Source organism: Chitinophaga sp. XS-30 (assembly GCF_008086345.1).
Taxonomy (GTDB): Bacteria; Bacteroidota; Bacteroidia; order Chitinophagales; family Chitinophagaceae; genus Chitinophaga.
On record NZ_CP043006.1, the window covers coordinates 2,710,561 to 2,825,903 of the forward strand.

Annotated in this window: 91 protein-coding genes and 1 pseudogene (2 of these 92 only partly in view); 49 read left to right on the top strand and 43 right to left on the bottom strand. The window is 52.1% G+C overall.

The window, feature by feature from the left end; translation table 11 throughout:
- Both FW415_RS11185 and FW415_RS11190 read left to right on the top strand, forming a co-directional pair.
- On the top strand, positions 1–1,600 hold the 3' portion of the coding sequence (locus FW415_RS11185) for a M1 family metallopeptidase (RefSeq protein ID WP_210420861.1). It extends 719 nt beyond the left edge of the window; the window shows 1,600 of its 2,319 coding nt (coding positions 720–2,319); the start codon falls outside the window, past its left edge; it ends in the stop codon at positions 1,598–1,600.
- Positions 1,601–1,935: 335 nt separating this feature from the next.
- The gene (locus FW415_RS11190) at positions 1,936–2,169 is read left to right on the top strand and encodes a helix-turn-helix domain-containing protein (protein ID WP_148384822.1); all 234 of its coding nucleotides are present in this window, start codon (positions 1,936–1,938) and stop codon (positions 2,167–2,169) included.
- Positions 2,170–2,237: 68 nt separating this feature from the next.
- On the opposite strand, the gene FW415_RS11195 is transcribed toward FW415_RS11190, so the two are convergent.
- The 9 genes from FW415_RS11195 to FW415_RS11235 form a co-directional block, all read right to left on the bottom strand.
- Positions 2,238–4,448, bottom strand: a complete 2,211-nt coding sequence (locus tag FW415_RS11195; RefSeq protein ID WP_148384824.1) for a Gldg family protein — start codon at positions 4,446–4,448, stop codon at positions 2,238–2,240.
- Positions 4,445–5,389 (bottom strand): ABC transporter ATP-binding protein, encoded by a 945-nt coding sequence (locus FW415_RS11200; RefSeq protein ID WP_148384827.1) that lies wholly within the window; start codon positions 5,387–5,389, stop codon positions 4,445–4,447. The genes FW415_RS11195 and FW415_RS11200 overlap by 4 nt, the downstream gene beginning before the upstream one ends.
- 81 nt (positions 5,390–5,470) lie before the next feature.
- Positions 5,471–6,904, bottom strand: a complete 1,434-nt coding sequence (locus FW415_RS11205) for a RagB/SusD family nutrient uptake outer membrane protein (protein ID WP_148384829.1) — start codon at positions 6,902–6,904, stop codon at positions 5,471–5,473.
- 11 nt (positions 6,905–6,915) lie between these two features.
- Positions 6,916–10,404, bottom strand: a complete 3,489-nt coding sequence (locus FW415_RS11210) for a SusC/RagA family TonB-linked outer membrane protein (protein WP_168208777.1) — start codon at positions 10,402–10,404, stop codon at positions 6,916–6,918.
- A 232-nt stretch (positions 10,405–10,636) separates the two neighbouring features.
- Complete coding sequence (locus tag FW415_RS11215) at positions 10,637–11,836, bottom strand: FecR family protein (protein ID WP_148384834.1); 1,200 nt, start codon at positions 11,834–11,836, stop codon at positions 10,637–10,639.
- Positions 11,837–11,948: 112 nt separating this feature from the next.
- Complete coding sequence (locus FW415_RS11220; RefSeq protein WP_148384837.1) at positions 11,949–12,548, bottom strand: RNA polymerase sigma factor; 600 nt, start codon at positions 12,546–12,548, stop codon at positions 11,949–11,951.
- A 361-nt stretch (positions 12,549–12,909) separates the two neighbouring features.
- The gene (locus FW415_RS11225) at positions 12,910–13,095 is read right to left on the bottom strand and encodes a DNA-binding protein (protein ID WP_148384839.1); all 186 of its coding nucleotides are present in this window, start codon (positions 13,093–13,095) and stop codon (positions 12,910–12,912) included.
- A 61-nt stretch (positions 13,096–13,156) separates the two neighbouring features.
- Entirely contained in the window at positions 13,157–14,023 is an 867-nt protein-coding gene (locus tag FW415_RS11230; RefSeq protein ID WP_148384841.1) for an SPFH domain-containing protein, read from the bottom strand.
- Positions 14,024–14,146: 123 nt separating this feature from the next.
- Positions 14,147–15,022 carry an AraC family transcriptional regulator gene (locus FW415_RS11235; RefSeq protein ID WP_148384844.1) on the bottom strand — a complete coding sequence of 292 codons (876 nt, stop codon included), beginning with the start codon at positions 15,020–15,022 and terminating at the stop codon, positions 14,147–14,149.
- 304 nt (positions 15,023–15,326) lie between these two features.
- Here FW415_RS11235 and FW415_RS11240 point away from each other — a divergent pair, with 304 nt between their 5' ends.
- The 5 genes from FW415_RS11240 to FW415_RS11260 all read left to right on the top strand — a co-directional run bounded on the left by FW415_RS11240 (position 15,327) and on the right by FW415_RS11260 (position 27,643).
- Positions 15,327–16,364 (top strand): LacI family DNA-binding transcriptional regulator, encoded by a 1,038-nt coding sequence (locus FW415_RS11240; protein WP_148384846.1) that lies wholly within the window; start codon positions 15,327–15,329, stop codon positions 16,362–16,364.
- A gap of 771 nt (positions 16,365–17,135) precedes the next feature.
- A complete protein-coding gene (locus tag FW415_RS11245; RefSeq protein WP_148384849.1) occupies positions 17,136–20,444 on the top strand; it encodes a SusC/RagA family TonB-linked outer membrane protein in 3,309 nt (1,102 codons plus the stop codon).
- Between the two features lie 30 nt (positions 20,445–20,474).
- On the top strand, positions 20,475–22,058 hold the full coding sequence (locus tag FW415_RS11250; protein WP_148384852.1) for a SusD/RagB family nutrient-binding outer membrane lipoprotein: 1,584 nt from the start codon (positions 20,475–20,477) through the stop codon (positions 22,056–22,058).
- Positions 22,059–22,624: 566 nt separating this feature from the next.
- Positions 22,625–25,927: a SusC/RagA family TonB-linked outer membrane protein gene (locus FW415_RS11255; RefSeq protein WP_148384854.1), complete on the top strand. Its 3,303-nt coding sequence runs from the start codon at positions 22,625–22,627 to the stop codon at positions 25,925–25,927.
- 18 nt (positions 25,928–25,945) lie between these two features.
- Positions 25,946–27,643 (top strand): SusD/RagB family nutrient-binding outer membrane lipoprotein, encoded by a 1,698-nt coding sequence (locus FW415_RS11260; RefSeq protein WP_148384857.1) that lies wholly within the window; start codon positions 25,946–25,948, stop codon positions 27,641–27,643.
- A gap of 64 nt (positions 27,644–27,707) precedes the next feature.
- Here the strand turns inward: FW415_RS11260 and mutS are convergent, their stop codons facing one another.
- The gene (gene mutS, locus FW415_RS11265) at positions 27,708–30,305 is read right to left on the bottom strand and encodes a DNA mismatch repair protein MutS (RefSeq protein WP_148384858.1); all 2,598 of its coding nucleotides are present in this window, start codon (positions 30,303–30,305) and stop codon (positions 27,708–27,710) included.
- A 68-nt stretch (positions 30,306–30,373) separates the two neighbouring features.
- Between mutS and FW415_RS11270 the strand changes: the two genes are divergently transcribed.
- The 7 genes from FW415_RS11270 to FW415_RS11300 all read left to right on the top strand — a co-directional run bounded on the left by FW415_RS11270 (position 30,374) and on the right by FW415_RS11300 (position 35,470).
- The gene (locus FW415_RS11270) at positions 30,374–30,901 is read left to right on the top strand and encodes an RNA methyltransferase (protein ID WP_246859005.1); all 528 of its coding nucleotides are present in this window, start codon (positions 30,374–30,376) and stop codon (positions 30,899–30,901) included.
- A 9-nt stretch (positions 30,902–30,910) separates the two neighbouring features.
- The gene (locus tag FW415_RS11275; RefSeq protein ID WP_148384860.1) at positions 30,911–31,780 is read left to right on the top strand and encodes a UbiA-like polyprenyltransferase; all 870 of its coding nucleotides are present in this window, start codon (positions 30,911–30,913) and stop codon (positions 31,778–31,780) included.
- A 10-nt stretch (positions 31,781–31,790) separates the two neighbouring features.
- The gene (gene ruvX / locus FW415_RS11280) at positions 31,791–32,207 is read left to right on the top strand and encodes a Holliday junction resolvase RuvX (RefSeq protein WP_148384862.1); all 417 of its coding nucleotides are present in this window, start codon (positions 31,791–31,793) and stop codon (positions 32,205–32,207) included.
- Between the two features lie 55 nt (positions 32,208–32,262).
- Complete coding sequence (def, locus tag FW415_RS11285) at positions 32,263–32,841, top strand: peptide deformylase (RefSeq protein WP_148384865.1); 579 nt, start codon at positions 32,263–32,265, stop codon at positions 32,839–32,841.
- 107 nt (positions 32,842–32,948) lie between these two features.
- Entirely contained in the window at positions 32,949–33,500 is a 552-nt protein-coding gene (locus FW415_RS11290) for an RNA polymerase sigma factor (protein WP_148384867.1), read from the top strand.
- A 5-nt stretch (positions 33,501–33,505) separates the two neighbouring features.
- On the top strand, positions 33,506–34,360 hold the full coding sequence (locus FW415_RS11295) for an anti-sigma factor domain-containing protein (protein WP_148384870.1): 855 nt from the start codon (positions 33,506–33,508) through the stop codon (positions 34,358–34,360).
- A gap of 192 nt (positions 34,361–34,552) precedes the next feature.
- Complete coding sequence (locus FW415_RS11300) at positions 34,553–35,470, top strand: hypothetical protein (protein WP_148384872.1); 918 nt, start codon at positions 34,553–34,555, stop codon at positions 35,468–35,470.
- A 2-nt stretch (positions 35,471–35,472) separates the two neighbouring features.
- Here FW415_RS11300 and FW415_RS11305 read toward each other — a convergent pair whose 3' ends face one another.
- On the bottom strand, positions 35,473–37,164 hold the full coding sequence (locus tag FW415_RS11305; protein WP_148384874.1) for a gliding motility-associated C-terminal domain-containing protein: 1,692 nt from the start codon (positions 37,162–37,164) through the stop codon (positions 35,473–35,475).
- Between the two features lie 167 nt (positions 37,165–37,331).
- Between FW415_RS11305 and FW415_RS11310 the strand changes: the two genes are divergently transcribed.
- Complete coding sequence (locus FW415_RS11310; RefSeq protein WP_148384876.1) at positions 37,332–37,676, top strand: hypothetical protein; 345 nt, start codon at positions 37,332–37,334, stop codon at positions 37,674–37,676.
- A 16-nt stretch (positions 37,677–37,692) separates the two neighbouring features.
- On the opposite strand, the gene FW415_RS11315 is transcribed toward FW415_RS11310, so the two are convergent.
- Positions 37,693–38,757, bottom strand: coding sequence for an RluA family pseudouridine synthase (locus FW415_RS11315; protein WP_148384879.1), 1,065 nt, complete (start codon positions 38,755–38,757; stop codon positions 37,693–37,695).
- A gap of 47 nt (positions 38,758–38,804) precedes the next feature.
- On the opposite strand from FW415_RS11315, the gene lipB reads away from it, so the two are divergent.
- On the top strand, positions 38,805–39,515 hold the full coding sequence (gene lipB / locus FW415_RS11320) for a lipoyl(octanoyl) transferase LipB (protein WP_148384881.1): 711 nt from the start codon (positions 38,805–38,807) through the stop codon (positions 39,513–39,515).
- A gap of 77 nt (positions 39,516–39,592) precedes the next feature.
- Here lipB and FW415_RS11325 read toward each other — a convergent pair whose 3' ends face one another.
- The 4 genes from FW415_RS11325 to FW415_RS11340 form a co-directional block, all read right to left on the bottom strand.
- Complete coding sequence (locus FW415_RS11325) at positions 39,593–40,297, bottom strand: hypothetical protein (protein WP_148384884.1); 705 nt, start codon at positions 40,295–40,297, stop codon at positions 39,593–39,595.
- A gap of 53 nt (positions 40,298–40,350) precedes the next feature.
- Positions 40,351–41,190 (bottom strand): 1-aminocyclopropane-1-carboxylate deaminase/D-cysteine desulfhydrase, encoded by an 840-nt coding sequence (locus FW415_RS11330; RefSeq protein WP_210420862.1) that lies wholly within the window; start codon positions 41,188–41,190, stop codon positions 40,351–40,353.
- 55 nt (positions 41,191–41,245) lie between these two features.
- Entirely contained in the window at positions 41,246–43,507 is a 2,262-nt protein-coding gene (locus tag FW415_RS11335) for a family 20 glycosylhydrolase (protein ID WP_148384888.1), read from the bottom strand.
- 130 nt (positions 43,508–43,637) lie between these two features.
- A complete protein-coding gene (locus tag FW415_RS11340) occupies positions 43,638–44,972 on the bottom strand; it encodes an alpha-L-fucosidase (RefSeq protein WP_148384890.1) in 1,335 nt (444 codons plus the stop codon).
- Between the two features lie 192 nt (positions 44,973–45,164).
- On the opposite strand from FW415_RS11340, the gene FW415_RS11345 reads away from it, so the two are divergent.
- The 9 genes from FW415_RS11345 (at position 45,165) to FW415_RS11385 (ending at position 55,887) form a co-directional block, all read left to right on the top strand.
- Entirely contained in the window at positions 45,165–46,064 is a 900-nt protein-coding gene (locus tag FW415_RS11345; protein ID WP_148384893.1) for a sugar phosphate nucleotidyltransferase, read from the top strand.
- A complete protein-coding gene (locus FW415_RS11350) occupies positions 46,064–47,131 on the top strand; it encodes a phosphotransferase enzyme family protein (protein ID WP_148384896.1) in 1,068 nt (355 codons plus the stop codon). The genes FW415_RS11345 and FW415_RS11350 overlap by 1 nt, the downstream gene beginning before the upstream one ends.
- Before the next feature lie 487 nt (positions 47,132–47,618).
- The gene (locus FW415_RS11355) at positions 47,619–48,521 is read left to right on the top strand and encodes a branched-chain amino acid transaminase (protein WP_148384898.1); all 903 of its coding nucleotides are present in this window, start codon (positions 47,619–47,621) and stop codon (positions 48,519–48,521) included.
- A 234-nt stretch (positions 48,522–48,755) separates the two neighbouring features.
- The gene (ilvD, locus tag FW415_RS11360; RefSeq protein ID WP_148384901.1) at positions 48,756–50,435 is read left to right on the top strand and encodes a dihydroxy-acid dehydratase; all 1,680 of its coding nucleotides are present in this window, start codon (positions 48,756–48,758) and stop codon (positions 50,433–50,435) included.
- Positions 50,401–52,155: a biosynthetic-type acetolactate synthase large subunit gene (gene ilvB / locus FW415_RS11365; RefSeq protein WP_371417047.1), complete on the top strand. Its 1,755-nt coding sequence runs from the start codon at positions 50,401–50,403 to the stop codon at positions 52,153–52,155. The genes ilvD and ilvB overlap by 35 nt, the downstream gene beginning before the upstream one ends.
- Positions 52,156–52,180: 25 nt before the next feature.
- The gene (ilvN, locus tag FW415_RS11370) at positions 52,181–52,723 is read left to right on the top strand and encodes an acetolactate synthase small subunit (RefSeq protein WP_148384903.1); all 543 of its coding nucleotides are present in this window, start codon (positions 52,181–52,183) and stop codon (positions 52,721–52,723) included.
- 62 nt (positions 52,724–52,785) lie between these two features.
- Positions 52,786–53,829 (top strand): ketol-acid reductoisomerase, encoded by a 1,044-nt coding sequence (gene ilvC / locus FW415_RS11375; protein ID WP_148384905.1) that lies wholly within the window; start codon positions 52,786–52,788, stop codon positions 53,827–53,829.
- A 126-nt stretch (positions 53,830–53,955) separates the two neighbouring features.
- Positions 53,956–55,212, top strand: a complete 1,257-nt coding sequence (gene ilvA, locus FW415_RS11380; protein WP_148384908.1) for a threonine ammonia-lyase IlvA — start codon at positions 53,956–53,958, stop codon at positions 55,210–55,212.
- A gap of 300 nt (positions 55,213–55,512) precedes the next feature.
- Positions 55,513–55,887, top strand: a complete 375-nt coding sequence (locus tag FW415_RS11385; RefSeq protein ID WP_148384910.1) for an iron chaperone — start codon at positions 55,513–55,515, stop codon at positions 55,885–55,887.
- Between the two features lie 104 nt (positions 55,888–55,991).
- Here FW415_RS11385 and FW415_RS11390 read toward each other — a convergent pair whose 3' ends face one another.
- Positions 55,992–56,489 (bottom strand): heme-binding domain-containing protein, encoded by a 498-nt coding sequence (locus FW415_RS11390; protein ID WP_148384911.1) that lies wholly within the window; start codon positions 56,487–56,489, stop codon positions 55,992–55,994.
- Between the two features lie 50 nt (positions 56,490–56,539).
- On the opposite strand from FW415_RS11390, the gene FW415_RS11395 reads away from it, so the two are divergent.
- Genes FW415_RS11395 through FW415_RS11410 form a run of 4 tightly spaced genes read left to right on the top strand, consistent with a single transcriptional unit; the run spans position 56,540 to position 59,853 of the window.
- A complete protein-coding gene (locus FW415_RS11395; protein WP_148384912.1) occupies positions 56,540–56,794 on the top strand; it encodes a hypothetical protein in 255 nt (84 codons plus the stop codon).
- Between the two features lie 12 nt (positions 56,795–56,806).
- Entirely contained in the window at positions 56,807–57,220 is a 414-nt protein-coding gene (locus FW415_RS11400; protein ID WP_148384914.1) for a hypothetical protein, read from the top strand.
- A gap of 55 nt (positions 57,221–57,275) precedes the next feature.
- Complete coding sequence (locus FW415_RS11405; protein ID WP_148384916.1) at positions 57,276–58,469, top strand: FAD/NAD(P)-binding oxidoreductase; 1,194 nt, start codon at positions 57,276–57,278, stop codon at positions 58,467–58,469.
- Between the two features lie 46 nt (positions 58,470–58,515).
- Positions 58,516–59,853, top strand: coding sequence for a rhodanese-like domain-containing protein (locus tag FW415_RS11410; RefSeq protein ID WP_148384918.1), 1,338 nt, complete (start codon positions 58,516–58,518; stop codon positions 59,851–59,853).
- Positions 59,854–59,950: 97 nt separating this feature from the next.
- Here the strand turns inward: FW415_RS11410 and FW415_RS11415 are convergent, their stop codons facing one another.
- From FW415_RS11415 to FW415_RS24975, 12 genes are all read right to left on the bottom strand, one after another.
- On the bottom strand, positions 59,951–60,466 hold the full coding sequence (locus FW415_RS11415) for a DUF6691 family protein (RefSeq protein WP_148384921.1): 516 nt from the start codon (positions 60,464–60,466) through the stop codon (positions 59,951–59,953).
- 15 nt (positions 60,467–60,481) lie between these two features.
- A complete protein-coding gene (locus FW415_RS11420; protein ID WP_148384923.1) occupies positions 60,482–61,045 on the bottom strand; it encodes a YeeE/YedE family protein in 564 nt (187 codons plus the stop codon).
- A gap of 65 nt (positions 61,046–61,110) precedes the next feature.
- Positions 61,111–62,493: a hypothetical protein gene (locus tag FW415_RS11425; protein ID WP_148384925.1), complete on the bottom strand. Its 1,383-nt coding sequence runs from the start codon at positions 62,491–62,493 to the stop codon at positions 61,111–61,113.
- On the bottom strand, positions 62,490–62,681 hold the full coding sequence (locus FW415_RS11430; RefSeq protein WP_210420863.1) for a hypothetical protein: 192 nt from the start codon (positions 62,679–62,681) through the stop codon (positions 62,490–62,492). The genes FW415_RS11425 and FW415_RS11430 overlap by 4 nt, the downstream gene beginning before the upstream one ends.
- Entirely contained in the window at positions 62,678–62,989 is a 312-nt protein-coding gene (locus FW415_RS11435; protein WP_148384927.1) for a rhodanese-like domain-containing protein, read from the bottom strand. The genes FW415_RS11430 and FW415_RS11435 overlap by 4 nt, the downstream gene beginning before the upstream one ends.
- Before the next feature lie 11 nt (positions 62,990–63,000).
- Positions 63,001–64,419, bottom strand: a complete 1,419-nt coding sequence (locus FW415_RS11440; RefSeq protein ID WP_148384930.1) for a rhodanese-like domain-containing protein — start codon at positions 64,417–64,419, stop codon at positions 63,001–63,003.
- Between the two features lie 65 nt (positions 64,420–64,484).
- Positions 64,485–65,300, bottom strand: a complete 816-nt coding sequence (locus FW415_RS11445; RefSeq protein WP_148384932.1) for a sulfite exporter TauE/SafE family protein — start codon at positions 65,298–65,300, stop codon at positions 64,485–64,487.
- Between the two features lie 70 nt (positions 65,301–65,370).
- A complete protein-coding gene (locus FW415_RS11450) occupies positions 65,371–65,997 on the bottom strand; it encodes a Crp/Fnr family transcriptional regulator (protein WP_210420864.1) in 627 nt (208 codons plus the stop codon).
- Positions 65,998–66,272: 275 nt separating this feature from the next.
- Positions 66,273–66,854 carry a uracil-DNA glycosylase family protein gene (locus tag FW415_RS11455; protein WP_148384938.1) on the bottom strand — a complete coding sequence of 194 codons (582 nt, stop codon included), beginning with the start codon at positions 66,852–66,854 and terminating at the stop codon, positions 66,273–66,275.
- Between the two features lie 77 nt (positions 66,855–66,931).
- Positions 66,932–67,156 carry a hypothetical protein gene (locus FW415_RS11460; RefSeq protein ID WP_148384940.1) on the bottom strand — a complete coding sequence of 75 codons (225 nt, stop codon included), beginning with the start codon at positions 67,154–67,156 and terminating at the stop codon, positions 66,932–66,934.
- Positions 67,157–67,255: 99 nt separating this feature from the next.
- A complete protein-coding gene (locus FW415_RS11465) occupies positions 67,256–67,843 on the bottom strand; it encodes a Crp/Fnr family transcriptional regulator (protein ID WP_148384943.1) in 588 nt (195 codons plus the stop codon).
- A 64-nt stretch (positions 67,844–67,907) separates the two neighbouring features.
- Positions 67,908–68,060, bottom strand: coding sequence for a hypothetical protein (locus FW415_RS24975; protein WP_168208778.1), 153 nt, complete (start codon positions 68,058–68,060; stop codon positions 67,908–67,910).
- 26 nt (positions 68,061–68,086) lie between these two features.
- Here FW415_RS24975 and FW415_RS11470 point away from each other — a divergent pair, with 26 nt between their 5' ends.
- Entirely contained in the window at positions 68,087–68,485 is a 399-nt protein-coding gene (locus FW415_RS11470) for a YidH family protein (RefSeq protein ID WP_148384945.1), read from the top strand.
- Positions 68,486–68,494: 9 nt separating this feature from the next.
- Here FW415_RS11470 and FW415_RS11475 read toward each other — a convergent pair whose 3' ends face one another.
- Positions 68,495–69,376, bottom strand: a complete 882-nt coding sequence (locus tag FW415_RS11475; protein WP_148384947.1) for a diacylglycerol kinase family protein — start codon at positions 69,374–69,376, stop codon at positions 68,495–68,497.
- Between the two features lie 69 nt (positions 69,377–69,445).
- On the opposite strand from FW415_RS11475, the gene FW415_RS11480 reads away from it, so the two are divergent.
- Positions 69,446–70,417, top strand: coding sequence for an App1 family protein (locus FW415_RS11480; RefSeq protein WP_246859006.1), 972 nt, complete (start codon positions 69,446–69,448; stop codon positions 70,415–70,417).
- Between the two features lie 91 nt (positions 70,418–70,508).
- Here FW415_RS11480 and FW415_RS11485 read toward each other — a convergent pair whose 3' ends face one another.
- Both FW415_RS11485 and FW415_RS11490 read right to left on the bottom strand, forming a co-directional pair.
- Positions 70,509–72,047 carry an acyl-CoA carboxylase subunit beta gene (locus FW415_RS11485; RefSeq protein WP_148384951.1) on the bottom strand — a complete coding sequence of 513 codons (1,539 nt, stop codon included), beginning with the start codon at positions 72,045–72,047 and terminating at the stop codon, positions 70,509–70,511.
- 84 nt (positions 72,048–72,131) lie between these two features.
- Entirely contained in the window at positions 72,132–72,590 is a 459-nt protein-coding gene (locus FW415_RS11490; RefSeq protein ID WP_148384953.1) for a hypothetical protein, read from the bottom strand.
- A gap of 99 nt (positions 72,591–72,689) precedes the next feature.
- On the opposite strand from FW415_RS11490, the gene FW415_RS11495 reads away from it, so the two are divergent.
- From FW415_RS11495 to FW415_RS11530, 8 genes are all read left to right on the top strand, one after another.
- Positions 72,690–73,673, top strand: a complete 984-nt coding sequence (locus tag FW415_RS11495; RefSeq protein ID WP_148384955.1) for an acyl transferase — start codon at positions 72,690–72,692, stop codon at positions 73,671–73,673.
- Positions 73,674–73,729: 56 nt separating this feature from the next.
- Positions 73,730–74,578, top strand: a complete 849-nt coding sequence (locus tag FW415_RS11500) for a hypothetical protein (RefSeq protein ID WP_148384957.1) — start codon at positions 73,730–73,732, stop codon at positions 74,576–74,578.
- A 291-nt stretch (positions 74,579–74,869) separates the two neighbouring features.
- Positions 74,870–76,111, top strand: a complete 1,242-nt coding sequence (locus FW415_RS11505; protein ID WP_148384959.1) for a hypothetical protein — start codon at positions 74,870–74,872, stop codon at positions 76,109–76,111.
- Between the two features lie 2 nt (positions 76,112–76,113).
- Positions 76,114–77,253 carry a hypothetical protein gene (locus tag FW415_RS11510; protein WP_148384965.1) on the top strand — a complete coding sequence of 380 codons (1,140 nt, stop codon included), beginning with the start codon at positions 76,114–76,116 and terminating at the stop codon, positions 77,251–77,253.
- 3 nt (positions 77,254–77,256) lie between these two features.
- On the top strand, positions 77,257–78,849 hold the full coding sequence (locus FW415_RS11515) for a T9SS type A sorting domain-containing protein (protein ID WP_148384967.1): 1,593 nt from the start codon (positions 77,257–77,259) through the stop codon (positions 78,847–78,849).
- Between the two features lie 67 nt (positions 78,850–78,916).
- Positions 78,917–79,528, top strand: coding sequence for a YceI family protein (locus FW415_RS11520; RefSeq protein WP_210420866.1), 612 nt, complete (start codon positions 78,917–78,919; stop codon positions 79,526–79,528).
- A 146-nt stretch (positions 79,529–79,674) separates the two neighbouring features.
- Positions 79,675–81,879 carry an ATP-binding protein gene (locus FW415_RS11525; protein WP_148384969.1) on the top strand — a complete coding sequence of 735 codons (2,205 nt, stop codon included), beginning with the start codon at positions 79,675–79,677 and terminating at the stop codon, positions 81,877–81,879.
- 421 nt (positions 81,880–82,300) lie between these two features.
- On the top strand, positions 82,301–83,029 hold the full coding sequence (locus FW415_RS11530) for a YoaK family protein (protein ID WP_148384971.1): 729 nt from the start codon (positions 82,301–82,303) through the stop codon (positions 83,027–83,029).
- On the opposite strand, the gene FW415_RS11535 is transcribed toward FW415_RS11530, so the two are convergent.
- Both FW415_RS11535 and FW415_RS11540 read right to left on the bottom strand, forming a co-directional pair.
- Positions 83,026–84,933 (bottom strand): AAA domain-containing protein, encoded by a 1,908-nt coding sequence (locus FW415_RS11535; RefSeq protein WP_148384974.1) that lies wholly within the window; start codon positions 84,931–84,933, stop codon positions 83,026–83,028. The genes FW415_RS11530 and FW415_RS11535 overlap by 4 nt on opposite strands.
- 17 nt (positions 84,934–84,950) lie before the next feature.
- Entirely contained in the window at positions 84,951–85,325 is a 375-nt protein-coding gene (locus tag FW415_RS11540; RefSeq protein WP_148384976.1) for a VOC family protein, read from the bottom strand.
- Positions 85,326–85,476: 151 nt separating this feature from the next.
- On the opposite strand from FW415_RS11540, the gene FW415_RS11545 reads away from it, so the two are divergent.
- The 3 genes from FW415_RS11545 (at position 85,477) to FW415_RS11555 (ending at position 88,432) form a co-directional block, all read left to right on the top strand.
- A complete protein-coding gene (locus tag FW415_RS11545) occupies positions 85,477–86,010 on the top strand; it encodes a gluconate 2-dehydrogenase subunit 3 family protein (protein WP_148384979.1) in 534 nt (177 codons plus the stop codon).
- Between the two features lie 7 nt (positions 86,011–86,017).
- Positions 86,018–87,700, top strand: coding sequence for a GMC oxidoreductase (locus tag FW415_RS11550; protein ID WP_148384981.1), 1,683 nt, complete (start codon positions 86,018–86,020; stop codon positions 87,698–87,700).
- 135 nt (positions 87,701–87,835) lie between these two features.
- On the top strand, positions 87,836–88,432 hold the full coding sequence (locus FW415_RS11555; RefSeq protein WP_148384983.1) for an RNA polymerase sigma factor: 597 nt from the start codon (positions 87,836–87,838) through the stop codon (positions 88,430–88,432).
- A gap of 125 nt (positions 88,433–88,557) precedes the next feature.
- Here FW415_RS11555 and FW415_RS11560 read toward each other — a convergent pair whose 3' ends face one another.
- Positions 88,558–89,985, bottom strand: coding sequence for an arylsulfatase (locus FW415_RS11560; protein ID WP_148384985.1), 1,428 nt, complete (start codon positions 89,983–89,985; stop codon positions 88,558–88,560).
- Positions 89,986–90,201: 216 nt separating this feature from the next.
- Between FW415_RS11560 and FW415_RS11565 the strand changes: the two genes are divergently transcribed.
- The 3 genes from FW415_RS11565 to FW415_RS11575 all read left to right on the top strand — a co-directional run bounded on the left by FW415_RS11565 (position 90,202) and on the right by FW415_RS11575 (position 96,485).
- Positions 90,202–91,377, top strand: a complete 1,176-nt coding sequence (locus FW415_RS11565) for a FecR family protein (RefSeq protein ID WP_148384987.1) — start codon at positions 90,202–90,204, stop codon at positions 91,375–91,377.
- A gap of 319 nt (positions 91,378–91,696) precedes the next feature.
- The gene (locus FW415_RS11570; RefSeq protein ID WP_148384990.1) at positions 91,697–94,957 is read left to right on the top strand and encodes a TonB-dependent receptor; all 3,261 of its coding nucleotides are present in this window, start codon (positions 91,697–91,699) and stop codon (positions 94,955–94,957) included.
- 79 nt (positions 94,958–95,036) lie between these two features.
- Positions 95,037–96,485, top strand: a complete 1,449-nt coding sequence (locus FW415_RS11575; RefSeq protein ID WP_148384992.1) for a RagB/SusD family nutrient uptake outer membrane protein — start codon at positions 95,037–95,039, stop codon at positions 96,483–96,485.
- A 211-nt stretch (positions 96,486–96,696) separates the two neighbouring features.
- Here FW415_RS11575 and FW415_RS11580 read toward each other — a convergent pair whose 3' ends face one another.
- The 7 genes from FW415_RS11580 to FW415_RS11610 all read right to left on the bottom strand — a co-directional run bounded on the left by FW415_RS11580 (position 96,697) and on the right by FW415_RS11610 (position 108,985).
- On the bottom strand, positions 96,697–99,081 hold the full coding sequence (locus tag FW415_RS11580) for an ABC transporter permease (RefSeq protein WP_148384995.1): 2,385 nt from the start codon (positions 99,079–99,081) through the stop codon (positions 96,697–96,699).
- A 135-nt stretch (positions 99,082–99,216) separates the two neighbouring features.
- Entirely contained in the window at positions 99,217–101,463 is a 2,247-nt protein-coding gene (locus tag FW415_RS11585; protein WP_148384997.1) for a DUF4838 domain-containing protein, read from the bottom strand.
- An 11-nt stretch (positions 101,464–101,474) separates the two neighbouring features.
- Complete coding sequence (locus tag FW415_RS11590; RefSeq protein WP_168208779.1) at positions 101,475–104,342, bottom strand: tetratricopeptide repeat protein; 2,868 nt, start codon at positions 104,340–104,342, stop codon at positions 101,475–101,477.
- Between the two features lie 55 nt (positions 104,343–104,397).
- Positions 104,398–105,894 (bottom strand): glycosyltransferase, encoded by a 1,497-nt coding sequence (locus FW415_RS11595; protein WP_148385002.1) that lies wholly within the window; start codon positions 105,892–105,894, stop codon positions 104,398–104,400.
- Positions 105,895–105,929: 35 nt separating this feature from the next.
- Complete coding sequence (locus FW415_RS11600; protein WP_148385005.1) at positions 105,930–107,384, bottom strand: glycosyltransferase; 1,455 nt, start codon at positions 107,382–107,384, stop codon at positions 105,930–105,932.
- 3 nt (positions 107,385–107,387) lie between these two features.
- On the bottom strand, positions 107,388–108,536 hold the full coding sequence (locus FW415_RS11605) for a HEAT repeat domain-containing protein (RefSeq protein WP_148385007.1): 1,149 nt from the start codon (positions 108,534–108,536) through the stop codon (positions 107,388–107,390).
- A 71-nt stretch (positions 108,537–108,607) separates the two neighbouring features.
- Positions 108,608–108,985 carry a PleD family two-component system response regulator gene (locus tag FW415_RS11610; RefSeq protein WP_148385009.1) on the bottom strand — a complete coding sequence of 126 codons (378 nt, stop codon included), beginning with the start codon at positions 108,983–108,985 and terminating at the stop codon, positions 108,608–108,610.
- Positions 108,986–109,220: 235 nt separating this feature from the next.
- Here FW415_RS11610 and FW415_RS11615 point away from each other — a divergent pair, with 235 nt between their 5' ends.
- Genes FW415_RS11615 through FW415_RS11630 form a run of 4 tightly spaced genes read left to right on the top strand, consistent with a single transcriptional unit; the run spans position 109,221 to position 115,113 of the window.
- Positions 109,221–112,616, top strand: coding sequence for a response regulator (locus FW415_RS11615; RefSeq protein WP_148385012.1), 3,396 nt, complete (start codon positions 109,221–109,223; stop codon positions 112,614–112,616).
- Entirely contained in the window at positions 112,604–113,443 is an 840-nt protein-coding gene (locus FW415_RS11620) for a protein-glutamate O-methyltransferase CheR (RefSeq protein ID WP_246859007.1), read from the top strand. The genes FW415_RS11615 and FW415_RS11620 overlap by 13 nt, the downstream gene beginning before the upstream one ends.
- 1 nt (position 113,444) lies before the next feature.
- Positions 113,445–114,005 (top strand): chemotaxis protein CheB, encoded by a 561-nt coding sequence (locus FW415_RS11625; protein ID WP_148385014.1) that lies wholly within the window; start codon positions 113,445–113,447, stop codon positions 114,003–114,005.
- A gap of 1 nt (position 114,006) precedes the next feature.
- Entirely contained in the window at positions 114,007–115,113 is a 1,107-nt protein-coding gene (locus tag FW415_RS11630) for an ATP-binding protein (protein ID WP_148385016.1), read from the top strand.
- Positions 115,114–115,146: 33 nt separating this feature from the next.
- Here FW415_RS11630 and FW415_RS25360 read toward each other — a convergent pair.
- Positions 115,147–115,343 (bottom strand): annotated as a pseudogene (locus tag FW415_RS25360) (glycoside hydrolase family 172 protein) (it continues 443 nt past the right edge of the window).

A 115,343-nucleotide genomic window follows, 5' to 3' on the forward strand; every position in this document is an offset into this window, starting at 1 on the left:
CGGCAATTTCAAGGTAAGGATGACCGTACCGGCCGATCACGTTGTCGGCGCCACCGGCGAATGCCGCAACTATAAAGAAATGCTCACGCCCGCGCAGTTCCGCCGCTGGCAGGATGCACAGTCCGCCACCGAACCGCTGGAAGTGGTGACCCTGGCCGAAGCGCAGGAGGCCATGAAATCAAAGGCTTCCGGTAAAAAGACCTGGGTCTACGAAGCAGAGAACGTCCGCGACTTCGCCTGGACCTCCTCCCGCCGCCTCGTCTGGGATGCCATGGCTACCAACGTGGAAGGCAAAAAAGTGATGGCCATGAGCTATTACGGCCAGGAAGCCTATCCGCTGTACCGCCGCTATTCCACCAAGGCAGTGGCCCACACGCTGCAGGTATATTCAAAACACACCATCGCATACCCTTATCCGGTGGCTATTTCCGTAGAAGCCGCCAACGGCATGGAATACCCCATGATCTGCTTCAACTACGGCCGCGCGGAGAAAGACGGCACCTATTCCGAAGCCACTAAATACGGCATGATCAGCGTGATCATCCATGAAGTAGGGCATAACTTCTTCCCCATGATCGTGAACTCCGATGAGCGGCAGTGGACCTGGATGGATGAAGGGCTGAACACCTTCTGCCAGTTCCTTGCCGAGCAGGAATGGGATAATAACTATCCCTCCCGCCGCGGCCCCGCTCACCTGATCGCCGATTATATGCGTATGCCGAAAGATCAGCTGGAGCCTGTGATGACCAACTCCGAGAACATCGTGCAATTCGGTCCGAATGCATATGCAAAACCCGCCACCGCATTGAACATCCTCCGGGAGACGATCATGGGACGGGAACTGTTTGATTATGCCTTCAAAGAATATTCCCGCCGCTGGGCCTTCAAACATCCCACGCCATCAGACCTCTTCCGCACACTGGAAGATGCGTCCGCCGTGGATCTGGACTGGTTCTGGAGAGGATGGTTCTTTGGTATTGAACCGGTGGATATTGCGCTGGACAGCGTGAAATGGTATCGCATGGATTCAAAGAATCCCGCGGTGGAGAACCCTGCGGAACAAAGCGTTGCCGAACGCAACAGCAAACACATCGCGCAGGAACGGAACAAAGCCGCAGGCATGAAATTCGCCATAGAGCAGGATACCAGCCTGCAGGACTTTTATAACAAATGGGACCGCTACGCCGTTACCCCGGACCAGACCGAAGCCTACAACAACATGCAGGCATCGCTCAGCCCCGAGGAAAAACGGTTGTACGAAAGCAAAAAGAACTTTTACCAGCTGAGCTTTTCCAATGTAGGCGGCAACGTTATGCCCCTGATCATTGAGTGGACGTTCGCGGATGGTACAAAAGAGGTAGACCGTATTTCCGCCTATATCTGGCGGCATAATGAAAATCATGTCACCAAGGTATTCGCGAAAGATAAACAGGTAGTATCCATTCGCCTCGACCCTTACCGGGAAACGGCGGATATAGATGAATTGAATAATTACTGGCCCCGGCAGGCCGTACCATCCCGCTTTGAGCTGTTCAGGATGCAGGCCCCGGTGCGGGGGACCTCCAACGGAGGGAACCCGATGCAGCGGGCGCGGCAGTAAGGGATGCAGCATATCATAGAACGGTCAGTGCTTCTATCTGCACTGACCGTTTTCATTTTACCTTTATCGTAGTTGTATCTGCTTAAATGCTACTTTTTCCCCCTCTTGAAGCCCTTATTTCCGCTTAGAAGCTGCCTTTTTATACATCTTAAGGGCTTTTAACCACTTCGGAAGTACTTTTAGCCACTTTGGAGGTATCTTTTTGTGCCTCGGAAGTACTTTTAACTACTTCGAGAGTACCTTTTTGTGTTTTGGAAGTACTTTTGGTCTTGTCCTGATATAGGTTAGCCACTTCGGAGGTACCTTTAGCCCAGGTTTTTTAAATTATTTTTGATATGCTTTCTGCAAAAGATAAAAAAAAGCTGAAGGAATTTGGAAGTCATGTGAAAGCAATAAGGCAATCCAAAGAGGCTAAATTACTGGAGCTGCATGTAACCGGTGAACTGGATAGCAGCGTCATCAGCAAAATCGAACGAGGGGAGAAAAACATCACCCTCACAACTCTTTTAAAACTCGCACATGTGCTGGATGTACCACCGAAGAAATTGCTGGATATAGAAGGATTTTAATCAGCCTCCCGCATAAAAAAAACAGCCGGCTATAACCGGCTGTCCAAAAAAATTAAAAACACAATCCTCTACCTTCTCTTCCTGTAAATCAACAGCACCGTTGCAAAGATCAAAAGACACCCCGGTATCACCCCGAAGAAAAATACCCGCATCATAAGAATGCCCTTGTCATCACTATCGATCACATCTTTTGATTTGATAGCGCCGGTATTTACCGGGAACGCTCCATATGTAAACCAGCGGAACATTTCCGTGATCATCGGCTGGTTCCATATATACGGTTTGCGGCGCCCCAGTTCACCGGTGCTCATAAAATCCGCATCACCGGCAACAATGATCCGTTGCGTTTTGCCCTGCACTTTTCTTTCGGCGGCAATAGCCAATGCCTGGCCATTCTTCGACACCAGCAGGGGAATAGTATGGAAACCCTGTTGCTGCCCGTATTGAAGGCTTACGGCGCCTACCATGGATACCACGGCACTATCCGCTTTGTACGCAGCGAGCCTGGGCGCTATGCTCCCGGCGCTGTCCGTGAAACGGGACAGGATAAAGTCCGGCGCATAATCCCGGCTTTCTTCCAGCACCGGCATTTCTCCCGCCTGCACATCCAGTTGCTGCAATACAGGCCGCAGTATCTCCTGCGATCCCGGCTCCGTGATCACAAAGAGGTTCCTGCCGCTGGCAATATATTCATCCAGCCTGGCCTGCGCCACAGGCGGAATAGCTGTTTTGGGATCTGCGATCACCAGCACGGAAGTAGCGGCCGGAATATCGGCATTGGCGAGATTCACCGTATCTACATTGAATCCCTGGTTGATCAGCGCGCCCCGGAAGGTCAGCTCATTCACAAACATTTTGAATGCCGCATCGCCTGCTTTGGTAATGCTTCTTTCCCCATTGCCCGTAACGAAGGTGATAACCGGAATTTCAGATGGCGTTACCAGTCTTTTCAGCGCCGCGGTAAATTCCTGCTCGGTGGGATATATCCTGACATCATTGTAATACCGGAGGAAGGTTTTTTTGTCGCCATACTGCAGCAGCCGCACGAGACGGTTTTCTTCCGGGCCGAGGTCCACCGTTTTTTTGATCTCCTCCGGCGGCAGCACTTTTTTGTAATTGAGGTCCTGTATATCAGCTACTTTTTTTGCGATGGCAGCATCGCTTTCGCCCGGATAATTTTTATAGAGCCCTTTGTTGTTGGAAAAATCGTAGTAATACACGTAGTCCATTTCCATATCCGGCATAAACCGGCGGTAGGGCGTGAGTATCCGTTCATCCGCGCTTTTCTTTTCCGGCGCGCCGAGATAGTAATTATTATCGAGGATGTTTACATAGGTGGTGACCTTCAGCGGCTGATCCATTTTCCCGATCAGCTCACGGCTTTGGGGGCCGAGCGTATGGGTTTTGGTAGCTGTCATATCGATATAACCCGTGAAGGCCGGGAGAGAACTGATATAGCCAATCAGGAAGCATAGTCCCGTCAGCCCGAGATACCTGGCGGTACGGGCAAAGGTTGATCTTGCTTCCCGCTGGTCCTGCAGCCGCATGCCGGTGATGGCCAGGAAAAAGCCGATCACGATGAAAAAGTACACCGTATCCTGCGAACTGATCAACCCGAAAATAAATTGTTCTGTTCTGCCTGCAATGGACATGAAATAGGTGATATGCCGCACGGCATCATTGCCCTGGAACAGGCCGCCGATAAAGTTAAGCCCCGCCAGCACCGCCAATGTACTGATAGCCGCTACTACCTGGTAAGTGGTGAGGGAAGACATGAACAGCCCGATGGCCGCGTAGGCACAGATCAGGAGGTACAATCCCATCGCGCCGGACATTAACAGCGTCCAGTCGATATGCTCAATAAAGAATGAACCGGAGATAGCATATAAACAAATGATGACCAGCAGCAGAGCGCCATATCCCATCATGGCGACAAATTTTCCCAGCACAATATCCCTGACCTTGATGGGAGAGGATAGCAACAGTTTGATGGAACCGCTGTGCATTTCCCGGCTGATCAGCCCCATGGTTAACAACGGGATATAAAAGTACAGCGTGCTCTTTACACCGGGGTAAAACCCTTCCTGCAGGCCGGCATATACCATGGCGGTGACATCTGAGAAGTGATTGCCCATTCGCTGCGCCCTGCCTATCATTTGCAGATAGTATATAAAATTCACCCCGATCTGTATGGGGAACACAATTAAAATGAGCCAGGCTACCGGTGAGTGGAACAGCAGGCTCAGTTCCTGACGGGCTATTCTGATGATTAATTTCATGGTTGTTGGGCGGGTTTAGATTTTTTATTGGATAGCTGTGCGAAGATGGCATCGAGCGAACTCTTCTCCAGCATGATTTCCTTCAGGCGCCATCTCCGCTGAACGCTTGTTTCCACAATGCTTTCAGCGATGTCGGCAGCGGGCTCGAATCGTAACCGGATGGTTTTCTCCGTCAGGAATTCAACCGCTTTGATGCCTTTGATGGCTCTCAGCTCATTTTCTTCCGGCGGGTTTTCCAGCGTAGCAATGAGGCTGTCCGGTTCGATGTAATTGTTGAATGATGCCATACTGTCCTTGAACACGATTTTCCCGCCTTCGATCATAATGATATCCTGGCAGGTAGCCTGTATTTCCGAAAGGATGTGCGAAGAGAAGATCACGGCACGGTCGGTAGCTATTTCTTTGATCAGCTGCCGCACTTCCAGTATCTGGTTGGGATCGAGACCATTGGTGGGTTCATCCAGCACAACCAGCAATGGCTTATGGATGAGTGCCTGGGCAATGCCCACCCTTTGCCGGTAACCGCCGGAAAGGTTCCCGATGAGCCGCTTGCTGAAATGCGCTACGCCGCATCTTTCCTTTACCATATCCACGGCCGCTTTTATCCGGCGTTTCTCTATCAGCCGGAGATGTGCGCAGAAGTTGAGGTATTCATCTACCGTTTGTTCAAGGTAGAGCGGCGCATTTTGCGGGAGAAAACCGATCCTTTTCTTGGCCTCTTCCGGGTGCGTTCGCATATCAATACCCTCGATCAGCACCTGCCCCTGGGTTTGGCTTAACACGCCGCAAAGGATGTTCATGGTAGTGGATTTACCCGCGCCATTGGAGCCGAGCAATCCTACAATACCTTTTTTATTGATCTCGAAACTGACATCTTTCACCGCCCAGTCTTTGCTGTAGCGGTGTGACAGCCCTTCAATTTTAACGATGTTGTCTTGCATGTGCGATTTAATTAGTCAATAGGAAGTGAATGACGCCGGAATAACCGGCGTCATCATGGAATAGGGAAGACAGGGAAGTATTTATGGGTTCAGCGGCCAGTCCGGGTTGAACGCAGTGGCGGTTGGCCACAGCTGGCGCAGGTACTTATCGCTGCCTGGCAGCAATTCGTACTCGATGCCTTCGGCGGTATGCCGGATGGTTTTCTGAAAACGGGTTTCTTTGTTCAGGCGCTTCAGATCAATGACCCGCATCCCTGTGAACGCCAGTTCCCGCCTTCTTTCTTCCAGCACAAAACGCAGCACGCGTTCTGCATCATTGCCGAAGTCTTCCGGCGCAAAGACCTCATAAGCAGCCGGAGTGATCCTGTTCAATCTTAGTTTGTTGACATCGGCCAGCGCATCTCTCAGTTTATTGTCACGCGCCAGGCATTCCGCGCGGATCAGGTACATTTCCGGCACATTGAGATAGTTGCTGTAATAATCTCCGCGCAGGAAAAGCTTCACTCCGTACCTCGACATGTAATTGAACGGCGGTGCGGGCGGCCATCCATCAGCGTAGTATAATGTCCAGCGTTTATCGTCATCTGTAAAGAGGGCGCTCAGTTCCGGAGAGGCGCACACATCCATGCCCAGTCCGAATGGCCGGAGGAAATGCCGGGCCACGATGGTTTCGGGATTGAGCTGCCCATCCGGTATGTCCGTCCATCCCAGCGGCGCTCCCGGCACATTCGGGAAAGGCCCGGGGATAATGATATTGTAATCATTCATGTTGGCCAGTTCGCTTTGCAGGGATAGTGCGGAGTCAGCATTCTTTTTTGCATTAACGTAGTCCCCCATGAAAAGGTAAGCCCGGGCGAGCAGTGCAAACCCGCCGGCTTTGCCGGCCCTGAATTTCGTCAGTTTATTTTTCAAAGGCAGGTCAGCGATGGCGGCGTTGGCATCGCTCAGTATCTGGTCGTATACTTCCTTCACGGTATTCCTTACAAACTTCGCATTAATGTCCGCGATCGTTGCAATGGGTATACCCGGCTCAGAGGCGGCTGTCGCGGCATCGTAATGATGCGCGTACACATTCACCAGTTGCAGGTGTTCCATCGCGCGGCCGAGGTAAGCCTCCGCGCGAACACTTTTTTTGTTGGCTTCCGATCCTTCAGTAGCCTCCATGATGTTGTTGATGATGCTGTTGTAGTAGAAGATCCTTTTATAACCCTCGCTCCACAGAAAATCATTGGCGCCCTGCTCGTACGGAGAAGAGTTGAAGGTATAGATCTGCCGGCCCCACAACTGCTGCTTGGTGTACAGGTTGCCCGGTTCTCCTTCCGGCAGGAAAGCGTCGTCGGACAGGAGGTCCCAGAAGTAATCGCCAAAGTTCACAATGGTGCCGGAGTTGAGCATATTCTCGTAGTCGGCCACGGTTGCCGGGATGAATTTGTCTTTCGGTTTTATATCCAGAAACTTCGTGCAGCCGGATAACGTTAGTATGCAGATGATGATATACAGATGTAGTTTCTTCATGATTCCTCGTTTTAGAATGTGATATCTATTCCGGCCATGTAAACTGGCATCACCGGCAACCTTCTGTTAGCGTACTGGCTGGCGATCTCGTAAGCCTCAGGATCGATCCCAACGGAGTTGTTCACCCAGCGGAAAGGATTTTGCACCTGCAGCGTCAGTTTGGCGGAGGAGAGTTTTTTGATGCGGGACAGCATGGGCGCAAAATTGTAGGAAAGCGCAATGTCCCTTACCTTGACAAAATCTGCTTTGAGCACATTTTGATCGGACGCATACCAGATAAGCGTGTAATAGCTGCCGCCATTACCCTTCAGGTCTGGCGCAGGCGCCATGCCGGGAATATTTTCATCGCCGGGCTGGCGCCAGAAATTCATGGCCCTGGCATCTACATTCCTGTTGAGGGAGCCGTAGTTAAGCGCCGGCACCACATCTCTCATCACATGACCGCCGTTGGCGATGATCATGATGCTGAGCGAAAGCTGCTTGTAGGAAAAGCTGTTGGTGAAGCCGGAAGTATATTTGGGACGCAGCGTACCGCTGTATACGAGGCCGTTGATGTCCGTCATATTCGCAACGATGGTACCGGTCTGATCGTAGTTAGTGACCACTTTTCCGGCAGCATCATATACCCTCATGGAGCCGTTGGTGGGGTCAAGTCCGGCAGACCGGAAGCTGAACACCGCGTCCATCGGGTAGCCGATACGGTTTACACCGTATCCTCCCGTGAGAACAAGGTAGGTCTCTCCGAGTGTATTGATCTCGGTCATCCTGTTCTTGTTGAAACTTATGGACAGCGTGCTGCTCCAGGTAAAGTGTTGTTTTACGATATTCCGGGTGTTGAGCGCCAGTTCGATGCCTTTGTTGTTCAGGCTGCCGTAATTGATCAGGGCGCTTGGGAATGCATTCGTAGGGTCGATGGCTTTTTCTCCCAACAGGTCTGTGGTGTTGCGGATGTAATAATCTATTGAGCCGGACACGCGGTTATTCAGCACGGTAAAGTCAATACCAACGTTAGTAGTAGCGGTGCGCTCCCATCTTAACAATTTGTTGGGCGGATAGATGATATCGGTGGCGGTGGCATTGGCTTCGGAAAAGAAGGTTGACCTTGCCTGCAGGTAAGGCCCTACCGTTCTGGCCACGTTCCCTCCGAGGCCATAAGTAGAACGGATGCTCAGGCTGTTCAGCCAACTGATATCCTTCATGAAGTCCTCTTCCGTTAACCTCCAACTGGCGCCAACAGACCACAGGGGCACATAGCGGTACCGGGGATCGGTACCGAAGAGGTTGGAGTTGTCTATACGCACGCTGCCGGTAACATTGTATTTTCCGTTAAAGGTGTAACCGGCGTTGGCATAGGCTGAAATATACCGGTCTTCAGTATAATTGAAATTGTTATTCTGGTTGTATCTCCAGGAGAACGTGCTGGTGAGGGATTGTGTTCCCTTCAGGTTACCGAGGGCAATTTCATCTACGGGCAGGTATTGAAGGTTGTTATCGTTGTAGCCCATTTTGAATACGGAGGTAGATGAATTTACGATGGCCCGGCGCTCCATGCCGGCGAGGGCAGACAGGTGATGTTTCGGGCTGATACGCTTGTCGTAATTCAGTTGTGCGCGGGCGGTATAGGATTTTGAGCTTCCTCTTGTTTCGAATAACCGCCCGCCGTCTGGTACATTTTTCACCAGTTCGCCGTTTATGAGTTGCGCCGCATCGTTGATCATATTTTTGGTATAATAGGAATCGGAGGCGTAGTAAGATTTACTATAGCTGCTTCCGCGCTCTGTCTGGTACTTCAGGTCCAGCGTAAGACCGCTGATTATCTTCACTGTGAAGCCCCCCTGCAGTCTGAAATAATTCGCGGAATTGGAAAAACCCGCTTTATCCAGTTCTTCGAGCGGATAAAATGTTTCGTCATACAATCCGATGCTTTTCAGCCGTTCGATCTCGTAAGGCGATTTCAGCTTGGTGACCGGAACGGGGCTTCCATCGGGATTTCGGAAGATCTCATAGGGCATGCCGCGGTAATAGGTATCCGGGAACTCCGTACTGAATGTATTATCACGGATATTCGTAAAGGCACCTATTTCAGCGTCCAGCCATTCAAACACTTTTATCCTGTCTTTCAGCCCTATGTTGATGTCTTCAGTACGGGTACGCAACCCGTAGTCCCTGTCGCCAGTATAATTCATCATGATATTATACTGGTGAATATCGTTCCCGCCGCTAACGGAAAAAGCGTGGCGATGTTTGATGCGGCTGCGCATGAGCAGGTCTTCCACCTGGCTTTGCCCGTCTGCTTTCCTCAGATTATCCAGGATAGTATTGAGTTCCATTTCATCGATCAGGCCCTGTTCGTGGTTGTACAGCGCCTCCATGGCTTTAGGCTGGCCCGCGCGTCTGATGGCATCGTTGTAAGTGGGGTGCCACATGTTGAAGGTTTCCCGCTGCAGATCTACCATCTGGGAAGAATTGAGCAGGTTCATGTAACCGGCATCCGGCTTGGCCGTGAAGAATGCAGTGCTGCTGTAATTGACGGTCAGCTTGCGGTTGCTGCCGTGGCGGGTAGTGATGGAGATCACGCCGTTGGCGGCTCTGGTACCGTAAATGGAGGCTGCCGCCGCATCTTTCATCACCGTTACATTCACCACATCAGCAGGGTTGAGGAAATTCAGATCTCCTTCATACGGAAAGCCGTCTACCACATACAGCGGCCGCTGGTTACCGTAGAGTGTGGAGAGCCCGCGGATATTGACTTCCCCGTTCTGCATGAAAAGTCCTGGCACGGTACCTTCCAGCCGGTCCATAATACTGGTTTCCATTCTGGCGCCCAGGGTTTCTTCCGTGATCACGCTAAACGATCCTGTGGCCCTTTCCTTTGGAATGGACTGGTATCCGGTGTTGGCGGTAACATTCAGTTCCGTCAGCGTAGACGAGATAGCCGGCAGCACAATATTGCCGATGTTCCCCGTTTCCAGCATGGCGCTTGTAACAGGTATCTCTCTTGTTTTGAACCCTATAAAACTGATGCGGAGGATGTTGCCTGCCGTTACGGAAAGCGTAAAATTCCCTGTGGTGTTGGTGATGGTTGACTGGTTGGTGCCCATAACCAGTACCGTAGCGCCGATCAGGGGAACGCCCGTACTGTCCGTTACCCGCCCGGTTACCGGCGATTCGCTTTCCGGAGACATGTTTAGCCCGGTAGCATAGACAGGTTTGCTATACAGCATGATGGTATTGTCCGCTATTTTATAATTGAACGGCTGATCTTTTACAACCAGGTCCAGAAACCTGGCCAGCGGCATGTTCTGTACAGATACGGATACGGTGCCGGCCCGCTGCAGCAGCTCGGATTTGCCCCATACAACAAAACCTGTCTGCTTTTTAATGGTGGCAAAGAGCTTTTTCATAGGCACATCCCTTCCGGAGAATGTGATGGATTGCGAAAATGTGCTGGCTGATACATGTAAACTAATGGCAAGAAGGAGAGTACTGGTAAATCTCATGATCCGGAGCATTTTGGTTGGGAGCCGGCACGGCAAGTCCCAACGGCTCCAATAAGCAGTTTTTTGCATAGATTTGCAACGTTTGGTTGTTAAAGATGGAGGTCTCGAAACCCGATTTTGAATCAGCCAGCAACCTTTCCGGAAGTGTTAGCCGCACTTCCGGTTTTTTTTGCCGGTCGATTTTTTTTAATTGATTGATTTAAATGATGGCATAGTATTTCAGTTATTGTATTTAAGGCATTACGATCAGGCGGCGGCCTTCTTCCAGGCGAAAATGCACATCGGACCTTTCAAGGCCGGTCAATACATCAGAGAGTTTCAGCGTTCTGCTCATCTCCCCGAAAAACAGTACATCCGGCACATTCCCTTCGTACACTACTTCCAGATCGTACCAGCGTTCCAGCTGGCGCATCATTTCCCGCAGGCCCACCCCGTCAAAATTGAAGAGGCCGTTCTTCCAGGCGATAGCTTTTTCCACGTTTGCATTTTGTGTTACGTCCATGCCAGTGCTGCCTGCCTGCACCTGGTCTCCCGGTTTTAATACCACGGCGCTGCCGGTTTCACCGGTAAGGGATATGCTCACCGCTCCTTCCACCAGTGTGGCGTAGCTGTGCTTTTCATTCGTATAGGCGTTGACATTGAATGCGGTGCCAAGCACTGCGATGTCCATTTTCCCGGCTGCTTTTAGTTTGAAGGGTTGCGATGCATTTTTGGCCACTTCAAAATAGGCTTCCCCCGTAAGTTCCACCACTCTTTCCTTTCCCGTGAATGCTACGGGGAACTGCAGGGTACTGGCGGCATTGAGCCATACTTTGGTGCCATCCGGCAGTACCACACGGAATTGCCGCCCTTTTGACGTAGTGATGGTATTATATTTCACTTCCCCTGTTCCGGGGGCTTCGGGTGTATATTGCAGCCCGTCGTTTTTCAATACGACGGCAGTGCCGTTCTGCCGGGTGATAATGCCGTTGCCGGCGCTGTCCAGCACCATCTGCGAACCGTCGCTCAATGTAAGGATAGCGCCATTTTTTCCTGGATCCACATCCAATAGCCGGGTTCCGGCGGTTATGGAGGCTGGCTCCGGCTGACGATAACGGTTGACAAGCCAGGCGCCCGTGCCAAACAAGAGCACCACCGCAGCAGCCCATCCCCATTTATGGAGGAAATGCACCCGCTGCGCCGGTCTGGCAACCGGGTCTGCCAATAATTTATCCGACCGCAATATCTGGTCTGCTACCTGCATCCAGCGCTGCTGATCGTAGTCGGGCAACGGTTGCGGCCGGTGTTCCTGCAGCCAGCTTTCCACCTCATCGATAGCAACGCCGGCATCATCCTGGTCAACCAGACCGGTTAATTCATTCAGTTCTTCCTCCGTGGCGGTATGTGTGGCCAGGCGGTCCAGTAAATATGCTAATCGGGCTTTTTTTTCCATGTAAGATGATATACAGGTAAAACGAAGGCTTTTTATGTCCCCTATCTATACCAGACAATTGAGCGGACGATTGGTACCGAAAAAAAGCGGATTTTTTCGGGCGTTTATTTATTCAGATGAATATATCTATCAATATGGCCAGCAGCAGAGGATATCCGGCCTTTTGCAGCGTGGCGCGGATGTTTTTCAGCGCCATGACCAGCAAATTTTTTACGGTGCTGATGGCCAGGTCCATATGCTGGGCAATTTCACTGATGCTGAGTGCCTGTTCCCGGCTCAGGCGGTAGATCTGTTGTTGTTTTTCCGGTAATTGCTGCACGGCTTTGTTCACCAGGTCAAGCAACTGGCGGAATTCAATTATTTCCGCCACAGGCAAAGCTTTACCTGCGTTGTCTTTTTCATATCCGACGGTATGCATGACTTTGTCGCGAATGGTTTGGCGGCGGACGTAGTTCACTGCCTGGAAAAAACAGATCTTTTTGATCCAGGCGCCGGGTTGCGCCACTTCCGCAAGCTGGTCCCGCGCGACCCATATCTTGAGAAAGGTATCCTGCACCAGGTCGTCCGCCACAGCTGCTGATCCTGTGATACGTGCCGCCATAGCCTGCAGGCGCGGGGCGTAGACCTCAAAGAGATTCCTGAACGCAGATTCATCGCCGGCGGCAATCCGTTTATACAGGTCAGGAGCATCAATAAAATGACCGTCGTTCAATGAAGCGATATTAGTTAATTAATCTGTGTGGGGATTGAATGGTGAAAGGCTTATCGTATAAAGAGATTTTGACTGAAAGCCGGTTACCTGAAGCAACCGGACGACCATTAGCTGTACACAACTGAAGAACGAATTTCGTTAAATTCTGCCGGATATGCAATGGTTTGTTTAATGAAGGGGTTAAGGCTGGACTTCCATCGGTGAGCCGGCAATGATATGACCATTCCTAAATAAGATGACCGGTCGCGCCCGGTCGCGGAGCTGGCGATCGAAACCGTGCCCCTGTCAATATCCGGACTCATGCCCCGGAACCGGATAAAAGAACAGCCGGCCCGGGCCAGCTGCTCAATAGCTAAACGATCTATTTCTTCTCCTCCTTTTTATCCTTTCCTTTCGGCAGCCTCCCTGCTTCCTTTAGCGCCTGGGCGATGATCCATTCCATTTGCCCGTTGACGCTCCTGAATTCATCCGCCGCCCAGCGCTCCAGCGCTTCATACGTAGCGCCATCTATCCGCAACACAAAGGATTTTTTTTCTTTTCCAGCCATGAATGCTTATTGATAAAGATTTGCAGTCCTTTTATTTACCGGGATTACCGGAATCATACGCTTATTGATACAAAGATCCGGTATTCAACACCGGCGTTGCTGCTTTTTCGGCGCAGAGCACTACCATGAGATTACTTACCATGGCGGCTTTCCGTTCCTCGTCCAGCGACACGATCTGTTTGCGCGATAGCTGTTCCAGCGCCATTTCCACCATGCCCACAGCACCTTCCACGATCTTGCTGCGCGCAGCCACAATAGCCGTGGCCTGCTGACGCTGCAGCATGGCGCCTGCAATCTCCGGCGCATAGGCGAGATGACTGATGCGTGCTTCCCTCACAGTGATGCCTGCTGCGAAAAGGCGGTCGTTCAGTTCCTGTTCCAGCAATTCATTTACCTTTTCTCCACCATCACGGAGCGATATTTCGGCGTTCTCGTCATTCATTCTTTCATAAGGGCAATTGGTGGCAAGATGCCGCACCGCCGCTTCGCTCTGCACATTCACATATTGCTGGAACCCTTCCACCTCAAAAGCCGCCTTATAAGTATCGCTTACCTGCCACACGATCACCGCAGCGATCTCGATAGGGTTCCCCATCTTGTCATTCACCTTCAATGTTTGCCCGTTCAGATTGTGTGCGCGCAAAGAAATATTCTGCGAGCGGAAAAGAGGATTCACCCATAACAAACCATTCTGCTTCACTGTGCCAACATACTTGCCAAAGAAGGTCAGTACCCGCGAATGGTTCGGATTCACGATCATGATACCCTTGGAAATAAAAATGAACAGAAGAAAGAGAATGATCGTAGCGATGATCCACCCGCTTTCTCCCCGGGAAGTTTGTATGATGGCGTAGATGCCACCGAGGAAAGTGAGAATGGATAAGGCAAAGGCGAGGTAACCGGATACCGGTCTGGTTATTTTTTCCATGATAGGGGAATTTTAAAGTGATATCAATTTGATATCAAATATAACCATCCTTTTCTGATCCCCAAAAAAAATCCGCGGGGAACGCCCCCGCGGAAAATGCCCGGTACGGCAGGCCGGTTTTACTCAACCCTCCTTCAGCCGCAGCTCATTCTTGTATTCCTTCGGCGTTTTTCCCACAATCTCCTTGAAAAAGCGGTTGAAGTTGGACAGGTTCTTGAACCCGCAGGAATACGCGATCTCCGCAATGGACCAGTCCTCTTCCGTCAGGCGCTTGCAGGCATGGCCGATGCGGACCTCGTTGAGGAACTGCACAAAAGATTTCTTCGTCCGGTTCTTGAAAAAACGGCAGAACGATTGCGGGGAAAGATTGGTAATGCCTGCCACATCCTGCAGGGAGATCTCCTTTGAAAAGTTGTTCATCACGTATTTGAACACCTCGTCTATCTTGTGATTGTCCTTTACATTATAGGCATGGGAATATCCCGTACTGGCAAGGTAGTAGCAGTCCTTCGTCTCGGACAGTACCCGGAGGATGTTCAGCAGGGAAATGATCCGCTCCAGCCCTTCTTTCCGCGGCAGGGTAAGTATTTCCTCTTTCAGCTTCTCCTGGGTGTCGCCGATGATCTTCATGCCGCGCTGTGCCCGGTGAAACAGATCGGTCAGTGCTTTGGTCTCCGGCAGGCCGTAGAATTTGTCGCCAAATATGTCTTTCGGAAAATAAATAACGACCGAGCGCGCTTTTACCGACTCGTCGTGATGATGATAAGCCTCGTCATTATACCAGACATGCGGGATATTAGGCCCCAGGAACACCATATCCCCTACATCAAAGCTCTCTATGCTGTCTCCAACAATTCTCTTGCCATGACTTTCGGTAACATACACCAGTTCGCATTCGGGATGGAAATGGAAGGGCGTATTAAAAAAGGGATCGCATCGCTCTATAATGGTGATCTGGTTGTCGGCAAAGGCCCCCACTTTGATAAGAATGGGTTTCATGCTTCCTTATTGGTTTTAGTCCTATGAAAAAGTTGGCTTTAAACGTCTGCCATTTTGAATTCTATTTTGCCAAATTATTAAATTTAAGTTAAAAAAGTACAAGTCTGCAGAAATATCTTACGGGAATTGTCAGGTTTTCACCATAATTTTAGCAGATGGGAATAAAATCGCTTACCGGTGGCCGTTTTCGCTGTAAAGCAGGCTGCAAAGGCAATCCGGGCCGGGATTTCTTTTTCATTTCATGATATTTACGTACCTTGTCTATGCTAAATCGATTAAGCACAGCAACGACCTCTGACCACATATGAAAGGAGTATCAATCAAAGATATCGCTAAACAAGCCGGTGTTTCACCTACCACCGTATCATTTGTACTGAATGGCAAAGCGAAGGAAAAAAGGATCAGCGACCAGGTAAGCAAGAAGATCCTCAAGCTGGCCAGCAAACTGAAATACAAACCTAATCAGCTTGCCAGGGGCCTGCGCACTGGCAAGACGAAGACCATCGGGCTCATTGTGGAGGACATTGCCAACCACTTCTTTGCCAATGTGGCCAAGATCGTAGAGGAGGAGGCGGACAAATTCGGGTACAAAGTGTTGTACGGCAGTACGGAGGACGACCAGGTCAAGGCAAAAGGTTTGCTGGAAGTGCTGGAATACCGGCAGGTAGACGGGTACATCATCACGCCCACACCCAGTCTGGATAAAGAGATCGAAGCCCTCAAGAATGCCCGCAAGCCCATGGTGCTGATGGACCGTTATCTTCCGCAGATACCCACCAATTATGTGATGGTGAATAACTTCCAGGGCGCCTATGACGCCGCGGAGTATCTGCTGGATACGGGATACAGCAAAATCGCGCTGGTCACCACCACCTCTGAACAGATACAAATGAAGGAACGCCTCAATGGTTTCACCGCGGCCATGAAAGCGCATAATGCCAGCTTCCCCCGCAGGATGCTGAAGAAAATACCCTTCACCGCCACCAGCAAAGAAGCCGTGGAACAGATCAAATCATTTATCAAAGGTATTCCGGACCTGGATGCCATATTCTTCAGCACCAACTACCTCGGTATTTACGGGATTGAGAGTATAAAGGAGCTGGGATTGAAGATCGGAGAGGATGTGGCACTGATCAGTTTTGATGATCATGACCTGTTCCGCTTACACACCCCCGGCATCACCTGTGTGGCGCAACCGATCAACGATATTGCCCGCAACCTCATACAAGTGCTCATGCATGAACTGAACGGGAATACCAGCCAGATCAACCAGGTGATACTGCCCGCCACTCTCATAAAGCGGGAATCCTGCAGGAAGATCGGGCAACAGGTGCCGGCCTGAAACAAGCCCCGATAATGCTATTTTGTGATAAGTTGATTCAGTTTTAGCATTTTGAAAAAAAAGTTGCATACAGTTTTGTTTTTTAACAAAAAGTTAAATATGTTTGAGTTGTGAATATGCGGCCAGATGCCTATATCCACGCAGTGAACAGACAAAACAGGCGTAAAAATCCAGAACCCGAAGCGGTTCTTTTTTTATAAATTTTTACTAAAACGTTTTAGTAAAACGCAGTGAACAGCATTATTAATACCTAACTAAACGCTAAACTAAACATCGGGACTAATTTTTATCGGGCTGGTAAAACAGTGGCCAGGCCTGTCTTTCAACGAGTAAATACCATAGAGCATTTCACGTGATCCGGTAAACAGTGAGCCGGCAAATTCAGACTAGAATCTAACGAGCATTTCAACTTCAGCCAAGGTATTTCCAAAAAATCTATTCAATTCAACGTATTTCAGCTAGATCGAGTTAATTATTTTTTAAAGCTTAAACGTAAACGTTCAACCAGGATCAACATCTGGCCTTTGTACACATAGCGGGTATGCATGACTCATGACCATACATGTACATGCTATTCGTCAAACGTTCAGCAAGGCCGCAAACAGTGAAACAAAGAATCAGTCAAAGCAGGATCAATCCGTGCTAACGGGATTTCGTACCCGCAACTTCCGGCATATAAACAAACAGTGAACCGGCATCGCAGCATGGCTGCAGGGCAGCATGTATTTATTCCTAACAGCTTAGTTTATCTCAATTTTAAAACAGACAACAATGAAAAGATCACTACTATTAGTGCTTTTGTGCTTGTTCGCTTGCAATGCAATGCTGATGGCACAGGAGAAAAGAACAATCAGGGGCGCCGTGAAAGATGACACGGGGCTTGGGCTCATTGGCGCCACAGTGGTTGAAAAAGGAACGACCAACGCAACAGTTACCGGAGAGAATGGCAATTTCAGCATCAGTGTTCCTTCCAATGCAACCCTGGTGATTTCATTTATAGGATATAAGACAAAGGAAGTGGCAGCGAGCAGTGAGCGATTGAATATCACACTTGAATTAGGAACGGGAGATCTGCAGGAAGTGGTGGTGACCTCGTTTGGTATCAACCGGCAGCAGAAGGCGCTTGGTTATGCCGTGAGTACCGTGAAAGGAGAAGACCTCACTAAAACCGGTTCGCCCAATTTCGCAACCGCGCTTTATGGTAAAGCTCCCGGCGTTCGTATCGGTGCCACCCCGGGCGGTGCAACAAGTGCAGCTAACATCACCATCCGCGGTATCAATACCATCACCGGCAGAAGCCAGCCACTGATCGTGATGGACGGTGTGCCCATCCGCGATGGTGAAGTGACCAACAACAACTATTGGGGAGATCAGCGCCTGAGGGGTAACGGGCTGCTGGACCTTAACCCGGAAGACATTGAAAGCATTACCGTATTGAAAGGTGCGCCTGCTGCTGCGCTGTACGGCTCAGAAGCCGTGAACGGCGTATTGCTGGTGACGACCAAGAAAGCAAAAGGTTTCAGTGTGGATGTGAATGCCAACTACAATTTTGATGAAGTAGCTTACCTGCCCCGCTATCAGAATGTAAGAGGCCCCGGTGCGCCACTGCATGTGAGCAATGGCGGACAGGATGCCGCCGGATTCATTTATCATGACCTGGATGGCGATGGCGTAAAGGAAACAAGAGGCGTACTTGGCCATACGATCAACTTCGGCCCTAAATTTGACGGTCAGCCTACACTGACATGGGATGGAAAGATCAGGCCGTATGAAGCCCAGGAAGATAACTATAAAGGACTGTTCAGAACGGCGAACAACTCCGCTGTGACTGTAGCTATTTCACAGTCGGGCAACAATGGTAATTTCCGCCTTTCCCTGACCCGCCAGGACAATCAGGGTGTGAGCCTCGGAGCAGACAACTCCAAGAACATCGCTAACCTGAACAGCACGCTGCAACTGGGAAGCAGGGTGACTACGGACATCCTCGTGAACTACATCAACCAAAAAACCAAGAACCGTCCCTATTCCATTGACCGCATGATCAACAATTTTACCGGGATGATCGGGCGTTTCGACAATGCGGACTGGTACCTGGACAAATACAAGACCAGCAAAGGATACCGCTTCGTGACCGGGTCGGAGCAAAGCCTTACACCTTCAGAGAATATTCTCTATCCCGGCTTCCGGGGCGATATTGCGGACTATGTATGGCGTGTGAAAGAACACAGGGAAGAAGAGTTGAGCAACCGCGTGATCGCCAGCATGACCAATACCTGGCAGATCATCAACGATCTGAAGCTGCGTGCAAGGATCGCTACGGACTTTACATCTTCGAAGACGGAAAGCAGGCAGACCACCGAAAGGCCGCTCGCTTTCGGTAACAGCGGATATTACGGAATGCAGAATTACAACAGTACGATCCTGTATGGCGACGCGCTCCTGACCTATACCAAAAAGATTGCTGATGTGGACCTGAGCATCATGGGCGGTTATACAGCAACAAAAGAAACCAACACAGCGCTGCAACGGGAGACCAATGGCGGTCTTAGCGTTGAGAACTGGTTTGACCTGCGGGCTTCCGTTAATACAGCGGGCGCCAACAACGACCTGAATTTCCGGAACAGCCATGTAAGGGATGCCTTCTTCGGAACAGCCAACCTGGCGTATAAGAATTATTTATTCCTGGAAGCAACACTTCGGAGCGACAGGACCTCTACTATGCACCCGGATGACAACAGCTTCCTGTATCCTTCAGTGAATGCCGGTTTTGTTTTCTCCGATGCATTCCAGATGCCAGCTTTCATGAACTTCGGCAAGCTGCGTGCATCATGGGGCATGGTGGGCAACTACCCGACCATTTACCAGGCTAACATCGCCTACAACCAGAATACGCTCGGCGTACAGAAATCAGGTGGTCAACCCGTAATCTATACAACAATACCTACGACATTCGGTAACGACGGCATCCGCGCGGAAATAAAGAAAGAGTTTGAGTTCGGTTTGCAGACCAGGTTCCTTAACAACAGACTGGAGCTGGATGTATCTTACTATGATGCCAGGATCATAGACCAGATATTGCCTTTAACGATCGCCGCGTCTACCGGCGCTACTTCTGTGCTGACCAACATCGGTACTTTGCACAACAAAGGTCTGGAGATTGGAGTGAATGGCTCACTCATCAAGCAGAGGAACTTCTCCTGGAATTCCACCTTCAACGTAGCATGGAACAAGAACAAGGTGGTAAAACTGGCTACAGGTTCCGACGAGCTGTTGCATGCTGATTACGATGGTAACGCAGCACAGTTGATCTCCAAAGTTGGACAACCAATGGGCGACTTCTATGTGCATCCCATCGCCAGAAATTCAAAAGGAGAAGCGATCATCGAGTCTAATGGTCTGTACAAACTGGATGAGGGGATGGTAAAGGTAGGCAATGCCATGCCGAAGCTGGTTGGTGGTTTCATTAATACATTCGCTTACAAATCCTTCGCTCTCGAAGCGGTGTTGGACTTCCGTATCGGTGGGCATGTTATGCCGACTGGCATCAACTGGATGATCAGCCGCGGTTTGCTGGAAGAGAGCCTGAAATATATGGACAAGGAAAGTGGTGGTCTCAGCTACTATGTTTCGAACGGCAAAGGTGTGCGTACGGACGCTGCGCAAGGCCCGAATGGTGAGCAGGTGTTTCATGACGGTATGCTGATGGAAGGTGTGACACAGGACGGTCTGCCTAACACCAATGTGATGTCCCAGGCATTCTACTACTGGAATACTTACAACTGGGGTGGGCCTCAGTATAGCTATTCCCGCTACGAGCTGTATGTGCAGAAGAACTCATACATCAAAATGAGAGAGCTTTCATTGAGCTATAATCTTCCTGCTAACATTGCCGGCAAGATCGGGGCTAAAAGGCTCCAGGCATCTGTTTTCGGCAGGAACCTCTTCTATCTTTACCGTACACTGAAAGATCTGGATGCGGAACAGACTACGGCCGGTTCAAGATGGCACCAGTCACTAACTAATACCGGTACCAACCCAAGCACAAGAACAATGGGTGTAATGGTCAGGGCCAGTTTCTAAATCTCATTCAGATCACAACAAAGACTTTTTATGAAAAAGATATATTTCGTTCTATTCTCAGTGCTGCTGGCAGGTACCATGAGCTGCTCCAGGAAGGAGTTCCGGGACAGCTATACGAATCCCGCAACAGTAGCCACATCATCAATAGAAAAACAATACGCAGGGGTTATCTACACCAGCCGGGAATATGTAGTGCCTTCCTACTGGCACTATTTTGTGATACTCCGGATCACGCTCGATCGCTTTTCGCAATCCATAGGATGGCAAAACGGGGATAACCAGTATGTACCGGGTGGTGCAGCGGTAAATGATCGCTGGAACAATTATTACAATGTGCTGGGCCAATACAGGGAACTGCAGAAGATCTATAACGGTCTTGCTGATGATGACAAGACCAACCAGCGTATTTACATGCTCACGTCCACTATTTTCTTCTACGATCTGACACAGCGCTCTGTAGATCTTCATGGTGCTATTCCCTGGTCTGCAGCGGGTATGCTCAGTACCAATGGTGGTGATTACCAGAAGTCCGCTGCAAAGTATGATCCCGCAACGGAGATCTACACCAAAATGCTGGATGATCTGAAAGCATTTGCAGACGAGTTGAATACCATCACCATTCCTACTGCCCTTATAGCGCGGTTCGAAAGCATGGACCTGATCAACAATGGCAGCCTTGTTCTCTGGAGGAAATATTGCAACTCGCTGCGGTTGAGAATGCTCATGAGGGTATCCGGCGTTCCGGCTTTCCAGGCAAGGGCCAATACCGAGATTGCGCAGATACTGGGCAACAGTGCTTCTTATCCCCTGGTTGGAACAAATACGGATAATATCCGGATCGATGTTTATGACCTGAACTCGGACCTGCATGCCAAAGGATTCAGAACAGGCCTCGAAGACTGGAATGGCAACATTGCAGGGAAAAAGATGATCGATCACATGAAGGCTAACAGTGATCCCCGGCTCAGGGCTATGTTCGAGCCTGGCGCAAATGCCGGTGGCGTTTACCATGGCCTCGACCCGATGGCTACCCGCAGTGCGCAGGAAGCAGCGATCGCGAGCGGCAACATTGCTATTTATAACCGCTCTACACTCAGCCGTAATGAGTTCTTCCCCGGCATGCTGATCAATGCCGCCGAGGTGAGCTTCCTGCTGGCGGAATACTACCTGAAGGCCGGCAATGCCACCAGTGCCAGAACGGCTTATGAAGACGGGATCAAACAATCGATAGACTATTACTATTGGCTAAGGACGCTGAGCAATGACGCCACCGGAGGCGCGCTGACGCCCACCAACGATACCGAGATCAATGCCTATAGAACAACTGCTGCTGTGAACTGGACGCTCGCGCTCACGAATGCTGCAAAGCTGAACCTGATCGCCACGCAGAAGTGGATCCACTACAGTGTGGTGCAGCCTTACGAAAACTGGGCAGAGATCAGAAGGCTGGACGCGCCTACCTTCAGTTTCGAGGTGGACAACTCCAATGCCCAGTCGCAGCCACCTATGCGCTGGCAATACCCGGCATCCGAACAAACCTACAATACAGCCAATTACCAGGCGGTACAGGCGGATGACAAGCTGACCACAAAGCTTTTCTGGGACGTACAATAACATTTTTGCTGAACGTTGAATAGTTAGATTTAAGCCTCGGGTCTTCTACCCGGGGCTTCCTTTTTTAGCCGGTAACCCGCGTACTATCTCATCGCTACCTGATATTATTTTAATAATTGTTAACGGAATATGAACATTCTATGAAAAAAAAGTTAAAGTTTCTTTTGTCTATTTACAAGGATTAGCTAAGTTGCAGCTGTTCGTTTTCATGAGCCAAATCTGTGTGTGTAGATGAAATGTTGAAAGGGATGACCACAGGTTTTTTTATTAGGGGTAATGCTAAATCGTTTTACTCCTGATATAGCGGCTGATGAATAGCGGAGATAACGTAGACTTGCTTGCTTATGAACGAAGACAAGACCCATAGGTAGCAGTGAACATTTTTTGATTTTTTCCATCATTATCAGCCAACAGTGTATGTAGGCCGGACCGCACAGGTGCCGGTTCAGCATGGCGTTTCATGTCGTGAACATTTTTTTCTGCAGTGATCTGCGGGCGGGGATTGTCATTTTAATCAATTAAGGATAACTATCAAATCAACGTTCAAATTAAAATCTAAGGAAGCTATGCGAAGAATTCTTTTTCTCGCCACGTTGCTCACTTTCTTTGTTCCCCGTTTATGGGCGCAGGAGAAGAAAGTGGTTACCGGTACGGTGAAGGATGCTAACGGCACCCTGTTGCCCGGCGTAACCGTAATGGAAAAAGGGACCCGGAACGGCGTCATGACGGCCGCTGACGGTTCTTTTTCGATCAGTGTGCAACCCGCTGCCACACTGGTGTTCTCATTCATGGGATATGAAACACAGGAAGCTGCCGCCGGCAACGGTGCGCTCAGCATCGTGTTGAAAGATGATGCCAAAAGCCTGAATGAAGTGGTGGTCACCGCTCTCGGCATCAAACGTGAAACCCGCAAACTGGGATACGCCATGACGGAACTGAAAGGCTCCGAACTGGCCAGGACCAATGCCATCAATCCCGTAGCCGCACTGCAGGGTAAAGTGGCCGGGGTGGACATTTCCGGTGCTGCCGGCGGTCCCCAGGCGGCCAACCGTATCGTATTGCGCGGCGCCAAATCACTGAACGGGAAAGATCAACCCATCTTCGTTATCGATGGGGTGATCTTCGAGAATGAAACTGCGGATGATGCCGTGAACTTTGGTAACGTGCTGAAGAATTTCAACCAGGATGAATTTGAAAGCGTATCTATCCTGAAAGGCGCTGCCGCAACGGCATTGTACGGTTCCCGCGCTATCAACGGCGCCGTGCTGATCACCACCAAAAAAGGCGTTACCCGCAAGGGCCTTGGCGTGGATGTAAGCCAGACCGTTCAGTTCGAGCATGCTTACCGCGCACCGATCGCCCTGCAAAATGTGTACGGCGCCGGTACTACCGGTTTCTTCAACAAAGATGCGGACAATCGCAATGTGATCCAGTGGGCTGGCAGCAACAGCTTCGGCCCGAAAATGGAAGGGCAGATGGCCCGGCTCCCGAATGGCGAGTTCGTTCCCTATAGCGCCATGCCGGATAACCAGATGTATGTGTACCAGACCGGCAAGTATTTCAACACCAACGTTGCTGTAGAAGGCGGCACGGATAAGGCGAACTTCCGTTTCTCTTATTCCCGCCTGGATAACAACAGCGTAGAACCTAACAATAAATTCGCGCGTAATTCTTTCTCCCTGCGTTCTTCCGCCATCGTTTCCAAATGGCTGTCCGCCGAAGGGGGCATCACCTACTCTTTCAGCAATACATTGAACCCCAACCGCCAGGGTGGCGACTATACCACGCAGAACTCCGGCCGGAAATGGATATACATTTTCCCGCGGAACTATGATCCCGCATACTGGAGCGCCCGCTATCTCGGTGGCCCGGGCAGAACCACGCTGCAGCAGGACCTGCTGAACGATATCAACCCCACCCACCCGGGCGCGGACTATTGGTTCAGTCTGGATAACGACCGTTGGGAGCGTGATGAAAGGCTGCTGATGGGTAATATGTCACTCACGGCAACGGCTACGGACTGGCTGAAGTTCCTCGTTCGCGGCAACTTCAGTAACGAACAGAATACGGACGACCGGCGCGAGCTCGGCTGGGGCCCCAACTTCGGCGGTTCCCGCGGCCTCTACGCCATCTCCGGCACCAACAGAACGCAGTACACTTTCACCGGTATGGCCATGTTCTCTCCCCGGTTGAATAACGAGGATTTCACGCTGGATGTGAACCTTGGCGCTGAAACCTGGAATTCCGGCATCGGTAACCAGTACAGTGCAAGGACCAACGGCGGCCTCCGTATTCCGGGCCAATACACCATCACCAACAGTGTTGGGCCCGTGGACGCCAGCAACAACAAGATGCTCGCGCGTAAACAGATCAATTCCATATTCCTGTCCGGCAGCCTGTCCTACAAGAATGCTTTCTTCCTGGACGTAACCGGGCGTAATGACTGGTCTTCCGCGCTGATGTACCCCGGTGGCGGCGGCAACTATTCCTATTTCTACCCCTCCGTGAGCGGCGCCTGGGAATTTACCGAAACCTTCAAGGGCAGCCTGCCTGCAGCGATCACGTACGGCAAGCTGCGCGCTTCCTATGCTGTAGTGGGCGGGGATACCGATCCTTATCAGCTGAACTCCGGATACCAGATGGAACAGCTCTGGAACAGCGGAACCAGTACAGGTATGCCTTTGTATTACCTGTATAACAAGGACATCTTTCCGAATGACAACCTGAAACCTTCCATGGCCAACTCTATCGAGTTCGGCGCGGATGTCAGGTTCCTGAACAACAGGCTGGGTGTGGATGTGGCGTATTATAAAACGAACATCAAGAACCAGATACTGAACCTGGATGTGGCGGTGGAATCCGGTGTGTCCAAACGCTTCATCAACGCCGGCAACTTCCAGAACCAGGGTGTGGAGATCGCTATCAATGCAAGGCCCATCGAGAATAAAGATTTCTCCTGGGATGTGATGCTGAACGGCAGCCGCAATACCAACAAGATCATCTCCCTGGGTGAAGGCATCACCACTTATGAGATGGGCGAAGATCAGGGTTTACGGGTGATCGCGCAGGTAGGCAAGCCGTATGGGGTGATCACGACCAACTATGGCTACACGCCGTACCAGTCCACTGATCCCTCCAAAAATGGCAAACCGGTGATCACTACCTCCAGTTCGTTCCCTTACCAGTTCCAGCGCGGTTATGCGGAAGTGGGCAATATCACGCCGGACTTCAACCTGGGGCTGAACAACAACTTCAGCTACAAGAACTTTTCACTCGGCTTCCTGTTGCAGGCGCGTATCGGCGGCGATATCTTCTCCGCTTCGCACCAGTACGGAACAGGCCGCGGTACCGTGGAAAGCACACTGGCTGGTCGTGATGCGGCAAGCGGCGGCCTGGCATGGACGGATAACGAAGGCCGCGCGCGCAACGACGGCATGATCCCGGATGGTGTGTTCGCTGACGGTACAACGATCCGGACACCTTCCGGCGCAGAGCAGGAAGTAGGAGGGATGACCTACCAGGAAGCATACGAAGCCGGTTATGTGAAGCCGCTGTCTCCCTACAACTACTATAGCATGATCGGGGACTGGGGCATCGGCATCCGCGAAGCTTCTGTGTTCGATGCTTCCTATGTGGCATTGCGGGAAGTTTCTGTAGGGTACACTTTCCCGGCAAAGATGGTAGAGCGCTGGAAGCTGACGAAAGCCCGTGTGTTGCTGGTAGGCCGTAACCTCGGTTACCTCTACAACAACCTGCCGGACGATATCAACCCGGAAAGTCTGCGTAACAACAAGACCAGCGCCTTCTCCGAATATGGCGGCGCTCCCTTTGTGCGCAATATGGCGCTGACCGTACAACTTGGTTTCTAATTTTTCAAAAGGAAGACGATGAATATTAAACATAAAACAGGGATCGGTGTACTGGCGATGGCAATTTTTGCAGGCGCCTGTACCAAGGATTTTTCCGAATACAATACAGACCCGGAAGTGGCGCCCACGCTGCCCCCGGAGTACATGATCACCACCTCCCAGAAAGCGATGGTAGACCGGGATTTTGAGTGGTTCTATGATAACTACCAGTACCTGATGCGCTGGATGCAGTTCACCGTTGCTTACCCGAACGGCAATGCCGCAGGGATGTACGGTCCGCAGAACGTGAACGGTTACTATTCCGCTTTTTACACCACTATCGGGCGCAACCTGGTGGAGATCGAGAAAATGGTGAATGCGATGCCGGAGGAAAACCGCGGCGTGTACCGCAACCTGGTGGCTATCGCTAAAGTGCATAAGGTGTTCGCGGCCTTCCGCGTAACGGATGTGAACGGCTCTATTCCATATTCCGAAGCGCTCAGCGCCCGGGAAACCGGCAATTTCACGCCGGTGTATGACAACCAGGAGGCGCTGTTCGAACAGTTCGATACTGAACTGAAAGCAGCAGTGGATTCCCTGCTGAAACCCGCTGCCGGGCAGGTTACGTACAAAGGGTATGACATTTTTTACGATGGCGATGCAGCCAAATGGGTAAAAGCAGCGAATGTGCTTCGCCTGAAAATTGCCATGCGTCTGCTGAAACGGGATGAGGACAAGGTGAGGACGATCGCTGCGGAAGTGCTGGCCAGTCCTGCCGGGCTTTTTGCCTCCAATGCGGATGAATGGAAATTCGTTTCCGGCGGTGATGGCAACTTTGCCCGCGGCGGTAACTGGAATGCGCAGGGCAATGCCTCCAGGGCCGCGAAAAACGTGATCGACTTCCTGCAGGAAACAGGCGATCCCCGCCTGGCCCTGTTCTTCAAGAAGAATGAAATGACGGAAGCGAACTTCAACCGCCTGAAGAACGGCGGCGCATTTCCGGCCACAGCGGTATATAACCCGGATCAGTACGTAGGCGTACCGGCCAGTCCGGATGCGGTGAACGAACCCGCCACCAGCAGGTTGTACGGAACCAAAACGTACCAGATCACCGAAAACGGCGAGTCCGTATCCGTGAACGTTGATACCCTGTCACAGTTCCAGAACCGCCTGTTCGATCTGAACTCGGACGGGAATGGTGCGGGCAGTTATACGCAGCCGATGCTGACCTATGCAGAGATGTGCTTTATGCTGTCAGAACTGGCCGTGAGAGGCATTGTGGGTGAGAACGCGCAGCTGTGGTATGAGAACGGCGTGAAAGCATCCATCGCGGCATATGATGCGATGGCCGACGCGGCAAACATTGTTGATTACACGGCGGTAACACCTGCGGCAGTGACGGCATACCTGGCGGAGCCGGAGATCGCGTTCACGGGAACGGTGGAGCAGCAACTGGAGAAGATCGGGGTACAGAACTTCCTGAACCACTTCAAGTCTCCCTGGGAGGCATGGGGTTCCTGGAAACGTACCGGTTATCCGAAGGTCGGCGGCATCCTTCCGATGGAGGCGGTGCGGATCGATGGTACAGTGCCTGCGATCCCGCGCCGTTGGGAACTGCCGGTGCCGCATACCAGCAACATGTCCAATTACAATCAAGCCATATCTGAAATGCAGGCAGGAGGGGAATACGGTACGCCTAACCAGCTGACCGGAAGAGTTTGGTGGGATAAGGAATAGTGCTGAAGCATGTTTATGAAAGAAGAAAAACTCCGGGGTGTACCCGGAGTTTTTTGCGTTTTGACTATTGTAACAACGCCTTGATCTCGCTCAGCTTCAGCAGCGCCTCTACGGGCGTCAGCCGGTTGATGTCCACCGAATCCAGCTTTTCGCGTATATCCTTGAACGTATCGCTGTGCGCATCGAAAATGCTCAGCTGTACTTTCTGCGGTTTGGCGGCGATCTGTTCCATCGGTGATTCAATGTGCTGGCTTTCGAGCTGGGAGAGTATCTCGTTGGCCCGGTCAATCAGCTGCGGCGGCATACCGGCGATCTTCGCCACATGGATACCGAAGCTGTGGCGGCTGCCGCCGGGTGCGAGCTTGCGCAGGAAGATGATCTTGTTGCCCACTTCCTTGTTGGTGATGTGGAAGTTCTTTACACGGGCATGCGTGTTCTCCAGTTCGTTCAGCTCATGATAGTGTGTGGCAAACAGTGTTTTGGGCCGGTGAGCCGTCATGTCGTGCAGGTATTCCACAATGCTCCAGGCGATGGAAATACCGTCGTATGTGCTGGTACCGCGGCCGATCTCATCGAGGATGATAAGGCTGCGGGGGCTGATATTGTTGATGATGCTGGCGGTTTCGTTCATCTCCACCATGAAGGTGCTCTCGCCGCCGCTGAGGTTATCGGATGCGCCTACGCGGGTAAATATCTTGTCGGTCAGCCCGATCTCCGCGGATGCGGCGGGAACGAAGCTGCCGATATGCGCCATCAATGTGATCAGCGCCGTCTGCCGCAGCAGTGCGGATTTACCGCTCATGTTGGGCCCGGTCAGGATGATGACCTGCTGTTCGTCCTGGTGCAGCAGCATATCATTCGTCACATAATTTTCTCCCGGCGGCAGTCCCTGTTCGATCACCGGATGGCGGCCATCTTTGATATCGATATGAAAAGCATCGTTGACTACAGGGCGGCGGTATTTGAATTGCACGGCATTGTGCGCGAAGCACAGCAGGCAGTCCAGTTTCGCCAGCGCCTGCGCATCCCGCTGTATAGGCTGGATGTATTCCTGCAAAGCAAGCAGCAATGCATCGTACAGTTGCATTTCCAGTACCAGTATCTTGTCTTCCGCGCCGGTGATCTTCTCTTCATATTCTTTCAGTTCCGGCGTGATGTACCTTTCGGCATTGGCGAGCGTCTGTTTGCGGATCCAGTTGGGCGGTACCTTATGCTTGTGCGAATTGGTCACCTCCAGGTAGTATCCGAACACGTTGTTGAAAGCCACTTTAAGCGAAGGGATGCCCGTGGCTTCGGATTCCTGCTGCTGGATGCGCAGCAGGTATTCCTTTCCCGAGGTGGCGATGGCCCGGAGCTTGTCCAGCTCCTCATGCACACCTTCCCGTATCACGCCGCCCTTGTTGGCGAGCACGGGCGGGTTGTCCGACACTTCCGCCAGTATCTTTTCCAAGATCGTATCGCAGGGGTCCATCTGCTCCTGCAGTTGCTGCAGGTACGGGTTGTCGGAATCCGACAATATCTTTTTGATCTCTGTGACCTGTTGCAGGGCTCTGGCCAGCTGCATCACTTCACGGGGATTGATCTTTTTCAGGGGGATCTTGGATACCACTCTTTCGAGATCGCCCACCACCTTGAGGTGTTGCTGCAAGGCGCGGGTACGGTCGGCTTCGCGGATGAGGGTCTCCACGGCATCCAGCCTTTCATTGATGCGTGCGATATCTCTCAGCGGGAAAACGATCCAGCGTTTGAGCAGGCGCGCGCCCATGGGGGAGAGGGTGTTATCCAGCGTGCCGATCAGGGTCTTTCCCTGTTCTACGGTGCTTTGCAACAGTTCCAGGTTACGGATGGTGAAGCGGTCCATCCACAGGAAATCTTCCTGGTCTATCCGCTGCAGAGCGGTAATATGCTGGAGATTGGGATGCTCGGTATCTTTCAGGTAATGCATGGTGGCCCCGGCGGCAACGATGCCGTCCGACATGTCTTCCACGCCGAAACCTTTCAGGGAGTGCGTCTCGAAATGTTTGTGCAGGATCTCGCGGGCGTAGGTATTGGTGAAGATCCATTCTTCGAGGGTGTAGGTGTAGAAGCGGGAGCCGAAGGTCTGCCGGAAATGCTTCTGCTGTTGCTTGGCAAAGATGACCTCGGCGGGGCGGAAGCTCTGCAGGAGCTTGTCCACATACTCCACGCTGCCCTGCGCGATATAGAACTCGCCGGTGGAGATATCCAGGAAAGCCACGCCCAGGTTCGTCTGTCCGAAATGAACGGCGGCGAGGAAGTTGTTGTGGCTGTTATCCAGCAGTTTGTCGTTAACGGCCACACCGGGCGTGACCATTTCGGTGACGCCGCGTTTTACAATGCCTTTGACGGTCTTGGGGTCTTCCAGCTGATCGCAGATGGCTACGCGATGCCCGGCTTTCACGAGTTTGTGAAGGTAGGTGTCCAGCGAGTGGTGCGGGAACCCTGCGAGATCAACATAGGAAGCGCTGCCATTGGCTCTTTTGGTCAGCACAATACCCAGTACTCTGGAAGCGATGACCGCATCTTCATTGAATGTTTCATAAAAATCGCCCACACGGAACAGCAGCACCGCATCAGGATACCTGGCTTTGATAGCCTTATGCTGCGTCATCAGGGGCGTTTCTTCCGATTTACTTTTAGCCATGCGGCAAATATAAGAAGCCAGCCGCTCCATCGGTAATAAATTTGCCAACCTTCAACTATCTTTGCAGGATGCGCAAGTTGAATATGGATGAACTGGGCCGCAAAACGGTGGCCGAATTCAAGGCAGCGGACAAAACGCCGCTGGTGCTGGTGCTGGATAATGTGCGGAGCATGCACAATGTAGGCTCGGTATTCAGAACGGCGGATGCTTTTCTGCTGCAGGGCATTGTGCTTTGCGGGTACACGCCTGTGCCCCCGCACCGGGATATTCAGAAAACCGCGCTGGGCGCTACCGAAACGGTGGAGTGGCAGTATTTTGCGACTACGGCGGAAGCCGTCGGTGCGCTGAAACAGGAAGGATATACCGTGATGGCCATTGAACAGGCCGTACAAAGTGAGAAACTGGATGTTTTCCGCCCCTCCGGCGCTCCGCTGGCGCTGGTATTCGGCAATGAGGTAGCGGGGGTGGACAGTGAAGTGATGAAAATGGTGGACGGCTGTATAGAGATACCGCAATCCGGCATGAAACACTCGCTGAATATTGCTGTCAGCACCGGTATTGTGGTGTGGGACCTCTTTTGTAAATTGAAACCGTAAACTGATCATATGGCCTCTGCAACTATCCGGAATTACCTGTCGCTCGTCAAGTTCAGCCACACGATATTCGCCATGCCCTTTGCGATGACCGGCTTTTTCCTGGCCATCTCGCGGGAAGGGCATTCGTTTAACTGGACAGCCCTGCTGCTGGTGGTGCTATGCATGGTCTTTGCCCGGAGCGCGGCCATGGCCTTCAACCGCTGGCTGGATGCGGAGTTCGACAAGCGCAATCCCCGCACGGCGGCCAGAGAGATCCCCGCGGGGGTCATTTCTCCGGCCAATGCGCTGTATTTCGTGGCCGGCAATGTGGTGCTGTTCATGGTCACCACCTGGTTCATCAACCCGCTTTGCTTCTTTTTATCACCTGTAGCGCTGCTGGTAGTGCTGGGGTACAGTTATACGAAAAGGTTCACTGCACTTTGCCACCTGGTGCTGGGCGTGGGGCTTTCCCTGGCGCCCATCGGCGCATTCCTGGCCGTAACGGGCTATTTCTCCCTGCTGCCGGTATTGCTGAGTGTGCTGGTGTTATGCTGGGTATCGGGGTTTGATATTATTTATGCCATGCAGGATGAGGAATTTGACAAATCCCAGCAGCTGCATTCCATCCCCGCCTGGCTGGGGAAAGCCGGGAGCCTGCGTTTCTCGGAAGGGCTGCACGTTGTTGCCGCTGCGCTGGCGGCTACGATCGGCATAATGGGCGGTTTTCACTGGCTGTACTGGATCGGTGCGGGAGTTTTCATCCTCATGCTGTTCATGCAGCACCGTCTCGTGAAACCGGATGACCTCTCCCGGGTGAACCTCGCCTTTATGACCACCAATGGCGTAGCCAGTGTGGTATTCGCCGTGTTCGCGATTGCGGACATGCTCATCTTATCCTAAACTGAACAACATGCCCAGGATCCTTGCGATCGACTACGGAAAAAAACGCGTTGGACTGGCGGTCACAGATCCGCTGAAGATCATTGCCAGCGGCCTCGGCACCATCCTTTCCCATGAACTGATCCCTTATCTGAAAAAATATTTTGCCGCCGAACCGGTAGAGCTGATCCTCATCGGTCTGCCCCGCAACCTGGATGGCAGCGTTACGGACGCTACGGCGCTGGTGGAGGAATGCATCCGCATCCTGAAAAAACACTTCCCGGATATGCCATTGAAAAAAGTCGACGAGCGTTTTACCTCCAAAATGGCCTTTCAAAGCATGCTGGACAGCGGGATGAAGAAAAAAGACCGCCGGGATAAAGGATTGGTGGACGAGATCAGCGCTACGATCATGTTGCAGGAGTATCTGCATCATAATGCCGGTTGACCGCCTCGTTCGAAATCCCTACTTTTGCATTTTCAAATTCAGATCAAATTAACAGATGATATTACCAATAGTAGCCTATGGCCACCAGGTCCTGAGAGAGACGACCAGGGATATTACACCGGAATATCCTGACCTGCAGCAGCTGATCGCCAATATGTGGGAAACCATGTATGCCTCCAGCGGTGTGGGCCTGGCAGCTCCCCAGATCAACAAACCTATCCGCCTCTTTGTGATAGACAGCGAACAGATCGTCAACAATCTTGAAGATGATGAAAAAGATGCTTTCCCCGGGGACAAAGGCATAAAATCCGTCTTCATCAATGCAAAGATCATTGATACCGAAGGGGATGAATGGGCCTATACCGAAGGATGCCTCAGCATCCCCAAGATCCGGGAAGATGTGTACCGCCCGGAAAAAGTAACGATCCGCTATATGGATGAGCATTTCAAAGCGCATGAGCGCACTTTTCATGGCATTACGGCGCGTGTCATCTTTCACGAATACGACCACATAGAAGGAAAATTGTTCATAGATTATCTGAAACCGCTCAAAAAACGTATGTTGAAGAGCAAGCTCGATGATATCTCCAAAGGGAAGATCAAAACAGACTATAAAATGACCTTCAGCAGGTAGTATTATTATTAGGCATTCTTTAACAATTATTAAAAATTATTATGCCTAAGAATTTCATATTGTGATAATTTTCATTATTTTAGTGCCACATTTTTGGATTACATCATTTGGGAACTGCAAACACATACACTGAAATTGAACTGGTACAGGGCCTCAGGGCCAGGGACCAGCAAATTTTTGGCTACCTGTATGATAATTACGCTCCGGCCTTATATGGTGTTGTGTTGAAGGTGCTTAATGATGAGACCTCGGCGAGTGATGTTTTGCAGGAAGTTTTCGTAAAGATCTGGCGTAGTATAGAGAAGTACGATGTGGAGAAAGGGCGTCTTTTTACATGGATGCTCAATATCGCGCGCAATACCGCAATTGATACGCTACGGTCCAAATCGCACAAACTGGAGCAGAAAATCCAGGAGCTTAGCAACGACGTATATCAACATACAAGTCAGTTAACGGTTCATCCCTCCGTTGATCATCTGGGCCTCACTAAGGTGTTGGAAAAGCTCAACAAAGAACAAAGAATCATTATCGATCTTGCATACTATAAGGGTTGCACCCAGGAAGAGATCGCCAGGGTGCTTGATATCCCCTTGGGCACAGTTAAAACTAGAATGCGCAACGCCATTATTCAATTGAGGAATATACTAAAACAGGTATAAGCAAAGTGGACGTACAACGGTACATATCATCAGGCATCATTGAAAGCTACGTAGCAGGGTTGGCTACGGACCAGGAGGTCCGGGAGCTGCTGGCTGCCATGGCGCAATATCCTGAAGTGAAAGCTGCAACCGATGCGGCCCAGCTGGATATGGAACGTTATGTACAGATGCAGGCGGTACCACCTCCGGCAGATCTGAAAGACAAACTCTTCCAGGTATTGGAGAATGACGGAACGACCGAGGCAGGCGCACCCGCAGGCAGCGCGGCAGCGGAAGAATATCCCGCTATCGAGGAAGAGCCCCGCCCGCCTGTTCTGGTAAGCGGCATCTGGCGGTATGTTGCCGCGGCGATCGCTATAGGCCTGATCATCAGCCTGTATTACAACGTAACGTATTACAACAGCACGAACGAATGGAAAGGCAAGTACCAGGCTTTGCTAACGGACCGGCAGACCCTTGTTGCACAAAATGAAGTGTTCCAGACCAGGCTCTCCAAAACCGAAGAGATGGTGGATATGCTGAGCAGCCCGACCGTGAAGAAAGTGATGCTGAGCACCACCCGTAAAGATCATCCCGAATCAAAAGCGATCGTTTTCTGGAATGCCCAATCCCAGGAAGTGTACCTCTCCGTGAATAACCTGCCCGAACCTGCGGCAGATCAGCAATACCAGCTATGGGCCATCGTGAATAACAGGCCCATCGATGCCGGCGTATTTGATATGGGCGATGCCGCGAAAGGCTTTCAGAAAATGAAAGGCATCACCGCCGCCCAGTACTTTGCGGTAACGCTGGAAAAGAAAGGCGGCAATCCCACGCCTACGCTCACTGCCATGCATGTGATCGGAAGAGTTTCCGGCTGATCTTTCTCTTTTTCTTTTAAATCAATGTTGTTGCCGGCTACTGTGCCCTGATGGAACGTCCGTTGCGTCGCACACTTGTGCCGTCACCTGTGCATCGGCAAAGTTCAATATCCGCTGTTCCCGGTGAATGGCCATCGCTTTTCCGGCCTGAACTTTGCATTTCCTTAACACGGAAACATTTAAATTTGCCAGATGCGGAAATTCCTGCTCCTGTTACTGCTGTCGCCCTCCCTGCCCGTACTCGCCCAGGATACGGCTTTGTATAAAGGTATGACCATCAACCTGGATGAAGTGGTCGTTAAAGCAAAACGTATAGGCTTCGACGTGAACGGCTTCATCCAAAGGGTGGAAGATGACACCACGTTTTACCGTGCTTTCAAGAACCTGCGCCTGACGGGTTTCAATGCCGATAATGATATCCGGATAACGGACAAAAAAAGCGGCCGTACCATCGCCTCGCTAAAGAGCCATACCCGCCAGGTCATCCAGGGCAATTGCCGCAGCATGGAGGTGCTGGACGAAAAAACGACCGGGGATTTCTATACCAGAAAAGGTAACTATAACTACTATACGGCGGAGCTGTATGCCAACCTGTTTTTCACCAAAGGCACCGTTTGCAGTGAGGAGAGCGGTGAGGCTAAAGGCAGCCTGGCGCGGCATAAATCCCAGCTTAAACAACTGATCTTCAATCCCGGTAAACCCATATCAGGTGTGCCGGTGGTCGGTAGTAAAGTGGCAATATTCGACCGCCATCTCATGCGTTTCTACGATTTTTCCATTACCTCGGAAATGTACGCCGGTGGTGTGGATTGTTACGTATTCAGCGCCGTCATGCGGAAAGATCTGGGCAGCATAGACCGTGCGGAAGTGGTGATAGACGAGCTGATCACGTATTTTAACAAGGAGACCATGGAGATCGTCGGGCGGAAATATGCGCTGTCGTACAAAACGATGATCTTTGATTTCAAGGTGCGGATGAATGTGCAGATGACGAAACTTGGCGATCTGCTATTGCCGGCGCTGATCACCTATTCCGGTACCTGGAACATTCCGTTCAAAAAAAGGGAGACTGCTGATTTTACGGCGAAGTTCTCCGGCTTTTCGCTGTAGGCTTAACGTATCAGCGTTACCGTGCCCTGCTTTTTGTAGAACTTTGCATTCAGGGCGTCCTCATACTCCACGATCCAGACATACGTCCCGATATCCGCAGGTATGTTCTTGTGTTTGCCATTCCAGGCCACACCGGGATCGCTGGTGAAAAAGATGAATTCGCCCCAGCGGTTGTAGATGCTTAGTCTATATTGCCCTAAAATGCAGCGGTACCGCGGCCGGAATACATCGTTCAGCCCGTCCCCGTTCGGCGTGAATGCCGTGGGAAAGAACATGGAGCAGTTGCAGTCCTGGTAATAGATATTCACGCTGTCCGTTGCCCTGCCGCAGACGTTGTTGGCCACGATGGCGTAAATGCCCGGCTGGGAGACGGTAAAGGTGGGCACGGAAGTACTGTCCTGCCACTTGAAGTCCATCCCCGCCCCGCGCGGCGTGAGCACCAGGGTTTCGCCAAAGCAGAGGGTGGAATCTTCGCCCAGCGTCACCCGCAGCGTATCCTGGAAATCCACACGGATAGTATCGAATTCCACACATCGCCCGATCTGTACCCTCACGCTGTAATATCCTGTGCTGTCCACATGATAGGTCGCCTGATCGGAGCCATCCTGCCAGAGATAATTCCCCGTGCCATGGTCCGCCGAAAGCACCAGGAAATCCGGGTAACAGAGGGTGGTATCGTTGCCGAGGCTGAAATCGCGCAGCCGGCTGTACCGTACGCCAATGGTATCCAGCACGTCGCAGGTGCCGTTGATGGTCACAAATACGGCAAAATCGCCGTTCCTGCTTACGGTAACCCGCGGGGAAGTGGGGCCGTGGGTCCATTGATAGGCCGTTCCTTCCGGGCGGAGCGCGTCGAGCACTACCGTTTCTCCGGGGCAGAGCAGCGTGTCCGGCCCCAGGCTGAAGGGGTACGGCGTGCCGGCGAAATTGATGGTCACCTGGTCTGAGAACACGCCGCAGCCGGCAATGGTGGCGTCTACGGAATAGGTGCCGCCGGGGTCTGTGGCTACGATGGTAGGCGTTGTTTCGCCGGTATTCCAGAGATAGGTGGCGTTTTGCGCCGTAGCGTCCAGCGTCAGCAGTTCACCCGTACACATGGTGCGGTCCGGCCCGAGGTCGAAATCCGGGATGGGGGAGTAGAATACGTTCACCGAATCATTGATCCGGCAACCGTTGATGGCCACATGGTAGGTGGCCATTTCCGTTACGGTGAATTCATGCGTCCCCGGTACGGTATCTTCCAGGTAGTACCAGGTATAAGTGGCGCCGGGGATCTCCGGAACGGTCAATACCGTGGTGCCGTTCTCGCAGAGGGTCAGGTCCGGTCCCATATCAAACACCACCGGATCGGTGATCTCGATGGTCGTTATGGTAATATCTTCCACCCCACCGCGGTACACTTTGAGCGTGACCGTATAAGTGCCTGCTGTCGGGTAAGTATAGGCAGCGCCTTCGATCTCGTCAGAAGAATCCGCCGGTGCAGCGGGAGGGTCAATGAAATACCATTTGACGGAATCGATGGTAGTGATATCATCGGTAATGATAAATTCTACTTCCTGATTGGAGCAGGTGGTGGTATAGGTGAAATTGGTCAGTAAAGGGCGTGATCCTGCGGCTTTTGTGCCATAGGATATCATCAGCAGGAGAACCAGGATAAGTGCTGGAAGCGAGGTTAGGCTTTTCTTCGGAACCATGGTGGCACTAAATTAATAGAAATATTGATATGTAGAATCTTTTTAATAAAATAATTAATAGGGATTTAAAGAACAAAGGCCGGGTTTGTAACATCCACAGCAGTTGTGTCGTTTTACTAGAACGGAGCCGGTTCGTTAAAATTATTCCCTACCCAAAATAAACTGCGATGATGAACAGCTTGATCCCCATTCTCATTTCCGCTTTACTGGTATTTACAGCTGGTTGTAAAAAGAAAAGTGCCCGGTTACAGGGGGATTGCGTACCTGAAGAAGCCGTTATTGGTCAGGTGAAGGACCTGGATGTGAAGGTTTCGGTCGTTGTGCCGGGCGATCTTTGTGAGGTAGTGCCGGTTGGCAGTATCGATACCCGGTATTATGTTTGCAATATGCCGGAAATTCACCAGGAAAAAGGCAAACAGCTTAAGGTCAGCGGCGTTGTGAAATCAGATCCGCAAAATGCCGATGCATGTTGTGTGTACCGCCTGGTGCTCACCAGTGTGAGCGCGGATTAGATGTGCATTCCGGGGATCAATCTTCTTCCCGGCGTTTGTACTTTCTCCATTTTTCCAGCACTGCCGTAAAATCGGCGGGTAATTCGCTTTCGAACATTACCGGTTTCCGGGTGCGGGGGTGGATAAAGCCCAGGGTTTGCGCATGAAGGGCGTGGCGGGGCATGATGGAGAAGCAGTTTTCCACGAATTGCTTGTATTTGGCAAAGATGGTGCCTTTTACGATACGGTCGCCGCCGTAGGTATCATCATTGAAAAGCGAATGCCCGATATGCTGCATATGCACCCTGATCTGGTGCGTACGGCCGGTTTCCAGCCTGCAGGCGATGAGTGACACGTAGTTGAACCTTTCCAGCACCTGGTAATGGGTGATCGCATCTTTCCCGTGCTCCCCGTCCGGGTAGGCGTCCATGATCTTGCGGAAACGCTGATGGCGGCCAACATGGGCAACAACGGTGCCTTCTTCTTCCTCGAAATCGCCCCAGACGAGGGCCAGGTAGCGGCGCTGAACGGTATGGTCGAAGAACTGTTTGGCCAGATCGGTCATGGCTTTTTCCGACTTGGCGATCACCAGCAGGCCGCTGGTATTCTTGTCGATCCGGTGTACCAGGCCAAAGCGGGGAATGGCGGGTGTGGTGGCTTTTTCCTTGTCATCTCCCAGGTACCAGGCCAGGGCATTCACCAGGGTGCCGTCCGGGTTCCCGCAGCCGGGATGCACGACCATTCCCGGTGGTTTGTTGATGATGAGGATGTCCTCATCTTCAAACACGATATTGAGCGGAATGTCCTGCGGTTTGATCTCCGTGCTTTCCGGGCTTCTGGTGGAATAGACGATGAGCCGGTCCAGCGGCCGCACCTTGTAGTTGGATTTCACGGGTTTGTCGTTCACCAGCACCATTCCGGCCTCAATGGCATGCTGTACCTTGCTGCGCGTAGCGCCTTCGATGCGGTGCTGGATGAACTTGTCGATGCGCAGCGGTTCCTGTCCCTTGTCCACCACCAGGTTCACCCGCTCGTACAGCTCTTCGCTGCCTTCGCCGTTATCCAGTTCGTCTTCCAGTTCCTGCAATTGGTCCTCGCTCATCGGTAAAAATTTTTGCAAAGATAGCTTATAGTTATCTTTGCAGGCGAATGAAACAGCAGATCAGGGTCAATGACATGGGGTTGATACCCTACCAGGAGGCCTGGGACTACCAGGAGAGGCTATTGCAGGAGAGTGTGCAGCGGAAAGCCGCCTTGCGCAACGGCGGGGCGGATGTGGCATTAAAGCCGGCCCATCATCTCCTGTTCTGCGAACATCCTCCCGTGTACACCCTGGGCAAGAGCGGGCAGCCGGAGCATCTGCTCATCAACCGGCAGCAACTGGAAGAAAAGGGCATCCAGTTCGTGTTGACCAACAGGGGAGGGGATATCACCTACCACGGACCGGGCCAGATCGTGGGATATCCTATTATCGACCTGGAGCAATTCTTTACAGACATCGGCAGGTATCTGCGTTTCCTGGAGGAAGTGATCATCCGTACGCTGGCGGATTACGGTTTGCAGGGCGCAAGGTCCAAGGGGGAAACCGGCGTGTGGCTGGACCCGGAGGTGCCCGGCCGGGCGAGGAAGATCTGCGCCATGGGCGTACGCTGCAGCCGCTGGGTCACCATGCACGGCTTTGCCATCAATGTGAATACGGATATGGATTATTTCGGGCATATCGTGGCCTGCGGGATCGCGGACAAGGCGGTGACCTCCCTGCAGCAGGAACTGGGCAGGCCGGTGCCGATGGAGGAAGTACGGGAAAAGATCAGCCGTTATTTTGCTGAAGTGTTTGACGCGGAGATGGTGCTGCAATAACCGATGCAGTGGCAGGGATACATCCTGCATCCCCGTTTATTAGCCGGTACTCATCGTGCATGGCTGTTCCCGGATCGCTACGAGCGGTAATTCAGCGGAATATAAAGGTTCCATTTCTCCAGCAGCCTCCCGTTCTCATATATCTCGAAATTGAACCAGCCGGCATGCATAAAGATGGCCTTTTCCAGGATCAGGAAAGGCTCTGTTACCTTTTCCACCTCAAACAGGAAAGCGCCGTCCGGCTCAAAGAATTTTACCTGGTATTTTTTGTTGGGCGCTTCCGGTAAACGGATATTCACATTGCCGTCAGCAGTGGTGTAGATGTAATTCGAGGGCTTCCAGGGAATGACCGCCTCTTTTTTGTTTTCGGGATTAAGCGTGGCAATATCGCCCGCGCTCAGCTTCTCGCCCGCATTGATCGTGGAATCCGCAATGGCCAGCACCGTTTTGCTGTACATATAACGGTTGTTTTTGAACAGGATGAACAGGCGGTAGTAATTTTTCCCGGGCAATGGCTTATTGTCCAGGTACGCATTACGGCTGTTGGAGGGATAAGTGGCATAACCGATGGTGGTAAAGTTCAGCACACTGTCCAGCGAGCGCTGCACGCCGATCTGCACGGCATCGGGAAAGCCGGATATCCAGTCCAGCTGTATCTTCCCTGTTTTGATCAGGGCGGAAAAGTCCGGCAGTACCGGCGGTGTGTATCCCTGGGCTTTTACGGAGCCGCAGGCAACTGATAATATGATGATGACAATAGCGTTGCTGACAATCTGCTTCATACAGTACATCCGTTCTCTTAGTTGGCGAAAGTACAAATATACGTTGCCACTTTCTAAAAGCATAGAACGCCGGGAGGCAAAGAATCATTGCCTTGCAGCCCTCCGCTGTGCACAAGCAGCAAGCGGCTGCCGGGCGGAAAATAAGATCGTTCCAGCAGTTTGCTGACGGCCAGCACCATTTTTCCGGTGTACACCCGGTCAGTAGGAATGCCGGTCTGCCGGTAGAAATCATTCATGCAGGCGATCAGCTCATCGCTGATCTTGCCATAACCGCCTTCGTGGAAATCATGGAATATCTCCGGCCGGCCCGGCTGCGTCAGCAGTTGCGCCGTGTCTTCTTCGAGTGAATATGCGCCTTTCAGGGCGGAGATGCCGATGACCTTTTGTGCAGGAGGATCGATTTCCGCTGCAGGAAGACCGGGCCGTTGGGCACTGCTTTTGCCGGCCGTTGCATTGATCAGCCCGGCAAGCGTAGTACCTGTGCCAACGGCGCAGATGATGTGAGAAAAGCCTTTTGTATCCGCAAGGGACAGTATTTCGCTGCATCCCCTGGCGCCTGCTGCATTGTGCCCGCCTTCAGGAATCACACAGGCATCCGGGAAAGCGCCGGCATCCTTGTGGCGGTAAGCTTCCCGGCTGACGAATACCAGTTCCATGCCCAGTGCGGCGGCCTGTTGCAGGGTGTGGCTTAGTACAGCCGGTCTTTCCCCGCGGATGATGCCTGTGCAGGGAATGCCTTCCATATTGCAGGCGGCGGCTGTAGCCAGGATGTGATTGGACCAGGAGCCGCCGAAAGTTACCACCGGTTTTCCCGCAGCGGCCTCCAGGTTATATTTCAGCTTGAACCATTTGTTGCCGGAGACGAGCGGATGGATGCGGTCCAAACGCAACATGGCTGCCTGGGTATGCGCAGGCAGCCATGTGGTATGAAAAGGTTGTAATATTCCGCTAGTGGAAAAGTGCATCCCGCAAGTTAATATTTTGTTTGCCTTTGAGGCCCGCGCTCACCTGCAGCACCTGGTCGCCACCCACATCGTAATAGGATACCCGGATGCGGTGGAAGCCTTTGCGCAGGGGGATCAGCCCGCTTTTCTGCGTGGGAGCGTGCTCTCCGTCGTTGTCCACCACCATCTCATCGCCGATCATCAGTATGGAGCCGTCATCCGAATTGGTCCTGAATTCGTACAGCCCATCCTGGTCTATCCGGATATATCCGTCATAACGCACGCCGAAGGCCGTTTTTGCTATAAAAGGACGGATGGAGAATGCCGGCATGATGCCGCTGGTATCCGCCTGGCCGGTACTGATATTTTTAGCGCTGTTGAAGTTGCGGTAGTATGCTGCGAACTTCAGGCCTTTGGCGGTGGGGTGTACATTGGCCGCTGCCTTGTAGTTTTTGCGGGTATATGTGGCGGAATATACGCTGCTTTTCCTGCCGCCGGCGGTGATCACAATGCACTTCAGTACGGTAGTGCCGTTGGCCGGTGGTGTGATCACAAAAGGCCGGGTGTACAGCGGGCTGCTGAGGGTGGGTTCGCTGCCGTTGAGCGTGTAGCGGATCTTTGCGCCGGTGACCGGTGCTTTCAGCTTGACGGTGGCATTGGCGCCGGTGATCACCATGTCCTCCAGTCCCGCCGGTTCCGGTATGCGGAAGCCCACATTGCGGGCATCCAGGGAGGCGAGCGCTTTAGGCAGTTTGGCCAGGAACTTTGTGTAGTTCTTTTTGCGGGCGGGGCTCCAGGTGATCTCGGAGAGCGCGAGGGCGCGGGGCCAGGTGAAATAGTCCACCGCGGCCTGATCGGGCATGTATTCCGTCCAGACGTTCCCCTGTACGCCTTTGATGTATTTCTTTTCTTCCGCGGAAAGCGAAGCGGGGTAAGGTTCATAGCCGTACACTTTTTCCAGCGGCAGGAATCCGCCGATGGCTACCGGTTCCGTTGCGGGATCGCCCTGGTAGTAATCCAGGTAGAGGTAGGTGTTGGGCGTCATGATCACATCGTGCTTTTGTTTCGCAGCTGCGATACCGCCGCTTTCGCCGCGCCAGCTCATGACGGTGGCGTTGGGGGCCAGGCCGCCTTCCAGTATCTCGTCCCAGCCGATGATGCGGCGGCCTTTGCTGTTGAGGAATTTCTCCATCCGCTGGATGAAGTAGCTTTGCAGTTCGTGTTCGTCTTTCAGGCCGAGGGCTTTGATGCGGGCCTGGCATTTGGGGCAGGCCTTCCAGCGGTCTTTCGGACATTCATCGCCTCCGATATGCACATACTCTCCCGGGAACAGGGGCAGCACTTCTTCCAGTACATCTTCCAGGAAAGAGAATACGGAGTCGTTGCCTGCGCAGTACACTTCTTTATGTACGCCCCATTTGGCAGAAACTTCATAAGGGCCGCCGGTACAACCCAGGTGCGGGTATGCTGCCAGTGCCGCCTGTGCATGGCCGGGCATTTCAATTTCCGGTATCACCGTTACATGGCGGGCTGTTGCATAGGCCACAATATCTTTCACTTCTTCCTGTGTGTAATATCCGCCGTAAGGCTTGTTATCCGCTTTATTATCCCGCAGATGCCCGACCGGTGTAGATGCTCTTTGGGAAGCCACGGATTGCAGCCGCGGATACTTTTTGATCTCGATGCGCCAGCCCTGGTCTTCCGTCAGGTGCCAGTGGAAGCGGTTCAGCTTGTAGTGCGCCATCACATCAATGAATTGTTTGACGTATTCCACCGGGTAAAGGTAACGGCCAACGTCCAGCATCAGCCCGCGGTAAGCGAAGCGTGGTTCGTCCTTTATCTGGATGCCCGGTACGGTCACTTTGTTTTTGATGGAAGAAGACAACAGCTGCTGCAGTGTCTGCACGCCATAAAAGAGGCCTGCGGCCTGTCCCTGCAGCACCACCTTGTTCCTGGCGGCGGTCAGCTGATAGCCTTCTTTGGATAACATATTGTCTTCCGAAAATATCACCATGCTGTTGCGCATGGTGCCTTCCTGCAGGGCAAAGCCGTAGTTGGCCCTGAGAAATGCATTGAACAGTTCAGCGGCTTTCGCTGCATCGTCGCTGTTGGAGAAGAACTTTGTTTGTGGTGTGATCAGTACTTGTCCGGCTATTGGTTCAATTGAAGTTGGTTCCGGTATGATGGAAATGACCGGCCGCGGTTGCTGCGCTGTTCCTGTCAGGAAGGAGAGCACGGCAATCGCACATAGGAGCGTTTTTTTCATCTGTTCATTTTAATTTTTACGGGTCAGATGGAATGTTATTTCATCTGTTCATTTTAATTTTTACGGGTCAGATGGGACTTGCGTCTCATCTGTGCATATTTATTTTTTACAGGTCAGTTGACGCCTCTGATTATCCATTCAACCCGCCTTTTCCGCGGTATAGTTTCACAGGTTTATCCAGCTTCAGTTCCAGCACGGTCATATATTCATCCTGCACATGATCCGGTACGGGAATGTACACCAGTCCGGGTACCGGGCTCCAGGAGATCTTGCCCACGATCTTGTGCGTCAGCTTTGTGCCGTTCCCGAGTACAGTGATCTCTTTTATGGTGTTGTCCAACCCTTTGACCATCACCTGTCCGCTTGTTTTACCGGGCAGGAAAAGATATAATGTCGTGGAATCTTTGGAGAGGGTGGTAGGCCCGTAAAAATGCCCCTGCGGGATGCCTGCTGCGGTATGGAAGATCGCACCGGCATGTTTGCTGTTCCATTTGCCCAGTTCTTTCAGTACATGCACTTGCTCGGGCGGAATGGTGCCATCCGCCTTGGGGCCGATGTCCAGCAGCATATTCCCGCCGTTGCTGATGGCATCCGCGAAGATGGTGATCACTTCATAAGGCGTTTTCCAGTTGGTATCGGAAGGCTGGTAGCCCCAGTTGTTATTGATGGTCATGCATAACTCCCACCAGCGGAACTGCGGCCGCACCACGGGGAAATTCTGTTCGGGCGTATCGTAATCGCCGTAACCGGTGAGGCGGCCGTTGATGATGGTATGGGGATTGTGGCCCGTAAGCATGGCGCGTACTTTCTCCGCTTCCCATTCTTCGGCGCTATGTTCCCAGTCGCCGTCAAACCACCAGAGGTCGGGATTGAACTTCCTCATTACCTCGGCCATTTGTCCCTGATAGAATTTTCTGAATTTTTCCCAGCGTTGCGGCTGGTCTTTGATCTGGTAGCGTGTGCTGTCTTTCAGGAATCCCGGGTAATCCGGATAGCTCCAGTCCAGCAGCGAGAAATATGCGCCGGCTTTGATATCGTTTTTCCGGAGCGCAGCAAAGAGGGGTGTTAATACATCTCTTTTTGCGGGTGTGCTTTTTGCGGTGCTGAGCTTGTTGAATTTTGTATCCCACAACGCTACGCCATCATGATGTTTGGTGGTGATCACGGCATAGCGTGCGCCGGATGCTTTGATGAGGTCAGCCCAGGCCTGCGGATCATATTTATCCGCGGTAAATCCTTTGAGCTGGTCCATATAATCAGGATAGGATATCTTTTTATTGTGGAAGCTCCAGCTTTCATCCACACCTTTCACGGCATAAATGCCCCAGTGAATGAATATGCCCAGTTTCGCATCTGCAAACCATTGCATTTTTTGGCTGATCGCTTCCGGATCTGTTTTTTGCTGTGCCTGTGCGGCCTGCATGCATTGCAGTACCATGGCTCCCGCCACTAACCATCGTTTCATGTATTTGTTTTATAAACTACTTAAAAAAGTATAGCCAGATCAGTGAAAATTGTTCACTTTTACCATTTATCGCTGTAAAAACCGGAATGGGGTACGCAAGGATAAGCAAAAAATAAAAGTACAGGGAAAAATTTAATGATTAAATTTAGCCCCCGATATTAATTCGTGAAATTTATAAACTAATATCAACAAATGCAACCGACATTATTGATCCTGGCGGCAGGTATGGCCAGCCGTTACGGAAGTTTGAAGCAAATCCAGCAGTTTGGCCCCAGTGGAGAAACCATTATGGACTATTCCATATATGACGCTATCCGCGCGGGTTTTGGCAAGATCGTATTTATTATCCGCGAGAATTTTGCGGAAGATTTCAAAGCGATATTCGAGCCCAAGCTGAAAGGGAAAGTAGAAACGGCTTATGTATTCCAGGATATGAATGCTTTTGTGAACGGGCATCCTGTTCCGGAAGACCGTACCAAGCCCTGGGGCACCGCCCATGCGGTAATGTGCGCGAAAGACGCCATTAACGAGCCTTTTGCGGTGATCAATGCAGATGATTTCTATGGTCGTGATGCATTTGAGAAGATGGTAGCTTTCCTGAAGAATGAATGCAATGAAAAAACATACAGCCTGGTAGGATATGAGCTGGGCAAGACCGTGAGCGAATTCGGCTCCGTATCCCGCGGTGTATGCGAAGTGAATGATAAAGGCAACCTTGCCGGTATTACGGAGAGAACGAAGATCTTTACGGAAAACGGCAAAATTGTGGCGGAAGATGGCGATGCCAAACTGGAGCTGAGCCCTAAAACGCCGGTATCCATGAACTTCTTCGGCTTTTCACCCTCCGTATTCGGGATCAGTGAAAAACTGTTCGGCCAGTTCCTGGCGGAGAACGCTTCCAATCCCAAATCCGAGTTCTTCATTCCCCTGGTGGCGGACAAGTTCATCAGCAACGGTATGGGAGAGATCAGGGTATTGCCCACCAGTTCGCAATGGTTCGGTGTAACTTATAAAGAAGATGCTCCGGGCGTACAGGCCAGCTTATCCGCATTAGTGAATAAAGGAGAATATCCCGATAATCTTTGGAAGTAATGGTGAACAAGGAAATCCTGGATGCTTTCGGGATCGTTGCATCCGGTCCGGAGATCAAAAAATTCGGGAGCGGGCATATCAACAACACCTTCCTCCTGGAAGGCGGCGACGGGAAAAAATACATCCTCCAAAGGATCAATACCTATGTGTTCAAAGAACCGGAAGTGATCGCCCGTAATCTGCGGCTGGCTGCAAATTACCTGGCCGAACATCATCCTGATTATCTTTTCATCACACCGGTGACCACCATAACGGGGGAGGACCTGTTTCACTACAAGGATGAATACTGGAGAATGATCCCCTTTATTCCTTCCTCTACGTCCGTGGACCAGGCGGATACGCCCAAGCAGGCGTATGAGGCGGCAAAACAGTTCGGCAGGATGGCGCGTTACCTTCACGGCATAGATCTGCGTGAATTCAAGGCCACCATCCCCAATTTCCATAACCTGACGCTGCGCTATTCCGCTTTCCAGGATGCGATCCGTACCGCAAAGGAAGAGCGTAAACAGTCTGCGGAAAAGCTGATCGACCAGTTCCTGCAATATTCCGGCATTGCCGTGACCTTTGAGAAGCTGAAGACGGACCCCGCTTTTGCGGACCGCCTGATGCATCACGATACAAAGATCAACAACGTGTTGCTGAACAAGGACACCTACGAAGGCATTTGCGTGTGCGATCTGGACACCCTGATGCCCGGCAAGATCATCTCGGACCTGGGGGATATGGTGCGCACCTACGTAAGCCCCGTGTCAGAAGAGGAGCGGGATTTCAGCCGGATCGAGGTGCGGGAGGATTACTACGAAGCCCTGATGAAAGGGTACCTTTCCGAAACAGGCAGCACCTTGTCCGATACAGAGCGCAAACACCTGTTCTATGCAGGCCAGTTCATGATCTACATGCAGGGCATCCGTTTCCTGACAGATTACCTGAATGGCGACGTGTATTACCCCATCAAATATCCGGAGCACAACTTCAACCGCGCCAAAAACCAGCTTACCCTGCTGGAACGGCTGATGGAGAAAGAGCCGCAGTTGCAGCGGATCATCGATAATTGTCTCACTGCATAATACAAAAGAGGGGCGCCTGCTGCAAAAGGCGCCCCTCTCTTTTTTGTACCGCCGGCAGGAAATTCCCCCTTATACACCCCGTTCCCGGTTTTTCATCATCAAAACACATTGAATACTAACCATTGATATCCGTCGATCATTGAATTTTATTCAATCCACGACTTGTTTATTTCGATATTTTCAAAAAACGGGGTTCTGTTTGATTTTTCTCAAAATGTTTAGCTGCCTGTTGTTTTTTATTCAATACCGGAATACATTTGTACCAATCAACTACAATTGAACAGAACCTCCATGTGGTTAAATAAAGATAATAACAAGATCAGTCATATTGTGCCGCAGCTCAACTGGGCTATCACATTAGTCGTGATCGTCGTTGTCATTATCAGCCGCCAGCCGATTGGAGGATAAAAGCGTGTATAATAACAACAAGAAAATAGAACGCCTTCCTCCATCAGGAAGGCTTTTTTTATGTGCAAATTCCAATTATATGTATAGCTATTACAACGAAAACACGATTATTTACTTTGACGGGGCCTATGTAAAGGCTTCCGAGGCCAAAATCGACCTGTATGGTCAGTCGCTGCATTATGGATACGCGGTATTCGAAGGCATCCGCGCTTACAAAACTGCCAGTGGAGAGGTGAAGATATTCAAGGCAAAGGAGCACTTCGACCGTTTCAAGCGTTCCTGTGAGCTGATCCACATCCCTTACAATTTCGACAATGAAGAGCTGGTGAAAGCCTGCTATAAAGTGCTGGAAATGAACAATCTGGAGGAAGCCTATATCCGTCCTCTGGCGTTCTGCCCGCCGAATATGACACTAAAGGCCGCTTCCTCAACGCATGTAATGATCTGTGCATGGGAATGGGGCGCTTACCTGGGAGAGAAGCTGCTGCGGGTGATGACCTCGTCTTACCAGCGCCCGAACCCCAAGGCCTTCAAGATAGAATCCAAATCCGCCGGGCTGTATGTGAACTCCATCCTCGCCTCCCAGGAAGCCAAGGAGAAAGGTTTCGATGAAGCGTTGTTGCTGGACATCAACGGGAATGTAGGCGAAGGCCCCGGCGCCAACATCTTCTTCGAGAAGGACGGCAAGATCTTCACACCGCCTCCGGGCAACATCCTGCCGGGCATCACCCGCGCCACCGTGATCGAGATCTGCAAAGAGCTGGGTATTCCCCTGGAAGAGAAGCTGTTCACCATTGAGGAGCTGAAGAAAGCGGATGCTGTTTTCTATTGCGGTACCGCTGCGGAGATCGTAGGCTGGGATTCGCTGGACGATCACACCTTCGGCAAGCCCTTCGGCGAGTCCCTCGGTAAAGTGATCCAGCAGGCTTACAAGGCAAAAGTATTGGAGAAAGAATTCAAGCGTGAGGCCATTCCGGCCTGATGTTTACAGGGTGATGCGTAAGGCAGCCGGTGCTGCGGGTACCATCACCCTCTTTTTTTCCACCCGTTGAATGGCGTAAACACATTTCAATACAAGCCCCTGACATAGCGGGTTTTGGTTATTCTGCACACCTTTTGAAGACCGGGAACGGGCAAATTATAGGTTTGGATAATGAAGCACTCCGGAGATAACTTGTACAATAATTAAAAATTCCGGGTAATACCGGCTGACTTTATGGAGTTGAACAAATACAGCAAAACGATCACGCAAGACCCTACGCAGCCCGCCGCACAAGCCATGCTGTACGGGATAGGACTGACAGAGGAAGACCTGAAAAAAGCACAGGTAGGCATCGTGAGCATGGGCTACGATGGCAATACCTGCAACATGCACCTGAATGATCTGGCAAAGACCGTGAAAAAAGGCGTCTGGAGCCAGGACCTGGTGGGCCTTATTTTCAATACGATCGGCGTCAGCGACGGTATCAGCAACGGTACCGACGGTATGCGCTATTCCCTCGTCAGCCGTGATATTATTGCCGATTCCATTGAAGCGGTTTGCGGTGCGCAATATTATGATGCGCTCATTACCGTACCGGGCTGCGACAAGAACATGCCCGGTTCCCTGATCGCCATGGGCCGTTTGAACCGTCCGTCCATCATGGTGTACGGCGGTACGATCGCACCGGGGAAGTATAAGGGGCAGGACCTCAATATCATCTCTGCATTCGAAGCGCTGGGCCAGAAGCTGGCCGGCAACCTGGATGAAGGGGATTTCAAGGGCATTGTACAGCATTCCTGCCCGGGCGCAGGCGCCTGCGGCGGCATGTACACGGCCAATACCATGAGCTCCGCCATTGAGGCGCTGGGCATGAGCCTTCCTTACAGCTCCTCCAACCCCGCGCTGAGCGAAGACAAGCAGAAAGAATGCCTGGAAGCCGGCAAATACATCCGTTTGCTGCTCGAAAAAGATATCAAGCCGAAAGACATTATGACGCAGCAGGCATTCGAGAATGCCATTACCGTTATCATGGCCCTCGGCGGCAGTACCAATGCAGTGCTGCATTTCATCGCCATCGCCAAATCCGTAGGGGTGAAGATCACCAATGAGGATTTCCAGCGCCTGAGCGATAAAACCCCGCTGCTGGCGGATCTGAAACCCAGCGGCAAATACATGATGGAAGACCTCCACAACATCGGCGGTGTTCCCCTGGTCATGAAATACCTCCTGCAAAAGGGCATGCTGCACGGCGATTGCCTCACCGTAACCGGCAAAACCCTGGCGGAGAACCTGGCATCCGTGCCCGACATCGACTTTACCAAACAGGATATTATAGCTCCGCTGGAGCAACCGCTCAAAGCCTCCGGGCACATCCAGATCCTCTACGGCAACCTCGCCGAGCAGGGATCAGTTGCAAAGATCACCGGCAAGGAAGGGGAGAAATTCACCGGCCCTGCCCGTGTATTTGACGGGGAATTTGAATTGATCGCAGGCATCCAGTCCGGCCGCGTAAAAGCGGGCGACGTAGTGGTGATCCGCTATGTAGGCCCCAAAGGCGGCCCCGGTATGCCGGAAATGCTGAAACCGACCTCGGCCATTATGGGTGCAGGCCTCGGCAAAAACGTAGCGTTGATCACTGATGGCCGCTTTTCCGGCGGCACACATGGCTTCGTGGTAGGGCACATCGTGCCGGAAGCGTACGAAGGCGGTACTATTGCCGTCGTCAAGGATGATGACGTCATCGAGATCGATGCAGTGAACAACGTCATCAAAGTACATGTAACAGACGAAGAGATCGCAGCCCGTAAAGCCGCATGGAAACAACCGGCACTCAAGGCGAAGAACGGAATATTATTCAAATACGCAAAACAAGTAAAAAATGCAACAGAAGGATGTGTTACCGATGAAGACTGAGGAGTCTGACAAGCGGCCCACCGCTGCACCCGCCGAGATCATCACCGGCGCTGAAGCCGTGATCCGGTCACTGATTGCTGAAGGCGTGGACACCATTTTCGGTTACCCCGGTGGCGCCATTATGCCCATTTATGATGCCCTGTATGATTTCCAGGATAAAGTCCATCATATTCTAGTCCGCCATGAACAAGGTGCAACGCATGCCGCACAAGGGTATGCGCGCAGCAATGGAAAAGTGGGCGTGGCCTTTGCCACCTCCGGCCCCGGCGCTACCAACCTGGTAACAGGCCTCGCGGACGCACATATGGATTCTACCCCGATGGTCTGCATCACCGGCCAGGTAGCCGCCGCGCTGCTCGGAACGGATGCATTCCAGGAAACGGACGTGATCGGCATTACCATGCCCATCACCAAGTGGAACATCCAGGTGACCAGACCGGAAGATATTCCCGGAGCTATCGCCAAGGCATTCTACATCGCCCGCAGCGGCCGTCCCGGTCCCGTACTGGTAGATATCACCAAGAACGCGCAATTCGGCAAGCTCGATTTCCAGTATAAAGCCTGTGAACATATCCGCAGCTACCAGCCCGTTCCGCAACTGAAGCAGGATGCGATCGCTGCTGCGGTAGAGTTGATCAATAACGCCAAAAAACCTTATATCCTTTGCGGCCACGGCGTACTGATCGCCGGTGCAGAGAAATTGCTGATAGAAATGGCGGAGAAAGCGCAGATACCTGTGGCTTCCACACTGCTGGGCCTTTCCGCCGTGCCGGTAGATCACCCCTGCTATGTGGGATACCTCGGGATGCATGGCAACTACGGACCTAATATCAATACCAATGAATGTGATGTGCTGATCGCCATCGGCATGCGCTTCGACGACCGGATCACCGGGGATGTGAGCGCCTATGCCCGCCAGGCGAAAGTGATCCACATCGAAATAGATAAAGCGGAGATCAACAAGATCATTCCCGCGGACGTAGCTGTACATGCGGATGCGAAAGCAGCCCTGGAAGCCATGCTGCCGCACATAAAACCGGCGAAGCATGAGGAATGGCTGCAGTCCTTCAAGGAAGCGGACAAACAGGAATATGAAAAAGTACAGCACAACGAGTTGTATCCCAAAGAAGGCATGCTGAAAATGGCGGAAGTGGTGCGCATCATTTCCGAGCAGACGGAAGGCAAAGCCATCCTGGTAACAGACGTTGGACAGCACCAGATGGTGGCTTCCCGCTACTACCGCTTCAAAGACCCGAACACCAATATCACCTCCGGCGGTATGGGCACGATGGGCTTTTCCCTGCCGGCCGCCATGGGCGCCAAAGTAGGCGCTCCTGAAAGGGAAGTGGTAGCCATCATCGGCGACGGCTGCTTCCAGATGACGCTGCAGGAACTGGGTACCATCTATCAGTCCGAGATCGGGGTGAAGATCGTGATCCTGAACAACAACTTCCTGGGCATGGTACGCCAGTGGCAGCAACTGTTCTTCGACAAGCGCTACTCATCCACCGAAATGATCAACCCTGATTTCGTGCAGATCGCCAAAGGGTTCTACATTCCGGGCCGCAAGGTCAGCGAACGTTCGGAGATAGAAGCCGCCGTGAAAGAAATGCTGGATACCAAAGGCGCTTACCTGCTGGAGGTAGTGGTAGAGCAGGAAGACAACGTATTCCCGATGGTACCCGCCGGTGCGCCGATCTCATCGATCCGCCTCGAGTAGTTCATTATCACTTAATCGAATCAACATGCAAAAAGAATATACCGTAACGGTGTACACGGAAGACCGGATCGGCATCACCAACCGTATCTCCGTGATATTCACCCGCAGGGGCATCAATATCACCAGTCTCACCACGGCGGAAACCGAGATCGCCGGGGTGTACAAGTTCATCATCACCGTGTTGTCGGAAAGAGACAGGCTGGAAAAAGTGGTGGGCCAGATCGAAAAGCTCATCGAGATACACCGTGCATTCGTTCATGACGAGGACGAAGTGGTGTACCAGGAGCTGGCGCTGTACAAGATATCCACGAAGAGCCTGCATAACGGCGATATCGAGCGGATCATCCGCGATAACAATGCCCGCATCCTCACCATTACCGCGGATTATTTCGTACTGGAAAAAACAGGCCACCAGCAGGAGCTGATCGCCATGCTCAAAAAACTGGAGCCATATGGCCTCATAGAATATTCCAAAAGCGGTCGCGTTGCGATCGTGAAATGGAGCCGCCGTTTCCACGAACATCTCAAAGACCTGTCGCTTATCGAAGCGGATAATCTGAAAGACTGATACGGCGTTTACTTTTTAACCTTAGACTTTTAACAACTTTTTAAAAAAAACACGATCAAAACATGGCAACCATCAATTTTGGCGGGGTACTGGAAGAAGTAGTAACCAGAGAAGAATTCCCCATGGAAAAAGCAAGAGAAGTTCTGAAGGACGAAACTATTGCTATCATCGGTTACGGCGTACAAGGTCCCGGCCAGGCGCTGAATCTGAAAGACAACGGATTCAACGTGATCATCGGCCAGCGTAAAAATTCCAAGACCTGGGATAAGGCAGTAGCAGACGGCTGGGTGCCGGGCGAAACCCTGTTCGAGATAGAGGAAGCGGCACAGAAAGGCACGATCATCCAGTACCTGCTCTCCGATGCGGGTCAGATCACCCTGTGGCCTACCCTGAAACCTTACCTCACCAAAGGTAAAGCGCTGTATTTCTCTCACGGTTTTGGCATCACTTATAAAGAACAGACCAATATTATTCCGCCTGCTGATGTGGACGTGATCCTGGTAGCTCCCAAAGGCTCCGGTACTTCCCTCCGCAGACTGTTCCTGGCCGGCCAGGGGCTGAACTCCAGCTTCGCCATCTTCCAGGACGCTACCGGCAAGGCCCGCGACCGTGTGATCGCTCTCGGCATCGGCGTTGGTTCCGGTTACCTGTTTGAAACAGATTTCAAAAAAGAAGTATTCTCCGACCTTACCGGCGAACGCGGTTCCCTGATGGGCGCCATCCAGGGTATCTTTGCTGCACAGTACCAGACACTGCGCAACAATGGCCACTCACCTTCCGAAGCTTTCAACGAAACCGTAGAAGAACTGACCCAGTCCCTGATGCCCCTCGTAGCCGAGAATGGTATGGACTGGATGTATGCCAACTGCTCTACTACGGCCCAGCGCGGTGCACTGGACTGGTGGAAGAAATTCAAGGAAGCTACCCAGCCTGTGTTCGATGAACTGTATGCTTCTGTAGCTGCAGGCAAAGAAGCGGCACGTTCCATCTCTTCCAACAGCCAGGCGGATTACCGCGAGAAGCTGGAAAAAGAACTGGAAGAGCTGCGTAACAGTGAAATGTGGCAGGCAGGCGCTGCAGTACGTCAGCTGCGCCCCGGCAAATAAGCACGCAATCAGTAAAAGATAAAAGAAAGAAAAAATGAAGATCGGTGTTGGATACGGAGGGATAGGTCGAATTAGCAGCAGCACCTGATGTTCGTTTTTTCTTTTTTTATTTTTTAAACCCAGATAATGCCAGAAGTCAATCATACCATTACACCAACCAGTATAAAAGCCGCAGCGGAAAGGCTGCGCTCCGTGATAACCCGCACTCCCCTGACGTATAACGCCAACCTGTCCCGCCGCTATGGCTGCGATGTGTACCTGAAGCGGGAAGACATGCAGGTGGTGCGCTCCTACAAACTCCGTGGCGCCTATAACATGATGAGCACGCTGGACAAAAGCCGTTTGGTCAATGGCGTTACCTGTGCCAGCGCAGGCAACCATGCCCAGGGCTTTGCCTATTCCTGCCGCCTGCTGAATGTGAAAGGCGTTGTGTTCATGCCCATCATCACACCCAAGCAGAAGGTGAACCAGGTGAAAATGTTCGGCGGCGATAATATCGAGATCAGGCTGACGGGTGATACCTTCGATGACTGCTCCGCAGAGGCGCAGGCTTTTACCCGGGAGCATAACATGACCTTTGTGCCGCCGTTTGATGATCCCAAGATCATTGAAGGGCAGGGGACCGTGGGCCTGGAAATACTGGAAGAGCAGCCGGAAGTGGATTACCTGTTCATTCCCGTGGGTGGCGGTGGCCTGGCATCCGGTACCGGCGTGTATTTCCGCACGTACAGTCCCGCTACGAAGATCATCGGTATAGAGCCGGAAGGTGCGCCTTCCATGCTGAAAGCGCTGGAGAACGGCGGCCCGGTTACATTGCCGGAGATCGATCGTTTTGTGGACGGCGCTGCCGTGAAACGGGTGGGCAGTCTCACCTATGAGATATGCAAAGATGTGCTGGATAAAATGAGCCTCGTGCCGGAAGGCCGCATCTGCTCCACCATTCTGCGGTTGTATAATGAAGACGCCATAGTGGTAGAGCCCGCAGGGGCCTTGTCCATCGCGGCGCTGGACGATTTTGCCGCGGAGATCAAAGGGAAGAAAGTAGTGTGCGTGATCAGTGGGAGCAATAACGATATCGACCGGATGCAGGAGATCAAGGAACGTTCCCTGTTATATGAAGGCCTGAAACATTATTTCATTGTACGCTTTGTGCAACGCCCCGGTGCATTGAAAGAATTTGTGAACCATGTGCTGGGTCCGGGTGACGATATTACCCGCTTTGAGTTCATACAGAAGCATAACAAGGAAATGGGCCCCGCGCTGGTGGGGATAGAGCTGAAGAACCGGGAGGATTATGATGTGCTGCTGGCGAACATGCGCAAGTACAATGTACACTACACGGAATTGAATAAAGACGATGATCTTTTTGGTTACCTGGTATAGCAGGCGCCATCAGCCGCTCGTGTCAGGTAGATAAAGTACCTATGAAGTACTGTTAAGGTACTGTTGAAGTACCCATAAGGTACTCCCATAAAAAGGTACTTTATCTATAGTTTGATAGTGGTTTACAAGTATCCTGAAGATACTTTACCATCCTTACAACAGACTGTCTTTTAGTCATTTATCCTGAAATACGAATGAAGAACAGGCCCGGTTACCCATCGGGCTTACTTGTCGCACTTTCCCCCCAGTATGTCGTTTTTGCCCATAAACCGTTCCGCCTGAGCCCTTAACTTTGTATTCATGAAAAACACCCCCGCCCGGGACATCGACACATACATCGCCGGTTTCCCCGCACCGGTACAGGCCATGCTGCAACAGGTTCGAGAAACTATTCAAAAGGCTGCGCCGGCAGCTACGGAAGCGATCAGCTATGCCATGCCTACCTTCAGGCTGAATGGTAACCTGGTACACTTTGCCGGGTACAAAAATCATATCGGGTTCTATCCCGCGCCTACGGGAGCGGAGGCTTTTAAAAAGGAGCTGGCTGTTTACAAGACCGGCAAAGGGTCTGTACAATTCCCGCTGGATCAGCCCATGCCACTAGCGCTGATCACCAAGATCGTAAAGTACAGGGTGAAAGAAAGCCTTGAAAAGGCCAAAGCCAAAAAGAAATAATACCCTTTTCCGCGGCATCGCAGCGCAAGCTGATAGGAAAGGCCTGCCGCATATCCGGTTCCGCCGTCCGTCAAACCCGGGCCGGTTTCTGCTCCCGGCAGGAATCATTGTTTTTTCTTCGCGATCAGACTATCCGGCGGGTAGGCTGATTGCATCTCCTTCCGGATATTTCCGCACCAGTCACTGATCATTTTTCGTTCCGCCACATTGAGCTTTGCGCTCGTATGAACGATCGTGTAGGAGGATAGGGGCATCTCTCCTTCATTTACCATTTCCGCGGTCTCCTCCAGTTTCCGGTATTGGCGGGAGACGGGGTAAGCAAGGAATTCATCGAAGTTCAGATGACGTTTACCGTCTTTGATATGTGCCGCCAGCCACCAGGCTACCGGCTGGATGTTCGCATACCAGGGATAGACGGTATTGTTGCTATGACAATCGTAACAAGCCTTTTGAAGAATGGCCTCCACATCTGCCGGTACAGCATAGGCTTTCGAAATATGCCCGTCCGGCGAAGCACCGGCGACATTCCGCGCAGGACGGAAGAACTGGATGATGGCCAGTGCGGCCAAAAACACCCACAGTATCATTTTCCATGATCTCATGAAGCTGATTTTAGGTAAGATAAAGTTATTGACCGGATAAGGTCCGGCCAATGACCGCCATCATCAACAGGCATATCGGCGATCATTTTTTTCCGCAACACGCCGGCTTAACTTTCGGTAAACAAAAGATCAGCCATATGAAGATCAACAAAACATGGCACCTGAAACATCCCATGCCGCCCAATCCTACAACGGACCAGCGGATCGAATGGCACATTGCCCACCAGCAAAACTGCTCCTGCCGCAAGATCCCCGGCAAGCTGGCGGAGGAAATGAAGAAAAGGGGTATAAAGATCACCACCTAAAAAACCACTGTTATGAGAATCTTCCTGAAAATACTTGCTTCGGTACTGCTGTTATTCAATGGTCTCAGCGCTGTATATGGCGGCTGGAGCCTGATGATGCATCCTGACGGCAGCGGCTTGGGAATGCCGCTTGAATTACTGGAGGGTACGCTATTCCCGGACTTTTTTATTCCCGGCCTTGTGCTCTTCCTTGTAAACGGGGCTTTCAGCCTGGTGGTGCTGGTCATCACTTTGCTTGAACTTAAAAATTATACATGGCTGATAATGGTGCAGGGGTTTTTGTTAGTGGGTTGGATCGTCATACAGATATTTATCGTGCAGGGAGTAGATCCCTTGCATATCGTGTATTTTTCGACGGGTGTACTGATGATGCTGACTGGCTGGCTGCTGCAGTTAACGGGTATCGAGTATTCCTACCGGATGTGACTAAAGTCACGCTTTTCCGCAGGGTATGGGGCTACATTCATGCAAAATCAATATTATGCCAGTTCAACATAAGATCATTATCGTGGGCGGTGGCAATGCCGGCCTGTCGGTAGCCGCGCGGTTGCTGCGGAAAGACAGCAAACTGGATGTTGCGGTGATAGAGCCATCGGACAAACATTACTATCAACCGGCCTGGACGCTCGTGGGCAGCGGTATTTTCGATATCCGCAAAACCATGCGGCGGGAAGGCGATGTGATGCCTGCCGGCGCACAATGGATCAAGGACAAGGTGGCGGCATTCCTGCCGGAGGAGCATGCCATCGTATTTGCATCCGGAGAAAAGATGTATTACGAATACCTGGTGGTGGCGCCGGGGATACAGCTCAACTGGAACGATGTCAAAGGGCTCAAGGAATCACTGGGAACGAATGGCGTATGCTCGAATTACAGCTACGATACTGCACCATATACTTTTGAAAGCATCCGCAATTTCAAGGGAGGCCGGGCGATCTTCCACAACCCGCATACCCCGGTAAAATGCGGCGGCGCTCCGCACAAGATCATGTACATGGCGGCGGATTATTTCCGGCGGCATGGCCTGCTGAAAAAGGCAGATATCCAGTATTGGAGCGGCGGAACCCGGCTTTTCGGGGTGCCGGAATATGAAAAGACCCTGCTGGAAGTATGCCGCCGGGCGGATATTCACCTGCATTTTCAGCAACAACTTGTGGAGATAGACGGGCCGGGCAAACGTGCGAAATTTACGGGAATGGGGGAACACCAAAATGAGGAGACCTGGGTGGATTTTGATATGATACATGTTACACCGCCGCAAAGCGCGCCTGATTTTGTGAAACAAAGCCCGCTTGCGAATGCGGCGGGATGGGTGGATGTGGACAGGTTTACCCTGCAGCATGTGAAGTACCCGGATATATTCTCGCTGGGAGACGCTGCCAGCCTGCCCACCAGCAAGACCGGCGCGGCCATCCGCAAACAGGCGCCCGTACTGGTGGAAAACCTGCTCCGCCATATGCGGCATCAGCCGCTGTCTGCCAGGTATAACGGTTATACCAGCTGCCCGGTAGTGACGGGTTACGGGAAACTGGTGCTGGCGGAGTTTGACTATGACAACCACCGGGTGGAGACCTTTCCTTTTGATCAAAGCCGGGAAAGATGGAGCATGTTCCTGCTGAAAAGATATGTGCTGCCCTGGATGTACTGGGCCAGAATATTGACCGGCAAGGCATAAGGGAACGTTTTTTGTGACGAATAATCAATTGCTTAAATACAACAGTATGGAAATAAAACAATTTTACGATGAGGCGCTCTCTCATGCATCTTATGCTGTATGGGAAGGGAAGGAGATGGTACTGATAGACCCTTCCAGAGACCCTTTGCCTTATTACCGCCATGCAGAGGCCTGCGGGGCGGAGATCACTCATGTGCTGGAAACGCATCCGCATGCGGACTTTGTGAGCTGCCACCTGCAGGTGCATAAGGAAAAAGGCGCAACAATACTGATCAATCCGATGGTAGAGCCGGATTATCCGTTTTCGCCCTTTAGTGATGGCGATGAGCTGAAGCTGGGAAAAAGTACGATCAAAGCTTTGCATACGCCGGGGCATTCGCCTGACAGCAACAGCTATCTGCTGCTGGATGCCGCCGGGAAATCCGTGGCTTTGTTCACGGGGGATTTCCTGTTCATCAATGATGTGGGTCGGCCGGACCTGCGGGAAGGCGCGGGCCGGATGCGGGAGGAAAGAATGGCGCTGGCACGCCGCATGTACCAGTCCATTTACCAGGTGCTGGCAAAGCTGCCCGATGATGTGATGATCTACCCGGCGCATGGCGGGGGCTCCCTGTGCGGGAAGAACCTCAGCGATCAGCTGTCGGACACACTGGGCAGTCAACGTACGCAAAACTGGGCCTTGCAGGAAATGAGCGAGGATGAATTTGTGAAGGAACTGCTGAAGGATCAGCCGTATGTACCGTATTATTTTCCGTTTGATGTGGAGGTGAACCGTACGGGCGCTGCTTCCGTTCCTGCGGCAATGGAGGGCATCGGGCTGCTGACGGCAGCGGATGTTCCGGACGGTTTGACGGTGGTGGATACCCGTCCCGAGGCATCGTTCAAGCAGGGGCATTTACCGGGCGCCATCAATATTCAGTGCGGACCGAAGGACAAGTATGAAACCTGGCTGGGCAGTATCGTCAAACCCGGAGAGCAGTACTGCATAGTGGTAGCGGAAGAAGCAACGAAGACGGAAGTACTGGCCCGCACGGCAAGGATAGGATATGAAACTTTTGTGACCGGTGTAGTGGCGGGAAATGACTTCGCCGTAACGGATATCGCTAAACCGGTGATCACCGCACACCCTGATGAATCAGGCGCGTATTACATACTGGATATCCGGCAGGCGGGAGAGCATGTTGCACAACCCCTGTTCAAAACGAGCGTGAACATTCCGCTGGTGGAATTAAAGGAGCGCGCCAAAGATATTCTGACCGACAAGCCGGTGCTGGTGCATTGCGCGGGCGGTTACCGTTCTGCAATAGGGGCCAGCCTGCTGAAAAAGATACGGCCTGATCTGAAGGTCTTTGATCTGAGCACGGAGATATCCCGTTACAAATGATGGGCTCAGATCTGGGTTGCTTATGAGAAAAAAGAAGAAGCCGGCCGTACTGAAAAGTATTGGCCGGCTTTTTTATATGTAAATCGACTGCATATTATCAGTGCGGGAGCTTTTCCCGGAAATACCCGTACGTCCATGTACCGGCAATGGCGCTTGCTACTACAACCGCCACCACGGTAGCGCCGGTACCGATCTGCGCGAACAGCGGCCCCGGGCAGGCGCCGGTCAGCGCCCATCCCAGGCCGAATATCAACCCGCCGATGATCTGGCCCTTATTGAATTTCTTGGGCGTGAAGGCGATCGTTTCCCCGTGAATGGTTTTGATCCTGAATTTTTTGATCAGGAATACGGAAAGCGCGCCCACCGCAATGGCCGTGCCAATGACCCCGTACATATGAAAGCTTTGCATCCTGAACATTTCCTGGATACGGAACCAGGAGATGATCTCCGCTTTAACGAATACGATGCCGAACAGTACGCCCACCGCCAGGTATTTGAAATTGTACCACCAGGGATGCTGGCGGACGGAATCGTTGATACATACGGTATCCAGGGAACGCACTTCGTAGTCCGTGGTATTGTTGCTGATGACATCTTCTTTTATAACTGACATGATCTTTCGGTTTATTTATAATTGCATGATGTAAGGGAGGATCAGGTTTGCCATGATGAACCCGCCTGCCATAAAGCAACAGGTTGCGATCAGCGATGGCAGCTGCAGATCGCTGAGGCCCATTATAGCATGGCCGCTGGTACAGCCTCCGGCATACCGGGAGCCGAAACCCACCAGAAACCCGCCGAGCACCATCATGACCAGTCCCCTTGCACTGAACAGCGCTTCCCAGGAAACAAGCTGCTGCGGCACCATGTTGCTGTAGTCCGTAATGCCATACCCCGCCAGCTCTTGCGCGAGACGCGGATCTACCTGCACCGGAAGCGGATCGGCCAGAAAAGTGGCAGCAATGACAGCTCCGGCGAGGATGCCGCCCACGAAAAAGAAATTCCATATCTCCTTTCTCCAGTCGTACTGAAAAAATTTGATGTTGCCCGGAAAGCAGGCAGCGCAGGCATGCCGCAGGTTGGCGGAGATGCCGAAATGTTTATTGCCCAGCAGCAACAGGGCCGGTACGATCAACCCGATCAGTCCGCCTGCCACATACCAGGGCCAGGGTTGGAAAAGTGCTTCCAGCATATGATCTTTTTTTAAGGACAAAAATCGGCTATGCAAGCTATGCCGGCCGTGATAATTGTCACGATTCAGAAATGATAGTTCAGGATAAGGTTCCAGGAAGCCATATCGATCTTGTTGATCAGGTATTTTTTATCCGTTGGCGGTGTGCCCAGATGGCCTTTGTACACGAAGAGAAAAGCCAGGTCCATGCCCTCCAGGGACTGCCCGAAAGCGTAATCCGCAAGCGCCTTGACGTGATAGTAGGAAGGCACGCCGTATTTGCTCAGGGCATGGTCCTGCACATCAGGCATGTAATAATGGCCATAGCCGAATTCCGACCGGGCATGGCAGCAGGGATGTTTCATTTTGAGCAGGGCGGAGGCTGCATGCACATCGCCGTAGCCTTCATTGCGCTCCCTGGACAGGTAAGTGAACAATGGCTCGGTGCCCCATTCCCGCGGCATGGTAAATCTTCCGCTTTTGGTGATGCGGGTGTAGTTGAGGGTGAGCTGTGTTTTTTCATCTTCCCAGCCGGCGCGCAGGCCAAGTATGTTGACGGTATTGCCGGGAGCGAAGTAGGTTTTTGCAGGGTCAGGGTTTCCCCCATCCCGCAGCGCATCCTGCCGGATGTATTGCAGGGCGCCGAGCCAATACCCCTGTTTGATATCCGCCTGCAGCATTGTGGTATGGAACATGTTCTCCGCCACGTATTCCCAAAGCTGCGCATGAAAAGCGGGTGACGGCCGGAAATGAATACCGGCCAGCGCCACTCCCGCGGACCTCAGGTTGTTCCGGTAGTTACCCGTGGAGCCGTTCCTGTTCACACCCTGCGGGTATATGCCGATGGAGCCGCCCGTATTGTACCAGTCAACGGTGCTTCGCGGGGAAAAGCGGTAAAGAAAACCGGTTTCCAGCGAGGTATGCGCGGAGATGCTGAACCTGCCATAGAAGCCTTCCGCTTCCGAGGGCCGCATCCTGCTGTCCTGCGCATTGATGAAGGGCGTGTTGATGATCTGTTTGCCGAATATCAGCTGGTTGCCGGCGAAACTGTATTTAAGGTACAGTTCTTCCAGCCGGTCGATATTGCTTTTATTGTAAGGATCTTCGATATCGAATAAACCGATCTCATAACGGTTGTGCGCACCGGAGGAAGGGTCCGCTTCGCCCAGATCAGCGGAATGAAGGTTGTAGATGAAGAACCCGCTGACCCCGAAACTGAAATTGTACCAGGGGCGTGTTTCATATTTGATCCCGCCGCCGATGGCAATGGCGTGGTAGTCGGACAGCCCGGCCGCATTATCCGTAAACATGGAGAACTGCCGGAAGTGGCCGTGAATGCTCCCTTTGCGGAAAGCGCGGAGCAGGCTGGAGGTATCCGCCTTTTCCGGCGTGCTTTGTGCCGGGGCCGGCGTAAAGGAAAGGCCTGTAACACAAAGCAGGATGATACTTTTGATACAGGCCGTTCTCATTTTTTCTTCCCGTTGAACATGCTGAATGCCAGCGCGCCGAGCACGGCAAAATAGGCGGTACTGTTACGCGGACTTGAGGTGATGGCGCAGGTGCCGGATACACATCCCACATGTTTCCAGTACAGATATCCGGCCACTGCGCCCAGTATGCCTCCTGCCATGATCAGTATGATATTGCGCCGCATCATGACAGCCGGTGTTGCAGTTCCTGCCAGGCGCCGCCATTGGTTGCGGTAATGCCGCTGCCGGAGAGCAGGGATTTAGCCATGGCGCTGCGGTTGCCGCTTCTGCATACGGTGATGATCTTTTTACCTTCTTTTTTCAGCTGCGGTATCTTTGACCGGATACTGTCCAGCGGAATATTCAGGGAGCCTTTGATATGGCCTTCCCTGAATTCCGCCGGCGTTCTGACGTCTATGATCATTGCACCTTCTTTTACCAGTTCTTTTACATCCGCCTTTGGGCCGGAAAAGAACACATTGAATATTTTTAACATCGTCGTTTTTTTTAGAGTAAAGTAGTGGGGCAGACGTAGTCCGTTACCTTGAACTTCCCGCTTTCTTTTATGGCTTTGAAACCGCCTTTCACATCAATAAGGTGATGATAGCCCCTGGCACGCAGGATGGAATTGAAGATCATGGAGCGGTAACCTCCCGCGCAATGCACATACCACGTCTTTTCCTTGTCCAGCCCCGCGGAGCTTTCGTTGATGAAATCCAGCGGTGCGTTTTCCGCATCGATGACATGTTCGCTCAGGTATTCGCTTTTCTTCCGCACGTCCAGGATCGCCACAGGTCCCTGTTCCATTTTTGCCGCCAGTTCGTCCGCGGTGATGGTAGGGATGGCATCGGTTTCGAGTCCGGCTTTTTCCCATGCGGGGAAGCCTCCTTTGAGGTACCCGATGGTATGGTCGTATCCCACCCGGGCCAGTCTTACGATCACTTCATCCTCGCGGCCTTCGTCCGTAACGAGCAGGAGCTGCTGCCGGATGTCAGGGATCAGGGTGCCTACCCAGGGCGCGAAGTTGCCGTCTATCCCGATATTGATGGAATTGGGGATGAAGCTTTTGGCGAAGGTCTGCGGATCGCGGGTATCGAGTATCAATGCGCCCGTTTCATTGGCCGCTGTTTCAAAAGCAGCGGGGGAGAGAGCATGATGACCTCTTTCCAGCACTTTGTCTATGCTGTCGTATCCCTGTATGTTCATCATGACATTCAGCGGGAAGTAGGCAGGCGGCGCTACCAGGCCGGTGGTCACCTCCCGGATGAACTCTTCTTTGGTCATATCCGGGCGCAGCGCGTAATTGGTCTTTTTCTGATGGCCCAGCGTGTCTGATGTTTCTTTGCTCATGTTCTTGCCGCAGGCGCTTCCTGCGCCATGTGCCGGGTACACGATAATATCGTCCGCCAGGGGCATGATCTTGTTGCGCAGCGAATCGTAGAGATGGCCGGCGAGCATATCCTGCGTCAGCTCAGCCTTTACTTTCTGCGCCAGGTCCGGGCGGCCTACATCGCCGATGAACAGGGTATCTCCACTGAACAAGGCCGCGTCGTTACCTTTCTCATCCCGCAGCAGATAGCTGGTGCTTTCCATGGTATGGCCGGGTGTATGCAATACTTTGATGGTCACATTGCCGACCGTCAGTTCTTCCCCGTCTTTGGCGGAATAGAAGTCAAAGGAAGGCTGTGCGTTAGGCCCGTACACGATGGGCGCACCGGTTTTCTTCGAGAGATCGAGATGACCGGAAACGAAGTCTGCATGAAAATGCGTTTCCAGCACATATTTGATCTTTGCGCCGTTCTTTTCCGCCTTCTGCAGATAAGGTTCCACCTCACGCAGTGGATCGATGATCACGGCTTCTCCGGCGCTTTCAATATAGTAGGCGCCCTGAGCGAGACAACCGGTATAAATTTGTTCTATTTTCATGGTGTTGGATTTTTATATGTCAAAGTTGAGATGAATTGCAGGTTTTAAACGTGACATTGGTCACATCAATGGCCGCCGCCTGTTCCGGGGAAAACGAGTTCTTTTACCAGGATATACAGTCCCATGACCAGCACGAACCAGCCGAACCCTTTCTTCAGCCGGTCTGCCGGCACTTTTTTGCCGAGCTTATTGCCAAGAAAGATTCCCAGTACCGCCAGCGCGGTGACGATCACCAGCAGTTTCCAGTCCATCAGGTCTTTGCCCGGATCGCCGGTGAAACCGATCAGTGATTTGGCGGCAATGATCAGTAATGAAGTGCCTACAGCCTGTTTCATGGGCAGCTTGCTCAGCAGCACGAGCGCCGGAATGATCAGGAATCCGCCCCCGGCGCCAACGAGACCGGTGAGGGTGCCTACGATCGTTCCTTCCAGCAGTATCAGCGGGTAGTTGAATTTTTGCGGGGATGATACGGTTTCCTCATTTTCCGGTTTGTTGCGGATCATGGAGATGGAAGCAAAGACCATCAGCACGGCAAAAAGGACCATCATCAGGAGTGACCTGGTGACAACAAGTGATCCGATGCTGAAAAGCTCCTGCGGAATGGCCGGAACAACGAATGCTCTGGTGGCATAAACGGCGGCGATGGAAGGGATGCCGAATATCAGCGCTGTCTTCAGGTTTACCTCACCCAGTTTGTATTTGGGGAAAGTGCCTACCAGGCTGGTAGCGCCAACGATGAACAGGGAATAGGCAGTAGCGATCACCGGTTCCACATGAAAGAGATAGACCAGAACGGGAACGGTAAGGATAGAGCCGCCTCCGCCGATCAGTCCAAGTGAAACGCCTATAATCAGTGATGCAATATATCCTGCGATTTCCATGTGGTAAATGTTTACATGCAAATCTCAGTTATGGCGGCAAGCTTACCCGTGATATTTATCACGGTAATGGTTAATTCAGATCAATGATCTCGATATGAGAGCGGTGCAGCTTTACCATGCCTTTGTCAGACAGTTTTTTCATCAGGCGGGAGATCACCTCGCGGGAGGAGTTCAGCTCCTGCGCGATCTCCGTGAAGGCGAGGGGAATAATGTTGCTGTTGAGGCTTTTCTGATGCCTTTTCAGATAGAACACCAGGCGCTCATCCATATTTCGGAAAGCGATATGATCGATTGTGGTAAGCAGTTCTTCAAACCGGCTGCGGTAGGTTTCCAGCACAAAGTAGTACCAGGTTTTATAGCGGGTCATCCATTCATCCATGTACTGGAGTGGTATTTTGATGACTTCCGTATCCATCACCGCTTTTGCCATGATGCCGCTGGTTTCCTGCTTTGTGGCGCAGATCATGGACAGGGCGCAGGCATCGCCCGGGTTCAGGTAATACATGAAGAACTCGTTGCCTTCCTCATCCTCACGATACACTTTTACCAATCCTTTGGTGATAAGCATGGTGGAACGGATGTTCTGCCCTGTTTTAAGCAGGGGCTCACCTGCGGGCACGCTGATAAGGTCCGCTTTTTCTTCCAGCTCGCTGACGAGCCCTGTTTCGAATGCCGGGAAATGTGCTTTGATGTTCATGGTCAGATCAATTATGCAAGATAAGCTTAATGCTGGTGGTGTATCGTGACAAATGTCACGCCTGATCAGGGGAACAGCTGTGGCAATTGTATCAAAAAGACTATTGCCCGGGTAAAAGTTACGTGTTTTTCAGGGTTTCTGGCGGATTTTGACCAGGATGTCCTGATTCAGACGCTGTTGAATGCCCGGCCTGCGCTAAACTTTGACAGATCCCCCCAATACTGAATTTTAGCAATTCCACCTGTGTACACTTATGCAATGTTGCCTGCTGTGCTTTATTCATTATTGCCAAGGGCCAGCCTCACATTTTCTTGCAGCACCTGTATCAGACTTTCCATAAACCAACTGTTTTTCTTCTGCCAAATGTTATTACGAGGGGAGGGGTGCGGTAATGGAAGATAGTTTGGCAGATATTCGCTGTAATTTTTTACAGTTGCTGTTAATGTGCTTTTAGCCGCATTTTTTAAATAAAAATGCTGTGCATATTGCCCTATTAAAAGCGTGAGCCTAACTCTTTTCATCGAGGATAAAACCGGGTGATGCCACATTGCAGCACATTCCGGTCTTGGAGGCAGGTCGCCTGATTTTCCGGTGCCCGGAAAACAGAAACCCATAGGTACAAGGGCAAATAGTTTTTCATCGTAGAACATTTTTTTATCCACGCCCAGCCAGTCCCTTAAATTGTTTCCGCTTGCATCATCCCAGGGGATTCCGCTGTTTTGTACTTTCTGCCCGGGTGCTTGGCCTATAATAACAATTTTCGAAGCCGTGCTTGCCTGAATTATTGGCCTTGGGGCATTGGGTAAAAAATTCCGGCAAACAGTACAGTTCCTGATTTCTGAAAGCAATTTGTCCATTATAAAAACTGAATAGCACCTGAAGATATATGTAATCTTCCGGTGTTTTTACTAATACTGTTACAACCTTTTGTCCTTTACCGAAGCGTGAAGCAGCTCATACCGTCTGCTTTTTTTGAAATAGCTCCTGCAAACGCTTTCATTTTGGTCAGCATTTCGATTTGTCGTTTTACGGTCCCGTCAAAATCAGGGGGTTGGGCATTAGACGCAAAATACTTCTCAGTAGCCTCAACACTTTGGCCTTTTCTTACCATCCCGCTTTTAACGGGAAAAACTTCATGTAATAATGATTGTTCCATCATTTTATTGGTTTACATTTTTCGTCAATATTGGCAAGGCAAAAGTCGGGCAATTCAGAAGCGATAAAAATGAAGCAGATCAGGAAAAAAGGTTGATGTAGTTCAACTTTTCTTTCGGGCTCTCTTGTTTTTGATCCGGGATAAAAATTCTGTTGTCATTCCAAGGTAGGAAGCTAAAGCGTATTGAGGCACACGCTGAACGAAGTTGGGAAAGTTCAATAAAAAGTTCTCGTAGCGCGCTTCGGCAGCGTGTGTCAGATTAAACAGGATTCTTCGGTGTTCAAAGGCAAGTCCTTTTTCAGCCATTATTCTGAAGAAAGTCTCAAATTTATGGCTAGCTTTTTTTAGTTCTTGTTCTTTGCTGTATTCAATTTGCAGGATGGTACTGTCTTCCAGCGCAATAATAAAAAGGGTTGCAGGATGTTGGTATATGTAACTATTGAAATCCGATATCCACCAGTTTTCTATGGCAAATTGAAGGGTATGTTCCTGTCCGTCATTTGTTACGGTATAGGATCTGAAGGCCCCTTTCAGTACAAATGACCGGTGTTTGTTTATAAAATTGGGTTGAACAATGAATTGCCTTTTTTTTACTCTGACTTCTTCAAAGCCGGATACAAAATGTTGCGCTTCATCATCGCTCAGCGAAACGAAGTTTTGTACATAGTTTATTAATTGGTGTTTGCTCATTTACAGATTTGTACCGGTCAGCATTGCAGGTGATGCTCAAATATACGTATTTGCCGACTGGTATTCAGTTCCTGGCGAAAGCCGGCGTGCAACTGCCGGTGAGCATTTCCAGCCCCGCCCGGAGGAAAATGGGCAATGTTCTGGATGCTGCGATGAACGTGTAGGGGTTGCCGGAGCAGGATGCAGCTGTGTCGGCATATTTTTCACCGGACAACATTGTCTCAAAAAGATTAAATTTAATCCATGGATACCCGCAAAGATACCCATAAAACACCAAGCGGAAAGGCAACCGACCATCTTGCCAATGAACGCACCTTCCTGGCATGGATCAGAACAGCGATCGCCATTATGGCCTTCGGGTTTGTGGTGGTCAAGTTTTCGCTTTTTATCCGGCAGCTGGCCTATGCCTTTTCGGACAAGGCCATTCCGCTGCCGCAGCATAGCTACTCGGGGATCATCGGGGTGTTCCTGGTATCGCTGGGTGGGGTCATATCCTTATTGTCTTTCATGCGGTACAAGAAGATAGAGCGGAATCTGAATGAGGATGTGTTCTATCCTTCATCGCGACTGATCATCCTGCTGACGCTGTTCATCCTGCTCGGGGCGGTGCTGCTGGTATGGTATCTCTTGTGGAGCCTCTAGCCGCCGGCGTTATGTGAACAGGGTGAGCACGCCCGGCAGCATTTCGGCCTGTACGCTGGTGACTCTCCCCATGTATTCCCCGTCTATCTGGAATTCCATTTTCCGGGCGGTTTCGATCTTCACTTTCCGCGCGCGGATGATCTCTGTTTTTTCTGGATTGAATGGGCGGTGCCGGAACATCATTTTCAGGAGTTCCGTTACGGATAACCTTTTGACCAGCACCACTTCAAACACCCCGTCGCTCAGGTCGCCATCCGGATTGATGCAGGCGCCCGTGCCGTACATCCTGGCGTTAGCGAGTACGATCATGAATGCTTCGCGGTTCACCACTTCCGCCCCGTTGTCTATTTCCACGCGTATCAGTTGCCGGGAGTACAGTGTTTTCATGACTACGCGGGCGTAACCCAGTTTGCCGCGCATGCCGGACAATTCAAAATGTTTTACCAGCAGGGCGTTCAGCCCGATGTCGCTCAGGTGAATGGATAGTTCGCGGCCATTGATGCTGATGGCATCGATGCGGCGGGTATTGCCCGATGTGATGACTTCCAGCGCGGCGTTCCAGTCCTCCGGCAGGCCCAGGTCCTTTGCCATGCCGTTGGCGGAGCCGGCCGGCAATATTCCCAGCGGAATATCTGATCCCATGAGGTGTTCCGCCAGCATTTTCACCGTACCGTCACCCCCCACAGCCACCATGCCATATAATTTGCCTTCGCGGATATATGTCCGTAACTTCTTCTCATCCGTCTGCCGGTTGCCCAGTTCCATCAGTACCGGTTCAAATGCCGGCTTATCCCGGAAGAAAAGTTGGATCACTTCTTGCGGTGCAGTTTTTTTCCGTTGCCCGGAAGAAGGATTGATCACAAAAAGTATTAATTTCTTTTGATGTTCCATACAGATCATTCATCACAACGTAGCAAATTTGGAACCGTAAAACCGGGATGGCTGTCGAAATTAGGTCTCATGGCATATCCGACGGTGAAAGTGTATCACGGTTATGGCCGTGACGGGCAGTTGCAGGTCTTCGGGCATGTATTTTCGCTGGCTCCCCGTCCGCGGCGCACCTATAACAGGAATGTGCTGCGGAACATGTGGGCGCTCATCCGTTTGTTCGTGGTAAGGCCGAAGGCTGATGCGGCCGTTCATCTGGTATGGCAGGGAGAGCGCATTGATGCGGTAACGGCAAAGGACGGGTTCTTTCATTTCCAATGGGCGCCGCAGCAACCTACCGATGCCGGCTGGCATACCGTAACCGTTGCCCATACGGAGAAGGGGGAGATCCTGGCCGAGGGGGAGGGAAGCGTCTACATCCCCTACCGCACGCAATATGGCTGCATTTCCGATATTGACGATACTTTTCTCGTATCGCATTCATCCCGGCTGCTGAAGCGGCTGTACCTGCTTTTTACCCGTAACGCACGCACCCGCCGCCCTTTTGAAGGCGTTGCGCTGCACTATTCGCTGCTCGGTACGGCAGGCACTACCGAAGATGTGCCGAATCCTTTCTTTTATGTATCCAGCAGTGAATGGAACCTGTATAATTATATCCGCGAGTTCTCCCGTACCTATGGGCTGCCGGAAGGGGTGTACCTGCTGAGCCAGGTGAAACGCGTTACGCAATTGCTGGCAACGGGACAGGGGAAGCATGCCACGAAATTTACCCGTATCAGCCGGATACTGGAAAACTACCCTTCCACACGCTTTGTATTGCTTGGCGATGATACGCAGCAGGACCCTGCTATTTACCTGGCCATTGCCCGGCATTTCCCCGAGCGGGTATTATGCGTGTATCTCCGGCAGGTGCGCAAAACCCCGGCCGCCGGTGTGCAGGCGGTGGTGGCGGCCATCAGGGAACTGGGTGTGGAGTGCTGTTATTTCCGGCATAGTGAGGAAGCCATTGCGCATTCCAGGGAAACGGGGCTGATCGCCGGGTAGCGGAGACCTTCCGCACATCCGGATACGCCGCTCGTTTAAGTTGCAGCCGTCCTGTTCACACGATGCTCATGGAGCATATCTCCCGCGCGCCTCACAACGGGATATTCCCGTGTTTCTTCCGCGGCAGGTTCACCACTTTATTTTCCAGCATTTTATATCCTTTGATCAGCTTGCTGCGGGTTTCTTCGGGCGTAACCACTTCATCGATATATCCTTTCTCTGCTGCGAGGTAAGGATTGGCGAAGCGTTCTGTATAGTCTGCCACCAGCTCGTTCATTCTTGCAGCCGGATCGGGGGCATTGTCGATCTCTTTCTTGTAGATGATCTCCACGGCGCCTTTCGGTCCCATTACGGCAATTTCCGCCTGGGGGAAGGCAAAGTTGAGGTCAGCCCCGATGTGCTTGGAGTTCATTACGCAATACGCGCCGCCGTAAGCTTTGCGGGTGGTAACGGTGATCTTTGGCACGGTGGCTTCGCTGAGGGCAAAAAGGAGCTTTGCGCCGTTGGTGATGATGCCGTTCCATTCCTGGTCCGTACCGGGCAGGAACCCCGGCACATCTACCAGTACCAGCAGCGGGATGTTGAAGGCATCGCAGAAGCGGGTGAACCGGGCGCCTTTCACGGAAGCGTGAATATCCAGCACCCCGGCCAGCACGGCAGGCTGATTGGCCACGATGCCGATGCTCCTTCCGGCAATGCGGGCGAAGCCCACGATGATATTATCGGCAAAATCCTTATGCACTTCCAGGAAGCTGCCCGCATCCGTCAACTCCGCGATCACTTCCTTCATGTCGTACGGCTGGTTGGGATTCTCCGGGATGATATTATTGAGTACGGGACGTGTTTCATTCCCGGGTTCGTAAGGATATACCGGTGCGGTATCTTCGCAGTTCTGCGGCATGTAGGAGAGCAGCTGTTTGATATTCTGGATACAGGCTACTTCATTGCTGCAGGCGAAATGGGTAACGCCGCTTTTGGTGGCATGCGTCTGCGCACCGCCGAGGGCTTCGGAGGTCACTTCTTCATGGGTGACGGTTTTGACCACGTTGGGCCCGGTCACGAACATATACGAAGTGTTCTCCACCATGAGGATGAAGTCCGTAATAGCAGGAGAGTACACGGCACCACCGGCGCAGGGCCCCATGATGGCGGATATCTGGGGGATCACGCCGGAAGCGCGGGTATTGCGGTAGAAAATATCGGCATAACCGCCGAGGCTTACCACACCTTCCTGTATGCGCGCACCGCCGCTGTCGTTCAGGCCGATGACAGGTGCGCCGTTTTCCATCGCCAGGTCCATAATACGGCAGATCTTCTGCGCATGCGGCTCGGAAAGACTGCCGCCGTACACGGTGAAATCCTGGGAGAAAACATAGACGAGGCGTCCGTTGATGGTGCCGTAACCGGTGACCACACCGTCCCCCGGGAACTGTTCCTGCTCGGTGGTGAGGCCCTTGTTCCGGTTGTGAACGAACATGCCCAGTTCTTCAAAAGAACCGTCATCCAGCAAAAGCTGCAGCCTTTCGCGGGCGGTGAGTTTTCCTTTCTTGTGTTGGGAATCAATACGTGTCTGACCACCTCCCAGCTGGGCTTCGGCGATCTTTGAATGCAGTTCCTGGATCTTGCTCATACTTGTAAATGTACGGAATGCGGCAATAATCCATACCGGGCAGCGGGATTATCTGCCTTTACCTTCCGTAAGGCTTTGTGGAAATCAACGGTGGATGGCTACTTTGGGCAGTGTAATGGTGTCGCTGCTATTGCCGGCATTGTCCAGCACGAACACGCGGTATTGCATGGTGTCAGGATTGGGCACGAGGTCCGGATCACGGCCGTCCCGCAGGCGCATGAAGACGTTATCCGGCAGATCGCTCACATAAAGCGTCAGCTCCGCGTCCAGCTTGGTGCCTTTGTGGCTTTCCAGCTCGGGCATGCGCACCATATCGAACTTGGTATCGTCCCCGAAACGGATATCGTTCACATACAGGGCATCCTCGGTATCACCGTCCCCATCCTGCAACTGGAATTCGAAGGTGATCATCCTCATCTCGGCAGGCACATCTTCGGCGGAAACGGACTTGAAGGTCAGCTTCGGTTTGTTGCCTTCAACGTTGTCTTTCTTACACCCTGCAAAAGCGAACAATATGGCGGATAAAGCAATTATTTTCTTCATATAACAAACCTACATTAAATTGGCCAAAAGGCAAAGTACTGTTGATTAAACGCTCCCTTGCCGTTGATTGTTACATGACAGGTCGTAAATTTGCTCCCGATGAATGATTCTTTTGCAGCGCGGATATTGTCGGTAAAGGGCGATTTGCCGGAAAACCTTGTGCTGGAGCTGTTCCGCTTCCAGTATCTCACCAACGCCCTGTACCGGGCCTATGTGGATGCCCTGAAGGTGGACCCGGCTTCGGTGCAGTCGGTTTCCCGGATACCTTTTCTGCCTATCCAGTTCTTCAAGACCCATCGGGTGATCTGCGGTGAATTTGAGCCGGAAGCCGTTTTTGAGAGCAGCGGCACCACGGGCACGGTAAACAGCCGTCACCTCGTGAAGGATACGGCAATCTATACCCACAGCTTTATGGCCGCATTCCGCCTGTTTTACGGGGATGTGCGGGATTATGTGGTGTTGGGCCTGCTGCCTTCTTACCTGGAGCGCCAGTCCTCTTCCCTCGTCTATATGGTGCAGGAGATGATCCGCCGGAGCGGCCACCCGGAGAGCGGTTTTTACCTGTATGAGCATGAAAAGCTGGCTGCCACGCTGCAGGAGCTGGAGGCCCGCGGGCAAAAGGTACTGCTCATTGGTGTAACATTCGCGCTGCTGGACTTCGCAGAAAGCCATCCCCTGCAGTTGCGCCATACCGTTGTTATGGAAACCGGCGGCATGAAGGGCCGGCGCGAGGAATGGACACGCGCGGAACTGCATGCCTACCTCTCCGCCCGCCTGGGCGTACCCGCCATCCATGCGGAATACGGGATGACCGAACTGCTCAGCCAGGCCTATTCAAAAGCGCATGGCATATTTTACTGCCCGCCCTGGATGAAAGTGCTCCTGCGGGATGAAAATGACCCCTTCCAGCTGTACACCCGAAACGCTTCCGGCGTGATCAATATCATCGATATGGCCAATATCTATTCCTGTGCCTTCATTGCTACGGATGATATCGGCCGGATTCACGCCGATGGCGGTTTTGAAGTATTGGGACGGCTGGATAGCTCGGCGCTGCGCGGATGCAGCCTGATGATAAGCTAGTATGCGGAATTAAGATAATATGATTAACTTTCCGGTGGAATTCAATTCCATTACCTATGAAAAAACCAATACTCCTGCTGATCATCTTTTTAAACTGCCTGCCGGACGGGCATGCCCAGTTGCTGAAGAAGCTGATGAAGAAAAAGGATAAATCCGGAGATACGGAGATGATGGAAGAGACCATGCCCGTATCCCCGAACAGGAAAACCGAAGAGAACCCTACCCTGATCATCGGTGGTGACGACAAAGTAGCCATTGATTCCTCCTACGAGTTTGACTGGGCCGTGTACCAGGAAAGCGAGGCTTTCCAGGGCAGTCAGCGGGTGATAGACGGTGGCGAGGATATTGTGATCTATTACAGCAGCACCAGTCCGGCTTTCTGCATTCAGCTGTTCAGCAGAAGCACGGGAACACGGTATCATTTTTACGGCGATTTCGGGAAAGAATCCCAGCTCAGCCTGGCAGGTGTTGCCGGTATTGCGAGCGGGGACAAGGCCAGGCTGGAACTGGAAGGCATGGAACCGGTCTATCCCGGTGAGATCGGCTACCTCAGCCAACTTACCCGTACCGGCGCAAAGAAAGTCATTGCCGGTGTGGCCTGTGAGGAGTATGTGGCGCATAATCTCCGCAACGACCCGCGGGTAGTGAATACCAATCACGCGAAGGTAACGGCGTATGTGTGGATACCGATGGACCCGCATTCCGTTTTTCCAGGTTACAGCCTCATGCCGGAACATTTCAAGATGCAGATCGAAAGAATGCGTACCGAGGGATCTTACCCGCCGGTGGTAATGCCGCTGGAAATGTTCCTGGAATACGGGAACGGGGACAAGGTGTTCACCCATACCACGCACATCATTATCAACGAAAGAAGAAAAGTACAGTTGGCTGATATCAACAAATAGCGTACACCTGTAAACGTTATTGCTGTTTTAAATAATGTATTTTTTTTGCTGTATGCAGGAATGTTTCTATCTTTATCACGAACCGATAAGTTAACCTGATTATCTCCATTTGAGCACCGTTTAAGCAATTATTATTTATTGTCACGTACTGACGACGTGTACTGTAGCTGCCTTGGCTTGCACTGTATTATTGTTGCCGTACAATTTATCAATGAACTAAACCAGGATCGGGTATCAATCAATGATGCCGCTTACGGTACAGTAACCTCTTTTTTCTAAAAATCCATAACTATGAAAAAGCTTGCATTGTTACTATTGCTGGCGCTCCCGGGCATTTCCGCACTGGGACAATTAAAAGTGGGCTCCAACCCCAGTGTGATCAGCAAATCTTCCATCCTGGAACTGGAAAGCAACCGCCAGGGCCTTTTGCTGCCCCGTATTCCCGGCGCCAATATGGCCACGGACCCGCTGAATGCCGCACCGGACGGGATGATCATTTATGTGACCGATTCCGCCAGCCTGTTCATCAGAAAGAATAGTCTCTGGCAACGCATGTCGTCAGACAGCCTCAGCAGCACCCGCAACTGGAGCACTTTGGGCAATGCCGGACTGGATTCCGCCGTGAATTTCATGGGCACTACCGATGAACAGGCATTGATCTTCCGGACGAATAACGCGGAGCGGATGCGCCTGACCGCTGGCGGCAGCCTGCAGGTCACTTCCGGCACTATCGGCGACGGTACGGACCAGGTGCAGGTACTGGTGCTGGACCCTGCTACGGGCAATATCCTGCAGCGCACGATAGCGGAAGCCGCTTTTAATAATGTGATCTCATCCCTGAACGGATTGCGCGATTCCGCACAGACGTTTGCGATAGACAGCGCGGTTACCGTGGATGTGGAGATCAACTCCGCAGCGGGTGAGCACCGGTTCAACTTTCCCACACAAGATGGTAATGGCACAACTTCCCGTGGCCTGCTGTCGTATGCCGACTGGCAACGTTTCGATTCATCTGCAAGGGCGCAGATATTGAATACCGCTTTTTCGCTGGATGCCAGTCCCACCGGCCTGAGTATCACAACAGATTCTCTCGTGCTGCATGCCGCGGATGAAAGCAATCCCGGTGCGGTATCCACTATCGGGCAGACCTTCGCCGGGGCGAAGACGTTCCGGGATTCCGTAGGCGTGGGCCTGTCCGCCGGTACGGCCGCCAATTCCACCTTCCAGGTGAACGGCTCCATATCTTCCAATATTACCACCATCACCAGCAGCCAGGCAGTAACAGTAGATGACAATACCATACTGGCCAATACTACTTCCGGCGCCATTACCGTAACCCTGCCATCACCCACCAATATCGCGGGACGTATTTATACGATCAAGAAGATCGGTACCGGCGGGATCGATAATGAACTGACCATTGCGCCTACCGGCGGAACGATAGACGGCAACACCAATTACATCATTTATAATGACTGGACGTTCGTAACGATCCAGACCGATGGCTTCAACTGGTTCGTGATAAAAAAATAAGCATGAAGAGAACACGCTGGCTGCGCCGGTTCGTGCTTGCACATGCTTTGTTGCTATGCTGCGGCATAGCCGGGGCGCAGTTGAAACTGGGATTGAATCCTGCCGTGATCAACAAATCTTCTATACTGGAACTGGAAAGTGACCGGCAGGGGCTTTGGCTGCCGCGCATTTCCGATACTACCCTCACTACATTATCCACGGCGCCGGATGGCATGATCATCTATTTCACTTCGGATAACAGCCTGCGGTTGCGGAAAGGCGGATACTGGATCAGGCTGACCGATGCGGTGAATTTCTGGCAGGATGCCGGGGCCGCGGGAGGTGACCTGACGGGAACTTATCCTTCGCCTTCGATTGCAGCCGGAGCGGTGACGTATGGGAAGATGCAGGCGGTGTCTGCTACTGCGCGGTTACTCGGGCGATATAGCGCAGGTAGCGGCACGGTGCAGGAGATCTCGCTGGGAGACGGGTTGACGTTGAACAGTTCTACGGGAGAATTGAGCGCGGCAACGGGGTGGTTGCTGGGAGGGAATGGTGTTCCTTCCGTGCAGCAGTTGGGGACGAAAAGCAATTATGATCTGCCTGTTATCACGAATAATTTTGAGCGGATGCGGATATTATCCAATGGATTGGTGGGGATCAATACGCCATCGCCTACTTCGCAGCTGCATGTGAGAACGGGGTCTGCGGGGGCTTCCGGGTTGCGGCTGGAGAATTTGACGACAACTAATCTGGTGACAGTTGGGGCTTCAACGATTGGTGTAGATGCAAATGGGAATGTTGTGAAAGCGGGGCCGGAGTATTATAGCGGGACTGGGGCTTCGGCTTCGGTGGGGACGGTGACGAAAGTATGGATTGCTGAGGTGGCGAACAATGGAACAGGTACACAGACTATTGATATCCCCGCAAATGTAGGATTTACCAATATACTCAACATTCAGGTTACCGCAAATGCCAAGGGAACAGTGGATGCCACCAATGCACCAATTGTAACTGTTGCGAATAATAGCTTGAATAGTGTCACGATCAGGGTAATGGAGAGTAAATACACGCTTCTCCTTATCAGCGTTCTTGGAGTTGAAGGCCTCGAACCCCACACCAATACCTCCACCCGCATCTACATCCGCGTAGAAGGCAACTAAACCATGCACCACCCACGCAACATATTACTCCTGCTCACGCTGATCACCATCAGCCACTGTTGCCTCGCGCAGTCCGGCGTTTTCATCCCGCCGAACAGCGACATCATGGTATTTAAAAAGGATACTGTATCCATCTTCGGTGATATGCAGAACGCCGGCCGCCTCGGCTCCATGAAAGGCGCCATGATCTATTTCTACGGGCAACACTGGCGGAATGAACAAAACGCCCTCATTCCCGATGAATACTATTACAACGATACCCTTCATCCGGATGGCGGCACATTTAATTTTTCATCTCACAATGGCCCGCAATTCCTGTTCGGCGGCTACAATGCCGGAACAAAAAGCGGCGCCAGCTTTCCGCGGCTGCAGCTGGCCAACCCTGACGGCCTTTACCTGGAAGACCTCACTGATACCAAAGTCCGCTACCTCCTGCAATTCGACAGCGGCCATGTGTTCCTGAACGGCTGGAACCTGGTAGTAGGGCACGGCTCCCCGGGCAATATCGGCGGCTACAGCCATCATCGTTTTGTGGTTACCGGAACGGCCCAGGGCGGCGGTTATCTTTTCCGGGAGCAACTGACCAGCGCGGAAGGGGATGTCGCTTTTCCCGTAGGCACAGCGCCGGGCAGTTATTCCCCGCTGACCATCCGGCGCAACGAAACAGCGCCTGCCGATTTTCATGCGCGGGTGTTTGACAGTGTGTACACCTCCGCTATTTCAGGCCCCGCCCTCATACCGGACAAAGTGCTCAAAACCTGGAACATCGGCAGCCGGCATCCGGAAGGCAGCGTATTCATCCGGCTGCAGCATGAACGCCAGGCGGAAGACACGCTTTTTTCCTATCACCGGGACAGCAGCTATGTATCCCGTTTCCAACCAACCGGGTGGGACACCCTCCCCCCCGGAGGCATCACCACTCCCGGCACCATCACCACCGGCGCGCCGCAACCGCAGTCCTATCTCAATACCCGCAGGTTCCCTGACGGCACAGGCAGCAACCTGTACCTCTCCAAATCCGCTGTACCATTCCCGGGCGAATCCCCATCGCTGGTAGACCTGCTTTTCTTCGCCTACCGCAGGGATATCCGCTGGGTACAAACCTACTGGTACACCCGCCGGGAAGTAAATGTGCAGCACTTCGAACTGCAGCGGCGGCGGGAGCTGGAAGACACTTTTTATACGGTGCAGACCGTACTGCCCACCGCTACCGGTGGCAACAGCATTTTCGCCCAGTACTACGATGCGGAGGACGACAATTTTCATGATAACTGGACCTACTATCGCGTAAAAACACTTACACGCGATGGCCGCATCTTTTATTCGGAGGTCAAAAAAGTACCCTGGTTCTACCGCATCTCCGTGTACCCCAATCCCAATGCCGGTATATTCCGCGTAGACCTTTTCGGGGTGGACAAGATCATCAGAATGGAAATGTATGATATAGCGGGCCGTCTGAAGAAGACGCAGTTGCTTAGCAGCCAGAGCAATCTCATCAACTGCAACATGGCTTCCGGCACCTATGTGCTGGTGTTCTACGATACGGCGAATAACGACCAGCGGATCGGCGCGCAGCAGATCATTATCCTGAAATAGCACAGAATTATGTAAATTGGTGGAAAATCATCAACTTACATCTGTCACAAAATTTAAACACTGATCTATGCAACGTTTAGGAGCCTTATTTTTAATCGGCGGGGCAGCCGCGCTCATGTCATTCGTCAATCCTTTCGCCAACCATAAACCACTGGCCGTTTACAAGGTAGATAACGGACAAAGTACGCTGAACTGGAAAGCCAAAAAGATGACCGGCGAACATACCGGCACCATCTCTGTTTCGGAAGGAACGCTGGAACTGGATAATAACATCCTCAAAGGCGGCACTTTTACCCTGGATACCCGCACCATCACGGTAACAGATATCACCAATCCGGATATGAACAAACGGCTGGTAGGCCATCTGAAGAATGATGATTTCTTTTCGGTGGACAAACATCCTTCGGCCAGCTTTGTGATCACCAGTGCAACGCCCAAAGGCAACGGCGCATACGATGTTACCGGCAAACTGACCATTAAAAACATCACCAATAACATCTCGTTCCCCGCTACCGTTGCCGTTGCCGGCGGCAAAGCTACCGCAAAGGCGAAGATCACGGTAGACCGTACCAAATTCGATATCAAATACCGCTCGGGCAATTTCTTCGAGAACCTTGGGGACAAGACCATTTATGACGATTTTGAACTGGATGTAACCCTGGTGGCAAATGCGCAATAGGCGTTGCAGCCAGCATATTTACAGGAGCCGGAGCGATCCGGCTTTTTTTGTTGCTTGTCTCCCGGAACTGAACTGTCCGTCAACATCCTGAAACAAAACCATGAACCGCTAAAATCGTATTTTGCAGGTAATCCATTATAACCTCTATGTTCCTTTTTAATATCCAGATCAACCTGGTGATCTTTGTAATCGTATTACTGGAGATCATTATTTTCAGTCATCAGTTGCTTTCATACCTGGCCCGTCCGCATGAAAAGGAGCGGCTATACCATATTATTCTCGTAGGCTTGCTGATACTGTATAACCTGGCGGAAAACCTTGTGGAAATGCCGGATGACAACATTCCGTTGCCAACTATGCTGCAGGTGATCATCAACCAGGGCTTCGGTTACCTGGTAACGGCGTATATGCCGTTTTACTGTGTCAAGACCATGAAGTTCAACCGGCTGAACTTCCACCGCCGGTACGGTTTTCTGCTGATCCTCGTTCCTGCCGTCGTTTGTTACGGCGTGTACTATCCTTTAACGCAGGATCTACAGGGCACGCTGGAGTATGTATATATCACTACCGGGTCGTATGCCATAGTGGCGCTGGTAGCATCGGCACGGGCCATACACCTGCAATACCGCGAAGACAGGAATACAACCGCTTTCCGGGAAAGGTACTGGATATTCGCCGCCCTCGTCTTCTGGTGCTCGTCCCCCCTGATCGGGGTATTCATGAACCAGCCCAACTGGATCGTAGGTGTTTTCAACAACATCGTTTTCCTGCTTCTGAATATTGTGTTGATGCGGCAGACCGTCAGGAAATCCAGAGCAGAATACCGGTTGCTGCAGGAATCCAATGTTTCACTGGCGCAGCGCGTAAAGGAAAAAACGGCTCAGCTGGAACGGTCCAACGAACAGCGCACAAACGCGTTTGTGAACCTGGTGCATGAAACCAAAACGCCCATCACCCTGATGAACAACTATCTCGAAGAATATCTTCAGAAGCATGGGTGTAATGAAGATCTGCTGGTGGTTAAAAGGAATCTTGACAAGCTGAACACTGATATCAGCAATCTGTTTGACCTGGAACGGCACCATAAAGGGCTGGGCATCTACAATTATGTGCAGGTCGTCAATTTCAGCCGGATACTGGAAGATAACCTGGTATTGTACAGGAGCTATTGTCTTAAAATGCAGCTTTCGCTTGAGGAGCTGATCACGGAAGAGCTGTACGTAAAAGCAGACCCGGAGGCCATCAGCCGGGTGATCAACAATCTCGTGGAAAATGCTATCAAGTACACGGAGAGCGGCGGGAGAATCAGCGTAGTACTGGAAGCGGATGACGAAGGGCGGATACGTTTTTCTGTAGACGATACCGGTATAGGCATACCGCCGGACCAGCACGGGAAGGTGTTCGAGCCATATTACCAGATCAATGCCCAAAAGCGGAACTTGCAGGGGATGGGGCTTGGCTTGCCGATCGTGAAGAAGATCGTGGACGGGCTGAAGGGCGATGTTATTATCGACAGCAATCCGCAAAGGCGGCAGGGGACGCGTTTGACCGTGCTGCTCAACAGGTATGTGCCTGCGGCGGATGAGGTGATTGATACCGGCTACAAGGTGCAACGTTATTCCGGGCTGGAAACGGAAGGCTTCGATCTGCCGGATACCCCTTATGACGAGCGGAAACAGACCATTATGCTGGTAGAGGATAATAATGCCATGCTGCGCTACCTTTTCCAGAAACTGAGCCAGCGCTATAATGTTTGCGTGGCGCTCAATGGAAATGAAGCCCTCCGTAAGCTCAAAACCTATCCCGTGCTGCCGGACCTGATCATTTCCGATGTGATGATGGACAAGGTGGACGGCTTCAGGTTTGCCCGGATCATTTCAGAGAACCCTGATTATAACCATATCCCTTTCATTTTTGTATCGGCAAAGCTTTCGGGTAAGGACCGCGCCCTTGGCCTGAGGCTGGGAGCGCTCGATTACATCCAGAAGCCTTTCCGTACGGAAGAGCTGATCCAGAAGATCAATTCCGTGCTGGAAAATGCCGCCCGGCAGAAAAGATCGCTGCTGAACAATACCATCAAGGCGCTGAAAATGATGAATAACGCGCAGGAACCCTCGGGAGAGAAGGGAAAAGAAGAAGAGACAAATAGGTTTGAGCAGAATTGCGCCGCCTGTCAGTTGACTACCCGGGAGATGGACATTGCGCGGCTGATCTGTGAAGGGCATCCCTACAAACTGATCGGGGACAGGCTCTTCATTTCCGAGAGAACGGTTAAAAAACATGCGCAGAACATCTTCGAAAAAGCAGGCGTCTCCAACAAAGTACAGCTGATCAACAAGCTGCAGGCCTGATCGCTTCAGCATAATATTTCCTCAAAACATTGCCCATAAAGACCGCTACTCCCTTGGGCGTAGGGAAAATACGGTGAATGCCTTATTGTATTTTCTCAATAAATGGTGAAGATTTGCCATGCCTGTTTAATTTAGCATGATTACCACAACTACAATCATACGTTACCCATATTCTCCACCTTGCCGGAACGTGGAAGAGATCACTGTGCGAAAAAGCAGAAGGTACGGGAGGACCGTCTGCTGGAGTTCCGGCGGGAGGAGATAAATGCTTGCCATATCCTTCCTGTAAAGCCCTTCCGCCGTTAGCCGGAGGCGGTATCCATTGTTTCACTTATATACTGGTTACAGAAAGGGCATCCCAACGGGTGCCTTTTCTGATATAACGCTCCGGCTGCGTATATTTAGGCATAATTTCACCCCTATGTTCAGACATAAAGGAAAAAGCCGCACGATCGTCCATAACCTGAAGCTTGCATCATTATTGTCTTTTGTGGCAGGCATCGTGAATGTGGCCGGTTTTCTGGCGGTGAACAGGCTTACGACAAATGTCACCGGGCATTTTGCTTTTTTTGCAGACGGGGTGATCGAGCAGCAGTATGCGGTGGCGGCTGTTTACCTGTTTTTTATGCTTTCTTTTCTTGCAGGGGCGTTCACATCCAACTTTGTGATGGAGCTGGTAGCCACCAGGAACCTGAAATACATCTATGCGATTCCTGTGTTCATGGAGGCCGGGATACTGACCTTTATGGCTTTTGCCGGGCCGGGTACCTTGCTGTTCCATGCGGATGCCGTTGCCGGTGCGCTGCTTTTTTCGATGGGGCTTCAGAATGCGCTGGTGACGAGTGTTTCCAATGCCGTTGTGCGTACAACGCATTTGACGGGGTTGTTTACGGACCTGGGGATAGAGCTTTCCCAGCTGTTCTTCTACCGGAAAAAGGAGCAACGGAAGAAATTGCGCGCTTCCATTTCCCTGCGTGGGGCCATCATTGGCAGTTTCTTTACAGGGTCGCTGGCCGGCGGTTTCGGCTTTTTCCGCTGGGGCATACATATCCTTTTGCTGGCCGCTGCGTGCCTGCTGGCCGGCCTCATGTACGATACATTGAAGTTCAGAGTGGTATTGCTCCGCCGCCGTTATTTACACCATTCCTAACTATCCATGAATTCCCAGGCGCTCTGCCAGGCATTACCCGCTTCCGCGTAATCCAGGAAACCGGCATAGAACGGAAATTGAGAAAGCGTGGCGCTGTCCCCGATGACCACCAGCTTTTTCCTCGCGCGGGTCATGGCCACATTCATCCTGCGGATATCTGACAGGAAACCGATCTTGTTTTCCGTGTTGCTGCGCGTCATGCTGATGTACACAATATCCCGTTCCTGCCCCTGAAAACTGTCTATCGTATTGACACTGATCTTGTCGCCATACCGCGAAAGCTCCGGGAAATGCTGCAATTGCTCTTTCAGCAGCTCTATTTGCCGGCGGTAAGGGGAGATCACGGCGATGGAGGGGAAGTTCTTTTCTGTGTAATGTGTGCCGAGTGTGCTGACAAATTGTGCCAGGTGCCGGAACAGGAAAGCGGCTTCTTCCGGGTTGCTGGTGCTGGTGCCCTCCGTTTTTTCATCGAACCCGCAACCGGCCGTATCGATGAATGCCAGTGGCCGGTCTTCATTGAAAAGCAGGTGCCCGGCTACGGACGTATGGGCTTTGAGCCGGTCCTGGTAAAATATCCCGGAGGAATAACGCATGATCATTTCATGCATGCGGTATTGTTCTTCGAGCAGTGTCACCGCTTCCCGATGCAGGGCAGTGCATTTTTCCAGCAGGGTGGTGCTGAGCCCTTTCCGGGCCGCTTCGCCGGATTTGATGGTGGGGGAAAGCTGGCAGTGATCTCCCGCGAGGATGACCTTCTCCGCTTTGAGGATGGGTATCCAGCAGGCCGGTTCCAGGGCCTGTCCCGCCTCGTCGATCACCACGGTATGGTACCGGAGGTGCCGCACGGTATAATGATTGGCGCCTACCAGTGTGGCCGTGATCACCTGGGCTTTGCTGAAGAGATCATCCATGATATATTGCTCCGTTTTCTCCACGGATTTCATGATGTCACGGGCGGCATCGAAAAGGGCTTTGCGTTGTTCACGCTCGGCCTTGCCGAAATTACGCTTGTATTTGTGCGCCATATTCCGGAATTCGTTGGCCTGTTTTTTCAGGCGGCTGATCTCCTTCATGCTGGCATGTTCCCCTATTTTACTGTCCAGCGTAAGGGACATGAGGCGGTCGGAAACCTTGGCGGGGTTCCCTACGCGCAGTACGTTCAGCCCTTCTTCCGAGAGCTTTTCACTGAGGAGGTCCACCGCGGTATTGCTGGGTGCGGATACCAGTATCTGTTTGCCGTCCTGTTTGATCAATGCTTTGATGGCCTGTACGAGCGTAGTGGTTTTGCCGGTGCCGGGAGGGCCGTGCACAATGGCCAGCTCATTGGCCGCCAGTATTTTGTCCACTGCGGAGCGTTGCGAGGAGTTCAGTGAGGGGGCCGGGAAAGCAGGGATGTCCGTTTGAAAGGTGGGCGCTTTTTCCCCGGTCAGTATCTTTACCAGCCTGCCTCCGGGTGTATTGTCCTCCAGCTTGGCGGCGAGCTTCAGGGCCTGCTGCATTTCATCATAGCTGTTGTCATCGAACAACAGGTCGATGCCCAGCTTGCCATCATTGGCCCATTCGGGCAGCTCATCCGTGCGCAGGGCTAATTTGAGGCGGTTGCCGCTTTGCCAGGAAATGGTGCCTTCCACATGATGATGTTTGGCATCGTGGTTGGAGAAAAGCATGGCGGAAACGCCGAAGCGCAGCTGATGCGGGATATCCTGGTGGGTAGTGCGCTCTATTTCCACGATCAGGTAGTCCCCGCGCCCCATTTCCGTGCCACGGATCGCTACGGGATACCAGGAGAGCCCGTTTGTCCTCCGCTGGGATACGGATGTGGTTGCTGTCAGTTCCTGGTACGATCTCCGGTCTTCTTCCCGCTCGGTCTTCAATAACCCGAGCAGCCTTTCAAAATAATCCATGCGCAAAGGTAACAAGCTTATTCCTCTTGCAACACAGATAAAATGTTCCCGGCCGGATCTTCGAACCAGGCAATTTTAGGGCCTTCGCCGCCGCGTGCGATCCCTTTTTCATCCGTTTTGATATCCCCTTCATACTGCAGGAAGGTAATGCCCCGGTTGCGCAGTTCATCTACCGCTGCATCGATATTATCCACCGGAAAATTAAGCACAGTAAAAGTGGCGGGCTGATGATCGGGTTTCGGATAGATTATCACCTGCCCGCCTGTAGCCAGCTTTACCGTAAGGAAATAGGATTCGTCCACTTCCAGGCCCAGTACCTGCCGGTAGAAATCCGCTGTTTGCCGGAGATCGTTGGTGGAAAAACTGCTGAATGCTTTGGCGTTTTTGAACATAACGGTACGTTTTTATCAAAGTTATGCTCAATTAGCGGGCCGGAACGGGGGGATATGGGGCAATATGCAGGCTGGATTGTGCCAGATGTTTATGGCAGTTATTGGGAATTTCAGGAAAGCCGTAGTATTTTAAGCGCTTAAATCACCGGTTATGGAAAGACGAACGGCGCTCAAAAACCTGTTTATTATCGGCGGAGCAGCAGCTTTATTCCCGGGCTGCCTGCTGCAGGATAAAAAGCAGGGCGTAAAGCTCAGCCACCTCGATGTCAGTGCAGATCTGCAGGAGCTGCTGGCGGAAGTAACAGAAACGATCATCCCGGAAACCGATACCCCGGGCGGCAGATCCCTCGGCCTGCATCTTTTCGCGCTCAAAATAGTGGATGAATGTTACCAAAAGGATGCACAGCAGTCCTTCGTAAAAGGACTGAAAGCGCTTGACGGCTATGCAAAGGAGAAAACAGGCACATCGTTCGCCAAAGCGGACAGCCAACAGCGGACGGAGCTGCTGGCGGGGGTTAAAAAGGGATCTGCGGATAAAGACCTCGCTTACTTCGTTGCGGAGATCCGGCAGCTGACCATTGAAGGATACCGGTCTTCCGAATATGTGATGACGAAATTGCTGCCCTATCAGCTGGTGCCGGGGCATTTTTACGGATGTGTGGAGGTGGGTCACAAAAACAAATGAAATAACGATGGAAAATAATTTTGATGCAATAGTTATAGGGTCCGGCATCAGTGGCGGATGGGCGGCCAAAGAGCTGACCGGAAAAGGGTTGAAAACGTTGATGGTGGAAAGAGGCCGGGATGTAAAACATCTGAAGGATTATCCCACCACCAATCTGCAGCCCTGGGAGCTGGAACACCGCGGGAGGGTTACTGCCGAAATAAAAGCGGAGAACCCGGTTGTTTCCCGTTGTTATGCTTTTAAAGAAGATGCGCAGCATTTTTTTGTGAAAGACAAGGAACATCCTTATCTCAGCGAAAAGCCGTTTGACTGGATACGCGGTTACCAGGTGGGCGGCAAATCCCTGCTCTGGGCCAGGCAAACGCAGCGCTGGAGCGATTTTGATTTTGAAGGCCCGGCAAGGGACGGCTTTGCGGTAGACTGGCCTATCCGGTACAAGGATATCGCGCCCTGGTACAGCTACGTGGAAAAGTTCGCGGGCATTTCCGGCAATCGCGATGGCATTCCGCAACTGCCTGATGGAGAGTTTCTGCCGCCGATGGAAATGACCTGCATCGAGAACCATTTCCGGGAAAAATTGTCGGCAGACTATAAAGACCGGCAACTCATCATCGGGCGTTGCGCGCATATCACCCGTGCAGAGCCGATCCATAAGGAACAGGGAAGGGTGAATTGCCAGCATCGCGACCTGTGCCGGCGCGGTTGTCCGTTCGGTGGATATTTCAGCAGCAATTCCTCTACCATTCCCTGGGCGGAAAAGACCGGCAACCTCACCATGCTCACAGATTCCGTGGTGCATTCCATTATATACGACGAGAAAAAAGGCCGCGCTACCGGCGTGAATGTGGTAGATGCCAAAACAAAGCAGATGACTCCCTATTACGCCAGGGTGATCTTTGTGAACGCCGCGGCGATCAATACCAATCTTTTGCTGCTGAACTCCGTTTCCAGCCGTTTCCCGCAGGGACTGGGCAATGATAACGGGCTGATGGGCAAATACGTGGCTTTCCATAATTACCGCGGCAGGGTGTCCGCCGAATTTGACGGTCTGCAGGAATATACCACGGACGGCAGAAGGCCCAACTCCACCTACATGCCGCGTTTCCGCAACGTACACCGGCAGGAAACGGATTTTTTACGGGGATATGCGGTGGGCATCAGCGGCCACCGTTCCGGCATCGGCGCGCAGGGATGGGGCGAAAGCCTGAAGGAGCAACTGCTGCATCCGAAAGAAGGCATCTGGCGGATCGGAGGGCATATGATGGGAGAAACCATTCCCAAGGCATCCAATTTCGTTAGCCTGGATAAAGAACGGAAAGACGAATGGGGCATGCCGCTGATCAATTTCTCCATCGATTATGATGATAATGATGAAAAGATGCTGGAAGACTTCTTCGGGCAGATGAAGGAGATGTTTTCGAAGGCCGGGTTTACCAATATCCGGACAACGGATTCGAAACAGGCGCCGGGGCTGGACATTCACGAGATGGGCGGCGTGCGCATGGGGAACGATCCCCGCACTTCGCTGCTGAACAAATGGAACCAGCTGCACGCCTGCAAAAACGTATTTGTAACAGACGGCGCCTGTATGACCTCTACCGGCACACAGAACCCGTCCCTCACCTATATGGCGTTAACAGCAAGGGCATGCGACCATGCGGTGAGCGAACTGAAGAAAGGGGAACTTTAAACACCTGCGGGTCATTTTGATGGTCCCGCGGGCTTTTTTTCAGGCGCTTTCAACATTCAGCCTGTTTTTTTCTTACTTTTATTGTACCCGGGAAAATAACCAGAATCAACGGAGAAGGCAACCGTCCATTCGGATATGCACAACCATCCACATAGTGAAAAAGAACTGCTGAGCCAGATTGCCATGGGTAACCAGGATGCATACCTGGTACTCTTCGAGCAATATTGGGATACCGTGTTTTCCGCAGCCCTGTTGCTGACGAAATCGCCTGAGCTGGCGGAAGACATCGCGCAGGATGTGTTTACCATGATCTGGGAAAAACGGGCGCAGCTGCCGGCCGTGGAAAAGCTGGAATCCTTTCTTTTTATCACCGCCCGGAATATGATCTACAGCCGTCTGCGCAAACTCGCCTCGCAGGAAACCTACCGGCAATACATCAGGGCTTATTTCAGTGAAACTGCCGTTACCGGCGCGGATGAACAGACGGAATTACGGGAACTGGAACGAATGATCCAGCGCGCCATTCTCCGCCTGCCCTCACAACAGCAGAAAGCTTTCCGCCTCAGCCGTTTCGAAGGGATGCGGCATGAAGAGATCGCTGCTACCATGGGTGTTTCCAGGATCACCATCAAAAGTTATATCGTACAGGCGCTGGCTACCCTGAGAAAGGCGCTGGCGAACTATCCTTCCTCTGCCGTTACGGCGCTCTTTTTTCTGCAACGTTTTTTTTAAGCGGTCCGCTGGCTGATGGCAGCGCCCGGTAAGTGCTGTTTCTGCCTGGCGAATGCCCCCTGATACTGTTTCTTCCCAGGGAATGCCCCTGATGCTATTCTTCCCGGAGAGCGTCCCTGATGCGATCAGGAATCCAGCGCCGGGAACGACGGATTGGGACGATGCGCTTCCTGCATCAGTTTCCGCATTTTTTCCACAATATCCGGATGTTGCTCCGCCAGGTTGTTTTGCTCTCCCGGATCGGTATCCAGCCGGTACAGCTCCACAGGTCCGTCAGGATTTTTACGCACATCCAGCTGCACGGCCTTCCAATCGCCCATCCTTACCGCACGCCTGCCGCCTTTTTCATGAAATTCCCAATAGAGGTACGCATGTTGCTGCTGGCTGCCCTTGCCGGTGATGGCCGGTAAAAAGGAAATGCCATCCGTTTGCGCCGGTGTTTCCAGGCCGGCCAGTTCTGCCAATGTGGGCATCAGGTCCCAGAAGGCCCCGGCATGGGTGGAGATGGCGCCGGCTTTGACCTTCCCGGGCCAGCTGACGATCATAGGGGTGCGGATGCCGCCTTCATAAACATCCCGTTTTACACCGCGGAAGGGGCCGCTGCTCTGGAAAAATTCCGGTTCGTTGCCGCCTTCCTCATGGGGACCGTTATCGCTGGCGAATATTACAACGGTATTGCTGTCCAGCCCCAGTTCCCGCAGCCGGTTCAGCACCTGGCCGGCATAAACGTCCAGCCGGGTGACCATGGCCGCATATGCCGCATGAGGATATGCCTGCGGAGCATAGCCTTTGCCATTCCATTTCGCAGGCACGGACTTCGGCTGTTCCTGGAATATCCGTTTGTAGTTTTCGAAAGTGCTGTCGTCTGCCGGCAGCTGAAGTGCCGCGTGGGGCAGGGTATAGGGCAGGAAGAGGAAAAAAGGCCCGTCCCTGTGCGCATCGAGGAATGCCAGCGCGTGGTCTTGTATCTCCTGCGCCGCATATACGGAAAAGCTGTCCGTTGTATTCGGCAGGTCTATACGCCGGTCGTTATGCCAGAGATGGTCCGGAAAGAAGTTGTGCGACTGGCGCTGGCAGTTATAGCCGAAAAACTCGTCGAAGCCCCGCTTTACCGGATCCCCTTCAGAGCCGACGGGCCCCAGTCCCCATTTGCCGAACGCCCCGGTGGCATACCCGGCATTTTGCAGCAGGGTGGCAATGGTAGTTACGCTGTCCGGCAAAGGCCACTGACCTTCCGGATCTATTTCCCGGTTCCCGCGGATGGGCGTGTGGCCGGTATGCTGCCCGGTCATCAGGGACGAACGGGAGGGAGCACAGACGGTGCTGCCGGCATAGAAATGCGTCAGGCGCATGCCGCGGCCCGCCAGGCTGTCCAGATGCGGCGTACGGATCTTTTGCTGCCCGAAGCAGCCGAGGTCCCCATACCCCAGGTCATCCGCGAGGATGAATACGATATTCGGTTTTGCAGGAGCTGTTTTCTTTTCCTGCTGCGCTGCACAGGAGATTACTGACAGGCAGCATAATACAAGGCATGACCGGTAAATTCTTCTCATGATAATCTGATCTGTGTTCGAAATATAAGAAGGGTACATGGGTTTTCCTGCACTCTCCTGTAAAAAATCAGGAAATCGGCTTCGATGGCCTGATCCGGCCGGGTCGAAGATATTTTGCCGCCGAATGATCTGTATGTTAAATTTTTTTTGAAAGAAACACCTCCCTTTTACGCCATTAAACGTCTTTAATCACGGGATACCCTAATTTTTACTTTTATGATGGATGACAAAGCGCTTGCTGCACTGATCAATAAATACCTGGCGGAAGACCTTAGCCGGGAGGAGGCGGAGTCTCTGCTGGACTCCCTTTCCGGAGGGCAGGCGCAGGAGCAATGGGAGGCATCCCTGACCACGCTGCTGCAGAACAGGGCTGCCCACGGCCTGTCTGACCCTGCACGGATGCGGGCGGCATTTCATGCCATCATGGAGAACAACCGGGCAAAAGAAGCACGTATATATAGAAAGTGGTGGAGGGCCGCCGCAGCCGCGCTGGTGATAGGGCTGGCCACGGGAGCTGCCTTCCTGTTGTATGACCGGCAGGAGAAAATGCCGCTGATTGCAGAAGATCCGAAGCCGCTGCACCATGTAGTACCGGGTGGCAACAAGGCCATGCTCACATTGGCCGATGGCAGCCAGATCACGCTGGATAGCGCCGGCAATGGCGCCATCGCCAGCCAGGGCAACATGCAGGTGATCAAGCTGAACAACGGGCAGCTGGCCTATAATGCACTGAATGGCGCCAAAGACGCCCGGCTGACCAGTTATAATACCCTGTCCACCCCGCGCGGAGGGCAGTTCCAGATCATCCTGCCGGATGGTACGAAGGTCTGGCTGAACGCCGCATCATCACTCCGGTATCCCACCTCCTTTGCGGGAAAGGACAGGAAGGTGCAGCTGACCGGCGAAGCCTATTTTGAAGTAGCCAAAATGAACGGCATGCCGTTTTCCGTTGGCGTGAAAGATATGGAAGTACAGGTGCTTGGCACACATTTCAACGTGATGGCTTACCACGACGAAGCCTCCATCCGCACAACCCTGCTGGAGGGAGCCGTGCGGATCAGTCATCACGCGCAGCTGACAGACCTGCACCCCGGTCAGCAGGCCAGGCTCCAGGCCTCCGGCGAAATGCGGGTGCTCGATGATGTGGATGTGGAAGAAACCGTAGCCTGGAAGAACGGGTATTTCCAGTTCAACCGGGAATCCATCGCCGGCGTGATGCGGCAGATATCCCGGTGGTACGATGCCGATATCGCTTATGAAGGGAAGCTGCCTGAAAGGGAATTTGGCGGCAAGATCGCGCGGAACAGCAGCATCGATGATGTACTGAAGATACTCGAGCTGAGCAATGTGCATTTCCGGGTGGAAGGGAAAAAGATCGTTGTGATGCCGTAAAATACTGACCAGAACAATATACTGACCGACTGATAACTAATTACCAAACCTAAACAAGTACGTTATGAAAAGTAGATACGTTATGAAAATACATTAACCACGAACCGGTTATCAGCCCAAAAAAAAGCCGGAAATGATGCGAACATTTCCGGCGGGATCGTTGGGCCATGTAAATCGTTCCACGACTACACTCCACAACCTGGTATTACACATGCCAGGCGGGATTTTATTACCCTAACAAACCAAATTTATGATTTTTAGTTCTATTTGTACGCGGTTATATCCAAAACGGCGACTGATTGCAAAAATGCTGCTTGTTATGAAACTTTCTGCCATCATCTTGTTATCAGCATGTCTACAGGTAAGTGCAAAAGGCTATTCCCAGCGCGTTACCCTGTCAGAAAGGAATGCATCGCTTGAAAAAGTGTTCCGGTACATCGAGAAACAAACGGGGTATGTGTTCTTCTTTGACCAGCAGTTGCTGGACCAGGCAAAGAAAGTGACCGTTACGCTCAAACGCTCCTCCCTGGAGCATGCGCTGGAGGCCGCATTATCCGATCAGCCTTTTTCCTATACCATCGTTGGAAAAAATATTGTGATCCGGAAGAAAGAACGTTCCGCTGTTGCTCCCTGGATCATTGACCAGCCTGCTTCGCCGCCGGTAGAGGTCAGGGGGAAAGTAATGGACCAGGATGGTACAGCCTTGCCCGGTGCTTCTGTGGCGGTCAAAGGTACCACTACCGGTACGGTAACGGATGTCAACGGTTTCTTCAAGCTGGATGTGCCGGCAGGCACTGTGCTCGTGATTTCCTATATCGGCCAGAAATCGCAGGAGATCACGGTAAAGGATGAGCAGGAAGTGCTGAATATCGTGATGGAGCCGCAGGCCAGCAGCCGGGAGGAAATTGTGGTGATCGGCTACGGTACCGCAAAGAAAAGCGATCTCACCGGCGCCATCTCCCAGGTGAAATCAAAGGAAATCACCGCTTTCCCCACCACCAACGTGATGCAGGCGCTGAACGGCAGGGCCGCAGGTGTACGTGTTATGCAGAATAACGGTGCGCCGGGCGGCAGCATCAGCGTGCGTATCCGCGGTACGAACTCCATCCTTGGCGGAAATGAGCCATTATATGTGATCGATGGTTTTCCATACAACGGTAATCCCACTTTCCTGCAGAATTCAGACATCGAATCCATCGACATCCTGAAAGATGCGTCCTCCATTGCCATCTATGGTTCCAGAGGCGCGAACGGCGTGGTGATCATCACCACAAAAAGCGGCAGGAAGCAGGACCGTACCGTTGTGGATTTTGAATCCGGTTATACCGTGCAGACCGTTTCCAGGAAAATGAAACTGATGAATGCCCGCCAATATGCGGAGCTTTATAACGAACAGGCTGCCAATGACGGGCTGGCGCCTTATTTTACCCAGCAGGAGATCGATAGCCTGGGCATGAACAAGGGAACGGACTGGCAGGACCTGGTGATGCGGAATGCGCCGATGTTCGTGACCAATGTTACCGTGAACGGCGGCTCCGAGAAAACAAAGTTCTCTGTCGGCGGTTCCGCTTTTCTGCAGGAGGGTATCATCCGTAACAGCGACTACAAACGTTACAACCTGAGAGGCAGCATAGAGCATGATATCAGCAAGGTATTCAGCGTGTCCTATAACGCCATCCTCACCCGGTTGAACAGCCAGCGCCAGAACTCCGGCCTCGGCAACCGCGGCAGCGACCTGATCTCCGCCATGCTGATGGCGCCGGCATCACTCTCGCCCTATATGCCGGACGGTTCTTACCGCCGGCTGACGACTGCCTATCCCTTTATTTCCAATGCGATCATCAATCCGCTGATACCCATATACGAGATATCGGACAAGATCAAGTCCGACCGGGTGTTCTCCACCGCAGCGCTTACCATCAAGCCGTTCAAAGATCTGTCTATCCGCATTTCCGGCGGTATCGACAATGTGAATGACCGCACGGACTATTATGCCAACATCGAGCCGTCCACCAATTCGGTGGGTTCCGCTTCCGTAGGCACCATGCAGTACACCAGCCTGCTTAACGAGAATGTGGCCACTTATAACAAGACGATCAATAAACATACGTTCAACGCAACGGCAGGGTTTACCTACCAGCAGGGCATGACCACCAGGCTGGGTGGTTCTGGCAGCGGATTTCTCAGCGATATCACGAATACCGGCAGCCTTGGCAGTGCGGATATCAAAGGCATTCCCTCTTCCGGTTATGTAAAGGACATCATCGTGTCCTACCTCGGCCGTTTGAACTATACGTATGATGATAAATACCTGCTGACGGTGAGCTTCCGCCGTGACGGCACCTCCCGTTATTCCACCAATAATAAATGGAGCAATTTCCCTTCCGCGGCAATCGCCTGGAGAGTGTCCAACGAACCTTTCCTGAAAGGCTCGAAAACATTGTCCGACCTGAAGATCCGTGCCAGCTACGGCGCTACGGGCAGCAATGCCGTATCACCCTATGCTACGCTGAACCAGCTCAGCCCCGGCGGCACTATTTTCGGTGATGCCCTGTACACCACTTACGCACCAAGCACCACACTGCCCGGCGACCTGAAATGGGAAACCACTTACCAGGCGGACCTGGGTATTGACGCGGGTTTCCTGAACAACAGGCTCAGGGTAACGATGGATTATTACGACAAACGTACCCGGAACCTCCTGAACAGCGTGCAGCTGCCCGCTTCCATGGGATACCGCACCACCCTGCAGAACGTGGGAGAGATCAGGAACAGCGGTTTTGAACTGGGCGTGGACGCCAACGTGATGCAGGGCGATGTGACCTGGATGCTCGGGGGTAATATCGCTTTCAATCGCAACAAAGTACTGAAACTGTATAATGGACAGGATATTTTCGGCGCTGCCGTGTACACCGGTTCCCTGAACGATTATGTGAACCTGCTGCGTGAAGGCCAGCCGCTCGGCATTTTCTATGGTTATGTGGAAACCGGATATACGGATAACGGTAACCTGATGTATGAGGATATTAACAAGGACGGCTCCATCAGCGCGGCGGACAAGACCTATATCGGCGATCCCAACCCGGATTTCATCTACGGCCTCAACTCCATCACTTCCTGGAAGGGATTCGAGCTGACCGTATTCATCCAGGGATCGTACGGGAATGATATCTTCAACCTGAACAAGGCGTCTACACTGGACCTCGGGATGGGCCTCAACCAGCCGGAGGATCTATATCACAACCACTGGACGCCGGAGAATACCAATGCAAAATATCCCCGCATCACCCGGACGCTTTCCGGGAACATGTCCACCCGCTTTGTAGAAGACGGTTCCTACCTGCGGTTCAAGAATATACAGTTGGCGTATAACCTGCCAACAGACAATATGAATATGAAATGGTTCAAAAGCGCCCAGTTATATGTGAGCGGCCAGAACCTGATCACCCTCACCAAATATTCCTGGTACGATCCGGAAGTAAATGCGTACGGCGGTTCCAATTCCATCAGGCAGGGGATTGACTACACCACCTATCCTACTTACAAATCCGTGACCGTGGGGATCAGATGCGGCTTTTGATTCTTCTCTTTATGATTGATCTTATTGTATGAAGCCGGCAACGGCTCCATCTGATCCGTAAAAATTAAAATATTAACAGATGAAATATATCCTTTCAATTATATCTGCATTGTTCCTTTTCTCCTCCTGTACAAAGATGCTGGAGGAAGAACCGCAGTCCATTGCGGAGGAACTGTTTTACAATACGCCTGCGGAAGTGGAAACCGGGCTGAATGCCATTTATACTCCGGTGCGCGGCTCCGGGAATTTCGGTGCGTTGTACGAATGCCAGCTGGAGATCTATGCCGAGTACCTCTATGGCCGGGGAAGCCATGCTCCGCTGAACGACTACAAAGGGCTTGACAATACGAATATCACCAGGATAGCCGGAATGTGGTCGACCTTTTACGAAGCGATCCGTAACGCCAATATCATCATCAGGCGCGCCCCGGAAGCTACAGCACTTACCGAAGCGCAGATCAGCAGATACGTAGGCGAAGCCAGGTTCCTGCGTGCCCTGTGGTATTTTCACCTGGTGCGTAACTGGGGTGGCGTACCCATCCGCGATATAGATAATATGGACGCTATTGATGTACCGAGAAGCTCCGAAGCGGACGTGTACAACGTCATTGTGGAGGACCTGCTGTATGCGGAAGCAAACCTGCCGGATGCGCCGAGACTTATCGGCACGCCTTCCCTCTGGTCTGCCAAAACGGTGCTGGCGGATGTGTATATGAACCTGCATCAGTACGACAAAGCACGCGACAAGGCATTGGAGGTGATCAATTCCAATAAATTCTCGCTCGTGAATGTTGCTGTTGCGGATGATTTTGACAAGTTGTTCGGCCCGGAGATCGTTACTTCCACGGAAGAGATATTTTACCTGAAGTATTCCCGGACCCCCTCCGGCCAGGGCTTCTCCTACCCGCAATACACGCACTACCCCGGGGCAGGATATTATCCTCCCGGCGGGTATTATACCTTCTACAGCGATACGGAAGAGAACCTGTTCATCAAGAACTGGGACAAGAACGACCTGCGTTATGCCTTCAACTGGTATGGGCAGACCTTCGGCCTCGGGCCCAACACTATCCTGAACAAAAAGTTCAGCGACCGCGTGACCACTACGGCGGGCGGCAATGACTTTCCCATGTACCGCTACGCGGATGTGCTGCTGTTCTATGCGGAAAGCGTGGCGCAGGCAGGTACTGTTCCTACGCTGGATGCGATGGAAAAGCTGAACATGGTACACAGAAGGGCATACGGCAAGAACCCCACCGTGGCGGACCCTACGGTGGATTTCAACCTGGCGGATTATGCCGGCAAACAGGCTTTTATAGACCTGGTCGTGAAGGAGAGAGGGTATGAGAACTGTGCGGAAGCCAAACGCTGGCACGATCTGAAGCGTCTGGGCATTGCGAAAGAGGCCGTACAGGCGTCAAAAGGTGTTGTCATGGAAGATAAACATCTGCTCTGGCCTATCCCCACGATAGAGCTTAACTATAACAAAGCCATTGATCCGGTAGCGGACCAGAATCCGGGCTACTGAGCGTAACCATTATTTCAGAAACCAAGGGAAAGCCCTGCAGATGATTGCTGCAGGGCTTTCCCATATCAGGGAGGGCTGTGTCGCCGGTCCCAGTGGCTATGACTACGGAGCCGTAGCCTGAATGACGGAAAACAGGTTGCCCTGAAGGGATACTGGTCCTTTTGGAGACGGGCGCGTTTTGCTTATATATGTGTTAAGGGAACCGAAGCATTCAATTCTCCGCTTTAAGGCTTTTTACGGGGTTCATCAACGCAGCCCTGACGCTCTGAAAACTTACTGTCAGTAATGTGATCAGCAGCATGCCCAGGCCTGTAGCCGCCGGTATCCACCAGGGGATACCGGAGCGGTAAGCATAGTTCTGCAGCCAGTTTTGCATGAAATAGCAGGCCACCGGCAGCGCGATCAACAAGGAAATGAAAACCAGCGTAACAAAGTCTTTCGACAACATTTTCCAGAGATTGAATACTGATGCGCCCATCACTTTCCGGATGCCGATCTCTTTGGTGCGGCGTTCCGCCATAAAGGAAGCCATTCCGAAAAGGCCGAGGCAGCTGATGAAAATGGCCAGGATGGCAAAGAAACTCGCCAGTTTGCCGATGCGTTCTTCATTGGCGAATTTTTCGGCATATCCTGTATCCACAAACTGGTATTCAAATGGTTGGTCCGGGCTGTACTTTTTAAATACGCTTTCAATTTTCCCGATGGCCGCTGCCGTGCCCGATGAGGGATTGATCCGGATATTGATGATGTCCGGATTGTAGCCGATGTGATATATCGATGGCCGTACCGGCTGATAGGGCGATTCCACGATCATGTTCTGTATCACGCCAATGACGGTAAATGGCTTGTCGCCCCAGCGGATCGTTGTGCCTATAGGCTTTTCCAGCCCCATGAATGCTACGGCGGCTTCGTTGATGATGAGCGCGGAAGAATCCGAGGCAAACACTGTGGAAAAATCCCTGCCTTCCCGGAATTGCCAGCCCATGGTTTTGCCATAGGTATGCGTTACCCCGGTGGTGGGGATATCCACTGCCATCCCGGGATCTTTACCTGGCCATGAAATGTCCCCGTATGTGCTCCAGACAGATGTCGGCGGCGCACTGGACCCCGCCATTCCGGCAATGGCGCCTGTGCTTTTCAGCTCTTCGCTGACGATGTTTAGCCGGGAAGGAATATCCGGCGTGTTCATTTCCAGGTATATCAGCCCATCGCGGTTGTAACCTGAAGGGCGCTCCCTGGCAAATTGTATCTGGCGGAAAACAATGATGGTGCCGGTAATGAGGGTGACAGATACCGAAAACTGCATCACCACCAGTATTTTCCTCGGCAGCGATGCATAGCGGCCCGCCTGGAATGTGCCTTTCAATACTTTTACCGGCTGAAAAGAAGAGAGATAAAAAGCGGGATAACTTCCGGCGATCAATCCTGTCAGCAGGCTTATACCAATGCTGATGAGCCAGAATACAGGATTCATCCAGAGAATGGACATCTTTTTATCGGCCACGCTGTTAAAGAACGGGAGCGCCAGTTGCACCAGCAACAGCGAGCATAGCAATCCGAATACGACCACCAGCAAAGATTCACTGAAAAACTGGCCCACCAGCTGCGTGCGGAGAGAACCAATAGCCTTGCGGATGCCCACTTCCCTGGCGCGCTTCTCGGAACGGGCGGTGCTCAGGTTCATGAAATTGATGCAGGCCAGCAACAATACAAATATCCCGATAACAGCGAACAGCCACACGAACCGGATGCGACCACCGGTATTGATCCCGTTGCTGAACGATTCTTGCAGGTGCCATTTGTTCATGGGATGAAGGAATATCTCGGCGCTGTATCTCCGCTCATCTTCACGAACATTATCGTGTTTTACCTTGCTGATCTTTGCGGATACTTTATCCATATCTGCATGATCTGCCAGTTGCACATAAACAAGGAAGGCATTGCTTCCCCAGGGGTTTTCCATGTTTTTTACCCAGCCGAGACTGTTGATGTAGGTTTCCCAGGGAACGAGGAATTCAACGTTGCCAAATGCGGAATTATGGGGAAGATTTTTGTAAACGCCCCTCACAATGTAGTTTTCCTGCTGATTGACCTGCATGCTTTTGCCCATCGGGTCTTCATCGCCAAAATAAGCAGCTGCAGCGGATTCGGACAGCAGGATGGAGGAAGGGTCTTTCAGTGCGGAATGCGTCCCCTTCAACATGTTGAGGTCCAACAACGCGGGGCCGTCAGGCTCCATGTATTTGCCGATCTTCTTCAGTTGCTTGTCACCATGCGACAATATTTTGTAAAAATCCCAGGACGACATGACCACATGTTTGAAATCGCTGCCGTAGTTGTTGCGAAGCGTTTCTCCCATGGGGTAGGGCATAGTTTGCCATGTACCGGTTTTCCCGTTGAAATCCTGGTGTTGCATCACCTGGGCGATGCGGCTGTAATTCCTGTTGTATTTGTCGAAGGATAGTTCATCCCATACCCAAAGCCCGATCAGCATGGCCACTGCCATACCCGTGGCCAATCCGGCGATGTTGATAAAGGAATATCCTTTGTTCTTTACAAGATTTCGCCAGGCGATCCTGAAATAGCTTTTGAACATAGCGGTCAGTGTTGTGCAGACTCTTCCCGTGAAAAGTATGCCAACTGATAACGCTGCTGATTTTCAGTTTTTTATACAGGCGCGATTTGATAAAATGTCCGGTTTTGTTACACCAGCCGTCCGGTTCCGTTCATTTTACTGCACATACACTTCATCGCAGCACAGGGAGGGCTGTTTGTTGGCCGGAGCGCCCCGCCAGGCGGGAACAGCGGGGAGGCAGGCGCCGGTTACCCGGATGTAACGCGCCTGCGTCAGCGGAAAACTGAAACGGAAAGGATCGATCCGTACCGCGTAATCTTCTTCAGCGGACTGTGTGGGTTGCTGTTGCGCGACCGTGGTAAAGGTTATCCCGTCAGCAGATGTTTCAATGACGATCTTTGCCGGGTTGAAGATATAGTGCCGCGGATCATGCAGGAAATTCATCATCACTTTGCCGACCGGTTTGCTTACCCCCAGGTCGATCGTCGCTACAAGATCTTTTCCGTACATGAACAGCCAGTTGGTGCTGAAATCTTTCGTGCCTTCCAGCCCGTCTGTAAGGGTCTGCTCTTTTTTGGCGGGATATTCCGGCGCATAGGGGTGCAGCAGGGTCACCCGGGCGCGGAAGGCCAGGCTGGCAACCCATTTTCTGGCAAAGAGCGTTTCCCATTCTTTCAGATAATCATCAGGGCTCCCGCCGCCTTCCGACAGCTCCCGTACACCGGCCTGTTTACATTGCGCCACGAATTTCCTGACGCGTTCCGGCCATTCGGGATTTACCGTGTATTCATTCCCGTTAGCAGCCGGTACAAGGTAGCCGTTCTTTTCTGTTCCAAAGAAGAGGGATTGCTGCAATACAGTATATTCAAGCGGCAGCCGGGCATTGTACACCCGGTTGTTCTGCACAGCCTGTTCCGCTTTGTCCAGCAACACGGCATACTGGTCTATAGCGGCAGGGGAGAGATAGTCCGTATGATGCGCAACCGGATTGCCGTAGATGTCCAGCCGGCTTTTGGTGCGTTGCATGGTAGCCGCCAATGCCTTTGTGTATTGCTGAATGAATGGCCCCGCCTTGCCGTAGTATCCGCGAAAGAAATCCGTTTCCAGTTCTCCCGTTGGAATGGCCGGGTCCCAGAGCAGTTTGGCCTGCAGGTAACTTTTGTATTCCGCCATATCACCGTAGGTATCTCCGCTGCCCTGCAGGAATATGCCTTTCACCTTTCCCGCCAGGAAGCGGAGATTAGGCTGCTGCAACCCGTAGTCCGGGAATGGTGCGAGATAATTGGTGAATTGTGTGGTGTAATCCCAGAGAAAGATGTTGTTGGTAACAGCGCTCCAGCCTTCCAGGTTTTTCCGGAAGCCTGCCGCCGATGGTATGGTTTCAAGCGCTTCCTGCCGTTCCGCATCAATGCTGCTGAGCATGATGTACACGTTGGGGGCGGGTTTCGTTTTAAGCGGCGGCCGGCTGGTGTAGAGATAGGCCAGGGTGGTGAACTGCTGCTCGGGGAATTTTTCGGCAATGCGGTTCACAAAACGGATCAGCGATCCCTGCGGCCCGCCTTCTTCCGCATCTGTTTTGCTGCAAAGGTCACAGGTGCAGAAACCGCCTCCGTCCTCCGCGCCAACAGACCAGTACAGCGCATCCGGATTTTCTGCCATGGCCTCCCGGAAGTAGGCTGTGGCAATATTGAATACGGCTTCATTGCTCAGGCATAATTGCGAAGCCTGCCGCCTGCCGTTGACCAGCGCATAATATTCCGGGTGTGTGGAAAAATAGGTTTTCGGCGGCACCAGTTTGAAGAAGGAATGCCCCCATAGGCCCCAGAGATCTTCAAAGCGATGCAGCTTGTGCCATTCCAGGTACTCATTATCAAAAGCAGAAGGGTAATAGGTTTCCCGGTAGATGAAGGCCGGAGCCTGCATATCCTTCAATTGAGCCGGAATACGGATGTTGCTGCTGACGGGAACGGTAGCCGGAACGTTCGCATATTTGCGGCATCCCAGGTACGTTTCCAGGAAAGTGTACACCCCGTACACCACGCCCTTTCCACTACCGCCGCTGATGTAGAGGTCCTGCGCATCGGAAGCGATCAGGAAGCCCTCATTCTTTATTTTACCGGTATTGAACTGCGCAATGTTGCCGGTATTGCCGATGAAAATAGCTGGTTGCTTTTCGTAAGCATTCTCTTTAATGACCGGCAGGGTGGCCTTTGATATCTGTTTGATGTACTGTTGCAGGACTGTTGCCGCGCGTGTTTCGTTCTTCGTGGCATCCGCCGGCAATACGATCACGTATGATGATTTGCCGCCGCTCACCAGCGCAATTTCAGCCGCTTTCGGAGAACAGGCGGAAACAGAGAGGAGCGTTATGAACAAGGATATTACCGTCATCATTCTGGGCATGAAATGAAAAATTAGAATTTGCGTTGAACGGAAAGGAATATATCGTACTGGTTCTGGAATTCCGTATCACTGACCTTCTGATTGATCCAGGTGCCGAATATTCCCAGGGTGGTCCGGTATTTCAATGTTTTCTGATAACCGGCGCCTACGCTGCGGGTAAGCAATCCTGCCAGTTTCGGGAATTGTATCAGCCGGCTTCTGTCATCCGGGGAAGTGCCGAGTCCCGCGGTGAATGCAATGTAATCCTGCTGCCGGTTCATATAATGGCGCAATGTAAAATTGAAGGATGTATAGAAATCCGGGTCGTCGCTGATAAAATACGCGCGGAGGTTCACATAGAAATCCCGGAACGTTTTCGCGATGGAGGTCACGCCGGAGATCGCCTGGCTGCTGTCGGCGTCCAGGTAGCGAACGCCCAGCTCCCCTTCGATATCGTGCGGAAAAGTTTTAAAGATCGAATAGGCGAGGCGGATGCGAGGGAATACGATCTCGTTGGAATAGCTGGCGAGGGCGTAGGAATACAGGCTTTTGCTGTGGGTGTAATACAGTTCGGCTTCTCCCATCAGCCCTGTGCCCTGCCGTCTTCCCGCATAGTTGAGCTTCGCGGCATAGGAGCCGCGTTTGAAGAAACGGCGGTATTCTATAGTGGCGATATTATATGGATTATCGCTGTAGTCGTAGCTGGTATGCAGGTAGTACAGGCCAAACTGGTTTTTCAGGGTCTTGCTGCGGAGGAAGTCCGCATACTCCGTGTTCGCGGCAGAAGGACTGAGCTTTACCAGTGAATCTGCGGCGAGTGTGGCGGCGGCATAATCTTTCCGGCTTTCCAGGATGGCTGCGCGCCGCTGCAGGAAGGCGGGGTTTGCCGGATAAAGCCTTGCTCCGAGGTCCGCATATATCAGCGCACTGTCGTAGGCCTGCTTAACGCTGAGAATGTTGATGGATTGCAGCAGTGCGAGGGAATCCCTGTGGTTGATGGCGAGTACCTGCCGGAAAGCAGCGAGTGCGCTGTCCGGTTCATTATTCCGCTGGTGCGCGGCTCCGGCAGCCAGCAGGGCTTCCGTCCAGGCGTTCCGGTATCTGGCCGTGAAGGGGTAACGCTGCATCAGTTCACTGGCGATCGCGGCTGCTTCGTCGTGGCGCTGGAGGGTGGACAGGAGGCCGGATTTTTTCAGCAGCAGCTCCTTATCGTCCGGGTAGTATTGCAGCGCCTGATCTGCATACAGCAATGCGGTATCCGGTTGTTGCACGGCGCTTTCCAGGTTGATGAGATAGTTGAGCGCATCGGGATTGTCCGGCTGAACGGCCAGCACCTGTCTGAACCAGGGGCGGGCGAGATCATATTCTTCCGCCTGCATCAGTATTCTCCCTGCTGTCAGGCGCAGTTCCGCCAGGCCGGATGCATATCTTTCGTCCGCGGGATACCGGCTGAGCAGGTCCGCCGCAATCTCTCCGGCTTCGTCATATCTGCCGAGGTCTGCCAGCAGGCTTGATTTCTTCAGCAGGAAGCGGGCATTGCCGGGGTAAACGGAAAGCGCTTTGTTCAATGTGGCGAGCGCTTTTGCGGAATCCCGCTGGAGCATGTACGTGTTGATGGTCATGTCCAGCGCTGTGGAATCGGCCGGGTCAGTTTGCAGGGCGTGTTCAAATTCCGCCAGGGCGAGGTCGTACTGCTGCTGTGCCAGGTAATACCTCCCACTGGCTACTTTGAGCGAGGTGAAGCGGTTCCTGAGATCTGCGGAACCCGGATTGAGCCGGCGTAATCTTTCCGCAACGAGCGCAGCTTCGGTGAATTTGCGGTCGCTTTCCAGCACATCCATTTTCAGGCCGAGCAGACGCTCGTCATCCGGATGCAGGCGCAACCCCCGGTTGATCCATGCCAGGGCTTCCCGGTAGGCGCCGCGGGCCATGCTCAGCCCGATGATCTTGTTCAGTGCTTCGCGGTTGCCGGGTTCTTTTTCGAGTATGCTTTCATACAGCAGGAAGGGGTCCTGACCACTGTAATATGCTGCGGCTTCCATGCGCAGCGGTGTTTCCAGTGAACGGGCCCGGGCATCGCCGGGATAGCGTTTCAGGATCTGCTGCAATTGATCCAGCGCTTCCGTGTACTGGTGCATTTCCTGCAGAATGCCCAGCCTGCGCATCATCAGGTCATATGAACCGGGATTGCCGGTCAGCAGGGTATTGATCTGCTCCAGCGCCCGCGGATAGTTGCCGCTACGGATATACATGCCCGTTATGGCGTCCTTTGCTTCCGCATTGTCCGGTGTTACACTCAATGCGCTTTCGTAGCTGGACCGGGCAAGGTTGTAGTTGCCGCGCTGCAGAAAGTGTTGGCCGGCAAGCAGGTAGTGCCCGGTGACGGCCTTTTGCACCGTCGTATCTTCCCGGAACCTGTCTGTCAGTTCCGTTGCAAAGCTGCTGCCGCGATAGAATTTTTCGGCGGCATCCAGTACGCCCAGTTTTTTCAGCATCAGTTCCCTGTCGCCTGGAAAGTTGTACAGTGCGTCATCCACAAAACATTCCGCTTCATCGTATTTCCTTTCCGCCATTTCAATGTTGATAGCATAGAGGTAAGCATCCCGGTATTTGGGTGCTTTGGTGATCACCGCTTTAATGTGTATCCTGGCCAGGTCGGTTTGCTGCGTCAGCATGTACAGCCGGCCGAGCAGCAACTGCTGGTCCGTAAAGTCCGGCTGTATGGCCAGCGCTTCTTTGGAGAGCTGGATGGCTTTGGCATATTGCTGCGCCTTTGTGGCGGCAACGGCCTCCGCGTAGATCGCTTCAGCGTCCTTTTTCTTTTTCCCGAAGAGCTGTGCCTTCGCTCCGGAAGAGCAAAGCACAGCTGCCAATAACAAATATTTGAATACACGCAACATTGCAGATATTTTGGTCATGGTACCGGGATGAGCCACCCCGGTGCCGGATATTTTTTTATGCCGTAACTGTTTTTTTCTGACCGAATCCCTGGCGCTGCATATTCCCCCAGGAATGCTTCTTCCCTATAATGAAGAAATAATATCCTCTCAGGGCAAAGAACACGATCAGCGGATGATATATAAAAGGTTCAATGAAAGCCATCAGCCCCAGGCCGATCACTTCCCGCCATGTTTTGTAATAACGGTACGTCATCTGGTCCCACCACAGCGCGAGGGTAGTGATCATGATGGCGTAGAGGTACACGAATACCAGTAATATGAATGCATAGTGCCAGTTGATCTGGGCGGTGATGATCAGGTAGATGTAATAGAGAATGCCGGTGAATTCGATGATCGGGGCCAGGAACTCGAAGAACAGGCTATAGGGCAAAACGATCAGCCCCAGTTTTTTGTAGCGGGGGTTGAAGATCAGTTTGCGGTGCATGGTGATGATCTCTGCAAGGCCCCTTCCCCAGCGGGTACGCTGGCGGCTGAATACTTTCATGTTGGGCGGCCCTTCCGTCCAGCACTGGGAAGTGGGAATATAACGGATGGCATATTTCAGCTTGTTGTCCAGCATATACGAGCACATGCGGGTAACGATGTCCATATCCTCCGCGAAGGATTTGCTGTCATACCCTCCGGCCTTGATGGCAATTTCCTTGTCGAACAGCCCGAGGCCGCCGGATACATTGGGTACGGCATTGATGATGCTCCAGCCCATTTTGCCGAGTACGTAAGCCCGGATATACTCCATTTCCTGGAAGCGGGGCAGGAGTTGCCGGGGTGGTCTTACCCGGGTGATCACTCCCTCATCGATGTCGCAGGAATTGGCCAGCCGCAGGGTAGCACCGCTGGCGATCACCCGCACATTGTCTTCCACTACATGTACATAACCACATTCAGGGCAGGGTTCGCCTACTTCCCTGATCTTGTTATGCTCTTCGTCCATGAAAGGTTTGATCATGCGGAGCAAGGTATCTTTTTCAATGATGGAATCCACATCTGTACAAAGGAAGTAATCATAAGTGGCGGCGTTAATGCCGGCATTGGAAGCGTCTGCCTTGCTTTTGCCGTTTACCTTGTCGATCACCACCAGCTTGTCATACGCTGTATTGACGGACTTGAATATCCGTTTGACAGGTTGTGATTTGATACGTTCATTGTAGGCAAAGTCCACTTCCTGCAGCGAAAATTCATTGATGAGTTTTTCCAGGGTATCGTCCGTACTGCCATCGTTGATGATGATCACTTCAAACTTGGGATAGTTCAGGGTGAGGAGCGACCGTACATTCGAGATAATGGTCACGCCTTCGTTAAAGGCCGGTGCAATGATGGAAATGCCCGGCGCCAGCGGGGAATGCAGCATTTTGGTGTAATCCACATAGCTGTTCTTGCGCTGGTAACGCATGATGCCGCGCAGCGAAAGCATGGCGAGCATGGCGTACATGAACAGCATGGTGCATCCGTACACGAAAATAAATCCCTCGTAAAAATTCTTGAACAGTTCCACTATTATGATAATGTTTTTTTTATTTATACAAACGCTCAGTTCACTACCGTTTTTTTTGCCGGGGCTGCCTGCTGGAACCCTCTCCGCTGCATATTCCCCCAGGTCCCTTTCTTTCCCGTCAGGAAGTTATAGTATCCCCGCAGCGCGTAGATGACGATCAGCGGATGATACAGGAAGAACTCCATGAAAGGGGTAAGGCAGAGATAGGCCACTTCCCGCCATGTTTTATAGTATCCGAAGGTGAGCTGGTCCCACAGTATGGCGATAGTGGTGATCATGACCGAATAGGTGTACACGAAAACCAGCAGCAATATGGCCGTGGGTCCGTTGATGAGGCCCAGGCAGAGCATGATGATATAATAGATGATGCCGGTAAGCTCCACAATGGGCGCCAGCAGTTCAAAAAAGAAATTGTAGGGGATGATGATCATGCCCATCCGGCCGTATCTGGGATTGAGGAACATGCTGAAGTGGGCATACATCAGCTGTGCGAGGCCTCTTGCCCAGCGGGTGCGCTGGCGGTTGAAGATTTTGAGGGATTCGGGCGCTTCCGTCCAGCAGAGCGTTTTTGGAATATAGCGGATGGAATAGTTGATCTTGTTATCATGCGCGAAGCGGCACATCCGCGTCATCAGCTCCATATCTTCCCCGAAAGAAGAATGATCGTATCCTCCGCAGCGGATCGCTATTTCCTTGTCGAACAGGCCAAGGCCGCCGGATACGTTGGGGACGCAGTTGATGAGGCTCCAGCCCATCTTCCCCAGTACGAAGGCACGGATATACTCTACTTCCTGGAAACGGGGCAGCAGTTGTTTCGGCGGCCGCATGCGCGTCATCACCCCTTCATCGAACTCCGATGAATTGGCGATACGCAATGTGGCCCCAACGGCAATGACCCTTTTCTTTCCTTCCTGCATCACCGGTTTGATCAGTTCCAGTATCGTGTTCTTGTCCAGGATGCAATCCACATCGGTGCAAACGAAATGATCATACGCGGCGGCGTTGATCCCGGCATTAACGGCATCGGCCTTGCTTTTCCCGTTCACTTTGTCGATCACCATCAGCCGGGCGTAAGCCGGGTTGACGGATTTGAATATCTTCCTGACCGGTCTTGTCTGTATTTTAGCATTATAGGCAAAATCCACTTCTGTCAGCTCAAACTCCCGGATCATTTGTTCCAGGCTGTCATCCGTGCTGCCGTCGTTGACAATGATGATCTCGTAGCGGGGATAGTTCAGCGTCAGCAGGGAACGTATATTGTAGATAATGGTCAGCCCTTCGTTGAATGCCGGCGCCAGTACGGTAACGCCGGGCGCCAGTGGAGAGCTCATCAGGATGTCTTCCTGGTGCAGGCGTTCTCTTTTGGCGTATGCCCTGATGGCAATAATGGAAAAGATGGCCAGCATGGCGTAGGTGACCAGCAATATCGTACCGTACACAAATACGCTGCTTTCATAAATCCTTCCTATTGTTTCCAGGATCTCGTTCATTGCCTAGAATTTTATTAAAGGGTTCATGCAATGTTTCAGGATCAGCTGATTCTCGTCAGTTGCTGTATGCAATAATTCCGTGATCAGGTCTTTGGCTGCCCACTGGTTGTTGATAATGGACTTGGCCGCATGTTTGCGCAATTCAAAGTCGGTAGAATGCAGGAATTCCTGCCGGAGAAAGTTCAGGTGCTTTCCGCTGCTGATGCGGCCCAGCGCTTTGAGTATCTCTATCTGGCAATGCTGGGGCTGACTGTTGTACATGTACACCAGCTTTTCTTCCACATCAGCAACCCTCAGCTTTCCCAGGCAGTTGATCGCTTCCGCACGCAGGTAATGGTCTTTGGTGTCCAGTAGCTTGATCACTGCGGGAAGAGCGCTGATCTGGTTGTAGTGAACGACCAGTTTCAGGCAGAAAGACACAATGCTTTTATTGGAAGAGTAGGTGATCCATTGCGCAAAATTGGGGATGGCGATCCGCCGGGTGGTGGAAATGATCTTGAACAACTCCACCTGGTCCCACAGCAATAACGGCTCTGTGGCCACATCAAAGAACTTGAACGGCTCGTTCTTGCTGAGTTTGATATAGGCATGCCTGGCAGCAGCCCTCAGCTCACGGTTACGGCTGTTGGTCAGCGGCAGCAGTGTAACGTCCGCAACGGACATGTTCATGTTCACGAGTTCGGAGAGTGCCTGCACCTTCCGGTCCCATTTGCGGGACTTCATTTTGCGCAGCGAATCCCTGTCCAGCTCCATTTCCATGTACAGATTGCGCAGCTGGTCGCCCATAGCGCCCTGAACATTGTTGCGGTAGTGGATCAGCCGGTCCGTAAAGGCCTGTCTCGCCCACTTCTTTTCAAATATCGGCAACTGGAAGGCCGCCATATCCAGCTGGATATCTTCCACGCGGGCATCAGTAGCCAGCTGGTCGTTCAGCAGAATATGCGTGACCAGCAGGTTGTCGATCACGGGATGAAGGGCTTTCAGTTTTTTCTCCCGCCGGTAAGAACGATAGCGCCCGGATAAAATAGACAGGTAGGCTGCCAATGTGCAGGTGATGGCGATAACGATGAAAACCAGTGCGATTTGAATGATCAGCGGAGAATAACGGAAATCACGGAATATGGTCTGGAAAAACTCCTGTACAAAAGTCATTTCAATGAAAGGATGTGGTCAGGTGATATAGATTTGGTATCGGTACATGGAAGGGTATTGGCGCTCCGGCCTTACTTGTACTGCATCAGCAACCTTTTTACCCGGATCAGCAGTTCGCCGGGAAGCACAGGTTTTTTCAGAAAATCATCCGCTCCGAGCTTGAATCCTTCCAGGATCATATCTTCGTTACTTGCATTAGAAACAATTAAAACGGCAATTGGTTTACCTTCTTTCCGGCTTTTTACCTTGCTGAGTATCTCGAACCCGTTCGCATAGGGCATCATGAGGTCTGTAATGATAAGATCATAGCCATATTGCGTCTCTTCCAGCTTCTGAAAGGCCTCTTTTCCGTTAACAACATGATCTATCTGGTATTCCTCCTTGTGCAGTATCCGCTCGATGATTTTGGGCATGACTTCGTCATCCTCGACCAATAAAATTTTGTTCATGGCTAGCGCTGTTTGATGAAAAATGAATCCGGCATGAATTTACGCATATGTTTGAATACGGCACTCACAAAAACGTGGAATATTCTGATATCCATATTTCTATGCATGGTGCAGTGAACATGTTAATAAAAAAGTTTATTTGTTATTTTGGGATATAAACTGCGGTTGTTGGTCATCAAAATGCAGATGCAGTGAACACATAAGTGCTATATTTGTTTCGACTGAATGACACCATATGAAAAACGCATTGAGGATTCGCCTTTATATCGGATTCGGCCTGGCATTGGCGCTAGTGATACTCGGATGTTTTTTTTCTTACTACACTTTTGATAAACAACGCCAGGATGCCCGGTGGGTTGAGCATACCTATGAGGCTATCACCACGGCGCTGCAGGTCAACCGCCTTGTCCACGAGATGGAATCGGCGGGGCTGACCTACCGCAGTACCCGCAATTTTGACGAACTGGCCCCCTATTTTGCTATACGCGAGCAGCCTTTGCAGCAATTGCGGGAGCTGAGGCTGCATATCATGGACAATGGCGCACAGATGAAGCAACTGAATGCCATAGAAAACGACCTCGTCAATCTGCTGAATTACTGGGAACAGTTTGGCACACCACGGTATGACAGTAATTATGTATTCAATAATCTGCCCACCGTAACGCTGGAGGAAAGAGCGTTGCTGGACAAGGTGCATGACGGCATTAGCCGTTTTGTGGATGCGGAAAGGGAATTGCTGGTAGCAAGGAACAGGAAGAGCGACAGGGCAGTGACCGTTGCCATAGCCGTGCAGATGATCAACTCCGCATTCATCATGCTCGTGGCCGTCATCCTCATGGTCGTTCTCTTCCGGCAGTTCAGCCACCGGGTGGCGGTACAGCTGGAATTGAAGCGAAAGCTGAAGGAGGAAGTGGTGCTGCATGAAAGCACGAATGAAAAGAACTGGATGTTGAGCGGCATGTCCGTTATCAACGAAACGCTTCGCGGGGACGTGGCATTGTCTGATCTGGCATCCTCCTGTCTCAAAGCGCTGACGGATTACCTGCAGTTCCCGGCAGGCGCGGTCTACTGTTTTGATGAAGAAAGCCGGCTGCTGCAGCTGCAGGCCGGCGTGGCATTGCCGGATAGCGTTAAACGTTCCTGCGCTTTGGGTGAAGGGATAACGGGAGAGGCGGCCAGACGAAAGGAAATAACCATACTGTCTGAAGTGCCGCCCGACTATTGGCGTATCGAAAGCTCCGGCGGAAGCAGTTTACCCGGTACGGTGATCTGCTTGCCGCTGTGGCATGACAAACGGCTGGCCGGCGTGATAGAGCTGGCAGCCTTCGGAGAAGTAGAGGCGAAGCATACCGGTTTATTGAAAGCCGTCTCCGCAGCGATTGCCACCGCATTCAATGCGGCGGTATCGAGAGAAAAGGTACTGAGCCTGCTGCAGATGGTACAACAACAAAAAGATGAACTGGAAGCGCAACAGGAAAAGCTGCAGGAATCCAATGAAGAGCTGACCCGCCAGTCTGAAGTATTACAGGCGTCGGAAGAAGAGTTGCGGGTGCAGGAAGAGGAGTTGCGCCAGATCAACGAAGAGATGAATGTGCAGAACAATACACTGGAGCAGGCCCGGCAGGAGCTGGCGCTGAAAGCGGAAGAACTGGAGCAGAGCAGCAGGTACAAATCCGAATTCCTCGCCAATATGTCCCACGAGCTTCGTACACCGTTGAACAGCATACTCATACTGGCGCGCCTGCTGGAAGAGGACAAGGAACGGAACCTCACGGAGAAGCAGGTGCAATACGCGGGGATCATTCACCGGTCAGGTTCCGATCTGCTCGGCCTGATCAATGATATCCTTGATCTTTCTAAGATAGAAGCAGGCAGGATCGATATGCATATTGAACCGGTGCCGGTGGCATCCCTGGTAAAAGAAATTGAGCAGCTGTTTGCGGTGGTGGCGCAGGAAAAGCATATCCGCTTTGGAACGCATATTGCTCCCGGTGTGCCTGATCATATTGAAACCGATAAACAACGGCTGGAACAGGTGATCCGCAACCTGTTGTCGAACGCCTTTAAATTCACTCCGGCAGAAGGTGCCGTGCAGGTGCGCTGGACGGTGGAAGCCGATGAGCTGCATATAGCCGTGTCCGACACCGGCACCGGCATTCCCGTAGAAAAGCAGCTGCTGATATTTGATGCTTTCCGGCAGGCAGACGGTTCCACCAGCCGGAAATATGGCGGCACCGGGCTTGGGCTTTCCATCAGCAAGGAACTGATCGCCCGTCTCGGTGGCAGGATACACCTGGAAAGCAAAATGGGAGAGGGCAGCACCTTCACCATTATCATGCCCCTCACCGCACCTGCGCAAGCGCCTCCGGCAGAACGGGAAGCATCTGCTCCGGCATTCCGGGAATTGCCGCATCACGTCAATACAGGAGAAGAAGTGGAGGATGACCGCGATACGCTGAAAGGCCAGCAGAAACCCGTGCTGATCATTGAAGATGATGTGAACTTCGCCACTATCCTCCGGGATTTCGCCCGGCAAAACGGGTATAAGGTACTGGTGGCGCATAACGGGAACGATGGTGTGTTCCTGGCCCGGAAATACCGGCCGCTGGCCATCATCCTGGATATGAACCTGCCGCTTATAGACGGCAGCAGCGTACTGAAAATACTGAAGAGCAATGATGAACTGAAAAACATACTGGTGCATGTGATCTCGGCCGGAGAGATATCCCTGCAGGTGCAGGGCAATATTCAGGGCTTTACGCAAAAGCCCCTGCAAATGACCGATCTGGAATCCGTATTCACCGGCATCAGCAAACAGCTGAAAGCATTGTTCAAAAAAGTGCTGGTCATATCAGACGGGCTGCTCTCCGAACATCCATCCCTGCAGGCATTAAGCAATGAACGCGGTATGGAGGTAGCCTATGTAAAGGATGTGGACGAAGCTGTCAATACACTTGCTGAAACCGGTTACGACGGTATTATACTGGATGTGGGGAAAGATATCGGGAAAGGTATCCGTGACCTGGAACGGCTGAAGGAATTGACGAAAGACAGGCATACGCCGGTGATCATCTACCTGGATCACGACATTTCAGAGGCGGATGAACTGCTGCTGACAAAGAACGCTGCCGCACTTGTGCGTAATTCCACTTTCTCTACAGACCGGCTGATGGATGAACTGGAGCTTTTCCTTTACAAGTTGAAAAAGATCAAAACCACTCCTTTGCCCAGTAAGGCCGCGGTCATGGAAGAAGATAATCTTGCGGGTAAAAAAGTGCTGGTAGTGGATGACGACATGCGGAATGTGTTTTCGCTCAGCGCCCTGTTCTCCGGCCACGGCATGGAAGTTGTTACCGCCGCTGATGGCAGGGAGGGGCTTTCCCAGCTGGCGGCAAACCCGGATACGCATATTGTGCTGATGGACATTATGATGCCTGTAATGGATGGCTATGAAGCCATGCGAAGGATCAGGCAGGACTCCCGGTACTCCACCCTGCCCGTGATCGCCGTTACGGCGAAAGCCATGACGGGCGACCGGGAAAAATGTATCGAGGCCGGCGCCTCCGATTATATTTCAAAGCCTGTAGACAGCGCAAAACTGCTGTCATTGATGCGGGTATGGCTGAAATAACAGTAGCTATGACGGAAGGGTTTACAAATGCGGATTTCACGGATATTGTACAGCTGCTGCGGCTGCAGTACGGCCATGATTTCACCGGTTATGCGCAGCCTTCCCTGAAACGGCGCCTGCAGCGGTTCATGGGCAGCATGCAGATCGGCAATGTATTTGAGCTGAAACACCGGCTGATCAACGAACAGGCGTTCTTCGACCGGATGGTGGAATATATTACCGTGAATGTAACGGAGATGTTCCGGGACCCCGAGTTCTACAGCACCCTGCGTACGGATATATTACCCAAGCTGGCGGCTTATCCGATCATCAAGATATGGCATGCAGGTTGCGCTACGGGTGAAGAGGTGTATTCGATGGCCATATTGCTGCACGAGGCGGGCCTGTTGCAGCGCAGCCGTATTTATGCCACAGATCTGAACCCCGCCAACATCCGGAAAGCGGAAAGCGGTATTGTGCCGATGGAGAACATGAAGGAATACACGCAGAATTATATGCGCTCCGGCGGAAAAGCTGATTTTTCCGACTACTATACGGCCAGGTATGATCATGCGCTTTTCCGTAAAGACCTGCGGCAGATCACCTTCTTTCAGCACAACCTGGTAACAGATGGCGTATTCAATGAATTTCACCTGATCTGCTGCCGGAATGTTTTCATATATTTCAACCGGGAGTTGCAGGAAAGGGTATTACGCCTGTTTCATGACAGCCTGGCCGTAAGAGGGTATCTGGCACTGGGCATCAGGGAATCCATGCGCTTTTCGGATATCCGTCAGCAGTTCGAGATCGTACATGCCCAGCATAAAATCTATCGACGTTGTATCTGACATGAGCAGACCATACGATATCATTACCATAGGCGGATCTGCCGGCAGTGTTCCGGTCGTCATGCAATTGCTGGAAGCATTGCCTGCCCGTTTGCCCGTTCCCGTGGTGATCGTACTGCACCGCCTCAGGAATGTAAAAAGCGATATGAGCAAACTGCTGCTGCCGGGCCGCAGATTGTCCGAGCCGGAAGACAAAGAGCTATTGAAGGAGAACTGTATTTACCTGGCGCCGCAGAATTATCATCTTATACTGGAAGCAGATAAAAGTTTCATGCTGGATTATTCCGAACCGGTCAGCTTCAGCCGCCCGTCTATTACGATAACATTCAACAGCATCGCCGAAGTGTATGGGGAGAAAGCGCTGGGTATATTGCTGAGCGGTTCCAATGACGACGGCGCGGAAGGGCTGTGCCGGATTATTGCGGCGGGCGGAACCGGCGTCGTGCTGCATCCGCAGGCAACGGAATTCCGGATCATGCCGCAATCCGCTATAGACCGGTGCAGCGGCGTAAAGATCATGACCGTCCCGCAAATGAAAGACCTGATATTAAACAATATTTGAAATGAACGTATTGAAGAAAGGGACAAAACCCTTTACCGTATTGCTGGTAGATGACCGCCAGGAGAACCTCATCTCCCTGGAAGAAATGCTGGCGGCAGACAACAGGATATTTATCAAGGCCGGGTCCGGCAACGAAGCTTTGAAGCTGGTCCTGCGCAACGAGGATATCGGCCTGATCATCCTCGATGTGCAAATGCCGGAAATGGATGGTTTCGAAGTTGCACATCTGCTGAAAGCCAATCCAAAGACCAGGGACATTTCCATCATCTTCGTGACGGCCATCAACAAAGACGAGCAGCACATGCTGCAAGGCTTCGGCAAAGGAGCTGTGGATTATCTGTCCAAACCCCTGGACATCAATCTCACCCGCGCAAAAGTGGACGTTTTTGAAAGGCTGCACGATTATCAGCAGGGCCTGAAGAAAGCGTTGAAAGACAAAGAACAGGTGAATGCCCAGCTCGAACGCTTCCTGCATACCGTGGCCCATGACCTGAAATCACCCCTGTCCGGCGTGGTAGGACTGCTGTTGCTATTAAAAGAAGAAGACCGGCTGAAGGCTTACCCGGATCTGATGGATTATGTAGACCTGGCTGTCAGCGCCACTACAAAACTCTCCGATATGATCGGCGGTATCCTGGATTACAGCCGTCAGCATCAGTACGACCAGGCGGAGGAGGATGTGGATGTGTACACTTTGCTGACACAGCTTGTGAAATTCCTCTTCCTGCCGGAGCGGGTGAAGATCAATATACAGCAGGACCTGCCGGTATTATACACCAACCGTCAAAAGCTCCAGCAGGCTTTCCAGAACCTCGTGAGCAATGCCATCAAGTATAACGACAAAGACCAGGTGGAGATCAGCATCGGCGGCACCGAAAAAGACGAGTTTTATGAATTCTATGTAAAGGACAACGGTCCCGGTATCGAAGCCGCGGACAATGAACGGATATTCCGGTTATTCGAGAAAGTGGACAACCAGGCCAATGGCACCGGCACCGGTGTGGGATTGAATATCCTGAAACTGCTGGTGGAATCGCAGGGCGGGAAGATATGGGTGGAATCCGTGCCCGGCGAAGGCAGCTGCTTTTATTTCCAGTGGCGGAAGTAGCTGCCGGTCCCCGGGCACGGTATGCTTGCATCGTTAGTTCACTTCCAGCTCATCCTTTGCCTGCAGTTTCGGGAAGGGCGCATGCGGTTCCCGCTGGTACCAGAATACCACGCAGCTGATATCCGATTGCTGGGGAAGATAACGCCCGCCGCTGCGCCAGCCCAGGTCCTGAATAGTTATTTTAAGCTCTTTGTCAAAGCGCACGGGGTCCATGACATGCCAGCGGTAGA

What these genes read in the sequence shown, in the direction of transcription:
- FW415_RS11555 (WP_148384983.1), top strand. Translation starts at nt 87,836, where the DNA reads ATGCACAACCATCCACATAGTGAAAAAGAACTGCTGAGCCAGATTGCC.
- FW415_RS11550 (WP_148384981.1), top strand. Translation starts at nt 86,018, where the DNA reads ATGGAAAATAATTTTGATGCAATAGTTATAGGGTCCGGCATCAGTGGC.
- FW415_RS11195 (WP_148384824.1), bottom strand. Translation starts at nt 4,448, where the DNA reads ATGAAATTAATCATCAGAATAGCCCGTCAGGAACTGAGCCTGCTGTTC.
- FW415_RS11385 (WP_148384910.1), top strand. Translation starts at nt 55,513, where the DNA reads ATGAAAAACACCCCCGCCCGGGACATCGACACATACATCGCCGGTTTC.
- FW415_RS11340 (WP_148384890.1), bottom strand. Translation starts at nt 44,972, where the DNA reads ATGAAACGATGGTTAGTGGCGGGAGCCATGGTACTGCAATGCATGCAG.
- FW415_RS11355 (WP_148384898.1), top strand. Translation starts at nt 47,619, where the DNA reads ATGTATAGCTATTACAACGAAAACACGATTATTTACTTTGACGGGGCC.
- def (WP_148384865.1), top strand. Translation starts at nt 32,263, where the DNA reads ATGATATTACCAATAGTAGCCTATGGCCACCAGGTCCTGAGAGAGACG.
- FW415_RS11480 (WP_246859006.1), top strand. Translation starts at nt 69,446, where the DNA reads ATGGCATATCCGACGGTGAAAGTGTATCACGGTTATGGCCGTGACGGG.
- ruvX (WP_148384862.1), top strand. Translation starts at nt 31,791, where the DNA reads ATGCCCAGGATCCTTGCGATCGACTACGGAAAAAAACGCGTTGGACTG.
- FW415_RS11605 (WP_148385007.1), bottom strand. Translation starts at nt 108,536, where the DNA reads ATGACTTTTGTACAGGAGTTTTTCCAGACCATATTCCGTGATTTCCGT.
- ilvN (WP_148384903.1), top strand. Translation starts at nt 52,181, where the DNA reads ATGCAAAAAGAATATACCGTAACGGTGTACACGGAAGACCGGATCGGC.
- mutS (WP_148384858.1), bottom strand. Translation starts at nt 30,305, where the DNA reads ATGGCTAAAAGTAAATCGGAAGAAACGCCCCTGATGACGCAGCATAAG.
- FW415_RS11230 (WP_148384841.1), bottom strand. Translation starts at nt 14,023, where the DNA reads ATGGAAAAAATAACCAGACCGGTATCCGGTTACCTCGCCTTTGCCTTA.
- FW415_RS11515 (WP_148384967.1), top strand. Translation starts at nt 77,257, where the DNA reads ATGCACCACCCACGCAACATATTACTCCTGCTCACGCTGATCACCATC.
- FW415_RS11460 (WP_148384940.1), bottom strand. Translation starts at nt 67,156, where the DNA reads ATGATGGAACAATCATTATTACATGAAGTTTTTCCCGTTAAAAGCGGG.
- FW415_RS11260 (WP_148384857.1), top strand. Translation starts at nt 25,946, where the DNA reads ATGAATATTAAACATAAAACAGGGATCGGTGTACTGGCGATGGCAATT.
- FW415_RS11455 (WP_148384938.1), bottom strand. Translation starts at nt 66,854, where the DNA reads ATGGACAAATTGCTTTCAGAAATCAGGAACTGTACTGTTTGCCGGAAT.
- FW415_RS11300 (WP_148384872.1), top strand. Translation starts at nt 34,553, where the DNA reads ATGCGGAAATTCCTGCTCCTGTTACTGCTGTCGCCCTCCCTGCCCGTA.
- FW415_RS11580 (WP_148384995.1), bottom strand. Translation starts at nt 99,081, where the DNA reads ATGTTCAAAAGCTATTTCAGGATCGCCTGGCGAAATCTTGTAAAGAAC.
- FW415_RS11390 (WP_148384911.1), bottom strand. Translation starts at nt 56,489, where the DNA reads ATGAGATCATGGAAAATGATACTGTGGGTGTTTTTGGCCGCACTGGCC.
- FW415_RS11315 (WP_148384879.1), bottom strand. Translation starts at nt 38,757, where the DNA reads ATGAGCGAGGACCAATTGCAGGAACTGGAAGACGAACTGGATAACGGC.
- FW415_RS11520 (WP_210420866.1), top strand. Translation starts at nt 78,917, where the DNA reads ATGCAACGTTTAGGAGCCTTATTTTTAATCGGCGGGGCAGCCGCGCTC.
- FW415_RS11400 (WP_148384914.1), top strand. Translation starts at nt 56,807, where the DNA reads ATGAGAATCTTCCTGAAAATACTTGCTTCGGTACTGCTGTTATTCAAT.
- FW415_RS11615 (WP_148385012.1), top strand. Translation starts at nt 109,221, where the DNA reads ATGAAAAACGCATTGAGGATTCGCCTTTATATCGGATTCGGCCTGGCA.
- FW415_RS11200 (WP_148384827.1), bottom strand. Translation starts at nt 5,389, where the DNA reads ATGCAAGACAACATCGTTAAAATTGAAGGGCTGTCACACCGCTACAGC.
- FW415_RS11530 (WP_148384971.1), top strand. Translation starts at nt 82,301, where the DNA reads ATGTTCAGACATAAAGGAAAAAGCCGCACGATCGTCCATAACCTGAAG.
- FW415_RS11235 (WP_148384844.1), bottom strand. Translation starts at nt 15,022, where the DNA reads ATGAAACCCATTCTTATCAAAGTGGGGGCCTTTGCCGACAACCAGATC.
- FW415_RS11410 (WP_148384918.1), top strand. Translation starts at nt 58,516, where the DNA reads ATGGAAATAAAACAATTTTACGATGAGGCGCTCTCTCATGCATCTTAT.
- lipB (WP_148384881.1), top strand. Translation starts at nt 38,805, where the DNA reads ATGAAACAGCAGATCAGGGTCAATGACATGGGGTTGATACCCTACCAG.
- ilvD (WP_148384901.1), top strand. Translation starts at nt 48,756, where the DNA reads ATGGAGTTGAACAAATACAGCAAAACGATCACGCAAGACCCTACGCAG.
- FW415_RS11540 (WP_148384976.1), bottom strand. Translation starts at nt 85,325, where the DNA reads ATGTTCAAAAACGCCAAAGCATTCAGCAGTTTTTCCACCAACGATCTC.
- FW415_RS11625 (WP_148385014.1), top strand. Translation starts at nt 113,445, where the DNA reads ATGAGCAGACCATACGATATCATTACCATAGGCGGATCTGCCGGCAGT.
- FW415_RS11440 (WP_148384930.1), bottom strand. Translation starts at nt 64,419, where the DNA reads ATGAAAATAGAACAAATTTATACCGGTTGTCTCGCTCAGGGCGCCTAC.
- FW415_RS11430 (WP_210420863.1), bottom strand. Translation starts at nt 62,681, where the DNA reads ATGATGCGGCGCAATATCATACTGATCATGGCAGGAGGCATACTGGGC.
- FW415_RS11225 (WP_148384839.1), bottom strand. Translation starts at nt 13,095, where the DNA reads ATGGCTGGAAAAGAAAAAAAATCCTTTGTGTTGCGGATAGATGGCGCT.
- FW415_RS11610 (WP_148385009.1), bottom strand. Translation starts at nt 108,985, where the DNA reads ATGAACAAAATTTTATTGGTCGAGGATGACGAAGTCATGCCCAAAATC.
- FW415_RS11445 (WP_148384932.1), bottom strand. Translation starts at nt 65,300, where the DNA reads ATGGAAATCGCAGGATATATTGCATCACTGATTATAGGCGTTTCACTT.
- FW415_RS11250 (WP_148384852.1), top strand. Translation starts at nt 20,475, where the DNA reads ATGAAAAAGATATATTTCGTTCTATTCTCAGTGCTGCTGGCAGGTACC.
- FW415_RS11435 (WP_148384927.1), bottom strand. Translation starts at nt 62,989, where the DNA reads ATGTTAAAAATATTCAATGTGTTCTTTTCCGGCCCAAAGGCGGATGTA.
- FW415_RS11215 (WP_148384834.1), bottom strand. Translation starts at nt 11,836, where the DNA reads ATGGAAAAAAAAGCCCGATTAGCATATTTACTGGACCGCCTGGCCACA.
- FW415_RS11420 (WP_148384923.1), bottom strand. Translation starts at nt 61,045, where the DNA reads ATGCTGGAAGCACTTTTCCAACCCTGGCCCTGGTATGTGGCAGGCGGA.
- FW415_RS11575 (WP_148384992.1), top strand. Translation starts at nt 95,037, where the DNA reads ATGAAATATATCCTTTCAATTATATCTGCATTGTTCCTTTTCTCCTCC.
- FW415_RS11255 (WP_148384854.1), top strand. Translation starts at nt 22,625, where the DNA reads ATGCGAAGAATTCTTTTTCTCGCCACGTTGCTCACTTTCTTTGTTCCC.
- FW415_RS11240 (WP_148384846.1), top strand. Translation starts at nt 15,327, where the DNA reads ATGAAAGGAGTATCAATCAAAGATATCGCTAAACAAGCCGGTGTTTCA.
- FW415_RS11395 (WP_148384912.1), top strand. Translation starts at nt 56,540, where the DNA reads ATGACCGCCATCATCAACAGGCATATCGGCGATCATTTTTTTCCGCAA.
- FW415_RS11310 (WP_148384876.1), top strand. Translation starts at nt 37,332, where the DNA reads ATGATGAACAGCTTGATCCCCATTCTCATTTCCGCTTTACTGGTATTT.
- FW415_RS11490 (WP_148384953.1), bottom strand. Translation starts at nt 72,590, where the DNA reads ATGAAGAAAATAATTGCTTTATCCGCCATATTGTTCGCTTTTGCAGGG.
- FW415_RS11210 (WP_168208777.1), bottom strand. Translation starts at nt 10,404, where the DNA reads ATGAGATTTACCAGTACTCTCCTTCTTGCCATTAGTTTACATGTATCA.
- FW415_RS11275 (WP_148384860.1), top strand. Translation starts at nt 30,911, where the DNA reads ATGGCCTCTGCAACTATCCGGAATTACCTGTCGCTCGTCAAGTTCAGC.
- FW415_RS11600 (WP_148385005.1), bottom strand. Translation starts at nt 107,384, where the DNA reads ATGAACGAGATCCTGGAAACAATAGGAAGGATTTATGAAAGCAGCGTA.
- FW415_RS11205 (WP_148384829.1), bottom strand. Translation starts at nt 6,904, where the DNA reads ATGAAGAAACTACATCTGTATATCATCATCTGCATACTAACGTTATCC.
- FW415_RS11495 (WP_148384955.1), top strand. Translation starts at nt 72,690, where the DNA reads ATGAATGATTCTTTTGCAGCGCGGATATTGTCGGTAAAGGGCGATTTG.
- FW415_RS11245 (WP_148384849.1), top strand. Translation starts at nt 17,136, where the DNA reads ATGAAAAGATCACTACTATTAGTGCTTTTGTGCTTGTTCGCTTGCAAT.
- FW415_RS11620 (WP_246859007.1), top strand. Translation starts at nt 112,604, where the DNA reads ATGGCTGAAATAACAGTAGCTATGACGGAAGGGTTTACAAATGCGGAT.
- FW415_RS11510 (WP_148384965.1), top strand. Translation starts at nt 76,114, where the DNA reads ATGAAGAGAACACGCTGGCTGCGCCGGTTCGTGCTTGCACATGCTTTG.
- FW415_RS11560 (WP_148384985.1), bottom strand. Translation starts at nt 89,985, where the DNA reads ATGAGAAGAATTTACCGGTCATGCCTTGTATTATGCTGCCTGTCAGTA.
- FW415_RS11345 (WP_148384893.1), top strand. Translation starts at nt 45,165, where the DNA reads ATGCAACCGACATTATTGATCCTGGCGGCAGGTATGGCCAGCCGTTAC.
- FW415_RS11465 (WP_148384943.1), bottom strand. Translation starts at nt 67,843, where the DNA reads ATGAGCAAACACCAATTAATAAACTATGTACAAAACTTCGTTTCGCTG.
- FW415_RS11330 (WP_210420862.1), bottom strand. Translation starts at nt 41,190, where the DNA reads ATGTTGCGTTTGGACCGCATCCATCCGCTCGTCTCCGGCAACAAATGG.
- FW415_RS11630 (WP_148385016.1), top strand. Translation starts at nt 114,007, where the DNA reads ATGAACGTATTGAAGAAAGGGACAAAACCCTTTACCGTATTGCTGGTA.
- FW415_RS11470 (WP_148384945.1), top strand. Translation starts at nt 68,087, where the DNA reads ATGGATACCCGCAAAGATACCCATAAAACACCAAGCGGAAAGGCAACC.
- FW415_RS11565 (WP_148384987.1), top strand. Translation starts at nt 90,202, where the DNA reads ATGATGGATGACAAAGCGCTTGCTGCACTGATCAATAAATACCTGGCG.
- FW415_RS11305 (WP_148384874.1), bottom strand. Translation starts at nt 37,164, where the DNA reads ATGGTTCCGAAGAAAAGCCTAACCTCGCTTCCAGCACTTATCCTGGTT.
- FW415_RS11190 (WP_148384822.1), top strand. Translation starts at nt 1,936, where the DNA reads ATGCTTTCTGCAAAAGATAAAAAAAAGCTGAAGGAATTTGGAAGTCAT.
- FW415_RS11425 (WP_148384925.1), bottom strand. Translation starts at nt 62,493, where the DNA reads ATGAGAACGGCCTGTATCAAAAGTATCATCCTGCTTTGTGTTACAGGC.
- ilvB (WP_371417047.1), top strand. Translation starts at nt 50,401, where the DNA reads ATGCAACAGAAGGATGTGTTACCGATGAAGACTGAGGAGTCTGACAAG.
- FW415_RS11325 (WP_148384884.1), bottom strand. Translation starts at nt 40,297, where the DNA reads ATGAAGCAGATTGTCAGCAACGCTATTGTCATCATCATATTATCAGTT.
- FW415_RS11450 (WP_210420864.1), bottom strand. Translation starts at nt 65,997, where the DNA reads ATGAACATCAAAGCACATTTCCCGGCATTCGAAACAGGGCTCGTCAGC.
- FW415_RS11475 (WP_148384947.1), bottom strand. Translation starts at nt 69,376, where the DNA reads ATGGAACATCAAAAGAAATTAATACTTTTTGTGATCAATCCTTCTTCC.
- FW415_RS11405 (WP_148384916.1), top strand. Translation starts at nt 57,276, where the DNA reads ATGCCAGTTCAACATAAGATCATTATCGTGGGCGGTGGCAATGCCGGC.
- FW415_RS11570 (WP_148384990.1), top strand. Translation starts at nt 91,697, where the DNA reads ATGAAACTTTCTGCCATCATCTTGTTATCAGCATGTCTACAGGTAAGT.
- FW415_RS11545 (WP_148384979.1), top strand. Translation starts at nt 85,477, where the DNA reads ATGGAAAGACGAACGGCGCTCAAAAACCTGTTTATTATCGGCGGAGCA.
- ilvA (WP_148384908.1), top strand. Translation starts at nt 53,956, where the DNA reads ATGCCAGAAGTCAATCATACCATTACACCAACCAGTATAAAAGCCGCA.
- FW415_RS11335 (WP_148384888.1), bottom strand. Translation starts at nt 43,507, where the DNA reads ATGAAAAAAACGCTCCTATGTGCGATTGCCGTGCTCTCCTTCCTGACA.
- FW415_RS11585 (WP_148384997.1), bottom strand. Translation starts at nt 101,463, where the DNA reads ATGCCCAGAATGATGACGGTAATATCCTTGTTCATAACGCTCCTCTCT.
- FW415_RS11525 (WP_148384969.1), top strand. Translation starts at nt 79,675, where the DNA reads ATGTTCCTTTTTAATATCCAGATCAACCTGGTGATCTTTGTAATCGTA.
- FW415_RS11500 (WP_148384957.1), top strand. Translation starts at nt 73,730, where the DNA reads ATGAAAAAACCAATACTCCTGCTGATCATCTTTTTAAACTGCCTGCCG.
- FW415_RS11535 (WP_148384974.1), bottom strand. Translation starts at nt 84,933, where the DNA reads ATGGATTATTTTGAAAGGCTGCTCGGGTTATTGAAGACCGAGCGGGAA.
- FW415_RS24975 (WP_168208778.1), bottom strand. Translation starts at nt 68,060, where the DNA reads ATGTTGTCCGGTGAAAAATATGCCGACACAGCTGCATCCTGCTCCGGC.
- FW415_RS11270 (WP_246859005.1), top strand. Translation starts at nt 30,374, where the DNA reads ATGCGCAAGTTGAATATGGATGAACTGGGCCGCAAAACGGTGGCCGAA.
- FW415_RS11415 (WP_148384921.1), bottom strand. Translation starts at nt 60,466, where the DNA reads ATGTCAGTTATAAAAGAAGATGTCATCAGCAACAATACCACGGACTAC.
- FW415_RS11590 (WP_168208779.1), bottom strand. Translation starts at nt 104,342, where the DNA reads ATGTTGCGTGTATTCAAATATTTGTTATTGGCAGCTGTGCTTTGCTCT.
- FW415_RS11485 (WP_148384951.1), bottom strand. Translation starts at nt 72,047, where the DNA reads ATGAGCAAGATCCAGGAACTGCATTCAAAGATCGCCGAAGCCCAGCTG.
- FW415_RS11505 (WP_148384959.1), top strand. Translation starts at nt 74,870, where the DNA reads ATGAAAAAGCTTGCATTGTTACTATTGCTGGCGCTCCCGGGCATTTCC.
- ilvC (WP_148384905.1), top strand. Translation starts at nt 52,786, where the DNA reads ATGGCAACCATCAATTTTGGCGGGGTACTGGAAGAAGTAGTAACCAGA.
- FW415_RS11350 (WP_148384896.1), top strand. Translation starts at nt 46,064, where the DNA reads ATGGTGAACAAGGAAATCCTGGATGCTTTCGGGATCGTTGCATCCGGT.